Origin of the sequence: Streptomyces sp. OZ13, from assembly GCF_052068155.1 — a bacterium.
Taxonomy (GTDB): domain Bacteria; phylum Actinomycetota; class Actinomycetes; order Streptomycetales; family Streptomycetaceae; genus Streptomyces.
In genome coordinates, this window is sequence record NZ_JBQHCZ010000006.1 from 56,357 (window position 1) to 171,699 (window position 115,343).

96 protein-coding genes (2 of these 96 running past the window's edge) are annotated in these 115,343 nt (G+C 71.9%); 62 read left to right on the plus strand and 34 right to left on the minus strand.

Features of this window, described 5'->3' with window-relative positions; all coding sequences use genetic code 11:
• Both metF and ACTMTU_RS16830 read left to right on the plus strand, forming a co-directional pair.
• Window positions 1-733 carry the 3' portion of a methylenetetrahydrofolate reductase [NAD(P)H] gene (gene metF / locus ACTMTU_RS16825; protein ID WP_441264285.1) on the plus strand. 185 nt of this gene lie to the left of the window's left edge, so the window shows 733 of its 918 coding nt (coding positions 186-918); the start codon falls outside the window, past its left edge; it ends in the stop codon at window positions 731-733.
• Window positions 734-784: 51 nt separating this feature from the next.
• Window positions 785-1,654 carry a hypothetical protein gene (locus ACTMTU_RS16830; protein ID WP_441264286.1) on the plus strand — a complete coding sequence of 290 codons (870 nt, stop codon included), beginning with the start codon at window positions 785-787 and terminating at the stop codon, window positions 1,652-1,654.
• A 26-nt stretch (window positions 1,655-1,680) separates the two neighbouring features.
• On the opposite strand, the gene ACTMTU_RS16835 is transcribed toward ACTMTU_RS16830, so the two are convergent.
• The 5 genes from ACTMTU_RS16835 to ACTMTU_RS16855 all read right to left on the minus strand — a co-directional run bounded on the left by ACTMTU_RS16835 (window position 1,681) and on the right by ACTMTU_RS16855 (window position 7,994).
• Window positions 1,681-3,177, minus strand: coding sequence for a phytoene desaturase family protein (locus ACTMTU_RS16835; protein ID WP_441264287.1), 1,497 nt, complete (start codon window positions 3,175-3,177; stop codon window positions 1,681-1,683).
• Between the two features lie 69 nt (window positions 3,178-3,246).
• Window positions 3,247-3,867 carry a DUF4126 domain-containing protein gene (locus tag ACTMTU_RS16840; RefSeq protein ID WP_441264288.1) on the minus strand — a complete coding sequence of 207 codons (621 nt, stop codon included), beginning with the start codon at window positions 3,865-3,867 and terminating at the stop codon, window positions 3,247-3,249.
• A 443-nt stretch (window positions 3,868-4,310) separates the two neighbouring features.
• Window positions 4,311-4,922, minus strand: a complete 612-nt coding sequence (locus tag ACTMTU_RS16845) for a TetR/AcrR family transcriptional regulator (RefSeq protein ID WP_159692869.1) — start codon at window positions 4,920-4,922, stop codon at window positions 4,311-4,313.
• 29 nt (window positions 4,923-4,951) lie between these two features.
• A complete protein-coding gene (locus ACTMTU_RS16850; RefSeq protein WP_441264289.1) occupies window positions 4,952-7,039 on the minus strand; it encodes a YhgE/Pip family protein in 2,088 nt (695 codons plus the stop codon).
• Window positions 7,011-7,994, minus strand: coding sequence for an ATP-binding cassette domain-containing protein (locus ACTMTU_RS16855; protein ID WP_441264290.1), 984 nt, complete (start codon window positions 7,992-7,994; stop codon window positions 7,011-7,013). The genes ACTMTU_RS16850 and ACTMTU_RS16855 overlap by 29 nt, the downstream gene beginning before the upstream one ends.
• Before the next feature lie 165 nt (window positions 7,995-8,159).
• Here ACTMTU_RS16855 and ACTMTU_RS16860 point away from each other — a divergent pair, with 165 nt between their 5' ends.
• The 3 genes from ACTMTU_RS16860 to ACTMTU_RS16870 all read left to right on the plus strand — a co-directional run bounded on the left by ACTMTU_RS16860 (window position 8,160) and on the right by ACTMTU_RS16870 (window position 10,766).
• Entirely contained in the window at window positions 8,160-8,732 is a 573-nt protein-coding gene (locus tag ACTMTU_RS16860; protein ID WP_441264291.1) for an SAV_6107 family HEPN domain-containing protein, read from the plus strand.
• A gap of 674 nt (window positions 8,733-9,406) precedes the next feature.
• Window positions 9,407-10,123: a class I SAM-dependent methyltransferase gene (locus ACTMTU_RS16865; protein WP_441264461.1), complete on the plus strand. Its 717-nt coding sequence runs from the start codon at window positions 9,407-9,409 to the stop codon at window positions 10,121-10,123.
• Between the two features lie 247 nt (window positions 10,124-10,370).
• Window positions 10,371-10,766: a DUF3040 domain-containing protein gene (locus ACTMTU_RS16870; RefSeq protein WP_441264292.1), complete on the plus strand. Its 396-nt coding sequence runs from the start codon at window positions 10,371-10,373 to the stop codon at window positions 10,764-10,766.
• A 367-nt stretch (window positions 10,767-11,133) separates the two neighbouring features.
• Here the strand turns inward: ACTMTU_RS16870 and ACTMTU_RS16875 are convergent, their stop codons facing one another.
• From ACTMTU_RS16875 to ACTMTU_RS16890, 4 genes are all read right to left on the minus strand, one after another.
• Window positions 11,134-13,677: a transglutaminase family protein gene (locus tag ACTMTU_RS16875; protein ID WP_441264293.1), complete on the minus strand. Its 2,544-nt coding sequence runs from the start codon at window positions 13,675-13,677 to the stop codon at window positions 11,134-11,136.
• On the minus strand, window positions 13,674-15,032 hold the full coding sequence (locus ACTMTU_RS16880) for a DUF58 domain-containing protein (protein WP_441264294.1): 1,359 nt from the start codon (window positions 15,030-15,032) through the stop codon (window positions 13,674-13,676). The genes ACTMTU_RS16875 and ACTMTU_RS16880 overlap by 4 nt, the downstream gene beginning before the upstream one ends.
• Window positions 15,032-16,078: an AAA family ATPase gene (locus ACTMTU_RS16885; protein WP_441264295.1), complete on the minus strand. Its 1,047-nt coding sequence runs from the start codon at window positions 16,076-16,078 to the stop codon at window positions 15,032-15,034. The genes ACTMTU_RS16880 and ACTMTU_RS16885 overlap by 1 nt, the downstream gene beginning before the upstream one ends.
• Before the next feature lie 200 nt (window positions 16,079-16,278).
• On the minus strand, window positions 16,279-16,824 hold the full coding sequence (locus tag ACTMTU_RS16890; RefSeq protein ID WP_441264296.1) for a beta-class carbonic anhydrase: 546 nt from the start codon (window positions 16,822-16,824) through the stop codon (window positions 16,279-16,281).
• Between the two features lie 272 nt (window positions 16,825-17,096).
• Between ACTMTU_RS16890 and rsmH the strand changes: the two genes are divergently transcribed.
• From rsmH to ACTMTU_RS16970, 16 genes are all read left to right on the plus strand, one after another.
• Window positions 17,097-18,053: a 16S rRNA (cytosine(1402)-N(4))-methyltransferase RsmH gene (gene rsmH / locus ACTMTU_RS16895; RefSeq protein ID WP_441264297.1), complete on the plus strand. Its 957-nt coding sequence runs from the start codon at window positions 17,097-17,099 to the stop codon at window positions 18,051-18,053.
• 55 nt (window positions 18,054-18,108) lie between these two features.
• The gene (locus tag ACTMTU_RS16900) at window positions 18,109-18,726 is read left to right on the plus strand and encodes an FtsB family cell division protein (RefSeq protein ID WP_441264298.1); all 618 of its coding nucleotides are present in this window, start codon (window positions 18,109-18,111) and stop codon (window positions 18,724-18,726) included.
• Between the two features lie 4 nt (window positions 18,727-18,730).
• Complete coding sequence (locus ACTMTU_RS16905) at window positions 18,731-20,710, plus strand: peptidoglycan D,D-transpeptidase FtsI family protein (protein ID WP_441264299.1); 1,980 nt, start codon at window positions 18,731-18,733, stop codon at window positions 20,708-20,710.
• Window positions 20,711-20,723: 13 nt separating this feature from the next.
• Window positions 20,724-22,406 (plus strand): UDP-N-acetylmuramoyl-L-alanyl-D-glutamate--2,6-diaminopimelate ligase, encoded by a 1,683-nt coding sequence (locus tag ACTMTU_RS16910; RefSeq protein WP_441264300.1) that lies wholly within the window; start codon window positions 20,724-20,726, stop codon window positions 22,404-22,406.
• Window positions 22,407-22,410: 4 nt separating this feature from the next.
• Complete coding sequence (locus ACTMTU_RS16915; RefSeq protein WP_441264301.1) at window positions 22,411-23,823, plus strand: UDP-N-acetylmuramoyl-tripeptide--D-alanyl-D-alanine ligase; 1,413 nt, start codon at window positions 22,411-22,413, stop codon at window positions 23,821-23,823.
• Window positions 23,820-24,890, plus strand: coding sequence for a phospho-N-acetylmuramoyl-pentapeptide-transferase (gene mraY / locus ACTMTU_RS16920; RefSeq protein ID WP_159692889.1), 1,071 nt, complete (start codon window positions 23,820-23,822; stop codon window positions 24,888-24,890). Before ACTMTU_RS16915 ends, mraY begins: the two co-directional genes overlap by 4 nt.
• Window positions 24,872-26,299, plus strand: coding sequence for a UDP-N-acetylmuramoyl-L-alanine--D-glutamate ligase (gene murD, locus ACTMTU_RS16925; protein ID WP_441264302.1), 1,428 nt, complete (start codon window positions 24,872-24,874; stop codon window positions 26,297-26,299). Before mraY ends, murD begins: the two co-directional genes overlap by 19 nt.
• A gap of 530 nt (window positions 26,300-26,829) precedes the next feature.
• Entirely contained in the window at window positions 26,830-28,152 is a 1,323-nt protein-coding gene (gene ftsW / locus ACTMTU_RS16930) for a putative lipid II flippase FtsW (protein ID WP_441264462.1), read from the plus strand.
• A 6-nt stretch (window positions 28,153-28,158) separates the two neighbouring features.
• Entirely contained in the window at window positions 28,159-29,253 is a 1,095-nt protein-coding gene (murG, locus tag ACTMTU_RS16935) for an undecaprenyldiphospho-muramoylpentapeptide beta-N-acetylglucosaminyltransferase (protein ID WP_189475473.1), read from the plus strand.
• Window positions 29,254-29,266: 13 nt separating this feature from the next.
• On the plus strand, window positions 29,267-30,082 hold the full coding sequence (locus ACTMTU_RS16940) for a cell division protein FtsQ/DivIB (RefSeq protein WP_441264303.1): 816 nt from the start codon (window positions 29,267-29,269) through the stop codon (window positions 30,080-30,082).
• 284 nt (window positions 30,083-30,366) lie between these two features.
• Window positions 30,367-31,572, plus strand: coding sequence for a cell division protein FtsZ (ftsZ, locus tag ACTMTU_RS16945; protein WP_441264304.1), 1,206 nt, complete (start codon window positions 30,367-30,369; stop codon window positions 31,570-31,572).
• On the plus strand, window positions 31,569-32,318 hold the full coding sequence (gene pgeF, locus ACTMTU_RS16950) for a peptidoglycan editing factor PgeF (RefSeq protein ID WP_441264305.1): 750 nt from the start codon (window positions 31,569-31,571) through the stop codon (window positions 32,316-32,318). The genes ftsZ and pgeF overlap by 4 nt, the downstream gene beginning before the upstream one ends.
• Window positions 32,315-33,034, plus strand: a complete 720-nt coding sequence (locus ACTMTU_RS16955) for a YggS family pyridoxal phosphate-dependent enzyme (protein WP_441264306.1) — start codon at window positions 32,315-32,317, stop codon at window positions 33,032-33,034. Before pgeF ends, ACTMTU_RS16955 begins: the two co-directional genes overlap by 4 nt.
• A gap of 124 nt (window positions 33,035-33,158) precedes the next feature.
• Complete coding sequence (locus ACTMTU_RS16960; RefSeq protein ID WP_441264307.1) at window positions 33,159-33,764, plus strand: cell division protein SepF; 606 nt, start codon at window positions 33,159-33,161, stop codon at window positions 33,762-33,764.
• Window positions 33,765-33,834: 70 nt separating this feature from the next.
• Window positions 33,835-34,131 (plus strand): YggT family protein, encoded by a 297-nt coding sequence (locus ACTMTU_RS16965; protein WP_005318710.1) that lies wholly within the window; start codon window positions 33,835-33,837, stop codon window positions 34,129-34,131.
• Between the two features lie 49 nt (window positions 34,132-34,180).
• On the plus strand, window positions 34,181-35,278 hold the full coding sequence (locus ACTMTU_RS16970) for a DivIVA domain-containing protein (protein WP_441264308.1): 1,098 nt from the start codon (window positions 34,181-34,183) through the stop codon (window positions 35,276-35,278).
• Between the two features lie 1,138 nt (window positions 35,279-36,416).
• Here ACTMTU_RS16970 and ileS read toward each other — a convergent pair.
• The gene (ileS, locus tag ACTMTU_RS16975) at window positions 36,417-39,557 is read right to left on the minus strand and encodes an isoleucine--tRNA ligase (protein ID WP_441264309.1); all 3,141 of its coding nucleotides are present in this window, start codon (window positions 39,555-39,557) and stop codon (window positions 36,417-36,419) included.
• A 561-nt stretch (window positions 39,558-40,118) separates the two neighbouring features.
• On the opposite strand from ileS, the gene ACTMTU_RS16980 reads away from it, so the two are divergent.
• Genes ACTMTU_RS16980 through ACTMTU_RS16995 form a run of 4 tightly spaced genes read left to right on the plus strand, consistent with a single transcriptional unit; the run spans window position 40,119 to window position 43,854 of the window.
• Window positions 40,119-41,807, plus strand: coding sequence for a TraR/DksA family transcriptional regulator (locus ACTMTU_RS16980; RefSeq protein WP_441264310.1), 1,689 nt, complete (start codon window positions 40,119-40,121; stop codon window positions 41,805-41,807).
• 60 nt (window positions 41,808-41,867) lie between these two features.
• Entirely contained in the window at window positions 41,868-42,428 is a 561-nt protein-coding gene (gene lspA, locus ACTMTU_RS16985) for a signal peptidase II (RefSeq protein WP_441264311.1), read from the plus strand.
• Window positions 42,429-42,445: 17 nt separating this feature from the next.
• Window positions 42,446-43,387, plus strand: coding sequence for an RluA family pseudouridine synthase (locus tag ACTMTU_RS16990; RefSeq protein ID WP_441264312.1), 942 nt, complete (start codon window positions 42,446-42,448; stop codon window positions 43,385-43,387).
• A gap of 23 nt (window positions 43,388-43,410) precedes the next feature.
• Window positions 43,411-43,854 carry a GNAT family N-acetyltransferase gene (locus ACTMTU_RS16995; RefSeq protein WP_441264463.1) on the plus strand — a complete coding sequence of 148 codons (444 nt, stop codon included), beginning with the start codon at window positions 43,411-43,413 and terminating at the stop codon, window positions 43,852-43,854.
• 77 nt (window positions 43,855-43,931) lie between these two features.
• Here the strand turns inward: ACTMTU_RS16995 and ACTMTU_RS17000 are convergent, their stop codons facing one another.
• Window positions 43,932-45,086 carry a mechanosensitive ion channel family protein gene (locus ACTMTU_RS17000; RefSeq protein WP_441264313.1) on the minus strand — a complete coding sequence of 385 codons (1,155 nt, stop codon included), beginning with the start codon at window positions 45,084-45,086 and terminating at the stop codon, window positions 43,932-43,934.
• Between the two features lie 46 nt (window positions 45,087-45,132).
• Here ACTMTU_RS17000 and ACTMTU_RS17005 point away from each other — a divergent pair, with 46 nt between their 5' ends.
• Window positions 45,133-45,741 (plus strand): dienelactone hydrolase family protein, encoded by a 609-nt coding sequence (locus tag ACTMTU_RS17005; protein ID WP_441264314.1) that lies wholly within the window; start codon window positions 45,133-45,135, stop codon window positions 45,739-45,741.
• A 67-nt stretch (window positions 45,742-45,808) separates the two neighbouring features.
• On the opposite strand, the gene ACTMTU_RS17010 is transcribed toward ACTMTU_RS17005, so the two are convergent.
• The 5 genes from ACTMTU_RS17010 to ACTMTU_RS17030 all read right to left on the minus strand — a co-directional run bounded on the left by ACTMTU_RS17010 (window position 45,809) and on the right by ACTMTU_RS17030 (window position 51,829).
• Window positions 45,809-46,807, minus strand: a complete 999-nt coding sequence (locus ACTMTU_RS17010; RefSeq protein WP_441264315.1) for a zinc metalloprotease — start codon at window positions 46,805-46,807, stop codon at window positions 45,809-45,811.
• A gap of 285 nt (window positions 46,808-47,092) precedes the next feature.
• Window positions 47,093-48,739 (minus strand): alkaline phosphatase D family protein, encoded by a 1,647-nt coding sequence (locus ACTMTU_RS17015; RefSeq protein ID WP_441264316.1) that lies wholly within the window; start codon window positions 48,737-48,739, stop codon window positions 47,093-47,095.
• Window positions 48,740-48,865: 126 nt separating this feature from the next.
• Window positions 48,866-49,681 carry a DsbA family protein gene (locus ACTMTU_RS17020; RefSeq protein WP_441264317.1) on the minus strand — a complete coding sequence of 272 codons (816 nt, stop codon included), beginning with the start codon at window positions 49,679-49,681 and terminating at the stop codon, window positions 48,866-48,868.
• A 53-nt stretch (window positions 49,682-49,734) separates the two neighbouring features.
• The gene (locus ACTMTU_RS17025; protein ID WP_441264464.1) at window positions 49,735-50,424 is read right to left on the minus strand and encodes a hypothetical protein; all 690 of its coding nucleotides are present in this window, start codon (window positions 50,422-50,424) and stop codon (window positions 49,735-49,737) included.
• Window positions 50,425-50,503: 79 nt separating this feature from the next.
• Entirely contained in the window at window positions 50,504-51,829 is a 1,326-nt protein-coding gene (locus ACTMTU_RS17030; RefSeq protein WP_441264318.1) for a DUF2252 domain-containing protein, read from the minus strand.
• Between the two features lie 235 nt (window positions 51,830-52,064).
• Between ACTMTU_RS17030 and dnaE the strand changes: the two genes are divergently transcribed.
• Complete coding sequence (gene dnaE / locus ACTMTU_RS17035; RefSeq protein WP_441264319.1) at window positions 52,065-55,604, plus strand: DNA polymerase III subunit alpha; 3,540 nt, start codon at window positions 52,065-52,067, stop codon at window positions 55,602-55,604.
• Window positions 55,605-55,685: 81 nt separating this feature from the next.
• On the opposite strand, the gene ACTMTU_RS17040 is transcribed toward dnaE, so the two are convergent.
• Window positions 55,686-55,859, minus strand: coding sequence for a hypothetical protein (locus tag ACTMTU_RS17040; protein ID WP_182327616.1), 174 nt, complete (start codon window positions 55,857-55,859; stop codon window positions 55,686-55,688).
• Between the two features lie 236 nt (window positions 55,860-56,095).
• Here ACTMTU_RS17040 and ACTMTU_RS17045 point away from each other — a divergent pair, with 236 nt between their 5' ends.
• The 4 genes from ACTMTU_RS17045 to ACTMTU_RS17060 are packed head-to-tail and all read left to right on the plus strand — an operon-like array spanning window position 56,096 to window position 59,919.
• Entirely contained in the window at window positions 56,096-57,391 is a 1,296-nt protein-coding gene (locus ACTMTU_RS17045; protein ID WP_441264320.1) for an NYN domain-containing protein, read from the plus strand.
• A 29-nt stretch (window positions 57,392-57,420) separates the two neighbouring features.
• Entirely contained in the window at window positions 57,421-58,386 is a 966-nt protein-coding gene (locus ACTMTU_RS17050) for an ABC transporter ATP-binding protein (protein ID WP_356624748.1), read from the plus strand.
• 5 nt (window positions 58,387-58,391) lie between these two features.
• Window positions 58,392-59,207 (plus strand): ABC transporter permease, encoded by an 816-nt coding sequence (locus ACTMTU_RS17055; protein ID WP_441264465.1) that lies wholly within the window; start codon window positions 58,392-58,394, stop codon window positions 59,205-59,207.
• Window positions 59,208-59,241: 34 nt separating this feature from the next.
• Window positions 59,242-59,919: an ABC transporter permease gene (locus ACTMTU_RS17060; protein WP_441264321.1), complete on the plus strand. Its 678-nt coding sequence runs from the start codon at window positions 59,242-59,244 to the stop codon at window positions 59,917-59,919.
• A 275-nt stretch (window positions 59,920-60,194) separates the two neighbouring features.
• On the opposite strand, the gene ybaK is transcribed toward ACTMTU_RS17060, so the two are convergent.
• From ybaK to ACTMTU_RS17080, 4 genes are all read right to left on the minus strand, one after another.
• Window positions 60,195-60,707 (minus strand): Cys-tRNA(Pro) deacylase, encoded by a 513-nt coding sequence (gene ybaK, locus ACTMTU_RS17065; protein ID WP_441264322.1) that lies wholly within the window; start codon window positions 60,705-60,707, stop codon window positions 60,195-60,197.
• 16 nt (window positions 60,708-60,723) lie between these two features.
• Complete coding sequence (locus ACTMTU_RS17070) at window positions 60,724-61,464, minus strand: LON peptidase substrate-binding domain-containing protein (RefSeq protein WP_441264323.1); 741 nt, start codon at window positions 61,462-61,464, stop codon at window positions 60,724-60,726.
• Window positions 61,465-61,507: 43 nt separating this feature from the next.
• Window positions 61,508-62,536: a hypothetical protein gene (locus ACTMTU_RS17075; protein WP_441264324.1), complete on the minus strand. Its 1,029-nt coding sequence runs from the start codon at window positions 62,534-62,536 to the stop codon at window positions 61,508-61,510.
• A gap of 103 nt (window positions 62,537-62,639) precedes the next feature.
• Window positions 62,640-64,241, minus strand: coding sequence for an oxidoreductase (locus ACTMTU_RS17080; protein ID WP_441264325.1), 1,602 nt, complete (start codon window positions 64,239-64,241; stop codon window positions 62,640-62,642).
• Window positions 64,242-64,389: 148 nt separating this feature from the next.
• On the opposite strand from ACTMTU_RS17080, the gene hisD reads away from it, so the two are divergent.
• The 12 genes from hisD to ACTMTU_RS17140 all read left to right on the plus strand — a co-directional run bounded on the left by hisD (window position 64,390) and on the right by ACTMTU_RS17140 (window position 77,781).
• Window positions 64,390-65,712: a histidinol dehydrogenase gene (hisD, locus tag ACTMTU_RS17085; RefSeq protein WP_441264326.1), complete on the plus strand. Its 1,323-nt coding sequence runs from the start codon at window positions 64,390-64,392 to the stop codon at window positions 65,710-65,712.
• Complete coding sequence (locus tag ACTMTU_RS17090; RefSeq protein ID WP_441264327.1) at window positions 65,709-66,845, plus strand: histidinol-phosphate transaminase; 1,137 nt, start codon at window positions 65,709-65,711, stop codon at window positions 66,843-66,845. Before hisD ends, ACTMTU_RS17090 begins: the two co-directional genes overlap by 4 nt.
• On the plus strand, window positions 66,845-67,441 hold the full coding sequence (gene hisB, locus ACTMTU_RS17095; RefSeq protein WP_005318751.1) for an imidazoleglycerol-phosphate dehydratase HisB: 597 nt from the start codon (window positions 66,845-66,847) through the stop codon (window positions 67,439-67,441). The genes ACTMTU_RS17090 and hisB overlap by 1 nt, the downstream gene beginning before the upstream one ends.
• On the plus strand, window positions 67,438-67,605 hold the full coding sequence (locus tag ACTMTU_RS17100) for a hypothetical protein (RefSeq protein ID WP_167306871.1): 168 nt from the start codon (window positions 67,438-67,440) through the stop codon (window positions 67,603-67,605). The genes hisB and ACTMTU_RS17100 overlap by 4 nt, the downstream gene beginning before the upstream one ends.
• Window positions 67,602-68,252 carry an imidazole glycerol phosphate synthase subunit HisH gene (gene hisH, locus ACTMTU_RS17105; RefSeq protein WP_441264328.1) on the plus strand — a complete coding sequence of 217 codons (651 nt, stop codon included), beginning with the start codon at window positions 67,602-67,604 and terminating at the stop codon, window positions 68,250-68,252. The genes ACTMTU_RS17100 and hisH overlap by 4 nt, the downstream gene beginning before the upstream one ends.
• Window positions 68,252-68,977 carry a bifunctional 1-(5-phosphoribosyl)-5-((5-phosphoribosylamino)methylideneamino)imidazole-4-carboxamide isomerase/phosphoribosylanthranilate isomerase PriA gene (gene priA / locus ACTMTU_RS17110; protein WP_005318757.1) on the plus strand — a complete coding sequence of 242 codons (726 nt, stop codon included), beginning with the start codon at window positions 68,252-68,254 and terminating at the stop codon, window positions 68,975-68,977. The genes hisH and priA overlap by 1 nt, the downstream gene beginning before the upstream one ends.
• Window positions 68,974-69,408 carry a RidA family protein gene (locus ACTMTU_RS17115; RefSeq protein WP_441264329.1) on the plus strand — a complete coding sequence of 145 codons (435 nt, stop codon included), beginning with the start codon at window positions 68,974-68,976 and terminating at the stop codon, window positions 69,406-69,408. Before priA ends, ACTMTU_RS17115 begins: the two co-directional genes overlap by 4 nt.
• Window positions 69,405-70,160 (plus strand): imidazole glycerol phosphate synthase subunit HisF, encoded by a 756-nt coding sequence (hisF, locus tag ACTMTU_RS17120; protein ID WP_441264330.1) that lies wholly within the window; start codon window positions 69,405-69,407, stop codon window positions 70,158-70,160. Before ACTMTU_RS17115 ends, hisF begins: the two co-directional genes overlap by 4 nt.
• A 263-nt stretch (window positions 70,161-70,423) precedes the next feature.
• Complete coding sequence (gene bdeA / locus ACTMTU_RS17125; RefSeq protein ID WP_441264331.1) at window positions 70,424-71,323, plus strand: bis(hydroxyethyl) terephthalate hydrolase; 900 nt, start codon at window positions 70,424-70,426, stop codon at window positions 71,321-71,323.
• A gap of 192 nt (window positions 71,324-71,515) precedes the next feature.
• A complete protein-coding gene (locus tag ACTMTU_RS17130; protein WP_441264332.1) occupies window positions 71,516-74,527 on the plus strand; it encodes a LuxR C-terminal-related transcriptional regulator in 3,012 nt (1,003 codons plus the stop codon).
• Window positions 74,528-74,685: 158 nt separating this feature from the next.
• Window positions 74,686-76,026, plus strand: a complete 1,341-nt coding sequence (locus ACTMTU_RS17135) for a PucR family transcriptional regulator (protein WP_441264333.1) — start codon at window positions 74,686-74,688, stop codon at window positions 76,024-76,026.
• A gap of 105 nt (window positions 76,027-76,131) precedes the next feature.
• Window positions 76,132-77,781, plus strand: coding sequence for a sodium/solute symporter (locus ACTMTU_RS17140; protein WP_441264334.1), 1,650 nt, complete (start codon window positions 76,132-76,134; stop codon window positions 77,779-77,781).
• A gap of 20 nt (window positions 77,782-77,801) precedes the next feature.
• Here the strand turns inward: ACTMTU_RS17140 and ACTMTU_RS17145 are convergent, their stop codons facing one another.
• Complete coding sequence (locus ACTMTU_RS17145; protein ID WP_441264335.1) at window positions 77,802-78,434, minus strand: TIGR03085 family metal-binding protein; 633 nt, start codon at window positions 78,432-78,434, stop codon at window positions 77,802-77,804.
• A gap of 75 nt (window positions 78,435-78,509) precedes the next feature.
• On the opposite strand from ACTMTU_RS17145, the gene hisI reads away from it, so the two are divergent.
• From hisI to lgt, 11 genes are all read left to right on the plus strand, one after another.
• Complete coding sequence (hisI, locus tag ACTMTU_RS17150; protein WP_441264336.1) at window positions 78,510-78,881, plus strand: phosphoribosyl-AMP cyclohydrolase; 372 nt, start codon at window positions 78,510-78,512, stop codon at window positions 78,879-78,881.
• A gap of 11 nt (window positions 78,882-78,892) precedes the next feature.
• Window positions 78,893-80,395, plus strand: a complete 1,503-nt coding sequence (locus ACTMTU_RS17155) for an anthranilate synthase component I (RefSeq protein WP_441264337.1) — start codon at window positions 78,893-78,895, stop codon at window positions 80,393-80,395.
• Window positions 80,395-81,042 carry a TIGR02234 family membrane protein gene (locus ACTMTU_RS17160; protein WP_441264338.1) on the plus strand — a complete coding sequence of 216 codons (648 nt, stop codon included), beginning with the start codon at window positions 80,395-80,397 and terminating at the stop codon, window positions 81,040-81,042. The genes ACTMTU_RS17155 and ACTMTU_RS17160 overlap by 1 nt, the downstream gene beginning before the upstream one ends.
• 102 nt (window positions 81,043-81,144) lie before the next feature.
• Window positions 81,145-81,405, plus strand: a complete 261-nt coding sequence (locus ACTMTU_RS17165) for an HGxxPAAW family protein (RefSeq protein WP_441264339.1) — start codon at window positions 81,145-81,147, stop codon at window positions 81,403-81,405.
• An 83-nt stretch (window positions 81,406-81,488) separates the two neighbouring features.
• Window positions 81,489-82,073: a DUF2752 domain-containing protein gene (locus tag ACTMTU_RS17170; protein WP_441264340.1), complete on the plus strand. Its 585-nt coding sequence runs from the start codon at window positions 81,489-81,491 to the stop codon at window positions 82,071-82,073.
• 115 nt (window positions 82,074-82,188) lie between these two features.
• Window positions 82,189-82,998 (plus strand): indole-3-glycerol phosphate synthase TrpC, encoded by an 810-nt coding sequence (gene trpC / locus ACTMTU_RS17175; RefSeq protein WP_189472629.1) that lies wholly within the window; start codon window positions 82,189-82,191, stop codon window positions 82,996-82,998.
• Window positions 82,999-83,095: 97 nt separating this feature from the next.
• Window positions 83,096-83,284 carry a tryptophan biosynthesis modulator TrpM gene (gene trpM / locus ACTMTU_RS17180; RefSeq protein WP_441264466.1) on the plus strand — a complete coding sequence of 63 codons (189 nt, stop codon included), beginning with the start codon at window positions 83,096-83,098 and terminating at the stop codon, window positions 83,282-83,284.
• A gap of 362 nt (window positions 83,285-83,646) precedes the next feature.
• The gene (gene trpB / locus ACTMTU_RS17185; protein ID WP_441264341.1) at window positions 83,647-84,939 is read left to right on the plus strand and encodes a tryptophan synthase subunit beta; all 1,293 of its coding nucleotides are present in this window, start codon (window positions 83,647-83,649) and stop codon (window positions 84,937-84,939) included.
• Complete coding sequence (trpA, locus tag ACTMTU_RS17190; protein WP_441264342.1) at window positions 84,936-85,751, plus strand: tryptophan synthase subunit alpha; 816 nt, start codon at window positions 84,936-84,938, stop codon at window positions 85,749-85,751. Before trpB ends, trpA begins: the two co-directional genes overlap by 4 nt.
• 63 nt (window positions 85,752-85,814) lie before the next feature.
• Window positions 85,815-86,675 (plus strand): DsbA family protein, encoded by an 861-nt coding sequence (locus ACTMTU_RS17195; RefSeq protein WP_441264343.1) that lies wholly within the window; start codon window positions 85,815-85,817, stop codon window positions 86,673-86,675.
• Window positions 86,676-86,882: 207 nt separating this feature from the next.
• Window positions 86,883-87,860 (plus strand): prolipoprotein diacylglyceryl transferase, encoded by a 978-nt coding sequence (gene lgt, locus ACTMTU_RS17200; protein ID WP_441264344.1) that lies wholly within the window; start codon window positions 86,883-86,885, stop codon window positions 87,858-87,860.
• Window positions 87,861-88,315: 455 nt separating this feature from the next.
• On the opposite strand, the gene ACTMTU_RS17205 is transcribed toward lgt, so the two are convergent.
• From ACTMTU_RS17205 to ACTMTU_RS17235, 7 genes are all read right to left on the minus strand, one after another.
• Entirely contained in the window at window positions 88,316-89,116 is an 801-nt protein-coding gene (locus ACTMTU_RS17205; protein ID WP_441264345.1) for an HpcH/HpaI aldolase/citrate lyase family protein, read from the minus strand.
• Window positions 89,113-90,399, minus strand: coding sequence for a CaiB/BaiF CoA transferase family protein (locus tag ACTMTU_RS17210; RefSeq protein WP_441264346.1), 1,287 nt, complete (start codon window positions 90,397-90,399; stop codon window positions 89,113-89,115). The genes ACTMTU_RS17205 and ACTMTU_RS17210 overlap by 4 nt, the downstream gene beginning before the upstream one ends.
• Window positions 90,396-91,283 carry a ribokinase gene (rbsK, locus tag ACTMTU_RS17215; RefSeq protein WP_441264347.1) on the minus strand — a complete coding sequence of 296 codons (888 nt, stop codon included), beginning with the start codon at window positions 91,281-91,283 and terminating at the stop codon, window positions 90,396-90,398. The genes ACTMTU_RS17210 and rbsK overlap by 4 nt, the downstream gene beginning before the upstream one ends.
• Entirely contained in the window at window positions 91,280-92,821 is a 1,542-nt protein-coding gene (locus ACTMTU_RS17220) for an ADP-ribosylglycohydrolase family protein (protein ID WP_441264348.1), read from the minus strand. Before ACTMTU_RS17220 ends, rbsK begins: the two co-directional genes overlap by 4 nt.
• A complete protein-coding gene (locus ACTMTU_RS17225; protein ID WP_441264349.1) occupies window positions 92,818-94,017 on the minus strand; it encodes an ADP-ribosylglycohydrolase family protein in 1,200 nt (399 codons plus the stop codon). The genes ACTMTU_RS17220 and ACTMTU_RS17225 overlap by 4 nt, the downstream gene beginning before the upstream one ends.
• 57 nt (window positions 94,018-94,074) lie before the next feature.
• A complete protein-coding gene (locus ACTMTU_RS17230) occupies window positions 94,075-95,202 on the minus strand; it encodes an ADP-ribosylglycohydrolase family protein (RefSeq protein WP_441264467.1) in 1,128 nt (375 codons plus the stop codon).
• Window positions 95,203-95,828: 626 nt separating this feature from the next.
• On the minus strand, window positions 95,829-96,851 hold the full coding sequence (locus tag ACTMTU_RS17235; RefSeq protein WP_441264350.1) for an ADP-ribosylglycohydrolase family protein: 1,023 nt from the start codon (window positions 96,849-96,851) through the stop codon (window positions 95,829-95,831).
• A gap of 215 nt (window positions 96,852-97,066) precedes the next feature.
• Here ACTMTU_RS17235 and ACTMTU_RS17240 point away from each other — a divergent pair, with 215 nt between their 5' ends.
• The 7 genes from ACTMTU_RS17240 (at window position 97,067) to ACTMTU_RS17270 (ending at window position 108,546) form a co-directional block, all read left to right on the plus strand.
• Window positions 97,067-97,795, plus strand: coding sequence for a VIT1/CCC1 transporter family protein (locus ACTMTU_RS17240; RefSeq protein ID WP_441264351.1), 729 nt, complete (start codon window positions 97,067-97,069; stop codon window positions 97,793-97,795).
• Between the two features lie 408 nt (window positions 97,796-98,203).
• Window positions 98,204-102,790, plus strand: coding sequence for a glutamate synthase large subunit (gene gltB / locus ACTMTU_RS17245; RefSeq protein WP_441264352.1), 4,587 nt, complete (start codon window positions 98,204-98,206; stop codon window positions 102,788-102,790).
• Window positions 102,783-104,243: a glutamate synthase subunit beta gene (locus tag ACTMTU_RS17250; RefSeq protein ID WP_441264353.1), complete on the plus strand. Its 1,461-nt coding sequence runs from the start codon at window positions 102,783-102,785 to the stop codon at window positions 104,241-104,243. Before gltB ends, ACTMTU_RS17250 begins: the two co-directional genes overlap by 8 nt.
• A 518-nt stretch (window positions 104,244-104,761) precedes the next feature.
• Window positions 104,762-105,478 carry a vWA domain-containing protein gene (locus ACTMTU_RS17255; protein ID WP_441264354.1) on the plus strand — a complete coding sequence of 239 codons (717 nt, stop codon included), beginning with the start codon at window positions 104,762-104,764 and terminating at the stop codon, window positions 105,476-105,478.
• A 111-nt stretch (window positions 105,479-105,589) separates the two neighbouring features.
• Window positions 105,590-106,063: a pyridoxamine 5'-phosphate oxidase family protein gene (locus ACTMTU_RS17260; RefSeq protein WP_441264355.1), complete on the plus strand. Its 474-nt coding sequence runs from the start codon at window positions 105,590-105,592 to the stop codon at window positions 106,061-106,063.
• A gap of 528 nt (window positions 106,064-106,591) precedes the next feature.
• Window positions 106,592-106,795 (plus strand): cold-shock protein, encoded by a 204-nt coding sequence (locus tag ACTMTU_RS17265; protein ID WP_005318814.1) that lies wholly within the window; start codon window positions 106,592-106,594, stop codon window positions 106,793-106,795.
• A 104-nt stretch (window positions 106,796-106,899) separates the two neighbouring features.
• A complete protein-coding gene (locus ACTMTU_RS17270; protein ID WP_441264356.1) occupies window positions 106,900-108,546 on the plus strand; it encodes a DEAD/DEAH box helicase in 1,647 nt (548 codons plus the stop codon).
• 89 nt (window positions 108,547-108,635) lie between these two features.
• Here the strand turns inward: ACTMTU_RS17270 and ACTMTU_RS17275 are convergent, their stop codons facing one another.
• From ACTMTU_RS17275 to ACTMTU_RS17290, 4 genes are all read right to left on the minus strand, one after another.
• On the minus strand, window positions 108,636-109,775 hold the full coding sequence (locus ACTMTU_RS17275) for an RNA polymerase sigma factor (RefSeq protein WP_441264468.1): 1,140 nt from the start codon (window positions 109,773-109,775) through the stop codon (window positions 108,636-108,638).
• An 8-nt stretch (window positions 109,776-109,783) separates the two neighbouring features.
• Window positions 109,784-110,191, minus strand: a complete 408-nt coding sequence (locus tag ACTMTU_RS17280) for a YciI family protein (RefSeq protein ID WP_441264357.1) — start codon at window positions 110,189-110,191, stop codon at window positions 109,784-109,786.
• A 184-nt stretch (window positions 110,192-110,375) separates the two neighbouring features.
• The gene (locus ACTMTU_RS17285) at window positions 110,376-111,914 is read right to left on the minus strand and encodes an ankyrin repeat domain-containing protein (protein ID WP_441264358.1); all 1,539 of its coding nucleotides are present in this window, start codon (window positions 111,912-111,914) and stop codon (window positions 110,376-110,378) included.
• A 23-nt stretch (window positions 111,915-111,937) separates the two neighbouring features.
• Window positions 111,938-112,831, minus strand: coding sequence for a hypothetical protein (locus tag ACTMTU_RS17290; RefSeq protein ID WP_441264359.1), 894 nt, complete (start codon window positions 112,829-112,831; stop codon window positions 111,938-111,940).
• A gap of 303 nt (window positions 112,832-113,134) precedes the next feature.
• Here ACTMTU_RS17290 and ACTMTU_RS17295 point away from each other — a divergent pair, with 303 nt between their 5' ends.
• Window positions 113,135-113,902, plus strand: a complete 768-nt coding sequence (locus tag ACTMTU_RS17295; RefSeq protein WP_441264360.1) for a S1 family peptidase — start codon at window positions 113,135-113,137, stop codon at window positions 113,900-113,902.
• 79 nt (window positions 113,903-113,981) lie between these two features.
• On the opposite strand, the gene ACTMTU_RS17300 is transcribed toward ACTMTU_RS17295, so the two are convergent.
• A protein-coding gene (locus ACTMTU_RS17300) for a glycoside hydrolase family 35 protein (RefSeq protein ID WP_441264361.1) crosses the window boundary here: on the minus strand, window positions 113,982-115,343 show its 3' portion. Its footprint extends 420 nt past the window's final position; the window shows 1,362 of its 1,782 coding nt (coding positions 421-1,782); its start codon lies beyond the right edge, outside the window; the stop codon is at window positions 113,982-113,984.

Here is a 115,343-nt window from a genome sequence, read left to right on the forward strand (position 1 = left end):
CGGCGCCGGTGGCTCCACCCGCGCCGGCACGGTCAAGGCCACGCAGGAGATCGCCGCCGACACCACTCTCACGCCGGTCGCGCACCTCACCGCGGTCAACCACTCGATCGCCGAACTGCGCAACATGATCGGCCAGTACGCCGACGCGGGAATCCGCAACATCCTCGCCGTCCGCGGCGACCCGCCCGGCGACCCGATGGGCGAGTGGGTCGAGCATCCGGAGGGCGTGCGCTACGCGGCCGACCTGGTCCGGCTCATCAAGGAGTCCGGCGACTTCTGCGTGGGCGTCGCGGCCTTCCCCGAGATGCACCCCCGCTCGAAGGACTGGGACGAGGACACCCGGCACTTCGTCGACAAGTGTCGAGCCGGTGCCGACTACGCGATCACGCAGATGTTCTTCGTGCCGGAGGACTATCTGCGGCTTCGTGACCGGGTTTCCGCGGCGGGTTGCGAAACCCCGATCATTCCCGAGATCATGCCCGTCACCAGCGTCAAGCAGATCGAACGCTTCGCCACGCTCAGCAACGCGCACTTCCCGGCGGACCTGAAAGAGCGCATCCTCGCGGTCAAGGACGATCCGGCCGCTGTACGCTCCATTGGCATCGAGTTCGCGACGGAGTTCTGCGCGAGGCTGCTCGCCGAGGGTGTCCCGGGGCTGCACTTCATTACGCTCAACAACTCCACCGCGACGCTCGAAATCTACGAGAATCTCGGACTGCACGAGCAGTCGTGACCGGTCGTACCCGCCCCGCACCGGGGCGGCGGCCGCAGGAGAGGGGCGGACATGGGCTGGACGGTCCTCTATATCGCGTTCGGTATCGTCGCGCTGTGGCTGCTCGGTGAGGTGCTGCTGCAGTACAAGGCACGGCTGCGCTGGCGGCTGCTCGCGTTCGGCGGCTTCCTGGGCGTCGTGATAGGCGTGCTGCTGCCGTCCGTGGTGGTGATCGCCCTCGGCGCCATGGCGTTCGCGGTCGGCCAGACCTATGTGACCCTCTCCTTCCGGCGCGGTTTCTCCACCGGCTGGGCCCTCGGCGGCAGCCCCGGCGCGAGCAGGCGGCGCCGGTCCGGCGCGGACCCGGAAGCGACGAGGGAACCCACGCTCGAGGTCACCGACCTCTCCTACGACTCGGTCGAGCCGGCCTACGACATGGCCGGCCAGGCACCGGGCGCCACGGGCCCCGCCGTCTACGAGCCGCAGCCGCTGCCCGACGACACCGGCCAGTACGGCGTCTACAGCGAAGAGGCGTACGCCGCCCGGCCGGAGGCGGAGCAGGCGGGGACCCGCGACGAGAGCTACGCCGCACAGGGCTCGGGCTACGGCGCCTACAACGCGTACGACGACCACGGTTACGCGCAGCAGCAGCCGGCGGAAGCGGCGACGTACGCCGGCCAGTACGACTACGGCACCGGCGGCCAGCAGTACGCCACGTACTCCGACCCCTATGTGGGCGGCCAGCAGTACAGCACCTACGACACGTACGGCGGCGGCTACGGCGACCAGCAGCAGTACGCCGGCTATGGGCAGCAGGAGGGCTACAGCGACACCCCGCCCGGCGGCGTGTGGGTCCCGCAGCAGCGTGAGGGCGATCAGCAGGAGCAGCCGCCCGCCTACTACGACAACGGGTACAACGAGCAGCAGCAGTACCGCTACTGACCTTCGGCGGTGGCGGCCGCCGCCGCTCAGCGGGAGCCGCGGAAGTCCGCGCCCTCCACGATCAGCCCGGCCACCAGCGCACCGGACATGCCCGAATGCGCCAGCCCGCCCCCGGGATGTGCCCAGCCCCCGGCGAGATAAAGACCGTCCAGAGGACATGTGTTCATCGCCGGCAGGAACGTGCCCGACGCCCCGGCCAGCGCCGGGGCCGGGACCGCGGCGGAAGCCGTGTCGTGGCGGGTGTCCTCCGGAGTGCGCACCACGCGCCAAAGGATCCGCTCACGCAGCCCGGGGACAGCGGCCTCCGCCGCCGCCACCATCCTGTCGGCGGCCCCTTCCCCGATCTGCGCCCACCTCTGCCCGCCGGCCGGCTCGGCCGGCACCGTGGACGTCAGCGTGACCGTCTCGTGGTCGTCGTCCGGCCGCAGCAGCGGGTCGTCGGGCCGCATCACGACCACGGTGGGCCGCGAGCCCGTCCGACCGGCGCGGATCTCGTCCCACTCCGCCACCTGGTCCGGGGCGTGCACCACGGTGCGGTGCACGGTGCCGGCCGGCCGGCCGCCGCGCAGCGCGAGATGGACGGTCAGCCGGCCGGTGCCCGTCCGCGGCCGCGCGTGCGGCCGTTCGTCGGGACGGGCCCACGTCACGATGCGGTTCTCGAACAGCGACGGCACCGGTGCCCCGGAGACCACCATGTCCGCCTCCACCGGCCCGCCCTGGTCCAGCTCCAGGCCGACGGCGCGGCCGTCCTTCTCCAGCACGCCCGTCACCGCGGCACCGAAGACGAACTCCACCTTCCTGGCCACGCAGCGCTCGTACACCGCGTCGGCGAGGGCGCGCAGGCCGCCCTTCACGTACCAGGAGCCGAAGGTCTGCTCCATGTACGGCAGCACCGCGGCGGACGGGGGCGCGCCGTGGGGGTCGAGGCCGTACGCCACGGCGTGGCTGTCGAGCAGCGCGGCGAGGCGCGGGTCGCGCAGCTCGCGGGTGCCGATCTCCGCGAGCGTGCGGGCCGGCCGCCGCAACAGGCCCTGCCGCAACGCCGGGTAGGGGTCCTTCGACAGGAAGGCGGTGTCCGCGGGCAGCGGCTCCTCCAGCAGCGGACGGCGCGAGCGCTCCCAGGCGTCCCGCGCGCGATTGAGGAACTCGCCCCAGCGTTCGCCGGAACCCGGTCCGAGCGCCGCTTCGAGCGCGGCGAGGGTGCCGGCCCTCGACGCGTTGGGGAGGCTGACGTCCGTGCCGTCGGCGAAGACGTGCCGGTTCGCCGGGTCCACCTGCGTCAGTTCGACGCACTTCTCCAGCGGTTCCTTGCCGGTCTTCACGAACAGGTCCCGCCAGACCGCCGGGAGATGCAGCAGACCGGGCCCGGTGTCGAAGGCGAAGCCGTCCCGCTCGAAGCGGCCCACCGAGCCGCCGTGGGTCGCCAGACGCTCGTACACCGTCACCCGGTGGCCTGCCACGGCCAGCCGGGCGGCAGCCGCCATCGCGCCCATCCCGGCGCCGATCACCGCAATCCGTGCCATGACCGCGACTTTATTACCCGCGACCACCGGTTTCGTGGCCGGGTACGCGCACGGCCCGGCCGCCTTCGCTCACCAGTCCGGTGGCCGCTGGACGCCCACCGCGCCCACGCGTCCAGCCTCCCGGCGCTGCGCCCGGCGCCGCAGGAACCGGCGGATCCTCGAGGCGAGGAAGAGCACCGTGACGATGCCCAGTACGAGGAGCGTCCCGGCGATGACGGCGGCGGCCACCGGGTTGAAGACCGCGAAGGAGATGATCCCGGCGACCCCGAGGTCCTCCGCGACGCTCACGGCGATGTTGCTGAACGGTTCCGGCGAGGTGTTGATCGCCATCCGGGTGCCCGCCTTGACCAGATGGCTGATCAGCGCGGTGGAGCCGCCCACGGCTCCCGCCGCGAGCTCCGGCAGCGAACCGCTCTCACCTGCCAGCAGCGCGGCGACCACGGCGCCGGCGACGGGCCGGATCACGGTGTGGACCGAGTCCCATATCGAGTCGACGTACGGAACCTTGTCCGCCACCGCCTCGCACAGGAACAGCACCCCGGCGGCGATCAGGACGTCGGGGCGCTGGAGCGCCTGCGGCACCTGGTCGGAGACGCCGGTCGCGCCGAGCACGCCGAACATGAGGACCACCGCGTAGGCGTTGATCCCGCTGGCCCAGCCGCTGGTGAAGACGAGGGGGAGTACGGACACGGACGCGATCGTAACCACCCGGCGGCGGCCGCGGGTGGGGTTCAGCGCGGAGTGCTGAGTATCCGTACCTACGCGCCGAGATGAGTATCCGCGCGGATGGGGCAGGGCCTGTTGGGACGGAAGAGTGGGGACCACGGAAGGGGCGCGGCACCGGCACCGACGACACGGGGCGGCGGAACGGTGCGGCTCCCCCGACGGAACGGGGGTTGCAGGACGGAGGGCCCACGACCACGGGGGACAACGGGGGTCGGGCTCTCCGGACCACGGGGGTGGCGGGGGGAACGGGGAACGCAGACGCCGGGCGGCTGGACGACCAGCCGCCCGGCGTTTCGTGTCTGCGCTCCCGATGGCGGCTGAGCTGCCGGGGGATCGGGGACGTCGCGCGCCGCTTTCCCTGGAACGTGTCTCGTGGTGCCCGTCGTCCCTCGTCCGTCGTGCTGGGCTCAGTCTCGGCGGCCGCTCACCCGGCCGTGCAGCAGCAGCGACAGCGCCCCGTGGACGTCGTCGAGCGACCGCTCCCGCTGGAACGCCTGCCAGTCCAGTGCCGCCACCAGCACCATGCCGACCAGCGCTGCGGCCGTGAGCGGAATGTCGACCTCCTCGCTGAGCTCGCCGGCTTCCACACCTTCGCGCAGCACCGTCTCCACAACGGCCACCGCCTGCTGCCGCACCACCAGGAGCGTGGACTGCCAGGCGCGGTTGGTGCGCCACAGCTCGGCCACGTACAGCTGGGTGAAGGCCGGATAGCGGTCGATGAACACCAGACCGGCCCTGATCATGGCGTCCAGCGCCTCGACCTTGGAGCCGCCGCGCTCTGCCGTACGGTCGGCGGCCTCCTGGAGCGAAGCCGTGAGGAGGCCGACGCCGAAGCGCAGCAGTTCCTCGAAGAGTTCGGTCTTGCTCTTGAAGTTGTAGTAGACCGTGCCCTTGGCGACCCCGGCGCGCTCGGCGATCTCGTCGACCGTGGTGGCCGAGAAGCCCTGCTCCGCGATGAGCGTCACGGCGGCCTCGTAGAGTTTCGCGCGCGTCGCCCGGCGTCTGCTGCTGCTGTCCATGACACCGATTCTCACAGGTCCCGGCGCGGTCACAGACTCAGCTCCGGGTGAAGCCGGTCCAGCGTCCACACCTGCTTGCGGCGGGCGGAGAGGGCGGTCAGGGCCAGCGCACCGGCCGAAAAGGCCAGCAGCACCGCACACGCCTGCCACACCGGACCGAGTCCGCCGCCCGTGATGAGCCTGCGGAGCGCCTCGACGACATAGGTCATCGGCAGGAACGGGTGGATGGCGTTGAAGAAGCCGGGACTCGTCTGGACCGGGTAGGTGCCGCCCGCCGATGTCAGCTGGAGCATCAGGACCGCGAGGACCAGGATCCGGCCGGCGGCGCCGAAGCGGGCGTTGAGCCACTGGATGATCGCGGCGAAGCAGCAGGTGACCAGCGCCAGGAAGCCGACGGTGCCCGCGGCGTGGGCCGTCTTCAGCCCGAGACCCCAGTGCAGGACGGACATCAGCGCCGCGACCTGGAGCAGACCGATCGCCGCCACCGGAAGCAGACCGGCCAGGGCGATCCGCCAGGCCGAGGCCCCGGTGGACAGGGCCCGGCGGTTGAGCGGCTGAATGATCATGTAGGCGACCATCGCGCCGACCCAGAGGGAGAGCGGGATGAAGTACGGGGCGAATCCGGTGCCGTAATTGGGCGCCGAGTGCAGGGACTTTCCGGCCAGCCGGACCGGGTCGGCCATCACCTCGGTGCGGCGGTCGCGGTCCTTCTTGTCGTAGTCCGGGATCTTGTGGACGCCGTCGTTGAGCCCGACCGCCAGCTCTGCCGACCCGTCGGCGAGCCGGAACAGCCCTCCGTCCAACTCGCCCGCTCCCTTCTTGAGCTTGCCGACCCCCGAATCGAGGTCGGTGGATCCCTTCTTGGCGGTGGTGAGGCCGGTGTGCAGCCGGTTCGCGCCCTTGGCGACCTTGTGGGCGGCCGTGTTGAGCTCGTTGATCTTGCCGACGGCGTACTCCAGGTCCTCGTCCAGCTTCGGAGCACGCCGGGCCAGGTCGTCTGCCTTCTTCTCGAGATCGGTGAGGTTCTTCTTCAGTGTCTTGAGGTCGCCGTTGCTGTTGCCGATCAGCACGTTGACGTCGTCGGCGATCTTGGCGACGTCCGCCGCCGTGTCCTTGGCGCGCTTCAGCTCGGGGCACGCCTTCGGGTCGGGCAGCAGGGCCTGTTCGCACTGCGTCCGGTGGATCTCGCTCAGCGCGTCGGCGGCCTTGTGCGCGCGGAGTGCGGCGCCGGGGGCCCGTTCGGCAAGGAGGCCGAGATTGCGCTGGACGGCCCGTGAGGAGTCGGCCACCAGCCGTGCCGTGTCACCGATCGACTTCCCGTTGTCCTTCAGATACGGACGCGTCTTGTCGGCATAGCCGTTGACCTTGTCGGCGAGTACCTGTGTGCCGTCGGCGACCTGACGGGAGCCGTTCTCCAGCTCGCCGGCGCCCTTGTGGAGCTTCGTGATGCCCCCGGCGAGCTTGCCGCTGCCGTCCTTCGCGTCCTTCAGGCCGTCCGCGAGGTCCTCCGAGCCCTTCTTCGCCTTCCCGACCCCGCTCTTGAGCTTGTCGGCGCCCTTCGCCGCCTTCTCCGTCGCCTCATGGATGTCGGAGAAGGAGATGAAGATGCGGTCGAGGAACGACCGTGAGGCATTGGTAGACGCGGCGGTGCGCACCTCGGAGAAGACCGTCCGCGAGATCTGGCCGACGATGTAGTTGTTCGCGTCGTTCGTGCGGACCTGGAGGGCGCCGGTCTCGGGGGAGTCGCCCGAACTGGAGGCGATGCGCCGGCTGAAGTCCTCCGGCATGGTCAGCGAGAGGTAGTACGTGCCGTCCTCGACACCCCGGCGGGCCTCGGCGTCGTCGACTTCGTGCCACTCGAAGACGTCGCTGTCGAGCAGGCCCTTGGTGATCTCGTCACCGGCGGCGATCCTCTTGCCGGACGCGGTGGCGCCCTTGTCGTCGTTGACGAGAGCGACGGGAATCCTGTCGAGCCTGCCGTACGGGTCCCAGAAGGACCACAGGTAGAGGGCGCCGTAGAGCAGCGGCAGCAGCATGACCGCGACGATCGCGGCGGCCGGGAGCTTGCCCCGCCCGAAGCGCTTCAGCTCAAGCGCGGCCAGTTTCGGCGATCGCATTGGACGCCCCCTCCTCGTCGGTGTCCACGGCGGTGCTTTTGGCGGTGCCTTGTTCAGTGCTCCTGGCGGGGCCCATGCCGGTGCCGGTCTCGGTCTCGCTGCCGACGGCGTGGCCGGGGTCCTTGCCGGTCTCTTCGGCCGGGCTTCCGGCAGGGCTCCTGCCGGTGCTCTCGGCGGGGCTCTTGCCGGTCTCGCCGCCGACGTCGGCCTCGTCCTCGTTGTCGTCCGAGCCGGTCCCGGTGGGCCGGGTGCGTACGACGACGGCGCCCTCCGGCGCCTCGCCGCACACCGCGACCACGGTCGTCCCGCTGTCAGCGATCGAGCGCAACAGGTCCCACGCAGCGGCCCGTTCGGTGTCGGAGAGTTTGAGGCCCACGTCGTCGACCGCGAGCAGCCGGGGGCCGCCGATCAGCGCCAGGGCCACGGAGAGCCGCAGCTCCTCGAGCCGCTCGAGATCGCGTACGGCCGTGCGTTCCCGCTTCGGCAGCGTCGCGAGATCGAGTCCGGCGGCTGCCAGTGCCCTCTCGACCCGTTCGGCCGCAGCGGCCGTCCGCTCCGCACGCGGCCGGAACAGGGCCCGGACCGAACCGTCGAAGCGCCGCTGGAGCAGCGCGCGTTCGCGCAGGTGCTCCGCGACGGTGAGCGCCGGGTCGAGATCGCTGACACCCGACACCGGACCGAGCGCGCTGATCCGGCGCACCGCGGCCATCCTGCGCGGCAGTTGCAGGCCGGCGACCTCCGCACGGCCTTCCGTGGGGCGCATCCGTCCGGTCAGCGCGAGGAGCAGGCAGGTGCGTCCGGAGCCCGACGGGCCCTCGATCGCGACGAGGGCGCCGGGCTCCGCCTCGATGTCCACCGAGCGGAAGGCCCACCCGCGCGGGCCTCTCAGCCCGAAGTCCCCGGCGCTCATGGCCGCGCCCTGAGGGCTGTCCACCTGCCCCACCCCGATCCCCATCCCGGTCCCTCCGCCGCCAATCCTTTGAACTGACCAGTCAGTGCAAAAACTACCCCCGAACCCTTGATCGATGCAAAAGGCCAGGTCAGGGCCGATTGTCAGTGGGTGCCTCCACGATGGACACATACGGCCACAGCGCCGTCACACGACGACAGGAGGCTCGTCATGGCCAGCTACTCAGCAGCCGCCGCTCACCGGCGCCGCGCCACCGGCCCTGCCCCCTCATCGACCGGCCCGGCACACGACGTGCATCCCGTCCTGCGCCGGTCCTCCGCGCCGCCCGCCGCCCTCGATCTGCTCGCCCAGGCCCGCAGCGGACTTGACGAGGCCGCGACCCTGGACCAGCCGAACGAGCGGTACGCCACGGCACATCTGGCCGCCCTGCGCACGGCCGCCGCGGTGCTCGCCGCCCGCGGCCGCCCCGAGACCGGCACGCGGCGCAGGCAGCGCATCCGCAGCGCCTGGGAGGTGCTGCCCGAAATAGCGCCGGAGCTGTCCGAATGGAGCCTGCTCTTCGCCTCGGGCGCCGAGCGCCGGGCCCGCGCAGAGGCCGGCATACGGGGCGCGGCCAGCCATCGCGACGCCGACGACCTTCTCAGGGACGCGGCCATGTTCCTGCGCCTCGTGGAGCGCCTGCTCGTGCTCCAGCCCGCCCTGCCCCGGCCCAGGGTGTCGCAGCCGGACCAGGAAACGCCGGCGGGCGGGACGGCGACGCGACGCGGGGATGTCGCTGGATGAGGGGTGCGAGCGGGAGAGCGGTCTGACCGGGGGACCGGCCACGAGGCGGACGGGGGCTCAGGCGGGAGACCGGGACGGGGCCCGCCGCAACCGCCACGGTGCCGGGCGGAGACGCGCGAGGAGTCGGCGGAAGTCGGTGCCGGGGCCGCAGGCACCGGCTACGGGGGCGCGGACGGGCGGGCCGGCGGAAGTCGGTGCCGGGGCCGCAGGCACCGGCCATGGTCCTGGATGCGGACCGGCGGGCTCGGCAGTCGGTGCGGGCCCGCCGGGACCGGCCACGGTGCGGGGCGTGGACGGCCGGGCTCGGCGGCAGGCGGTCCCGTCCGGTAGGCACCGGCCATGGTCCGGTTGCTCAGCGGGCAGTCGGTGCAGGGACCGCAGAGACCGACCACGTCCGGGACGCGGACGGGCGGGTTCAGCGGGCAGTTTCGGCACCGGGCCGGAGGACCGGCACGGTCCGCGCGGAGACGGGCGGGGATGCCGTCGAGGGGAAGCGGGATGCCTCGGGATGAGACGGAACGTCGGCCCGGGCCGCGGAGGCAATGCCGCGGAGGCAATAGGGTGGGAGCAGGCCAACCAGCACATCGCCCGAGGAGCCAACTGCCGTGTCGGAACCGTCCCCCACCGGTGGGGAGACCCCACCGCGCCCCTCTCGCGCCTCTCTCCGTACCGCCGTGGTCTGGGACGTCCTGAGGGACGCCCTGGACCGCCGGGTCAAGGCGACCGGGACGGACTCGCTGGACATCCTCGACACCGGCGGCGGCACCGGGAACTTCGCCGTGCCCGCCGCCCAGCTCGGCCACCGGGTCACCGTCGTCGACCCCAGCCCGAACGCCCTCTTCGCGCTCGAGCGCCGGGCGGCGGAGGCCGGGGTCGCCGAGCGGGTGCGCGGCGTCCAGGGCGACATCCACGGCCTCTTCGACGTGGTCGAGCGCGGCGGCTACGACGCCGTCCTCTGCCACGGCGTGCTCGAATACGTCGACGACCCGGCCGAGGGCGTGCGCAACGCGGTGGAGGCGCTGAGGCCCGCCGGAGCGCTCAGCCTGCTCGCCGCCGGGCTGGGCGGCGCCGTCCTCGCCCGCGCCCTCGCAGGACACTTCAGCGAGGCCCGCCAGGCGCTGAGCGACCCCGACGGCCGCTGGGGCACGGGTGACCCGGTGCCCCGCCGCTTCACGGCCGAGCAGCTCACCGAGCTCGTCGCACAGGCCGGTGTCGAAGTCGGCGCGGTGCACGGAGTGCGGGTCTTCGCCGACCTCGTTCCCGGCGTTCTCGTGGACACCGAACCGGGTGCGCTGGACGCGCTGCTGAAGCTGGAAGCCGCCGCCGCGGAACTGCCGGCCTTCCATTCCGTCGCGACCCAGCTGCACGTCCTGGGCGAGAAGCGCGGCTGATCAGCGGCGCAGCCGCAGATGGAGTACGCCACAGACCCTCCGTCGTCGGGCTTCGCACCGTATGATCGGGGGACACCATCCGGCATGACGGATCGGAGGTTGGGGAATCTACGCCTCAGCACCCCGATCGGGCATGGCGGCCCGGAGGGCGTTTTGCGAGAGGGCGGGTTTCACGGGGGCGAATCCCTGCCTATCCTGGAAGGGCCGCATACCGGTCGCCCCCGCGACCGACGACGAGGAGGACTCCGTGCCGCTCTCGGAGCACGAGCAGCGAATGCTCGAGCAGATGGAGCGAGCGCTGTACGCCGAAGATCCCAAGTTCGCGACAGCGCTCGAGGGAAGCGGGCTGCGTACGTACACCCGGCGACGGGTCTACCAAGCAGTCGCAGGCTTCCTGGTGGGTATCGCGCTCCTCATGGCCGGAATGGTCGCCCAGCAGATCTGGATCAGTGTGGTGGGCTTCCTGGTGATGCTCGGCTGTGCGGTTCTCGCGGTCACGGGCTGGCGCAAGGCGCCGAAGCCAGGTGAACAGCAGCAGACATCCGGCGGACACGGTCGCCGGCACTCGCACCAGCGCAGATCCGTGATGGACCGGATCGAACAGCGGTGGCAGCGCCGCCGCGACGAGCAGGGCGGTCACTGAGCCGTCCGGTCCCGACCGGACGACGAGCGGACCTCCGGCCCATAAGTTCGGAGTACGAGTGAGGGGCGACGCTTTCGAGCGTCGCCCCTCAGTCATGTTCCCCGCTCGTGGGCCGGGAACTTGATTCTGGATCCGAGTGAAGGCTCGCGCTCGACGCGGCGTGTGCGCGGTCGGATCAGCGCGCCCGATCGCCGATTCGCGTCGTGGCCGAGCGTCGCCGGTGCCCGGCCGCCTCCGCGTCTGCTTCGAGGTCGGCGGCCGGTGCCTATTGCCGTACGCGCGCCGTTGGAAGTTCGCCCGGCGCACCACCGCCCCGGCCTGGCCCGTGTGAACGGGCCCGGCCGGGGCGGGACGGGCAGGCGGGGAGTCAGCCGCGCTGGCGGGTCGGGCGGCGGCGGAGGAACGCCGTCCACCGGTCGAGCCGCAGCCGCCGCACGTTCCACCGGTCCGTGAAGGCCGACCAGCGTTCAGACAGGGCCCAGACGACCCGGACTGAGGAGCGGGGCAGCAGCAGCGCCCGCATCCGGGTCCGGAAGCCCACCGCGCGGATCAGACCGGCCTGGATCTGCCGCGCGTCGTCCGCGAGGCCCGTGCCGGCCCTCGGGACCGGCGCGTACAGGACCTGCTCCACGGAGCGGGCCACCCGGTGGACGGCCGCCGCCGGCTCGTCCTCCAGCTTGCCCAGCCTGACGATGCGCGCCGCCGCCTTGCGAGGGGTCAGCGACTCGTCGGGGAGGATGCCGACGTCCCACGCGGAGTCGGTGACCTCCTGCCAGGCGGCCAGCGTCCGGCCAGGATCGTCCACGGCCGTCCGGCCGGCGACCGCGCCGCCGTCCGCGTCCAGGGACGCGGCGGAGGCTCCCGGTGAGCCCGGAGCCGGACTCCCACCCGGCGAACGCGCCTCGCCCTCGGCCGGCCGGCGCACCGGCACACCCAGCCGCCGGGACCTGGTCACGAGCCGCCACAGCAACGGCACGGCCAGCAGCAACAGACCGCCCACGACCCCGCTGGTCACCAGCAGCACCGTGCCCAGCGACGAGTCGTCGGCCGTCGGCGGCTGGACGTCACGAGGGTCGGCCGCGCCGCACTCGCCGAGCTGCCGCTCCTGGCGGGGGCACGCGTCGTCCTCGGGCCGGTTCGACTGCTCGGGGGCCGCGGAGCTGCCCTCCTCCGGCCGAGCCGGGTCGGAGGCGCCGCCCGAAGGCGTCTGCTCCTGCGTGTACTCGGGCCGGAAGCCGCGGCTCGGCGTCGGCTCGAAGCGGGTCCACCCCACACCCTCGAAATACAGCTCGGGCCAGGCGTGGGCGTCGCGCAGGCCGACCGACACCGTGCCGTCCGACTGCGTGGTGCCGGGCTGGAAACCCACCGCGACGCGGGCGGGGATGCCGAGGGTGCGGGCCATCGCCGCCATCGAGAAGGAGAAGTGGACGCAGAAGCCCTCCTTCTGCTTCAGGAAGCGGCTGATCGCGGTGACGCCCGTACCCGACCGGACGTCGGTGTTGTACGTGAAGCCGCCGGTGTCCGCGAACCACTCCTCGAGCTTCTCCGCGCGCTCGTAGTCGTTCGCCGCGCCCCTGGTCACCGTGGCCGCGGTCCGCCGGACGTCGCCGGGCAGCGCATCGGGGACACGGGTGTACTCCTGAAGGAGCGCCGCGGGGGGAGCGGGAGCGTCCGCCAGTTGCTCCTGGGTCGGCTTCACGATCAGGCTGTTGACCGAGTACTGGGTGCCCGCCGTCGTCTGCCCCCGGTCGCCGACGAGCGTCCGGCCCGCGGGCTCGTAGCGCCAGCGGCCGTCGATGGCGACCGCCGTCGCCGGATAGGGCATCGGCAGCCAGTCCTGCTTGTACGACCCGGCCGCCGACAGGTTCGTCCTGACCTCGGTGACCTGGACGGAGGGGCTCAGCCCGACCGGCTCCGGCAGCCGCTCCGGCACACCCGTGACCTTGCGCTGCGACGAGCGCCACGACGTGCCGTCGAACCGGTCCAGGGACAGGATCCGCAGATACATGTCCTGGTTGTCCGGCGCGTTGCTGCGGTAGCGCAACACCTCGCGGTTCTGGGGCTGGTTCAGGTTGTCCTGGAGGGAGACCAGCGGATTGACGGCCGAGATCGTTCCTCCGCCGCCACCCGGGCCGCCACCGGGGCCGTTACCCACGCCACCGATCAGTCCGCCGTCCAGGGCGGGCAGTGCCGCCGGCACGACGAGGGCGACACCGAGCGCGAGGACGCCGATCCTGCGGCCCGCCCTGACCGGTGCCTGCGGGCGGCCCTCCGTCGGGTCGAAGCCACCGGTGGAGCGGTTGCGGGTGCCCGCGCCGCCGCCGAAGACGCGGCCCCACTGGGACAACCGGTCACGGCCCTCGGCGAGCAGCAGCAGCAGATAGCCGGACGCGGCCAGCAGGAACCACAGCCAGCTCGCCTCGCCGCCGGAGAGTCCGGCGGCCACGGAGTAGAGCGCCAGCAGCGGCAGACCGGCGGGGGCGGCGCTGCGGAACGTCACCGCGAGCGCGTCCACCGCGAGGCCGATCACCAGCACGCCGCCGATCACCATCAGCCTGATGCCGTCGGTGGCGGGGGCGGGAATCGCGTACTTGCCGACGTCGTCCGCACCGGCGCGCAGCAGCTCCCCGAAGTGGACGAACGCGTCCGGTCCCGGCAGCACCCCGAGGAACGCCTGGCCCCGGGCGAAGACCACGGTGAGCAGCAGCAGCGTGACCAGAGTCTGCACCGCCACGGTCAGCGGGCGGGGCAGCGGGACCCGGCGGGCGAGCGCGCCCACTCCGGTCTGAATCGCCACCAGGAACCCGGCCTGGAACAGCCAGTTGGGCGGATCGACCAGCGGCAGCAGGGCTCCCGCCGCCATCAGCGTGGCGGCGAAGGCACACACCGCGAGCCGTGCGCGACCGCTCATGACCAACCTCCCGGCGAACCGTACGTGCCTGCGCCGGACGCCTCGACGCGTTCCCGTGCCGCCTGCTGCCAGAGATCCGTGAGCCGTGCGCCGGGTGCCACCGGGAGGGCCGTCCAGCCCGACTCACGCAGCTGCCGGACCCGCTTCTCGAGCGGTCCCGGTGCGGCGCCGCCGCTCACCCATGTGCCGCTGTCGAGCACGAACGCGACCGCCGAGCCGCTGCGCTGACGCATCCGGGCCGCCAGCGCGGCCTGTTCGTCGTCCAGATCGCCGAGGAAGGCGATCAGCAGACCCTCGCTCCCGCCGCGCAGCACGTCGAACGAACGGGACAGGCCCGCACCGTCGGAGTGGTCCACGACGGCGAGCGTGTCCATCATCAGACCCGCGGAGTCGGCGGACTCCTGGGAGGAGCCGGCGAACCCGTCCGCGCCCTCGCCGGGCACCGAGGTTCCGGTGTCGGTCAACAGCCGCACGGCGAAGCCGCGTTCCAGCAGGTGCATCAGCGCGGAGGCGGCGCCGGACACCGCCCACTCGAACGCCGAGTCGGGGCCCGCACCCTGATAGGCCACGCGCCGGGTGTCCAGCAGCACGGTGCACCGGGGCCGCTGGGGCTGCTCCTCGCGCCGGACCATCAACTCGCCGTAGCGGGCGGTGGAGCGCCAGTGGACCCGGCGCAGGTCGTCCCCGTAGCGGTAGGCACGGGGAATGATGTCGTCGTCGCCGGCGAGGGCGAGTGAGCGCTGGCGGCCGTCGCCGTAGCCGGAGGCCTCGCCGGCCAGACGCACCGCGGGCAGCGACTCGGTGCGCGGAATGACCGTGAGGGTGTCGAAGGCGCTGAACGAACGAGTGAGCTCGCACATGCCGAACGGATCCGTCAGCCGTAGCTGGAGCGGCCCCAATGGGTAACGGCCCCGCAGGTCCGAGCGGACCCGGTACGAGACCTCGCGGCGGCCGCCCGCCTCGACCCGGTCCAGCACGAATCGGGGCCGTGGCCCCAGCACGTACGGCACGTGGTCCTGGAGCATCAGCAGGCCCGTCGGCATCCGCGAGACGTTGTCCATCCGCAGATGGACGCGCGCCTCGGAACCGGCGGGCACCCTGGCGGGCGACAGTCTGCGGCTCGCGGCCACCCGGTAGCGGGTGCGGTAGAGGACGGCCACACAGATCAGCGGCAGCCCGGCGAGCAGCAGCCCGACGCGCAGCAGGTCGCTCTGGCCGAGCACATACGCGCAGACGGCCGCCGCCACGCCGGCCGCGAGGAAGGAGCGGCCGCGCGTGGTGAGCCCTCCGAGCGCCGCACGCACCCCGCCGGCGCCCTTCGCCGCCGGGTCCGTCGAGGCGGCTCCGACCGACATCACAGCCGCCGGGCGCCGGACTGATGGCCGTAGAGCGGCGGCTGGGCCGTCCGGCCGGCCGTGTACGAACCGTCAGCGGTGCCGCTCGTCGGGACTGCCGTGCGCTGGACGATGTCCAGGACGACCTGCTCGGCGGTGCGGCGGTTCAGCTGGGCCTGCGCGGTGGGCAGCAGTCGGTGGGCGAGCACCTGCACGGCCAGTGCCTGCACGTCGTCCGGCAGGGCGTATTCGCGGCCGCTGAGCGCGGCGGACGCCTTCGCGGCGCGCAGCAGGTGCAGCGTGGCACGCGGGGAGGCGCCCAGGCGCAGATCGGGGTGGCTGCGGGTCGCCGACACGAGCTCCACCGCGTAACGCCGCACGGACTCGGCGACGTGCACCGCGCGCACGGCCTCGATCAGCTTCACGATGTCGTGGGCGTGCGCCACCGGCTGCAGATCGTCGAGCGGTGAAACGCCGCCGTGGACGTCGAGCATCTGGAGCTCGGCGGCCGCGCTGGGGTAGCCGATGGAGACGCGCGCCATGAAGCGGTCGCGCTGCGCCTCCGGCAGCGGGTAGGTGCCCTCCATCTCCACCGGGTTCTGGGTGGCCACCACCATGAAGGGGTTGGGCAGTTCGTAGCTGTGCCCGTCGATGGTGACCTGGCGCTCCTCCATCGACTCCAGCAGCGCCGACTGCGTCTTGGGCGACGCGCGGTTGATCTCGTCGCCGATCACGATCTGGGCGAAGATCGCGCCCGGCTTGAACTCGAACTCGCGCCGCTGCTGATCGAAGATCGACACACCGGTGATGTCCGACGGCAGCAGGTCCGGCGTGAACTGGATGCGCCGCACGGAGCAGTCGATGGATCTCGCCAGCGCCTTGGCCAGCATCGTCTTGCCCACGCCGGGAACGTCCTCGATGAGGAGATGCCCCTCCGCGAGCAACACGGTCAGCGAAAGCCGTACGACCTCCGGCTTGCCCTCGATCACGCTCTCGACCGACCTGCGGACATGATCCGCTGTGGTGGTCAGATCCGTGAGGCTCGCTCGATCGTCATAGGTCGTCACCCGGCCCTCCTCGGCCCGTTCAAAGGGCCGGCGCACTTCAGACGGCACGGCCCAACCCCGAAACATGGACGCCGCCTCCGGAAGGTCCGGAAGGGGGTCACACCCGCATTCTTGTTGGCGTTGCCGCGTTGTGTCACTCGCCTGTGGATAAGTGGGCGGGATATGTCGGGGTTGAGGTGCTATATCGCGTGCTCAGCTGCTCACTCAGCGGGGTCGATCTCGCGGAGCAGGCCCGTGGTGACGTCGAAGACGAAGCCGCGTACATCGTCGGCGTGCAGCAGGAACGGCGAGGTGCGCACCCGCTGCATCGACTGCCGGACGTCCTGGTCGACATCGCGGAACGCCTCGACCGCCCACGCCGGCCGCTGCCCGACCTCCTCCTCCAGCTCGATGCGGAAGTCCTCCGTGATCGTCTCCAGACCGCAGCCGGTGTGGTGCACGAGGATCACGCTGCGGGTGCCGAGCGCGCGCTGGCTGATGGTGAGGGAGCGGATCACGTCGTCGGTGACCACTCCGCCGGCGTTGCGGATCGTGTGGCAGTCACCGAGCTCCAGTCCGAGCGCCGCGTGCAGGTCGAGACGGGCGTCCATGCAGGCGACCACGGCCACCTTGAGCACCGGGCGGGCGTCCATCCCCGGATCCCGGAACTCCGCGGCGTAGCGCTGGTTCGCTTCGACGAGTCGATCAGTGACGGTGCCACCGGTGCGTGCGGGAGCGGCGGCGGGCTGGTACGCAGAAGTCGACATGCTTCGAAGGTAGCGGTCACCGGCCGCACAGGCTCGGTGTGAGAGCGGACAAAAGAACGTCAACGACCCGTGCTGTGAGGTAACCCACAAGCCTGACACGGCGGGCCGCGCGACGCGCTGGCCGGTTGATTGACCGGCCGGAGCAGTGGACTAAAGTGACGCGAAGTTCACGGAGGCCGCCCACACACCCGACGGCCCCCCGCACATTCCCCGCGTGCGCGGCGTACGCACGGCCCGGCCATGACCCGCCCGCGCCGGATCTGAGAGGGCGCATGAGCCAGACCCGACACGTCCCGGTGATGCTCCAGCGGTGCCTGGACATGCTGGCCCCCGCCCTCCAGGCGCCCGGCGGAGTCGTCGTCGACTGCACCCTCGGCCTCGGCGGCCACAGCGAGGCCCTGCTCGAGCAGTTCCCGCGGACCCGCCTCGTCGCACTCGACCGGGACACGGAGGCCCTCCGCCTTTCCGGCGAGCGGCTGGCCAAGTTCGGTGAGCGGGCGACCCTGGTGCACGCCGTCTACGACGAGCTTCCCGACGTGCTCGCCCGCCTCGGGATTCCCCGCGTCCAGGGTGTGCTGTTCGACCTCGGCGTCTCCTCCATGCAGCTCGACGAGGCCGACCGCGGCTTCGCCTACGCCCAGGACGCCCCGCTCGACATGCGGATGGACCAGACGACGGGCATGAGCGCCGCCGAGGTCCTCAACACCTATCCCCCCGGCGAACTGGTGCGGATCCTGCGCGCCTACGGCGAGGAGAAGCAGGCCAAGCGGATCGTGTCCGCCATCGTGCGGGAGCGGGAGAAGGAACCGTTCACCAACAGCGCCCGGCTCGTCGAGCTCATCCGCGACGCGCTGCCGCAGGCCGCCAAGCGCACCGGCGGCAACCCGGCCAAGCGCACCTTCCAGGCTCTGCGCATCGAGGTGAACGGAGAACTGGCGGTGCTCGAGCGGGCCATTCCCGCCGCGGTGTCCGCGCTCGCCGTCGGTGGGCGGATCGCCGTGCTGTCGTACCACTCCCTCGAGGACCGGCTGGTCAAGCAGGTGTTCGCGGCCGGCGCCGCGAACACCGCCCCGCCCGGCCTGCCCGTGGTGCCGGAGCAGTACCAGCCGCGGCTGAAGCTGCTGACCCGCGGGGCGGAGCTGCCCACCGACGAAGAGGTCGCCGAGAACCGCCGAGCGGCCCCGGCCCGTCTGAGGGGGGCGGAGCGCATCCGGGAGGACGTGGCGTGAGCACAGCGCGCGGGCGACTGCGCACGGCCGGCGGAGAAGAGAACCGGAGGACACCTTGAGCACAGCGGCCAAGCAGCTGAAGGGAAGGGCCGTACGGCTCACGCGGCTGATGCCGTCGGGGCCGAGCACCGCGGCCCGTACCCCCTTCGTCCTGCTGGTCGTGCTCCTGCTGTCCGGTGGGCTGATCACACTCCTGCTGCTGAACTCCTCGCTCAGCCAGGGCTCCTTCGAGCTGAGCGAACTGAAGAAGAAGACCACCGAACTCACCGACGAGCAGCAGGCGCTCCAGCGGGACGTGGACCGTCACTCGGCCCCCGACGCCCTCGAGCGGCGCGCCCGCGAGCTCGGCATGGTCCCCGGCGGTGGCCCCGCCTTCCTCGGCCCGGACGGCAAGGTGCTCGGCGTACCGCGCAAGGCCACCGCGGAGCCCCTGCCGCCCCCGCCACCGGCGCAGCCCTCCACCGAGCCCTCCGGCACGGCGGCCGGCGAGCCAGCCCCAGCGCCGTCGCCGTCCGTGCCCCCGGCCGCCGCGCCGACCGCCTCCGGACAGGCGCCGTCGGCCTCCACCGGGACGCAGAGGCTCTCCGGACCACCCGCCGCTCCCGAGGCTCCCGGCTCCGCCCCCTCCGTCCGTACGTCCCCGCAGGCGAACCCGACGATCCCCGGCAGGTGACGCAGTGCCCTCCAAGGAACCACCGCGGCGCCGGGTGCCAGGCCCCGCCCGGCGGCCCTCCGCGCAGGCCCCCCAGCGCTCCGGACAGCGGCCCGGTCAGCGGCCCGCCGCCCGCAGGCCGCAGCCCGGCCGGCGCCCGGCGCCCCGGCGCGTACGGCTCGGCAATCCGCGTCCCCGGCTGAGACTGGTCAGCCTCGGCCTGACGCTGGTGATGCTCGCTTTCGTGGTGCGGCTGCTCCAGGTGCAGGCCGTCGACGCGAGCGCCTACGCGGCCAAGGCCGAGAAGAACCGCTACCTCAGCCGCAAACTCGCGGCCGAGCGGGGCGAGATCACCGACCGGGCCGGAGTCGCGCTCGCCACCAGCGTGGACGCCTACGACATCACGGCCGACCCGAAGATGTTCACGCCCGAGGACAGCAAGGCCCCCGACGCGCCGGAACAGGCGGCCCAGCTGCTCGCGCCCATCCTCGGCAAGGAACCGGCCGAGCTCGCCGCGAAGCTCAAGAAGCCCGGCTCCCGGTACGCCGTGCTGGCCCGCCGCCAGACGCCGCAGGTGTGGAACCAGATCAAGGACCTCAAGAGCGTCTACGCGCAGAAGGCGTCCGCCGACAAGAGCAAGGGCGGCCCCGGGGCCAACGTGCTGGCCGGCGTCTTCCAGGAGCCCAGCAGCAAACGCGTCTACCCCAACGGCGATCTCGCCGCCGGGATACTGGGATTCGTCAACGCCTCGAACCGGGGCGGCGGCGGCATCGAGTCCATGCTCGACGAGACGCTCGCGGGCAAGGACGGCACCGTCACCTACACCCAGTCAGGCGGCCGCCGTGTCCCCACCGCCACCTCGCGCGAGGTCCCCGCGGTCCCCGGGTCCGATGTGGAACTGACCATCGACCGCGACATCCAGTGGGCCGCCCAGAAGGCCATCGAGGACCAGGTCGGCAAGTCGAAGGCCGACCGCGGCTACGTGATCGTGCAGAACACCCGCACCGGCGAGATCCTCGCCATGGCCAACGCCCCCGGGTACGACCCCAACGACCTCGGCCAGGCCACCTCCACCTCCCTCGGCAACGCCGCCCTTCAGGACGCGTTCGAACCGGGCTCCACCGCCAAGGTGGTGTCCATGGCCGCCGTGCTCGAGGAGAAGAAGGCCACCCCCGCGACGCACGTCGTCGTCCCCAACCGGCTCCACCGCGGCGACCGGCTCTTCAAGGACGACATCGACCACCCCACCTGGTACCTGACGCTCAACGGCGTCCTCGCCAAGTCCAGCAACATCGGCACGATCCTCGCCACCGGGCAGCTCGGCACGTCGCAGCCGGAGGCCAACAAGGTGCTCCACTCCTACCTGCGCAAGTTCGGCCTCGGCAGCCCCACCGGACTCGGTTACCCGGGCGAGACCCCGGGCATCCTCGCCCCGCCGAAGGACTGGTCCACCTCGCAGCAGTACACGATCCCCTTCGGACAGGGGCTGTCCGTCAACGCCGTGCAGGCGGCCTCCGTGTACTCCACCGTCGCCAACGGCGGCGTGCGCATCGAACCCACCCTCGTGCGCGGCACCAGGGGCCCCGACGGCCGCTTCACCCCCGCGGAGGAGCCGGAGAGGACCAGGGTCGTCAGCGAGAAGACCGCCGACACCCTCGCGACCATGCTCGAGTCCGTCGTCGACGACGAGGAGGGCACCGGAACCAAGGCCCGCATCCCCGGCTACCGTGTCGCCGGCAAGACCGGAACGGCGAACCGGGTCGACCCCGAACTCGGCGTCTACAAGGGCTACACCGCCTCGTTCGCCGGCTTCGCACCGGCCGACGACCCCCAGATCACCGTCTACTGCGCCATCCAGAACCCCACCAAGGGGAGCTACTTCGGCGGCCAGATCTGCGGTCCCATCTACCAAAAGGTCATGGAGTTCGCGCTGAAGACCCTGCAGGTCGCCCCGACCGGCAAGGGCCCTGCCCGGCTGCCCGTGACCTTCGAGCCCGGCGAGTGACCGGAGGTACCCAGTGACGACGATCACCCCCGATCCCGGGAACCGGCCAGGGGAGCGCCCCTCATTTTCGCCCGGGCCCGGTGCGCCCGGTACGCTCACCGCCGTGCCACAAGCTGATCAGTACCGAACCGCCCCGCAGGACGCCCCCGCGAAACAGACGGGAGCGCCCCGTCCGGAACGGCCCCGCCCGACGAAGCTCGCGGAGCTCGCGGCACGGCTGGGGGTGCAGTCGCCGGGTGCCGCGGAGATCACCGGCATCACCCATGACTCCCGGGCGGTACGCCCGGGCGACGTCTACGCCGCCCTGCCCGGCGCCCGCTTCCACGGGGCCGACTTCGCCGCCCAGGCCGCCGACCTCGGAGCGGCCGCGATCCTCACCGACGAGAGCGGCGCCGAACGCGCCGCCGCGACCGGCCTCCCGGTCCTCGTCACGGAGAATCCGCGCGGCCGGATGGGCGAACTCGCCACCGAGATCTACGGGCACCCCGGCGACGACCTGCTCCAGATCGGCATCACCGGCACCTCGGGCAAGACCACGACCGCCTACCTCGTCGAGGGCGGCCTCAAGGCGGCCGGGCGCTCCACTGGCCTCATCGGCACGGTCGAGATGCGGATCGGCGACGAGCGCATCAAGTCGGAGCGCACCACCCCTGAGGCCACCGACCTTCAGGCGCTGTTCGCGGTCATGCGTGAGCGCGGCGCCGACGCGGTCGCCATGGAGGTCTCCAGCCACGCCCTGGTGCTCGGCAGGGTCGACGGCTGTGTCTTCGACATCGCCGTCTTCAACAACCTCAGCCCCGAGCACATGGAATTCCACTCCGACATGGAGGACTACTTCCAGGCGAAGGCGCAGCTGTTCACGCCGCTGCGCAGCCGGAAAGCGGTCGTCAACTTCGACGACGAGTACGGCCGCAGGCTCGTCGACGAGGCCACCGTGCCCGTCACCACCTTCTCCGCGGAGGGCCACCCGGACGCCGACTGGCGGGCCGAGGACGCCGAAGTCACCGCAGTCGGCTCCACCTTCACCGCGGTGGGCCCGGCGGGCGAGCGGGTACGCGCCCAGGCGCCGCTGCCCGGCCCCTTCAACGTCGCCAACGCACTGGCGGCCATCGTCACGCTCGCCGTCGCCGGGCTGGACCCGCAGACCGCGGCCGACGGCATCGCCGCGGTGCCCGGTGTGCCCGGCCGGCTCGAGCGCGTCGACGCGGGCCAGCCGTACCTCGCGGTCGTGGACTACGCCCACAAGACCGATGCCGTGGAGTCCGTGCTGCGCTCCCTGCGCAAGGTCACCAAGGGCAAGGTGCACATCGTGCTCGGCTGCGGCGGCGACCGTGACAGGACCAAGCGCGGCCCCATGGGCGCGGCCGCCGCGCGGCTGGCCGACACCGCGGTGCTGACCTCCGACAACCCGCGCGGCGAGGACCCCCTCGCGATCCTCGCCACGATGCTGGCGGGTGCCGCGGAGGTGCCGGTCCACGAGCGCGGCGACGTGATGGTCTACGAGGACCGTGCGGAGGCGATCGCCGCCGCGGTCGCCCGTGCCGAGGCCGGCGACACCGTGCTCGTCGCGGGCAAGGGCCACGAGCAGGGCCAGGACATCGCCGGTGTGGTCCGCGCGTTCGACGACCGCCAGGTACTGCGCGCCGCCATCGAACGCGCCGTCGGCAGCACCGCCGCCAAGAAGAATCAGGGATGACCCAGTGATCGCCCTCTCCCTCGCCGAGATCGCCGAAATCGTCGGCGGGCAGTCGCACGACATACCGGATCCGGCCACACCGGTCACCGGCCCCGTCGTCATCGACTCCCGGGCGGTCGAGCCCGGCAGCCTCTTCGCCGCCTTCCAGGGCGAGAAGGTCGACGGGCACGACTACGCGGAGCAGGCGGTGGCGGCCGGCGCGGCAGCCGTGCTGGCCACCCGCCCCCTCGGGGTGCCCGCGATCGTCGTCGACGACGTGCAGAGCGCCTTGGGGCGCCTGGCCCGTCGCGTCGTCGAGCGCCTCGGTACCAAGGTCGTCGCGCTGACCGGCTCGGCCGGAAAGACCAGCACCAAGGACCTGATCGCGCAGGTGCTCCAGCGCAAGGCACCCACCGTCTGGACACCCGGATCCCTCAACAACGAGATCGGACTGCCCCTCACCGCGCTGCGCGCCACCGAGGAGACCGAGCACCTGGTGCTCGAAATGGGAGCGCGCGGAATCGGCCACATCCGCTACCTCACCGAGCTGACCCCGCCCCGGATCGGTCTCGTGCTGAACGTCGGCACCGCCCACATCGGCGAGTTCGGCGGCCGCGAGCAGATCGCGCAGGCCAAGGGGGAGATGGTCGAGTCGCTTCCCCCGGGAGAAGAAGGCGGAGTCGCCGTCCTCAACGCCGACGACCCGCTGGTCCGCGCCATGGCCTCCCGCACAAAAGCCCGCGTGCTGCTGTTCGGTGAGGCCGACGACGCCGCCGTACGCGCCGAGAATGTCCGTCTCACCGAACTCGGACAACCCACTTTCACGCTCCACACACCCACCGGGTGCAGCGATGTGACCATGCGGCTGTACGGTGAGCACCACGTGTCGAACGCGCTCGCCGCGGCCGCCGTCGCCCATGAGCTGGACATGTCCGCCAGTGAGATCGCCCTCGCGCTCTCGGAGGCGGGCACCCTCTCCCGCTGGCGTATGGAGGTCACCGAGCGTCCGGACGGCGTGACGGTCGTCAACGACGCCTACAACGCGAACCCCGAGTCCATGCGCGCCGCGCTGCGAGCGCTGGCCGCCATGGGCAAGGGACGTCGTACGTGGGCGGTGCTCGGGCAGATGGCCGAGCTCGGTGACGAAGCACTCGTCGAGCACGACGCTGTCGGGCGGCTTGCCGTCCGGCTCAACGTCGGCAAGCTCGTCGCGGTCGGGGGCAGGGAAGCGTCCTGGTTGCAGCTGGGCGCATACAACGAGGGTTCGTGGGGTGAGGAGTCGGTGCACGTGTCCGACGCGCAGGCGGCGGTCGACCTGTTGCGCAGAGAGCTGCGCCCGGGAGACGTCGTGCTGGTGAAGGCTTCCAGGTCGGTCGGTCTGGAGCGGATCGCACAAGCGCTGCTCGAGGGTCCCGAGGGTGAGGGTGCCGTCCGATGAGGCAGATCCTCTTCGCGGGAGCGATCGGTCTCTTCCTGACCCTGATCGGTACCCCGCTGCTGATCAAGCTCCTGGCCCGCAAGGGTTACGGGCAGTTCATCCGCGACGACGGCCCGCGCGGCCACGCCGGGAAGAAGGGCACGCCCACCATGGGCGGCATCTCCTTCATCCTGGCGACGCTCATCGCGTACGCGCTCGCCAAGGTGATCACCGGTGAGGACCCGACCTTCTCGGGTGTCCTGGTGCTCTTCCTGATGGCCGGCATGGGCCTGGTCGGCTTCCTCGACGACTACATCAAGATCGTCAAGCAGCGTTCGCTGGGTCTGCGGGCCAAGGCGAAGATGGCCGGACAGCTGATCGTCGGCATCGCCTTCGCCGTGCTGTCACTGCAGTTCGCCGACCAGCGCGGCAACACCCCGGCCTCGACCAAGCTGTCGTTCATCACCGACTTCGGCTGGTCCATCGGCCCGGTGCTGTTCGTCGTCTGGGCGCTGTTCATGATCCTCGCGATGTCGAACGGCGTGAACCTGACCGACGGCCTCGACGGCCTCGCCACCGGCGCCTCGGTGATGGTCTTCGGCGCGTACACGTTCATCGGGCTGTGGCAGTTCCAGGAGTCCTGCGCCAACGCGGTGACCCTCACCAACCCCAACGCCTGTTTCGAAGTGCGAGATCCGCTCGACCTCGCGGTCGTCGCCTCCGCGCTGATGGGTTCCTGCTTCGGCTTCCTGTGGTGGAACACCTCTCCCGCCAAGATCTTCATGGGCGACACCGGCTCGCTCGCACTCGGCGGCGCACTCGCGGGCCTGGCGATCTGCTCCCGTACCGAATTCCTGCTCGCCCTCCTCGGCGGCCTGTTCGTCCTCATCACGATGTCCGTGGTGATCCAGGTCGGTTCGTTCAAGATGACGGGCAAGCGGGTCTTCAGGATGGCGCCGCTCCAGCACCACTTCGAACTGAAGGGGTGGTCCGAAGTCCTTGTGGTGGTCCGGTTCTGGATCATCCAGGGCATGTGCGTCATCGTGGGCCTCGGTCTCTTCTACGCGGGATGGGCAGCCGACAAGTGAGCGACTGGCAGGGCATGAACGTCACCGTCGCCGGCCTCGGCGTGAGCGGCGTCAGCGCCGCACGCGCCCTGGCCGGGCTCGGCGCGCGGGTCACCGTCGTGGACGGCGGATCCGGCGAGACGCACGAGGCGCGTGCGGCCGAACTGGCCGAAGCGGGCGTCGTCGTACGGCTCGGTGACGCCCGGACCCTGCCGGAGGGCACCGACCTGGTGGTCACCTCGCCCGGCTGGAAGCCGTCCAGCCCGTTGTTCGCCGCCGCGGCGGCCGCCGGTGTCGACGTCGTCGGCGACGTGGAGATCGCGTGGCGGCTGCGCGGCCCTGACGCTGCGCCGTGGCTGGCGATCACCGGCACCAACGGCAAGACGACCACGACCCGGATGCTCGCCTCGATCCTGACGGCCGCCGGCCTGCGGACGGCCGCGATCGGCAACATCGGCACACCGATCATCGACGTCGTCCTCGGCGAAGAGCGCTACGACGTGCTCGCCGTCGAGCTGTCCAGCTACCAGCTCCACTGGGCCCCCTCGCTGCGCGCGCACTCCGCCGCGGTGCTCAACCTCGCGCCCGACCACCTCGACTGGCACGGCTCCATGGAGGCGTACGCCGCCGACAAGGGCCGCATCTACGAGGGCAACACGGTCGCCTGCGTCTACAACGCCGCCGACCCCGCCACGGAGGAACTCGTGCGCGCCGCGGACGTCGAAGAGGGCTGCCGGGCCATCGGCTTCACCCTCGGGACGCCGGGACCGTCCCAACTGGGCGTCGTGGAAGGCATCCTGGTGGACCGCGCGTTCGTCGCCGACCGCCACAAGCAGGCGCAGGAGCTGGCCGAGGTCGCCGACGTGAACCCGCCGGCGCCGCACAACATCGCCAACGCCCTCGCGGCGGCGGCGCTGGCCCGCGCGTTCGGCGTCGAGCCGGCGGCCGTACGGGACGGGCTGCGCGCCTTCCGGCCCGACGCGCACCGCATCGAGCACGTCGCCGAAGTGGCGGGCGTCGCCTACGTCGACGACTCCAAGGCGACCAACACCCATGCGGCGGAGGCCTCTTTGGCCGCCTACGAACCGATCGTGTGGATCGCCGGGGGACTTGCCAAGGGCGCCACCTTCGACGAGCTGGTCACCGCGTCGGCGAAGCGGCTGCGGGGCGTCGTCCTGATCGGCGCCGACCGCGCGCTGATCCGCGAAGCCCTGGCGCGACACGCGCCCGAGGTCCCGGTCGTCGACCTCGAGCGGACCGACACTGGGGCGATGTCCGCGGCGGTACGGGAGGCGGCCTCGCTCGCCCGGCCCGGAGACACGGTCCTGTTGGCACCGGCCTGCGCCTCGATGGACATGTTCACCAACTACAACGAGCGGGGCGAGGCCTTCGCGGAAGCGGTCCGGGCCCTCGCCGACGAGCACGCCTGACAGCCGCGAGGTCCGGCTGCCGCCGGGCACGACTGGAGGGGACAGCGACCATGCCGGCCACCGAGGGGCCCTTGGGCCCGGGAAACGCCCTCTCCGTCCCCGCCGCCGGGACCACCCCGCCACGACGGCCGGCCCGCAGCACGCGGGAAGAGCCCGCCACAGCGGCCCCGCACGCCACCGACGCCGCGGCGCGGACGACCTCGGACGATTCTCCCCTGCCGCCGGACCGTGCGTCTGCGGCCCCGGACGCGGCCCGCGCCGGGTGGCCGGCTCCGGTGCCCCCGGCAGGTGCGCCTGCCGTCCCGTCGGCCCCCGACACCGCCGACAGGGGCGCTCCTGCCCGGGGCGTGGCCCCGGCGGCCCGCCGGGGTGCGCCGGGCCGGGCAGCCGCCGCCGGAGGCGCGGTACGCGCCGCAGGGGCGTGGATCGCCGGTCTCGTGCCCGCAGGGCCGGTGCCCGCCCTCGCCGGGGCGGCCGGCGCCGTGCCCGTGGGGCGCGTACCCGCCCTCGCCGGCGGAACCGGCATCGCGCTGCGGAGCCGCACCGGCGGGGACGTCCGGCGCGCGCCCGGTGTGCGGGGCGGCGGGACACGTGCCCCGCGTACCCCCGACAGCGGGCCCCGCGGGCCCCGGCGGCTGTACGAGCAGGCGCGCAGGGCCTGGGACCGGCCGCTCACCGCCTACTACCTGATCCTCGGCAGCAGCATGCTGATCACCGTTCTCGGTCTGGTGATGGTCTACTCCGCGTCGATGATCCAGGCGCTGGAGTACTCCCTGCCCGCCTCGTACTTCTTCCAGAAGCAGTTCGTCGCCGCGGTCATCGGTACCGTCCTGCTGCTGGTCGCTTCCCGGATGCCGGTCAAACTGCACCGGGCGCTGTCCTACCCCCTCCTGGTGATCACCGTCTTCCTGATGGTGATGGTGCAGGTGCCCGGGATAGGGCATGCGGTCAACGGCAACCAGAACTGGATCTACCTCGGCGGCCCCTTCCAGCTCCAGCCCAGTGAGTTCGGCAAGCTGGCGCTGATCCTGTGGGGCGCGGACCTGCTGGCCCGCAAGCAGGACCGGCGGCTGCTGACCCAGTGGAAGCACCTGCTGGTGCCGCTGGTCCCGGTCGCCTTCCTCCTCCTCGGGCTGATCATGCTCGGCGGGGACATGGGCACGGCGATCATCCTCACCGCGATCCTGTTCGGTCTGCTGTGGCTGGCGGGGGCCCCGACCCGTCTCTTCGCCGGGGTGCTCGGCATCGCCGGTATCGTCGGTCTGCTGCTGATCAGGACCAACGAGAACCGGATGTCCCGGCTGTCCTGCATCGGTGCGATCGACCTCGGACCGGAAGGCGAGTGCTGGCAGGCCGTCCATGGCATCTATGCTCTTGCGTCTGGCGGATGGTTCGGTTCCGGTCTCGGTGCAAGTGTGGAAAAATGGGGCCAACTACCCGAACCGCACACCGACTTCATCTTCGCCATCGCCGGGGAGGAACTGGGCCTGGCGGGGACGCTGTCGGTGCTCGCCCTGTTCGCGGCTCTAGGCTATGCGGGTATCCGCGTCGCCGGACGCACGGAGGACCCCTTCGTGAGGTACGCGGCGGGAGGCGTCACCACGTGGATCACGGCCCAGGCCGTGGTCAACATCGGTGCGGTGCTCGGTCTGCTGCCGATCGCCGGCGTCCCGCTGCCGCTCTTCTCCTACGGAGGGTCCGCGCTGCTGCCGACGATGTTCGCCGTCGGGCTGCTGATCGCCTTCGCGCGAGAGGATCCCGCGGCAAAGGCGGCCCTGGCCGTGCGGAGGCCCGGGGTGAGATGGAAGACGATGAGACGGCGCGTCAAGAAGCGTCCGTCCGGAGAGCGGTGAATTTCGGTGCATGTCGTACTCGCCGGTGGGGGGACCGCCGGCCACATCGAGCCCGCGCTCGCCCTCGCGGACGCCCTGCGCAGGCAGGACCCGAGCGTGGGCATCACAGCCCTCGGCACGGAGCGCGGTCTCGAGACCAGGCTCGTGCCTGAGCGCGGCTACGAGCTGGCGCTCATCCCCGCCGTTCCGCTGCCGCGCAAACCCACACCGGAGCTGATCACCGTCCCGGGACGGCTCCGGGGCACCATCAAGGCGGCGGAGCAGATCCTCGAGCGGACCAAGGCCGACTGCGTCGTCGGCTTCGGCGGTTACGTCGCGCTGCCCGGCTACCTCGCGGCCAAGCGCCTCGGGGTTCCGATCGTCATCCACGAGGCCAACGCCCGTCCCGGCCTAGCCAACAAGATCGGCTCGCGGTACGCCGCCGGCGTGGCCGTCGCCACACCCGACAGCAAGCTCCGCAACTCCCGGTACATCGGCATCCCGCTGCGCCACACCATCGCGACGCTCGACCGCGCGAGGGTCCGCCCCGAGGCGCGCGCCGCCTTCGGCCTCGACCCCAACCTGCCGACGCTGCTGGTCTCCGGCGGCTCGCAGGGCGCCCGCCGCCTCAACGAGGTGATCCAGCAGATCGCTCCGGTGCTCCAGCGCTCCGGGATCCAGATCCTGCACGCGGTCGGCCCGAAGAACGAACTGCCGCGCGTGGACAACATGCCCGGAATGCCGCCCTATGTGCCGGTACCGTACGTGGACCGGATGGATCTCGCGTACGCCGCGGCCGACATGATGCTGTGCCGCGCGGGAGCGATGACCGTCGCCGAACTCTCCGCCGTGGGCCTGCCCGCCGCTTACGTACCGCTGCCGATCGGCAACGGCGAACAGCGGCTCAACGCCCAGCCGGTGGTGAAGGCGGGTGGCGGACTGCTGGTGGACGACGCCGAACTGACCCCCGAGTGGGTCCAGGGCAACGTCCTTCCGGTGCTGGCCGATCCGCACCGGCTGTACGAGATGTCGCGTGCGGCCGCCGAGTTCGGCCGCAGGGACGCCGACGATCTGCTCGTCGGCATGGTGTACGAGGCGATTGCTGCACGCCGGCAGGCGTGAGAAGGCAGGGAGCGTGGCCGGACCGACCACCGCCGAACGCGGTGCGCGCAAGCCCCCGGACGGACCGGAAGGACCGGACGGCAAGGCCCGCCCGCACCGCGAGGACACTCCCGCCGGCCGTTTCCGGCGGCCCGGCCCCCGCTCCCTGCTGATCGCCCTCGGCGCGATCGCCCTTGTCGCGGGTGTGCTCTGGCTGCTCTACGGCTCCTCCTGGCTGCGCGCCGAGCAGGTGGCCACCCGGGGCACCCGCGTCCTCACGCCCGGTGAGGTCCGGGCCGTGGCGGCGGTGCCGATCGGCTCTCCGCTCATCTCGGTCGACACCGACGCCATCGAGGCCAGGCTGCGACAGGAACTGCCGCGAATCGAGTCCGTGGCGGTCGAACGGTCGTGGCCGGACGGTATCGAACTGGTCGTGACCGAGCGAAAGCCGGTCCTGCTGCTCGAAAAGGGAACAAAGTTTGTCGAAGTGGACGCAACCGGAGTGCGGTTCGCCACGGTCGGCAAGGCGCCCGCGGGTGTTCCCCTGCTCCAGCTGGAAGTTGACGACTCGCCAAGTCTGAACCGATTCGGAGCGGACCGGCTCGTCGCGGAAGCGGTCCGGGTCAGAAGTGAACTTCCCGCGAAAGTCGCAGCCGATCTACAGAGCATGAAAGTAGTCTCATACGACTACATCTCCCTGGAGTTGAGCGGCAATCGCACCGTGGTGTGGGGCAGCTCGGGGGAGGGCGGGGCGAAGGCGCGGGCGCTCGAAGCACTCATGAAAGCAGCCCCCCAGGCCGGGCACTTCGATGTGAGCGCGCCCAGCGCCCCTGCTTCATCGGGGAGTTGACGCGCATCTGTGCTGGCCAGCACCCTGGTTGGTCATTGCTGTGCGTGATCACATAGGGTGAAAAGAAAAACGGGAGGTTCGGCGTGTTCGTTGAACGGGCGCCACTTGTCGACTTAGTGTCCTGTTCGGAAGAGTCCAGGGAACAGACACACTGGTAACCCTAAACTTCAGCGTTAGGGTTCGGGTCGGCAGCCGGCTGGTCGGGCCGTCCCAATTCGACATCAGTCGTCGCAGCGCGGCCCCGCGAGGCGGCGACACGTAACTCGAGGCGAGAGGCCTTCGACGTGGCAGCACCGCAGAACTACCTCGCAGTCATCAAGGTCATCGGTGTCGGCGGCGGTGGTGTCAATGCCATCAACCGAATGATCGAGGTCGGTCTCAAGGGCGTCGAGTTCATCGCTATCAACACGGACGCTCAGGCGCTGTTGATGAGCGACGCCGACGTCAAACTCGACGTCGGCCGCGAACTCACGCGAGGCCTCGGCGCCGGAGCGAATCCGGCAGTCGGTCGCAAGGCGGCAGAGGATCACCGCGAGGAGATCGAGGAGGTCCTCAAGGGGGCCGACATGGTCTTCGTCACCGCCGGCGAAGGCGGCGGCACCGGCACCGGCGGCGCACCCGTCGTCGCCAACATCGCCCGCTCGCTGGGCGCCCTCACGATCGGCGTGGTCACCCGCCCGTTCACCTTCGAGGGCCGGCGGCGTGCGAACCAGGCGGAGGACGGCATCGCCGAACTCCGCGAAGAGGTCGACACCCTCATCGTCATCCCGAACGACCGGCTGCTGTCCATCTCGGACCGCCAGGTCAGCGTGCTGGACGCCTTCAAGTCGGCGGACCAGGTTCTGCTGTCCGGTGTTCAGGGCATCACCGACCTCATCACCACCCCGGGTCTGATCAACCTCGACTTCGCCGACGTCAAGTCCGTGATGTCCGAGGCCGGCTCGGCCCTCATGGGCATCGGTTCGGCCCGCGGCGACGACCGTGCCGTGGCCGCGGCGGAGATGGCGATCTCCTCGCCGCTCCTCGAGGCGTCCATCGACGGCGCACGCGGCGTGCTGCTCTCCATCTCCGGCGGCTCCGACCTCGGCCTGTTCGAGATCAACGAGGCGGCCCAGCTCGTCAGCGAGGCGGCCCACCCCGAGGCCAACATCATCTTCGGCGCCGTCATCGACGACGCGCTCGGCGACGAGGTCCGGGTCACGGTCATCGCGGCCGGCTTCGACGGCGGTCAGCCGCCGACCCGCCGGGAGAACGTGATCGGCTCCGCCTCCAAGCGCGACGAGCAGGCCCCGATCCCGCCCCGCGGTAGCGACGGCCCCCGCTCCACCGGGCTCGGCACCGTGCCCGTGCGCGAGGAGCCCACGCCCGCGGAGCCGGCTCCGGTCGCGAGCGACCTGGGATCGCCGGCCGGCCCGGCGCAGGTTCCCACGGCCCGTCCGTACCCGGACAGCCAGGCGGAAGAGCTGGATGTTCCGGACTTCCTGAAGTGACTGTGCAGCACGACGCGATACACGAGAGCGGCGCGCACTTCGCCTTCACCGACCGGTGGGGCGGGGTGAGCGCCGTTCCGTACGAGGAGCTGAACCTCGGCGGCGCCGTCGGCGACGACCCCGCAGCCGTGCTGGCCAACCGCGAGATCGCGGCCAGGTCCCTGGGGCTCGCCCCGGAGTCGGTGGTCTGGATGAACCAGGTGCACGGCAACGACGTCGCCCAGGTGGACGGCCCGTGGCCGACCCCGGACGTGCCGGCGGTCGACGCGCTGGTCACCGCACGGCGCGGCCTCGCCCTCGCCGTGCTCACCGCCGACTGCACACCGGTTCTGCTCGCGGACCCGGTCGCCGGGGTGGTGGGAGCGGCGCACGCGGGACGTCCCGGGATGATCGCGGGCGTCGTGCCCGCCGCCGTCGAGGCGATGCGGAAGCTCGGCGCGGAACCGGAGCGCATGATCGCCCGAACCGGACCTGCCGTCTGCGGTCGCTGCTACGAAGTACCCGAGCAGATGCGGTCGGAAGTGGCCGCCGTCGAGCCGGCCGCCTGGTCGGAGACGAGCTGGGGGACGCCGGCCGTCGACGTCACGGCCGGAGTGCACGCACAGCTCGAGGCGCTCGGGGTGCGCGACCGCCGGCAGTCCGGGGTCTGCACACTGGAATCGAGCGACCACTATTCCTACCGGCGTGACCGCACGACCGGACGGCTTGCCGGATACGTCTGGCTGGAGGACCGGAAGATCCCATGACCGACCGCAGAACCGAACTCGCCAGGAATCTGGCGGCGGTGGAGGAACGTATCGCCTCCGCCTGCGCGGCAGCGGGCCGCGAGCGGGACGAGGTGACCCTGATCGTGGTCACCAAGACCTATCCGGCGAGCGATGTGCGACTCCTCCACGAACTCGGTGTGCGTCATGTGGCGGAGAACCGTGATCAGGACGCGGCCCCCAAGGCCGCCGCCTGCGCGGATCTGAACCTTCGCTGGCACTTCGTCGGTCAGTTGCAGACCAACAAGGTCCGTTCTGTCGCGAGTTATGCCGATGTGGTGCAGTCCGTCGACCGCCCGAAGCTCGTTTCCGCCCTCTCCGCCGCCGCGGTGCGGGCGGAACGCGAACTCGGCTGCCTGATCCAGGTCGCGCTGGACGCCGAGTCGGGCCGGCAGGGGGAGCGCGGGGGCGTCGCGCCGGACGGGATCGAGGAGTTGGCGGCGGCGGTGGCCGGCTCGCCAGGACTGCGGCTCGACGGACTGATGACCGTCGCGCCGCTGGCCGGACCGTACGCGGGACGGCAACAGGCGGCGTTCGAGCGGCTGATGGAATTCTCATCAAGCCTGCGCGCGGCCCATCCGGCTGCGAACATGGTGTCAGCAGGGATGAGTGCGGATCTCGAGCAGGCCGTCGCGGCCGGAGCGACACATGTGCGCGTCGGTACGGCGGTACTCGGAGTCCGACCCCGGCTCGGGTAACGTCGCGAAGCAAGTCGGACCACAGTAGAAAATATGGTCATTCCCGCCCAAAGCGGGCAGACCGAGTGGATCGCGGGCACTTGGTGACGAATGCCGATCCACCACAGAGCGGAGGACTCAGAGAATGGCCGGCGCGATGCGCAAGATGGCGGTCTACCTCGGCCTCGTGGAGGACGATGGGTACGACGGCCGGGGTTTCGACCCCGATGACGACTTCGAACCCGAGCCGGAGCCCGAGCGGGAGCACCGGCGGCACCAGCCTCCCCGCCAGATCGAGCGTGAGGAGCCGGTGCGGGTCCCGGCGCCGCCAGCACCGCGCGAGCCGGTTTCCCTCCCGGTCGACAGTGGACGCCCGGCGCGGATCGCCCCCGTGGCATCCATCACACCTGAACGCCCGAGCATGGAGAAGAGTGCACCGGTGATCATGCCCAAGGTCGTGTCCGAGCGGGAGCCCTACCGCATCACCACGCTGCATCCGCGGACCTACAACGAGGCCCGTACCATCGGGGAACACTTCCGCGAGGGCACCCCCGTGATCATGAATCTCACGGAGATGGATGACACGGACGCGAAGCGACTTGTCGACTTTGCCGCGGGACTCGTCTTCGGTCTGCATGGCAGCATTGAGCGGGTGACGCAGAAGGTGTTCCTGTTGTCGCCTGCTAACGTCGATGTCACGGCGGAAGACAAGGCCCGCATCGCAGAGGGCGGGTTCTTCAACCAGAGCTGAGAAAAGACACCGGGAACGACCCGGCCGAACGGCCGGGGAAGACGAGAGTCAGGGGAGAGGGAAGCGCGGGATGGGCGTCGCACTGGATGTGGTCTACATCGCGCTGATGTGCTTCCTTGTCGTGCTGATCTTCCGGCTCGTCATGGACTACGTCTTCCAGTTCGCCCGTTCATGGCAACCCGGCAAGGCGATGGTGGTCGTTCTGGAGGCCACCTACACTGTCACCGATCCACCGCTCAAGCTTCTGCGGCGATTCATCCCGCCGTTGCGTCTCGGGGGCGTGGCACTCGACCTGTCCTTCTTCGTTCTGATGATCATCGTCTACATCCTGATCTCCATCGTGCGCGGCTTGGGGAACTCGATGTGAGCGATACGGTCCTGCCGACTGCCGACGACTACGTAGAGGTGAAGAAGAGATGCCGCTGACTCCCGAGGACGTGCGGAACAAGCAGTTCACGACCGTCCGCCTCCGAGAAGGCTATGACGAGGACGAGGTCGATGCCTTCCTCGACGAGGTCGAGTCCGAGCTGACCCGTCTGCTCCGCGAGAACGAGGACCTGCGCGCGAAGCTGGCCGCGGCGACGCGTGCCGCCGCACAGAACCAGCAGCAGCAACAGGGCATGCGTAAACCGCCGGAGCCCCAGGACGGCCGCGGCCCGGGCGGTCCCGGTGCCCCCGTGCCCGCCGCCATATCGGGACCGCCGGTCCAGCAGCAGCCCCCGCAGATGGGTCCGCCCCAGCTGCCGGGCGGAGCACCGCAGTTGCCGGCCGGTCCCAGCCACGGCGGCCCTCAGGGTCCTGGCGGCCCGATGGGCCCCGGCCCGATGCAGGGCGGACCCATGGGTGGCCCGATGGGCGGCCCCATGGGCGGACACGGCGGCCCGCAGGGCCCCGGTCCGATGGGTCAGGGACCCGGCGGGGACAGCGCCGCGCGCGTGCTCTCGCTTGCCCAGCAGACCGCTGACCAGGCGATCGCGGAGGCCCGTTCCGAGGCCAACAAGATCGTCGGCGAGGCGCGTTCGCGCGCCGAGGGCCTGGAGCGGGACGCCCGCGCCAAGGCCGACGCCCTCGAGCGGGACGCGCAGGAGAAGCACCGCGTCGCCATGGGCTCCCTCGAGTCCGCGCGCGCCACGCTGGAGCGCAAGGTCGAGGACCTGCGGGGCTTCGAGCGCGAGTACCGGACCCGGCTGAAGTCCTACCTGGAGAGCCAGCTGCGTCAGCTGGAGACCCAGGCGGACGACTCCCTGGCCCCGCCGCGCCAGCCCGCGGCCGCGTCGCTGCCGCCGTCTCCGGCGCCTTCCATGGCACCGGCCGGCGCGAGCGCCCCGTCCTACGGCAACCAGACGATGGGCGGCCACGGGCCGTCGCCGTCCGGCCCGTCGTACGGCGGCCAGCAGCAGATGTCGCCGGCGATGACCCAGCCGATGGCACCGGTGCGGCCGCAGGCGCCGCAGCCGATGCAGCAGGCGCCTTCGCCGATGCGCGGTTTCCTGATCGACGAGGACGACAACTGACGGGCCTGCGCGCGCTGCGCGCGTAGCCGTCGGCAGACTGCGGGGCCGGGCCCGGGACGTGATCACACGTCCCGGGCCCGGCCTTTTGCGCGTGGCGGGTGCGTGGGCGCGCTGTGGCTGGCTGTTCCCGTCCCCGCCTCTGCCTGCTGTGCGGCTCCGCCGCGTGGGGGCTCCGCCCGGCCCTGCCGCCGCGCTCCGCGCGGTGTCTCGGACCCCCGGACCTCTACGCCTGACGGCGTGGGCGCCCTACCGGATCCCCGCGCGGCGGGGTGGGCCCTACTGAGCCCCGGGCGTCGGCGTGGGCCCACCGGATCCCCGCGCCGCATTCGCCGGTGGCTTGAGGTGCTTCCGCCCAGCGGAGACCTGGGCCGCCGCGTCGGCAGGGACCGGTGCGGCCGCCCCAAAGACGGCTGGAGCGGCCGCCCCACGGGCGCCGGAGCGGGCGGCCGGGCGGAAAGCCTCGGCGCAGGGAAGGCTGCCGGCGGGGCGGAAGCCGCAGCGCGGGGAAGGCTGTCGCGGGGCGGAATCCTCGGCGCGGGGAAGGCTGCCGGCGGGGCGGAAGCCGCAGCGCGGGGCAGGCCGTCGCGGGGCGGAATCCTCGGCGCGGGGAAAGCTGCCGGCATGGCTGGAGCCGTTGGCGGGGCGGAAGCCGCAGGCCGGGCGGGAACCCCCGGCAGGCTGGAGCCGCGGACGAGGCTGCCCGGCACGGCCGGAGTGGCTCGACGCCGATGGGCTGGGGCCCGCGCAGCGGGTTCTCAGCCCGTCCGGCGTTTGAGGACCCGCGCGCAGCGCGGTACGGGGTCCGGGGCTTGCCCCGGTTACGGGAAGGGGTGGGGAGGGGACAGACCCCGCGCAGCGGCCACGCGCCCGCACCTGGAGGCCGGCCCGCCCGGGCACCCACCTGGGGCCTCGGGCCGGCCCACCCAGGGCACGTTCGGGGCGGGGCCGGCGGACCCGGGCGGCTCGTCATGCGCCGGGCCCCGGGCCGACCATGCCCAGGGCGCGCCCGCGGCCAGGAACGAGCGTGCCTGGCACCGCCAGCGCCCGGGGCCGGCCCAGGGCAGCCGGGGTGGAGGCGCCGGGAGAAGACGGCGGGCCCGGTCACAGAACGTGGCCGGGCCCGCAGTGCTCGTGTGCGTTACGCCTTGCGGAGGCGGAACGTCAGGGACAGGCCCTCGTCCGTGAACGGCGCGCCGTACGTGTCGTCCGGCGCCTCGCCCTCCGCGAAGTCCGTCGCCAGCACCTCGTCCGCGATCAGCGACGCGTGGTCGGCCAGGGCCGACGTGACCTCGGGGTCCTCGGAGGTCCAGCGGAGCGCGATACGGTCCGCGACGTCCAGGCCGCTGTTCTTGCGGGCCTCCTGGATGAGGCGGATCGCGTCACGGGCCAGACCGGCCCGGCGCAGCTCGGGCGTGACCTCGAGGTCCAGCGCGACCGTCGCGCCGGAGTCGGACGCGACCGACCAGCCCTCCCGCGGGGTCTCCGTGATGATGACCTCCTCCGGGGAGAGCGTGATCGTCTCGCCGTTGACGTCGAGCGTCGCCTCGCCGGACCGCAGCGCCAGGGACAGCGCGGCGGCGTCCGCGGCGGCGACCGCCTTGGCCACGTCCTGGACGCCCTTGCCGAAGCGCTTGCCCAACGCACGGAAGTTGGCCTTGGCCGTGGTGTCCACGAGCGAGCCGCCGACCTCGGACAGCGACGCCAGCGAGGAGACGTTCAGCTCCTCCGTGATCTGGGCCTGGAGCTCTTCGGAGAGCGCCGAGAAGCCGGTGGCGGCCACCAGGGCACGCGACAGGGGCTGGCGGGTCTTCACGCCCGACTCGGCACGCGTCGCACGGCCCAGCTCGACCAGCCGGCGCACTAGTGCCATCTGGGTCGACAGGGTCGGGTCGATGGCGTCGAGGTCGGCCTCCGGCCAGGAGGACAGGTGGACGGACTCGGGGGCGTCCGGCGCCACCGGGACGATCAGGTCCTGCCAGACCCGCTCGGTGATGAACGGCGTCAGCGGCGCCATCAGCCGTGTGACGGTCTCCACCACGTCGTGCAGCGTCCGCAGCGCCGCCGCGTCGCCCTGCCAGAAGCGGCGGCGCGAGCGGCGCACGTACCAGTTCGACAGGTCGTCGACGAACGCGGAGAGCAGCTTGCCGGCGCGCTGGGTGTCGTACGCCTCCATCGCCTGCGTGACCTGGTCCACCAGGGCGTGCAGCTCGGAGAGCAGCCACCGGTCGAGGACCGTGCGCTCGGCCGGGGCCGGGTCGGCGGCCGAGGGGGCCCAGCCCGAGGTGCGGGCGTAAAGGGCCTGGAAGGCCACCGTGTTCCAGTACGTCAGCAGGGTCTTGCGCACGACCTCCTGGATCGTGCCGTGGCCCACGCGCCGCGCCGCCCACGGCGAGCCGCCGGCCGCCATGAACCAGCGGACGGCGTCCGCGCCGTGCTGGTCCATCAGCGGGATCGGCTGGAGGATGTTGCCGAGGTGCTTGGACATCTTGCGGCCGTCCTCGGCGAGGATGTGGCCGAGGCAGACCACGTTCTCGTACGACGACTTGTCGAAGACCAGCGTGCCGACGGCCATCAGCGTGTAGAACCAGCCGCGCGTCTGGTCGATCGCCTCCGAGATGAACTGCGCCGGGTAGCGCTTCTCGAAGATCTCCTTGTTCTTGTACGGGTAGCCCCACTGCGCGAACGGCATCGAACCCGAGTCGTACCAGGCGTCGATCACCTCGGGCACGCGCGTCGCGGTGGCGGAGCACTGCGGGCAGTCGAAGGTGACCGCGTCGATGTACGGGCGGTGCGGGTCCAGGTCCGACTGGTCGGTCCCCGTCAGCTCGGACAGCTCGGAGAGCGAGCCGACGCAGGTGAGGTGGTCGTCCTCGCAGCGCCAGATCGGCAGCGGCGTGCCCCAGTAGCGGTTACGGGAGAGCGCCCAGTCGATGTTGTTGTTGAGCCAGTCCCCGTAGCGGCCCTGCTTGACCGAGTCGGGGAACCAGTTCGTGGCCTCGTTCTCCGCGAGCAGCCGGTCCTTGATGGCGGTCGTGCGGATGTACCAGGACGGCTGGGCGTAGTAGAGCAGCGCGGTGTGGCAGCGCCAGCAGTGCGGGTAGCTGTGCTCGTACGGGATGTGCTTGAAGAGCAGACCGCGGGCCTCGAGGTCGGCGGTCAGCGCCTCGTCCGCCTTCTTGAAGAAGACGCCGCCGACCAGCGGCACGTCCTCCTCGAAGGTGCCGTCGGGGCGGACCGGGTTCACGACCGGCAGACCGTAGGCGCGGCAGACCTTGAGGTCGTCCTCACCGAACGCGGGGGACTGGTGGACCAGACCCGTGCCGTCCTCGGTGGTCACGTAGTCGGCGTTGACGACGAAGTGGGCCTCCGCCGGGAACTCGACCAGCTCGAAGGGGCGCCGGTACGTCCAGCGCTCCATCTCCGCACCGGTGAAGGTCTGCCCGGTGGCTTCCCAGCCCTCGCCGAGCGCCTTCTCCAGCAGCGGCTCGGCGACGACGAGCTTCTCCTCGCCGTTCGTCGCCACGACGTACGTGACGTCGGGGTGCGCGGCGACCGCCGTGTTGGACACCAGGGTCCACGGGGTCGTCGTCCACACCAGGAGCGCGGCCTCGCCCGCGAGCGGGCCGCTCGTCAGCGGGAAGCGCACGAAGACGGAGGGGTCGACGACCGTCTCGTAGCCCTGCGCCAGCTCGTGGTCGGACAGGCCGGTGCCGCAGCGCGGGCACCAGGGCGCGACCCGGTGGTCCTGGACCAGCAGGCCCTTGTTGAAGATCTCCTTCAGCGACCACCACACCGACTGGACATAGTCCGGGTCCATGGTGCGGTAGGCGTCGTCGAGGTCGACCCAGTAGCCCATGCGGGTCGTCAGCTCGGCGAAGGCGTCCGTGTGCCGGGTCACCGACTCACGGCACTTGGCGTTGAACTCGGCGATGCCGTACGCCTCGATGTCCTTCTTGCCGGAGAAGCCGAGCTCCTTCTCGACGGCGAGCTCGACGGGCAGGCCGTGGCAGTCCCAGCCGGCCTTGCGGCCCACGTGGTAGCCGCGCATGGTGCGGAAGCGGGGGAAGACGTCCTTGAAGACGCGTGCCTCGATGTGGTGCGCGCCGGGCATGCCGTTCGCCGTCGGCGGGCCCTCGTAGAACACCCACTCGGGGCGGCCCTCGGACTGCTCGAGGCTCTTGGTGAAGATCTTGCTCTCGCGCCAGAAGTCGAGCACGGCGTGCTCGAGCGCGGGCAGGTCGACCTGGGCCGGCACCTGACGGTACTGGGGGGGTGTCATCTACGAACTCCTCCGGCGGACAGTTTCTCTTCCGTCGGAGGGACGAGAGCGCCGATGCTGCGCGGCTCCCGCGGTACCACCCTCCTTGGCGGTGCACAGGTCACCGCCCCCTCATTGGGGTCGCGACGCCGGTTCTACCGGCCACGGGATGCCCGTGGCTTTCTTCCGGCGGCTCCGGGGTGATCCTTCACATCGCGCTCGCCCCCGGGCTCTCACCGTCCCCGGGTCGCTCATGGCTGCGTACGACGCTACTCGTCCCCATCCACGCCTTTCGCTGGGCCCAGTGTACGGGCCCCCACGGCGAGCGTCCGACCGCTTTTCGACCGCGGCGCGGTTGACCCGAATGGCCACACGGCGCACGTGGACGTCCTCCTGGGGTGCGGTGCGGCCCGCACGGCGGATTACCGGGCGGAGAGCTGGGCACAACCGATGCAGTCCCGGCTTCTCGCAGCCCGGGGCGGGCCGAACCGGCGGCGTGCCCCGTTGCCGCGGGGCTGGGGTCGATTTATCGTCCCAGCACGATTCGCGAGCAAGATCACAATATGTGAAGGGGCCGCGGCCATGGTGGCGAAGAAGACCGCCGGGAAGACGGCGTCCGCGCGTTCCGCCGCCGTGGGGGCGACGTCCGGGAGGCCGGCCTCCCGGGAGCCCTCCGGGAAGAAGTCCGCGCCCCGGAAGTCCACGTCCAGGACGGCCGGCACCGCCGCGGAGCCGGCTGCCCGCAAGACGGCCGCCACGGGAGCGCCGGGCACGGCGGCCCGCAGCACCGGCAGGTCCGCGTCGCGCAAGGCGTCCGGCGGCGGGACTCCGGCGAGGAAGACGACGGCGGGCGGGTCGACAGCCGGGAGCCCGGCGAAGAAGGCGGTGGCCGAGGAAGCGGCAGGGAGCGGAGGTGCGGCGGGGAAGGCCCCGGCGGCGGAGAAGAAGGCGACCGGACCGGCAGCCGGCGGCACGACAGCCGAGGAGACCTCAGCGAAGAGGACCACGACCAGGACGAGCACCGCCCGGACCGGGGCCGCTGCCAGGAAGGCAGCGGCCGAGGTGACGGCAGCGGCCGACGAGGCGGCAGCCGAGCCGCCGCCGGCCGGCGATGCGGCGGCCGGGACCGCAAAGGCGGCCACCGCCGGCAAAGAGGCAGCGGCCGACGCCGGTAAGCCGGCGGCCAGTACCAAGAAGGCGACGGCCAAGGTGGCCGCTGTGGCCGACGAGACCCCCGCCGGGAACCCGGTGGCCGAAGTGACCCCGGCCGGCAAGGCGCCGGCGGCCACCAAGAAAGCCGCCACCAAGAAAGCCGCCACCAAGAAAGCCGCCACCAAAAAGGCCGCGGCCAAGAAGTCGGCCACCAAGAAGGCACCCACCGCCGGTAAGGCCGGCGCCAAAACGACAGCGGCCAAGGTGACGGCGACAGCCGATGAGCCGGCAGCCGAATCGGCGCAGGCGGTCCAAGCGGCGCTCGCGGAGAAGGCCGAGGCCGGCACCGAGGAGGCGGCCACCGCCGGCAAGGCGGCCGCCAAGCCCAGGAAGACCACCCCGGCCAAGAAGGCAGCCGCCGAGGACGCCGCCGCGGCGGACGGCGTCGAGAAGACGGCGCCGACGAAGAGGACCACGGCCCGCAGGGCCGGGAAGAAGGCCGGTACGGACGCCGATCCGGCGCCCGTACCGGTGACCACGGAGGTCGCCGACCGGGCGACCTCCGCGAATCAGGCCGCGCCCGCGGCCGAGGGGGCGGCCGAGGCCGCGAAGCAGACAGGAGCCAGGACGGTGGCAGCGAAGAAGACCGCGGGTAGGGCAGCAGGCGCAGGCGGGAGCGCGGTGGCGGTTCCCATGGCCCGGCCGGCGGCCGCGACACCGCCGGGCGCGCTGGCGGTGCGGCCCGGAGAGGATCCGTGGACCCAGGAGGAAGTGGACGAGGCACGGGCCGAGCTCGAGGGCGAGGCGGCGCGGCTGAACGCGGAGATCACGTCCTCGGAGGCGGCGCTCGCAGGGCTGATGCGGGACTCCGGCGACGGCGCCGGAGACGACGAGGCCGACACCGGCGCGAAGAACATCACGCGCGAGCACGAGATGGCGCTCGCCGCCAACGGACGCGAGATGCTCGAGCAGACGGAGCGCGCCCTGCAGCGGCTCGACACCGGGACGTACGGTCTGTGCGAGAGCTGCGGCAAGCCGATCGGCAAGGCCCGTATGCAGGCGTTCCCGCGGGCGACCCTGTGCGTCGAGTGCAAGCAGAAGCAGGAACGCAGAGGCTGACCGCGCGGAGGTGTGCCGTACCCTCGTCCTCAGTCAGGAACCTAGGGTTGAGGGACTTACGTGGCAGAGGCGGAGCGCATCATCGGTACGCCAGATGTTGACGACGAGGCTGCGGCGCCCGCCGAGCCGGCGAAGGGCAAGCGCAAGATCGCCGTGCTGTTCGCGGTGGCGCTCGTCGCCTATCTGCTCGACCTCGGCAGCAAGCTGCTCGTGGTGGCCAAGCTGGAGCACCACGAGCCGATCGAGATCATCGGCGACTGGCTGAAGTTCGAGGCGGTACGGAACCCGGGCGCCGCGTTCGGCATGGGTGAGGCCTTCACCATCATCTTCACCTGCATCGCGGCGACCGTGATCGTCGTGATCGTGCGGCTGGCGCGCAAGCTCTACAGCGGTCCCTGGGCGGTCGCCCTCGGTCTGCTGCTGGGCGGGGCGCTCGGCAATCTGACGGACCGGATCTTCCGTTCGCCCGGCGTCTTCGAGGGCGCGGTCGTGGACTTCATCGCGCCCGCGCACTTCGCCGTCTTCAACCTCGCGGACTCCGCGATCGTGTGCGGCGGTGTTCTCATCGTGCTGCTGTCGTTCAAGGGCCTGGACCCCGACGGGACAGTCCACAAGGACTGACAAGGCATACTCGACGGGTGAGTACGATTCCCGAGATCCGCACCCTGCCCGTACCCGACGGCCTGGAGGGTGAGCGTGTGGACGCCGCCATCTCCCGGATGTTCGGGTTCTCCCGTACGAAGGCCGCTGAGCTGGCCGCTGCCGGGAAGGTGCAGGTGGACGGCTCGGTCGTCGGCAAGTCCGAGCGCGTGCACGGCGGCGCCTGGCTCGAGGTGGAGATGCCACAGGCCCCCGCACCCGTGCAGATCGTCGCGGAGCCTGTCGAGGGCATGGAGATCGTGCACGACGACGACGACATCGTCGTGATCGTCAAGCCGGTCGGCGTGGCCGCGCATCCCAGCCCCGGCTGGACCGGCACCACTGTCATCGGCGGTCTCGCGGCCGCCGGTTACCGCATCTCCACGTCGGGCGCCTCCGAGCGCCAGGGCATCGTGCACCGTCTCGACGTCGGCACGTCCGGCCTGATGGTCGTCGCCAAGTCGGAGCGCGCGTACACGCTGCTGAAGCAGCAGTTCCGGGAGCGGGTCGTCGACAAGCGCTACCACGCGCTGGTGCAGGGCCACCCGGACCCGCTGAGCGGCACCATCGACGCCCCCATCGGCCGGCACCCCACCCTCGACTACAAGTGGGCGGTCACGGCGGAGGGCAAGCCCTCGGTGACGCACTACGACCTGATCGAGGCCTTCCGCGCGGCCTCGCTGCTGGACATCAAGCTGGAGACCGGCCGTACCCACCAGATCCGGGTGCACATGGCCGCGCACCGCCATCCCTGCGTGGGCGACCTGACGTACGGCGCCGACCCCACGATGGCGAAGCGGCTCGGTCTGACCCGGCAATGGCTGCACGCCGTGCGACTCGGCTTCGAGCACCCGTCGGACGGGCAGTGGGTGGAGTACGAGAGCACCTACCCGGCCGATCTCCAGCTGGCGCTGGACCGGATCGAGGCGGAGAGCGCGTGACGGTGTACAGCGTGCGGGTGGCGATGGGCCCGGCCGACCGCGAGGCGTGCTTCGCCGTCCGCAAGGAGGTCTTCGTCGCCGAGCAGCAGGTGCCGGAGGAGATCGAGTACGACGCGTACGACGCCGAGGACGCGGACACCATCCATGTCCTGGCGGTGGCCGAGGACGGCCGCCCGCTCGGTACCGGCCGGCTGCTGCACGGCGCCTCCGCGCTCAAGAAGACCGGCGATCTCACGGTCGGATCGCTCGGCAGGCTCGCCGTCAGCAAGGCGGCGCGCGGCCTCGGCGTGGGCGTGGCCCTCGTGCGCGCCATAGAGGAGGCGGCCCGGACGCGTGGACTCGCGGCCGTGGACCTGCACGCGCAGACCCATGCGCTCGGTTTCTACGAGCGGCTCGGGTACGCGGCCTACGGCTCCGAGTTCCTGGACGCCGGCATTCCGCACCTGGCGATGCGGCGGGCCCTCTAGGGCCTGCCCGGCTCGCGACCGGACAGGCCCCGCGGTGCGCCGGGCGGCCCCCGTGGTGCTCCGACGCCCCGGAGCCGTCAGCCGCGGCCCGTGCGGGGGACCTCTTCGCTCGTGGGCGTGTAGTCCCCCGCGTTGTTGCTGTGGATCTCTTCCTCCCGCGGGGGAGCGGCCTGCCGCGGCCACTGGCCGCCCGGGCGCAGGGAGGCCGCGGCCGTGGCGATCCGGGGCAGGGCGTACGGATGCTTCTCGCACAGCCAGGCGATCATCTGCTCCCGGACCGTGCAACGGGCCGTCCAGATGTCGTCGGCGTCCTTCGCGGTCACGACCGCACGGACCTCGATCGTGCTGGGTGTGGTGTCCGTCACGGCCAGGCTCCAGTCCCTTCCGTCCCAGGCCTTGCAGCTGGCGAGGATCTCCTGGAGCTTCTCGCGCATCAGGGCGACCGGTGCCGAGTGGTCCAGCTGGAAGTAGACCGTCCCGGTCATCTGGGCCCCGCCGCGCGACCAGTTCTCGAACGGCTTGCTCGTGAAGTACGACACCGGCATGGTGATGCGGCGCTCGTCCCACGTCCGTACGGCGAGGAACGTGAGGGTGACCTCCTCCACGACGCCCCATTCGCCGTCCACCACCACCGTGTCGCCGATGCGGACCATGTCGCCGAAGGCGATCTGGAAGCCGGCGAAGAGATTGCCCAGGGTGGACTGGGCCGCGACACCGGCGACGATGCCGATGATGCCCGCGGACGCCAGCATCGAGGCGCCGAACTTCTCCATGCCCGGGAACGTCAGCAGCATCGCGGCGACGGCGACCACGGCGACGACGGCCGTGACGATCCTCATGATCAGCGTGATCTGGGTCCGCACCCGGCGGACCCGGGCCGGGTCGCGGGTGGAGGACGCGTAACGGGTGTACGAGGACTCCACGGCGGCGGACACGATGCGGGTCACCAGCCAGGCGCTCGCGCCGATCAGGACCAGTGAGAGCACATGACCGATGACCGCCTCGTGGCGCTCGACGAGCGACCAGCGGGTCTCCCGGTAGGCACCCCTCAACAGGGCCCCGAGGACCACCACCTGGAGCGGCAGCCGACAGCGGCGCAGCATGTCCCACAGGGGGGTCTCGGGATGGCGGTCGTCGATCCGGCGCAGCACGCGGTCGACGGCCCAGCCGAGCGCGAGGGTGAGCAGGACCGCTCCGCCGATGACGGCCGACGGGCGCAATATGTTCTCCATGTCTCCGTAACTCCGTGCCGGTGAAGGCGGCTGGCAGGATGGCCGGATGAACGTCATCCTTTTCCATTCGACCTTCGGTCTGCGCCCCGCGGTGCACGCGGCCGCGGACCGGCTGCGTGCCGCAGGGCACGAGGTGCGCGTGCCCGACCTGTTCGAGGGGCAAACCGCCGGGACCGTCGAGGAAGGCAGAGATCTCAGGGAGAAGATCGGCACGGACGAGCTCCTGCGGCGGGCGATCCACGCCGCCGCGCCCTATTCCGACCAGGGGCTGGTCTATGCCGGGTTCTCGCTCGGCGGGGCGCTCGCGCAGAATCTGGCGCTCGGAGACGAGAAGGCGCGCGGGCTGCTGCTTCTGCATGGCACGTCCGACATCGCGGAGGGCGCGAGTGTGGACGGCCTGCCGGTGCAACTGCACGTCGCGGACCCGGATCCGTTCGAGCCGCACGACTGGCTGAACACCTGGTACCTCCAGATGCAGCGGGCCGGTGCGGACGTGGAGGTGCACCGTTATCCGGGGGCGGGGCATCTGTTCACCGACCCCGATCTGCCCGACTACGACGAGACTTCGGCGGAGCAGACCTGGCGGACGGCCCTGGGGTTCCTGGAGACGCTCCGAGGAGCGGAGGGTGGGCACGGCGGTCCACCCGGTGTGTGACGTCGCAAACGGCGGTCCGCCCGGCGCGCACAGGGCGCGCGCCGGGCGGACCGGTCGGAGCTGTCCGTCAGGCGCGGTACGCCGTCCAGTGGTCCTTCATCCGCTGCACCTGGCCCGAAGTGAACTGGGTCATGCAGGCGTCGTAGGTGTAGTCCATGAAGTTGTGGATCGGGTCCACGCCGGTCTTGCTGGCGCAGCTGTCACGGCCCGTCGGGCAGGCGTACGCCGGGCTCTTCTCGGCGGGGGTGTCGGTGACGTAGTCGCCGTTGCCGTTACAACCGCCCTGGAAGGTGTGGTACAGCCCCATCCAGTGGCCGACCTCGTGGGTGGCGGTGTCGCCCTCGTCGTAGTTGGCGGCGGAGCCGCCGGGCAGTGAGGCGTCGAGCACGACCACGCCGTCCATGGACGGGTTGGAGTTGTACGAGGACGGGAAGGTCGCCCAGCCGAGCAGGCCGCCGCCGAGCTTGGCGGTGTAGAAGTTCAGCGCGCCGGCGCCGCCCTGGCGGAGGGTGGACTTCATCTCCTTCTCGGCGGTGGAGCCCGAAGTCAGGTTGTACCAGGAGGCGTTGTTCGTGTAGTCGGTGCCGGCCAGGGTGAACTGGAAGCCCGCGTCGACGTTGCCGGTGCCCTGGCCGGCGTAGGCCGCGTTCAGGACCGCGAGCTGGCTGCTGATCTGCGCGGCGGTGAGCTTGCCCGTCTCGCCGTCGTGGATGACGTGGAAGTACACCGGGATCGACGTCGCGGCGGCGGCCGAGAGGTCACGGCCGGTGGTGCGGGCGGCGTCGAGACGCTTCTTGAGGTCCGCGTCCATGGCCTTCGCCTTGGCCTCGGAGATCTCGTTGGGCTCGTGCGCGTGGCCGGCGCCGGGACGGGTCTCACGGGCGGTGGCGCCGGCGTGCGCGTCCTCCGCGCAGTCCTCGGCGGTGGCCGCGGCCGAAACGGCCGCCTTCGGCGCGGCGACGCTGCCCGGGGCGGAGAGCGGGGCGATGGCCAGGGTTCCGGCCATGATCGCCGTACCGACTGCGCGGTGGCGCAGTCGGGGGGATATACGGGCAAGAGCGCGCATTACGTCTCCTCGCGGGGGGTTGTGAAGGGGGCCTTTCCTGGCCACCGCGGGGAGATTACGGGTGCATGTCAGATCTTGATGAGGACCCTTCAAGCCCAATCAATCCAAGGGTGATTACGGACATCGGGGAGAAACGTTTCGGCCGTGTCCGGGGTTTGAGATCCGCACGTAACGAATGCAGTGACGACGACGGGTGGTGTGTCCGCATTGATGGTGCGGATCACGCCACCCGTCGTGATGTTGTGATCTCCCGTTAACGTGCCGCCGTGTGGCTGGAAATCGCCCCTAGCGCACGGGCTGGTTCACCCGCTCGACCTTCTGCGTTCCACTGAGCGTCCGGTAGGAGCGGGACCACGAGGACGACGCGTCCTGCTTCGTCCGGTCGGAGATCGTGTAGTAGTCCATCTGCGAGCGCTCGGCGGTCACGTCTAGCACGCCGTAGCCGTGCGCGTCCATGTCGACCCACTTCACATGGCGGTTGGCGGCGCGCACCGCAGCGGACGCGACCAACGAGACGGTCCCCGGCGCGACATGGAGGATGTCGTCCAGGTTGTCCGAGCTCACCGACGTCACGACGAACTCGGTCGCCGCGGACGCCGAGAGCGGATACGTCGCCGCCCTGACCGGGACGTCGTTCGCCCACGCCATGTGGATGTCGCCGGTGAGGAAGACGGTGTTCTCGATGTCGTGCCGCGTCAGGTGGGCCAGCAGCTCCTTGCGGTCGTCCGTGTAACCGTCCCACTGGTCCACGTTGACGGCCAGCCCCTCCTTGGGCAGGCCCATCAACTCGGCTATCGGCTCCAGCAGATGCGCGGGAAGCGAACCGAAGGCGACCGGCGAGATCATCACCGACGTGCCGACCAGCTGCCACGAGGCGTCGGAGGCGGCGAGGCCGGACTTCAGCCAGTCCAGCTGTGCCCGGCCGGTGAGCGTGCGGTCGGGGTCGTCCACATCGCCGTTGCCGATGCCCGACTGCTGCGAGCGGAACGAACGCAGGTCCAGCAGATGCAGATCCGCGAGCTTGCCGAAGCGCAGCCGCCGGTAGACGGTGCCCTCGGTGGACGTGCGCACCGGCATCCACTCGAAGTACGCCTGCTTGGCCGCCGCGACGCGGGCCGCCCACTCGCCCTCGGCGCCGGGCGTGTGGTTCTCCGCGCCGCCCGACCAGGCGTCGTTGGCCAGCTCGTGGTCGTCCCATATCGCTATCAGCGGGTGCGCGGCGTGCAGCGCCTGGAGGTCGGCGTCCGTCTTGTAGGTGGCGTGCCGCAGCCGGTAGTCGGTGAGCGTCACGATCTCGTGCAGCGGCGCATGCTTGCGTACGCCGTACTCCTCGGCCGGATAGCCGCCGGCGGCGTACTCGTAGATGTAGTCGCCGAGATGCAGGACCGCGTCGAGGTCGCCGCGGGCCGCCAGGTGCCGGTACGCGGAGAACCAGCCGGCCTCCCAGTTGGCGCACGACACCACGCCGAAACGCACACCCGGCGTGGCCGCGTCCATGGCGGGAGCGGTACGGGTCCGGCCCACGGGGGAGACCGCGCCGCCGGCGGTGAAGCGGTACCAGTAGGAGGTTCCCGGACGCAGACCGCGCACATCCACCTTGACGGTGTGGTCGGAGACCGCCTTCGAGACGGTGGTGCCGCGGGCGGCGACCTGCGTGAAGCCCCGGTCCTCGGCGACCTCCCAGACCACCTCGGTGTCGGCGCCCCTGCCGGAACCGGGCAGGGCGTCCGCGCTCGGAGTCACGCGGGTCCACAGCAGCACGCCGTCGGGCAGCGGGTCGCCGGAGGCGACGCCGTGGAGGAATACGGGAGCCTGGTCCGCCGCGACGGCGGGGGAGGCGGTGGCCGCGAGAACGGGTGCGGCGACAGCGGTGGCGGCAGCGGCCTTGACGACCGTGCGGCGACTGGGAGTTGAGGAAGATCGACTGGTCACGGCCGATCAGACTACTGATCAGTACGTCGAATGGGCGGGCGAACGGAAAAAGTTCGCCCGCCCATCCGGAGCGGTAAACCGGCCTGTCGCCCTCCGGACCGCCGACGGCTCCCGGGAGGGCGGGGATCAGCCCGCCAGCGCCTTGTCGATCGCCGTGCCGAACTCCTCCACCGTCATGGGCGCGTTGTCGCTGCCCTCCGCGGTGACCTTCTTGCCGTCCATCTTCAGCGTCGGCGTGCCGGTTACGCCGCTCTTGTCGAACGTCTCCGACATCTTCATCGCCCAGGCGTCGAACGTCCCGTCCTCGACGTTCTTCTTGAACTCCGCGTTGCTCTTGAGCGCGGGCACCGAATCGGCGACCTCGAGGAGGTAGGAGTCCTTGGCGAACTTGTCGTCGCTCTCCTCGGGGTGGAACTCGGCCGAGTACAGCGCCGACTTGTAGGCGAGGAAGGCGTCGGGGCTCACGTTCAGCGCGGCGCCGAGCGCGCTCAGCGCGTTCTTGGAGCCCTCGCCGTTGGTGGCGTCGTCGATGAAGGTGGCACCGATGTACTTGACCTTGTACTTGCCGGCCTCGACGTCCTTGTCGACCGTCTCGCCGACCGCCTGCTCGAAGGTCGCGCAGACCGGGCAGCGCGAGTCCTCGTAAAGCTCCAGGGTCTTCTTCGCGCTGTCCTTGCCGACGACGACGGTCGTCCCGTTCTCGCCGGAGGTGTTCTTCGGCGCGGTGACGTTCGACTCCTTGGCCACCGACTCCCAGTGGCCGGGCTTGTTCGCCTGCATGATGCCGAAGCCGATACCGCCGGCGACGGCGAGCACCGCGATGCCCGAGCCTATGACGACGAGCTGCCGGCGGACCTTGTCCTTCTTGGCCTGCCGCTCGCGCTCCTGGCGCAGCCGCTCGCGGGCCGCCGCCTTGTTGGCCTGGGTGTTGCGCTTGCTCATGATGATTCACTCCGTGTGGGGTCGTGCGGGGACGTAAAAGGGGGATCTCCGGTTCAGGCGCTGAGCGCGACTGGAACGGGTGGTCCCCTCCGTCCCACGGAGTGCACCAGCAGACGGGTGCGGGAAGAGCGAGGCAGGTACCGGCCAGGACGTGACTCCGGTCGCGCGGGGCCGGGGGCATGCACCGCCGCCACCGCCAGAAGCAGCGGCCGGAAGGCGACGGCGCCGACCACCCGCACCAGAGCTGCGAGCGCGGCCTCACCGCGCCGCAGCCAGGCCGCGGCCAGCAGGCCGACGCATACGTGGGCGGCCAGCAGCAGCCACGGCTGCGCCGGGTCGGGGCTGCTCAGCAGTGCCGCGAGGCCCTGCTCGTCCCCGGGCAGCGCCGTGCCCGGCAGCGCCGAGCCGACCTCGCCGCCGCACAGCACGTCGAACCCCACGGCGCGCAGCGAACCGGCGACCGGTCCGCCCGCGGGGCCGTAACAGACATGCTGGCCGGTGGTGAAGACCGTGTCCGCGGCCAGCTCCAGCGGGATCAGCAGCCCTGCTATGCGCCAGAACCCGCGCTCACGGCCCGACAGCGCGAAGGCCGCGGCGAACACGGCTGCGGCGAGGGCGGCGACGGTGGACAGCGGAAGCGGGGCGCGGGAGAGCAGCACATGGGAGGCGGCGGACAGCGTCACGACCAGTGCCGTGAAGATCGCTGCCCGCAGCCCCCTGAGCCGCGTCCCGGACATGTCCATCGCCGCCGAGTGTGCCATGTGTTCCTTAAGAGCCTCTTAAAAGAGGAGCGCGCGAAGACCTCCGGCCGGGCGCCCGCGCCTACAGGCCCGGGATCCGGCCGTTGCGGAACAGGTCGACGAAGATCTGGTGGTCGGCCCGCGCCCTCGCGCCGTAGCGGTGCGCGAAGTCCACGAGCAGGTCGCCGAAGCCCTCCTCGTCCGCGGCGATCGCCGCGTCGATGGCCCGCTCGGTGGAGAACGGCACCAGGGAGTGGCCGCTCTCGTCGTCGGCGGCGGCGTGCATGGTCGCCGTCGCACGGCCGAGGTCGGCGACGACGGCGGCGATCTCCTCCAGGTCGTCGATGTCCGACCAGTCGAGATCCACCGCGTACGGCGAGACCTCCGCCACCAGCTGTCCGGAGCCGTCCAGCTCCGTCCATCCCAGCCACGGGTCGGCGTGGTCCTGGAGGGCGCGCTGCGAGATGACCGTGCGGTGCCCCTCGTGCTGGAAGTACTCACGGACCTGCGGGTCGGTGATGTGCCGGGAGACCGCCGGGGTCTGGGCCTGCTTCATGTAGATCACGACGTCGTTCTCCAGGGCGTCGCTGTTGCCCTCCAGCAGGATGTTGTACGAGGGCAGGCCGGCCGAGCCGATACCGATGCCGCGCCGGCCCACGACGTCCTTGACGCGGTAGGAGTCGGGGCGGGTCAGGCTGGACTCCGGCAGCGTCTCCAGATAGCCGTCGAAGGCGGCCAGGACCTTGTACCGGGTGGCCGCGTCCAGCTCGATGGAGCCGCCGCCGGACGCGAACCGGCGCTCGAAGTCACGGATCTCGGTCATCGAGTCCAGCAGCGAGAACCGGGTCAGCGAGCGCGCCATCCGCAGGGCGCCCAGCAGCGGCCCGTCCGCCGTGTCCAGCGTGAAGGGCGGCACGTCGTCGTCCTTCGCGCCGGTCGCCAGGGCGTGGATGCGCTCGCGGTAGGCGGCCGCGCAGATCCGCACCAGTTCCGTGATCCGCTCGTCGCTCAGCGCCTTGGTGTAGCCGATCAGGGCCAGCGAGGCGGCCAGCCGCTTCAGGTCCCAGGTGAAGGGGCCGACGTACGCCTCGTCGAAGTCGTTGACGTTGAAGATCAGCCGGCCGTTGGCGTCCATGTACGTGCCGAAGTTCTCCGCGTGGAGATCGCCGTGGATCCACACCCGGCTCGTCCGCTCGTCCAGATAGGGACCGGCGTGCTGTTCCCGCTCCATGTCGTTGTAGAAAAGACAGGCCGTGCCCCGGTAGAACGCGAACGCCGAGGCCGCCATCTTGCGGAACTTGACCCGGAAGGCGGCCGGATCGGCGGCCAGGAGCTCGCCGAAGGCGACGTCGAAGACGGCGAGGATCTCCTCGCCGCGCTGTTCGGCGGTGGGCTGCGGGACCGGCATCTCTGAGCGCCTCCTGGTACATGACAAATGGGACAGCATTTCCGCCCCGTCCAACGCATGACGGTACGCAGGAGTGCCCGCCCGCAGCCCGGTCGCGTTCCCCTCGTCGAGGTGCCGCGCCCCGCGGCAATCCCGTCGCGGTGTCAGTGCGGCGACGTAGACTTCCACGCTGTCCCCCAAAGCGGGGGTCTGGGGGTCGCACCCCCAGGAGATCGCAGCCCGGAGGCCCGCCGCCGTGACCAAGCCGCCCTTCACGCACCTTCACGTCCACACTCAATACTCGCTGCTGGACGGTGCTGCGCGGCTCAAGGACATGTTCGAGGCGTGCAACGAGATGGGCATGACCCATATCGCCATGTCCGACCACGGCAACCTCCACGGGGCGTACGACTTCTTCCACTCCGCCAAGAAGGCCGGCGTCACGCCGATCATCGGCATCGAGGCGTACGTCGCCCCCGAGTCCCGGCGCAACAAGCGCAAGATCCAGTGGGGCCAGCCGCACCAGAAGCGCGACGACGTCTCCGGTTCCGGCGGTTACACCCACAAGACGATCTGGGCGGCGAACGCCACCGGCCTGCACAACCTGTTCCGGCTCTCCTCCGACGCCTACGCGGAGGGCTGGCTGCAGAAGTGGCCGCGTATGGACAAGGAGACCATCGCCCAGTGGTCGGAGGGCCTGATCGCCTCCACCGGCTGCCCCTCCGGAGAGCTGCAGACCCGGCTGCGCCTCGGCCAGTTCGACGAGGCCCTGAAGTCCGCCTCCGAGTACCAGGACATCTTCGGCAAGGACCGGTACTTCCTGGAGCTGATGGACCACGGCATCGAGATCGAGCGCCGCGTCCGCGACGGACTGCTGGAGATCGGCAAGAAGCTCGGCATCCCGCCCCTGGTCACGAACGACTCCCACTACACGTACGCGCACGAGGCCACCGCCCACGACGCGCTGCTGTGCATCCAGACCGGCAAGAACCTCTCCGACCCCGACCGCTTCCGGTTCGACGGCACCGGCTACTACCTGAAGTCGACCGACGAGATGTACGCGATCGACTCCTCCGACGCCTGGCAGGAGGGCTGCCGCAACACCCTCCTGGTCGCGCAGCAGGTCGACACGGAGGGCATGTTCGAGGCCAAGAACCTCATGCCCAAGTTCGACATCCCCGAGGGCCACACCGAGGTGACGTGGTTCAAGGAGGAGGTCATGCGCGGCATGGAGCGCCGCTTCCCCGGCGGCATCCCGGAGGACCGCCAGAAGCAGGTCGAGTACGAGATGGACGTCATCATCCAGATGGGGTTCCCGGGGTACTTCCTCGTCGTCGCCGACTTCATCATGTGGGCCAAGAACCAGGGCATCGCGGTGGGCCCCGGCCGTGGTTCCGCGGCGGGCTCGATCGTCGCGTACGCGATGGGCATCACCGACCTCGACCCGATCCCGCACGGTCTGATCTTCGAGCGGTTCCTCAACCCCGAGCGCGTCTCCATGCCCGATGTCGACATCGACTTCGACGAGCGCAGGCGCGTCGAAGTGATCAGGTACGTCACGGAGAAGTACGGCGCCGACAAGGTCGCCATGATCGGCACGTACGGCAAGATCAAGGCGAAGAACGCCATCAAGGACTCCGCCCGCGTGCTGGGCTACCCGTACGCGATGGGCGACCGGCTCACCAAGGCCATGCCCGCCGATGTCCTCGGCAAGGGCATCGACCTCAACGGCATCACGGACCCCTCGCACCCGCGGTACAGCGAGGCCGGCGAGATCCGCGCCATGTACGAGAACGAGCCGGACGTGAAGAAGGTCATCGACACCGCCAAGGGTGTCGAGGGCCTGGTCCGGCAGATGGGCGTGCACGCCGCCGGCGTGATCATGTCGAGCGAGACCATCACCGAGCATGTTCCCGTGTGGGTCAGGCACACCGACGGCGTGACCATCACGCAGTGGGACTACCCGCAGTGCGAGTCGCTCGGCCTGCTGAAGATGGACTTCCTCGGTCTGCGCAACCTCACGATCATGGACGACGCCATCAAGATGGTGAAGTCCAACAAGGGCATCGACCTGGAGATGCTCGCCCTGCCGCTCGACGACCCCAAGACCTTCGAGCTGCTCCAGCGCGGTGACACCCTCGGCGTCTTCCAGTTCGACGGCGGGCCCATGCGTTCCCTGCTGCGGCTGATGAAGCCCGACAACTTCGAAGACATCTCCGCCGTGTCCGCGCTCTACCGCCCGGGCCCGATGGGCATGAACTCGCACACCAACTACGCCCTGCGCAAGAACAAGCAGCAGGAGATCACGCCGATCCACCCGGAGCTGGAGGAGCCCCTCCGGGAGGTCCTGGACGTCACGTACGGCCTGATCGTCTATCAGGAGCAGGTGCAGAAGGCCGCCCAGATCATCGCCGGGTACTCGCTCGGCGAGGCCGACATCCTCCGCCGCGTGATGGGCAAGAAGAAGCCCGACGAACTGGCGAAGAACTTCGTCCTCTTCCAGAAGGGCGCCCGTGAGAAGGGCTACAGCGACGAGGCCATCCAGGCCCTGTGGGACGTGCTGGTCCCCTTCGCCGGCTATGCGTTCAACAAGGCGCACTCCGCCGCGTACGGCCTGGTCTCCTACTGGACGGCGTACCTCAAGGCCAACCACCCCGCCGAGTACATGGCGGCGCTGCTCACCTCGGTCAAGGACGACAAGGACAAGTCGGCCGTCTATCTGAACGAGTGCCGCCGCATGGGCATCAAGGTGCTGCCGCCCAACGTCAACGAGTCCATGTCCAACTTCGCCGCGCAGGGCGACGACGTGATCCTCTTCGGCCTCACCGCCGTGCGCAACGTCGGCCAGAACGTGGTCGAGTCGATCATCAAGACCCGCAAGGCGAAGGGGAAGTACAGCTCCTTCCCGGACTTCCTCGACAAGGTCGAGGCCGTCGTCTGCAACAAGCGCACCATCGAGTCCCTGATCAAGGCCGGCGCGTTCGACGAGATGGGCCACACCCGCAAGGGCCTGGTCGCCCACCACGAGCCGATGATCGACAACGTGGTCGCGGTCAAGCGCAAGGAGGCCGAGGGGCAGTTCGACCTCTTCGGCGGCATGGGCGAGGAAGCGAGCGACGAGCCCGGCTTCGGGCTGGACGTCGAGTTCTCCGACGTCGAATGGGAGAAGTCCTACCTCCTGGCGCAGGAGCGCGAGATGCTCGGCCTCTACGTCTCCGACCACCCGCTCTTCGGCATCGAGCACGTCCTGTCCGACAAGACGGACGCCGCCATCTCCCAGCTCACCGGCGGGGAGCACGCGGACGGCGCGGTCGTCACCATCGGCGGCATCATCTCCGGCCTCCAGCGCAAGATGACCAAGCAGGGCAACGCCTGGGCGATCGCGACCGTGGAGGACCTGGCCGGCTCCATCGAGTGCATGTTCTTCCCGGCGACCTACCAGCTCGTCTCCACCCAGCTCGTCGAGGACACCGTCGTGTTCGTCAAGGGCCGCCTCGACAAGCGCGAGGACATCCCGCGACTGGTCGCGATGGAGCTGATGGTCCCCGACCTGTCGTCGGCCGGCACCAACGCGCCGGTGGTGGTGACGATTCCGACGGTCAAGGTCACTCCGCCCATGGTCAGCCGCCTCGGTGAGATCCTCAGCCACCACAAGGGCAACACCGAGGTACGGATCAAGCTCCAGGGCCCCCGCAAGACCACGGTCCTGCGGCTCGACCGGCACCGTGTCCAGCCCGATCCCGCTCTCTTCGGCGACCTCAAGGTGCTGCTCGGCCCGTCCTGTCTGGCCGGCTGACAGGTCCCGCTCGCAGAAGGGGCGCTCCCGTCGTCACGGGAGCGCCCCTTCTGGCGTTGTACGCGATCAGCTTCCGATCGGTCAGTTGTGACCGAAGCGCTTCTGCCGGCCCTTGTGAGCCACGTCGGAAGGTGTGACCGCCTGAGCCCGCTGCTCGGCCTGGGCCTCCATCGAGGAGCTGCGCGCCTGCTGGGCGCCGCGCTCCGCGGGAGAAGCCTTGCTCTGAGTGCGTTCCTGCTTCTTGTTCTTGGCCATGGGATGCCTCCTGTGGGGGTTTAGGGGCCAGGGCCGCGACCAGACTCACATACCCGTAAAACCGCCGCATTTTGGATCATTGCGGACCGTAGTCGGCCCCGGTGGGCGGGTGTCCGGGCGCGATCCGCCACGCCGATGATCGAGTTCCGGACGTCAACCTTCCCGTGGTCGGGCAGACTCGAGAGAAACCCGCAACAATCCCGGATCTCGAAGCACCGTTGAGCTCCCGAAAGAGGGTGGAACGCGTGGACCGCTGCGTCGTCCTGGTGGACGCCGGCTATCTGCTGGGCGCCGCTGCCAGCCTTCTCGCCGGAGAGCCCGCACGATCGCGGATCACCGTCGACCACGCGTCCCTCATCCAGGGCCTGCGCGAACTCGCGGAAGCCGACACCCGGCAACCCCTGCTGCGGATCTACTGGTTCGACGGCGCTCCCGACCGTGTCCCGCAACCCGAGCACCGGCGGCTGCGGGTGATGCCCCGGGTGACCGTCCGGCTGGGCGCCCTGACCCGCAGCGACGGACGCTGGGCACAGAAGGGCGTCGACGCGGCGATGCACGCGGAGCTCACCGAACTTGCCAGGAACCGGGCCTGTTCCGACGTGGTCCTCGTGACCGGCGACGGCGACCTGCTGCCCGGCCTGATGTCCGCGAAGGAACACGGGGTCGCCGTCCACCTCTGGGCCGTGCAGGCCGCGGACGGCGACTACAACCAGTCCGAGGACCTCGTCGCGGAGGCCGACGAGCGCCGGGTCCTCGACCGGGCCTGGATCACCCGGGCCGTACGCGCCAAGGAACTCACCGGCATCTGCGCCCCGCCGCCGGTTCCCCGGCCGGAGATCGCGGCGATCCTCTCCGCGCCGCTGCCCGAGTCGGCAGTCGCCGCCGCCGCGGAGCGCGCGGAGGACGCCGTACGCAACGGCACCAGGACCGCGCCGGCCGAGGACGGCGCGCAGCCCGCACCCGCCCCGGCCGGCCCCAAGGGCGGCGTGCCCACCCCCAAGGACCTCGCCGGGCTGCGCGCCCCCGGCCAGCCCGCCGCCTCGAACCAGGCGCCCCACCCGCCGAACGCCACCCTGCGCTGGTCCTCCGACAGGGGCTGGATCGAACGGCCCGGCGGCGGAACGCTGGGCGAACCTCCGGAGACGGCCTCACTGCCCACCCTTGCCCAGCTCACCAGCGCCGAACAGCGCTGGGCCGACCGCGAGGAGGACATCACCACCGTCGGCGGCGATCCCTTCGAGGTCGGCCAGGTCTTCGCGCGGCGCTGGATGGAACGGCTGCCGGAGAACGGCCACGTACAGAAGCTGTCCACGCTCTACCCCCGCATCCCGCACCGCATCGACGGCGAACTGCTGCGCTACGCGGCACGTTTCGGACTTCTCGCGCACAAGGACGACCAGATCGACGAGCACGACCGCTACGCGATCCGGGCCGGATTCTGGCGGGAGATCGACGTACGGACGGCCGCCGATCACGGCCCGGCGGGTGAGCAGCCGGGGCCCGAGGGCATCCGGGGCGGACGGACCCCGTAGTCTCGTACCTCGTGAGTACGGTGTGCGTGGTGCGGGATCTGGTCAAGACGTACCCCGCCGCGCGCGGCAGACGGGGCACGCCCGGGACACCCGAGGTGCGTGCCAGCGACGGAATCAGCCTCGAGGTGCGGCGCGGCGAGATCTTCGGGCTGCTCGGACCCAACGGCGCGGGCAAGTCGACCCTGGTGCGACAGCTCACCGGCCTGATGCGCCCCGACGCCGGCACGGTCCACGTCCTCGGCCACGACCTCGTACGCCACCCCGAGCGCGCCGCCCGCCTCATCGGCTACCTCGGCCAGGAGTCAACCGCGCTCGACGAACTGACCGTCGCGCTCGCCGCCGAGACCACCGGGCGGCTGCGCGGACTGGCCGCACGCGAAGCGCGCGCGGAACGGGACGCCGTCCTCGAGGAACTGGGCCTCACGGGCCTCGCCGGCCGCCCCCTGAAGAAACTCTCCGGCGGACAGCGCAGACTCGCCTGCTTCGCGGCCACCCTGGTGGGCGAGCGGCCGGTCCTGGTGCTGGACGAACCCACCACCGGGATGGACCCCGTCGCACGGCGCGCCGTATGGGCCGCGGTCGACCGGCGCCGCGCGGAGCACGGCGCGACGGTGCTCCTGGTCACCCACAACGTCATCGAGGCGGAGACCGTGCTCGACCGGGTCGCCGTCCTCGACCGCGGCCGGGTCATCGCCTGCGACAGCCCGTCCGGGCTGAAGGAACACGTCGCCGGCGAGGTACGGGTCGAGCTGGTGTGGCGCGAGCGCGCCCCGCTCGACGTGCCCGAGGTCGCCGCGCTGCGCGGCTCCGCGCAGGAATCGGGGCGGCGCTGGGTCCTCCGGCTCGCCCCGGAAGAGGCACGGGCGGCGGTCGCCGCGGTGACCGGCGGCGCGGCCTTCGCGGCGCTCGACGACTTCACCCTCGCCACCCCGAGCCTGGAGGACGTGTACTTGGCACTCGGGGGGAACGCGACGAAGGGGCTGGTCAAGGCGTGAGCATCGTGTCCGCCAAATCCGACGCGGCGGTGTCCGTGCGCCGGACGCCGGCGGAGGAGACGACCGCCGCGCCGCTCGCGCCGAGAGCGCGGCTGCTGCCGGCGCTGGCGGCCGTGTACCGGGCGCAGCTGTCCCGGGCGCGGGTCGCCCGCATTCCCCTGCTGTTCGTGGCGACGTTCCAGTCCGTCGGGATCATGGTCCTGATGCGGGGCGTCGTCGACGGCGGCGCGGAGGCGCGCGCCGTCGTCGCGGGGGCGAGCGTGCTCGTCGTCGCCTTCGTGGCGCTCAACCTGCTCGCCCAGTACTTCGGCCAGCTGCGCGCCGGAGGCGGCCTCGACCACTACGCCACGCTGCCGGTGCCGCCCGCGGCCGTGGTGCTCGGCGCGGCGGGCGCGTACGCCTCCTTCACCGTGCCGGGGACGGTGGTGACGGCCGTCGCGGGAAGTGTGCTGTTCGAGCTGCCGCTGACGCATCTGTGGGTGCTCGCCGCCGTCATCCCGCTGTCGGGCGCGGCACTCGCCGGACTCGGCGCGGCCCTCGGCCTGCTGGCGCCCCGCCAGGAGATGGCCACGCTGCTCGGGCAGCTCGGCATGTCGGCGGCCCTGCTGCTCGGCGTCCTGCCGGCCGACCGGCTGCCGGAACCGGTCTCCTACGCGCGTGACCTGCTGCCGTCCACGTACGGGGTCGAGGCCATGGCCCGGACCTTCGACGCCCACCCGGACTGGCCCGCCGTCGCCCTCGACCTCGCGGTCTGCGCCGCGGTCGGCGTCGTCTCACTGGCGGTCGCGACGTGGGCCTACCGGCGGGCAGCGGTCCGGTGAGGCGTCACCCGGGCGGGCCTGGCACGATGGCGGTGTGACCGCACCTCTGACGCCGCCGCACCAGCCGCACGAGCCTTCCCGGGACGACGACGCACGGCAGTCGCCGCCCATCGGACCGGGGCCGTCCTCGATGTACACGTACGACACGGCGAAGGACGAGGCCGAGTCGGCGGCGGAACTGCGGAAGGACCTGCGGGACTCCGCGCTGGTCCTGGTGGCCGTCACGCTCCTGGGCATCGCCCTGGGCTTCCTCTGGCTGTGGCTCGCGCCGCGGGTACCGCTGGTCTCCAACGACGAGGCGGTCTTCCTCAAGGACACCGAAGGCGAGGAGGCGATCGGCGCGGACGGCACGTTCCTGCTGCTGGGCGTCGGCCTCGGTGTGCTGACCGCGGTGGCCGTCTTCCTCTACCGCAGGCGCGGCGGCATCGCCGTGGTGGTCGCCCTGGCGGTCGGCGCGCTGCTCGGCTCCCTGCTGGGCTGGGGCATCGGCGTATGGTTCGGCCCCTCGCGGGACGTGGTGGAGCACGCGCGCCAGGTCGGCGAGGGGGTCACCTTCGACGCGTACCTGGACCTGCGGGCGAAGGGGGCGCTGCTGGCGTGGCCGGTGGCGGCGATGGTGGTGCACTTGGGGCTGACGGCGCTGTTCGGGCCGCGGGACCCGGAGCCGGACTGGCCGACGGGACCGACGGGGGCGCCTGCGCCCCGGCAGTGACGTTTCCCTCCGGGCGGCGGCCGCTGCGCGGAGCGTTTTCCCCTCCCCTCCCCTCCCCGCCCCTTCCCGAACCGGGGCCGGCCCCGGACCCCGTACCGCGCTACGCCGGGGCACCTCCCACGGCCGCCGGGCCGTAGGGGGAGTTTGAGGCGCGGGGGTCCGGTGGGGGTTCCCCCCACGCCCAGGCGTAGGGGGAGGAGCCCCCGAAACACCGCGCGGAGCGCGGTGGCGGGTCCGGGCGGAGCCCGGTTCGTGGGGCGGAGCCCCGAAAAGCGCTACGCGCGGGCGATCGGCGCCAGGGTCGCCGAGGTCAGGGACGTCAGGTCGGTCGGGGACAGTTCGACCTCCAGGCCGCGGCGCCCCGCCGACACGCAGATCGTCTCGTGCGCCGACGCCGACGCGTCCAGGACCGTCGGCAGCCGCTTGCGCTGGCCGAGGGGCGAGATGCCGCCGCGGACGTAGCCGGTGGTGCGTTCCGCCGCCGCCGGGTCCGCCATCGCCGCCCGCTTGCCGCCGACGGCCGACGCCAGCGCCTTCAGATCGAGCTGGCCCGCGACGGGGACGACCGCCACCGTCAGCGCGCCGTCCACGTCCGCGACGAGTGTCTTGAAGACCCGCTCGGGGGAGACGCCCAGCGCTTCCGCGGCCTCCTCGCCGTACGAGGGCGACGACGGGTCGTGGTCGTAGGCGTGCAGGGTGAACGGGGTGCCCGCCGCCGTGAGCGCGACCGTCGCCGGCGTACCGCCCGACTGCTGCTTCTTCGTCTTCTTCGTCGCGTTCTTCGCCAAGGCAGGTGTCCTTGCGTCAGTTGGGGCTGGTGGGCCGCCACGTCAGATCGACGGCGGGCAGCGACGGCAGGTGCCGCAGCATCGCCGTCTCCGCGCGCAGCAGTGTCAGTTCCTCGCGCAGCCGTGTCGCGGTGTCCGGCGCCTGGAGCAGCCGCTGCTTCGCGGGCGTGTCCAGCACCGCCGCCGCGGCGACGAGATAGGAGACGACAGACGGTTCGTCCGGCAGTTCCGCTCCCGTCGACAGCGAGCGCTCACGCGCGCCGGCCAGGCGCTTCTGGTAGCTGCGGAACGCCCGCAGCACGCCTTCCGCGAGGGCGGCGGCGCCGTCGCCCGGCTCCTCCGGGATCTCTTCGAGCTCCGCGGTGAGGAAGGGCCCGCTCGCGTCGACCGACAGCAGTTTGACGCGGGTCGTGCCGGTGGCGAGCACTTCGAAGCTGCCGTCACCGCGTTCGCGGACGGTCGCCGCGTCGGCGATGCAGCCCACCCGGTGGAAGGCCTGGATCGGGTCGGGGCCGAAGCCGGCGGCGGGTCCGCGTTCGACGACCGCGGTCGGGTCCGGCATGCCGGGTGAGGCGGGTGCGACCTCGCGGCCGTCGCGGATGGCGACCACGGCGAAGCGCCGGGGCTCCGCCTCGTCCGTCTTCAGCAGTTCGCGCATCATGGCGCGATAACGCTCCTCGAAAATGTTCAGTGGCAGCACAAGGCCCGGGAACAGAACCGAGTTCAGCGGGAAGAGCGGCAGACGAGCGGTGGTCACAGCGGTCAAGAGTAATGGTCGAGCAGGCGCGCCTGTCCTCCCCCTACAGCCTGGCGGCCGCGGGAGGCGCCCACCGTCGTCCACGCAGCGGCGTCGCCGACGCGACCTCGATCCGTACGTCGTCCCTGGCCTGGAGGAACCGGCCGAGCGGGTCCTCGGTCACCGACGACCACGGGAACGAGGTCGCGTGCGGGCCGATCAGCCGGAACTGGTTCAGCGCCTCCTCCCAGCGCCCCCGTGCCACCAGCACGTAGGCCAGGAGGTTGCGGACCTCGGCCGGCCAGGGGTCGCCGGGCCCGTATCCGCGGGACAGCGTGATGGCGAGGTCCGCGGCCGCGTCGATCCGGTCGTCCTGCACCGATGTCCTGGCCTCACCGCCGAGCAGCTGGGCGAACGCCGCCCGTACCGGCAGGGCCTGCACCAGCGAGCCGGGGAGCGCGTCGGCGGCGGCCTGCTCCGCGAAGTCGAAGCACTCGCGGTGCGAGCCGTACCACTGGGCGGACAGATATTTGAGCGCCGCGACATGGCAGCCGTAGTGGTGCGAGGAGCGGCGGACGGCCTGTTCCCACAGCGCTTCGAAGGCCGTGTGCGTGGCGTGGGTGCCGCGCGCGTGGTCGAGCGCGATCCGCCAGGGCACGGGATCGCCGGGACCGGCGTGTGCCGCGGCGTCGATCAGCGGTCCCACCTCGCGCAGCTGTTCCTTGCGGGCGGGCGACTCCCAGGCCCTGCGGACCGCGAGCTCGGCCTTGACCACGAGGGCGTCGGCGTCGCGCGGGGCCGCGCCCAGCCAGTCGCCGAGCCATTCGTCCCGGTTCCTGGCGAATGCCGCGAGCCTGACGACGTACCGGTCGCGGTTCTCCCATTCGGCTGATTCCCGTGTGGTCGCCAGCAGCTTGGCGGCCGGTTCGTACTCCCCGACCGCGGCCGCGACCAGCGCCGGACCGAGCCGGTCGTCGGGGGCGTCGAGCAGTACCGCCTCGTCAGGGGCGAGGCAGTCGGTGAGCCGTGGCGTATGACGGATCATGCGCGCGGTACGGATCAGGGCGCGGATCAGTGACATGGTGCGGACCATTGAAAACGCGCAGGTGAACACCGCGCCAGAGGGCAGCTGTGAAGCTTTGGTGGCAACGGAATGGTTGTCCCGGCCGAAGTCAAGAGACGGTAAAGAAAGTGACTCAACCGCGACGTAGGAGACGGGAGGCACCCGCCGCGACCGTGGTCGCGAGGATCCAGCCCAGCAGCACCAGAACGGCGGCCGCCCATTGCCATCCGCCCTGGAGCCGCCAGTGGCCGTCCTGGCCGAGATTGATCACCGGGATGAGCAGATCGAGGGCGTACAGCGCCGGGTTCCACTCGGGATGCTCGTCCGGCTTGATGGGCGGTGGGGCGACCTGGGCGAAGGCGATCGCGCCGGCCGCCCAGAGCACCGCCATCCACAGGGCCGCCCGGCCGGGCCGGTAGCCGTACGCCACCGTGAGGTCCTGGAGGTATCCCCACAGCTTCCCCGCCAGCGGCAGCGTCTCCCGGCGGCGGCGGTTCTTGGCCAGCAGCACCTCGCGGGCGTCCGCGTCCTCGCCGCTGTTGCGCAGGACGGTCGCCAGCCGCTCGTACGGCTCCGGTGAGTACTCGGGGGTCGCCGACGCCACCCACTCCAGCCGCCGGGAGAGCGGGAACTCCTCATACGGCACCAGGTTCTCGTAGACGAAGCCGCCCATCGCGAGCCCGCCCGGGCCCGGCCAGCTCGCCGCCAGGTCGATCAGCGTCACGACCTTCGCGCCGTTCAGCACGACCCGCCCCTCCTCGGGGCGCTCCGCGTTGAACCGCAGCTCGGGGGTGGCGATCCTGCGCAGCGACAGCTCCTCGCGCGGGCTCAGCACGAACCGGGCCCGCTGGAGGTCGACCGCGTCGCCGAACCGCCCGTCGTCGAGCCGGACGCCGCCGTGGCACTCGAAGGGCTGAAGCCGGGAGCCGCGCGCCGGTGTGCCGTAGGCGGCGATGCCGAACGGGGGAGTGGCGCCCTGGTTGCCCGTGGTCACGCTCACCCAGGCGCCCGTCATGTACAGCGTGCGTTCCACGCTGAGCTGGGGGGCGTTGAGCGCGCGGCGCTCCGCCGCCGCCCGCAGTCGGCTGCCGCGCAGACTGAGCGAGACGCCCACCTTCGCGCCGCGCAGGCTGAACTCCCCGTAGGTCTCTATCAGTTCGGCCTGTAAGTCCTGGGCCACCGACAGGCCGTCCGCGGTGATCGCCCGGCCCCGGCGGTCCGGCCGCACATGGATCTGGTTGATCAGCAGGTCCGTGCCGATCTGGGCGTCCGTGAGCCGGATGCCGTGCTCGACGCGGCAGCGGGGCAGATGCAGATCGCCCTCCGTGCGCAGCCTGGCCGCTTCGATGCGCGGGATCGCGCAGCCGACCATGCGCACGGTCGTGAAGTGGGCCTCCGGCATCAGAAGTTCGTTCTCGAAGCGGCAGCCGTGCAGTTCCACGTACGGGGAGATGCTGCCGCCGGCCAGCTTGAGCGTGCCGGTGATCAGGACGCCGCGCAGTTTCAGGGCGCAGACCCGGCCCGGCCTCGCGGCGGGTCCGCTCAGCAGCAGCCTGGCCACGATCGACGCCCGGACGCTGCGCTCGGGACCCCAGGGCAGGGGGGAGAAGGGATCGTTCAGCAGGGGATCGGTGTCGCTGAGGTCGTACGTGCTTCCGTTTCTGAAGGCGTTCCACATGTGGAGCTCGGTCGGGCTCAGCCCGTCCGGGGGCCCGTCGTCCAGCGGCTCGGTCACTGCCGCTCCTCCGCTTCGTTGGCTCGTACAGCTGTTCTTCCCGCTGAGTGACGGCCTGAACGCTAGTGGTGATGGTCAACTTGTGGGGCCTGTATCAGCCACTGATACGGGAAACAAGCGTGGGATCCGGTCTGAGAGAATTGGTTCCGTGATCTCTCGAATCGATCTGCGCGGCGACGCCCTCCCCGAGGGTGGCGCTCTGCGCGACCTGCTGCCCCGTGCCGACTTCGACGTCGCGGCCGCCCTGGACAAGGTGCGGCCGATCTGCGAGGCCGTGCATCATCGCGGCGACGCGGCGCTGATCGACTTCGCCGAGAAATTCGACGGCGTGAAGCTCGACCAGGTACGGGTGCCGGCCGCGGCGCTGACCCGTGCCCTGGAGGAACTCGACCCGGCCGTGCGTGCGGCCCTGGAGGAGTCCATCCGCCGCGCCCGCCTCGTCCACCGCGCCCAGCGCCGCACGTCCCACACCACGCAGGTCGTGCCCGGCGGCTCGGTGACCGAGAAGTGGGTACCGGTGGACCGCGTGGGGCTGTACGCCCCCGGCGGCCGATCGGTCTACCCGTCCTCCGTGATCATGAACGTCGTGCCCGCACAGGAGGCAGGCGTCGAGTCCATCGCGCTCGCCTCGCCCGCCCAGGCCGAGTTCAACGGCCTGCCGCACCCGACGATCCTCGCCGCGTGCGCACTGCTGGGCGTCGACGAGGTGTACGCCGCAGGCGGTGCCACGGCCGTCGCGATGTTCGCGTACGGCACCGAGTCCTGCCCGCCCGCGAACATGGTCACCGGCCCCGGCAACATCTGGGTCGCCGCCGCCAAGCGCTACTTCACCGGCCGGATCGGCATCGACGCCGAGGCCGGCCCGACCGAGATCGCCGTCCTCGCCGACGCGACCGCCGACCCCGTCCACGTCGCCGCCGACCTGATCAGCCAGGCCGAGCACGACCCGCTGGCCGCCGCCGTGCTGGTCACGGACTCGGAGGAGCTGGCGGCAGCGGTCGAGCGCGAGCTGGAGCCGCAGATCGCCGCGACCAAGCACGTCGAGGACCGGATCGTTCCCGCGCTCAGCGGCCGGCAGTCCGCGATCGTGCTCGTCTCCGACATCAAGGACGGCCTCGAGGTCGTCAACGCCTACGGCGCGGAGCACCTGGAGATCCAGACCGCCGACGCCGCCGCCCTCGCCGCCCGGGTCCGCAACGCGGGCGCCGTCTTCGTCGGCCCCTGGGCCCCGGTGTCCCTGGGTGACTACGCGGCGGGGTCCAACCACGTCCTGCCGACCGGCGGCTGCGCCTGCCACTCCTCCGGCCTGTCCGTGCAGTCCTTCCTGCGCGGCATCCACATCGTGGACTACACCCGGGACGCGCTCGCGGAGATCACCCACCACGTGGTGACGCTCGCCGAGGCCGAGGACCTGCCGGCACACGGCGCCGCCCTCAAGGCCCGCTTCGACTGGAAGGTGCCGGGCCAGTGACCGACATCGGCAGCACCCCCGTGTCCCCCTGGGACGAACTCCCCATCCGGGACGAGCTGCGCGGCAAGTCCCCCTACGGTGCTCCCCAGCTCGACGTCCCCGTCCGGCTGAACACCAACGAGAACCCGTACCCGCTGCCCGAGCCGCTCGTCGAGCGCATCGCCGAGCGGGTGCGCGACGCGGCCAGGGAGCTCAATCGCTACCCCGACAGGGACGCGGTCGAACTGCGCACCGAGCTGGCCCGCTACCTCACCCGTACGACCGGCCACGCGGTCGCCCGGGAGAACGTCTGGGCGGCCAACGGCTCCAACGAGGTCATCCAGCAGCTGCTGCAGGCCTTCGCCGGCCCCGGCCGGATCGCCATGGGCTTCGAGCCGTCGTACTCGATGCACGGCCTGATCTCCCGCGGCACCGGCACCGGCTGGATCTCCGGCCCGCGCGGCGACGACTTCACCATCGACCCCGCCACCGCCACCGCGGCCGTCGCCGAACACCGCCCGGACGTCGTGTTCATCACCTCGCCCAACAACCCCACGGGCACCGCGGTCGACGCCGCGACGGTCCTGGAGCTGTACGAGGCGGCACAGGCGGCGAAGCCTTCGATGGTCGTCGTCGACGAGGCGTACGTGGAATTCAGCCACCGGCCGTCGCTGTTGCCCCTCATCGAGGGCCGCCCCAACCTGGTGATCTCCCGCACCATGTCCAAGGCCTTCGGCGCCGCCGGACTGCGCCTCGGATACCTGGCCGCCCACCCCGCCGTGGTCGACGCCGTCCAGCTGGTGCGCCTGCCGTACCACCTGTCCGCCGTCACCCAGGCCACCGCCCTGGCCGCGCTGGAGCACACCGATACGCTGCTCGGGTACGTCGAGCAGCTGAAGACCGAGCGGGACCGCCTGGTCACGGAGTTGCGGGCCATCGGCTACGAGGTCACCGACTCCGACGCCAACTTCGTGCAGTTCGGCCGGTTCGACGGCGAGGACGGCGCGCACAAGGCGTGGCAGCGGATCCTCGACCGGGGCGTACTGGTCCGCGACAACGGTGTACCGGGACGGCTGCGGGTCACCGCGGGCACGCCCGAAGAGAACGACGCGTTCCTCGATGCGGTTCGCGCACTGAAGAAGGAGCAGCACTGATGAGCGGCCGCGTAGGACGGGTCGAGCGCACCACCAAGGAGACCTCGGTCGTCGTCGAGATCAACCTCGACGGCACCGGCAAGGTCGACGTCGCCACCGGCGTCGGCTTCTACGACCACATGCTCGACCAGCTCGGCCGCCACGGTCTGTTCGACCTCACCGTCAAGACCGACGGCGACCTGCACATCGACACGCACCACACCATCGAGGACACCGCACTCGCGCTGGGCGCCGCCTTCAAGCAGGCCCTCGGCGACAAGGTCGGCATCTACCGCTTCGGCAACTGCACCGTGCCGCTGGACGAGTCGCTCGCCCAGGTCACCGTGGATCTGTCGGGCCGCCCGTACCTGGTGCACACCGAGCCCGAGAACATGGCGCCGATGATCGGCACGTACGACACGACGATGACCCGGCACATCTTCGAGTCCTTCGTCGCGCAGGCGCAGATCGCGCTGCACATCCACGTCCCGTACGGGCGCAACGCCCACCACATCGTGGAGTGCCAGTTCAAGGCGCTCGCCCGCGCCCTGCGCTACGCCTCCGAGCGCGACCCCCGCGCGGCCGGCATCCTCCCGTCGACGAAGGGCGCCCTGTGACCGGCCTTTCGACCATCCTCATCGTCGTCGGGCTGTTCCTCGCCGGCGGTGCGTACTCGTTCTCCAAGCAGAAGATGCCCAAGGGCACCGTCGTGCTGCTCGCCGGAGCGTCCGCGATGTGCCTGATCGCGGGTGTCATGCGGATTCAGGGGATCTGGGAATGACCACAGCGACGCCACAGAAGAAGGTCGTCGTCTTCGACTACGGGTTCGGCAATGTCCGCTCCGCGGAGCGCGCGCTCGCCCGGGTCGGGGCCGACGTCGAAATCACCCGCGACTACGACAAGGCGATGAACGCCGACGGACTGCTCGTCCCCGGCGTCGGCGCCTTCTCCGCCTGCATGGACGGCCTCAAGCAGGCCCGCGGCGAATGGATCATCGACCGCAGGCTCTCCGGCGGACGCCCCGTCATGGGCATCTGCGTCGGTATGCAGATCCTGTTCGCCCGCGGGATCGAGCACGGCGTGGAGACCGAGGGTCTCGACGAGTGGCCCGGCACCGTCGGCCCGCTGAAGGCGCCGATCGTGCCCCACATGGGCTGGAACACCGTCGAGGCGCCCGCCGCCAGCCAGCTCTTCGCCGGCGTGGACGACGACGCCCGGTTCTACTTCGTGCACTCCTACGCCGTGCGCGAGTGGGAGCTGGAGGTCACCAACCCGGCCATCCGCGCGCCCCAGGTCACCTGGGCCACGCACGGTGAGCCCTTCGTCGCCGCCGTCGAGAACGGCGCCCTGTGGGCCACCCAGTTCCACCCCGAGAAGTCCGGCGACGCCGGCGCCCAGCTGCTGACCAACTGGATCGAGACCCTCTGATGCCGAAGCTTGAACTCCTTCCCGCAGTCGACGTCCGCGACGGCCAGGCCGTCCGTCTCGTCCATGGCGAGTCCGGCACCGAGACGTCGTACGGCTCCCCCCTCGAGGCGGCCCTCACCTGGCAGCGCGCCGGCGCCGAGTGGCTCCACCTCGTCGACCTCGACGCCGCCTTCGGCACCGGCGACAACCGGGCACTGATCGCCGAGGTCGCCGGAGCCATGGACATCAAGGTCGAGCTGTCCGGCGGCATCCGCGACGACGCCTCCCTCGAGGCCGCCCTCGCCACCGGCTGCCGCCGCGTCAATCTGGGCACCGCGGCACTGGAGACCCCCGAGTGGGTCGCCAAGGTCATCGCCGAGCACGGCGACAAGATCGCCGTCGGTCTGGACGTCCGCGGCACGACGCTGCGCGGCCGTGGCTGGACCCGCGACGGAGGCGACCTCTACGAGACCCTCGCCCGCCTCGACTCCGAGGGCTGCGCCCGTTACGTCGTCACCGACATCGCCAAGGACGGCACCCTCCAGGGCCCCAACCTGGAGCTGCTGAAGAACGTCTGCGCGGCGACCGACAAGCCGGTCGTCGCCTCCGGCGGTGTCTCCTCGCTCGACGACCTGCGGGCCATCGCCTCCCTGGTCCCCGAAGGCGTCGAGGGCGCCATCGTCGGCAAGGCGCTGTACGCCAAGGCCTTCACCCTGGAAGAGGCCCTCGCGGCGGTGTCCGCATGACCGCAGGTCCCCCTTCCGGCTCCGGCCCGGTGCGCCGGGTCGGCTCCGGCGGCCCCTGGGAAGAGGCCTTCGGCTACTCCCGTGCCGTCGAACTGCCGAACGGCCTCGTCCTGGTCTCCGGCTGCACGTCGGTCCGTGACGGCGAGATAGCCGCGGGCAGCCCGTACGAGCAGACGGTCACCGCGTTCGGCGTGGCGATCGACGCGCTGAAGCAGCTCGGGCTCGGCGCCGGTGACGTCGTACGCACCCGCATGTACATCACGCACGCCCGCGACGTCGAAGACATCGGGCGCGCCCACAAGGAGATCTTCGGCGAGGTCCGGCCGGCCGCGTCGATGCTCGTGGTCTCCGGCTTCGTCGACCCCTCGCTGGTCGTCGAGGTCGAGGTCGAGGCGTACCGGCCGACCGGAACCGATGGAGGTGCCGCATGACCCTCGCGGTACGGGTGATCCCCTGCCTGGACGTCGACAACGGCCGGGTGGTCAAGGGCGTCAACTTCCAGAACCTGCGCGACGCGGGCGACCCCGTCGAGATGGCGAAGCTGTACGACGCCGAGGGCGCCGACGAGTTGACCTTCCTCGACATCACCGCCTCTTCCGGTAACCGGGAGACCACCTACGACGTGGTGCGCCGCACCGCGGAGCAGGTGTTCATCCCGCTCACCGTCGGCGGCGGCGTGCGCAGCGCGGAGGACGTCGACAAGCTGCTGCGGGCAGGCGCCGACAAGGTCGGCGTCAACACGGCGGCGATCGCGCGGCCGGAGTTGATCCGCGAGATCGCCGAGCGGTTCGGCCGCCAGGTGCTGGTGCTCTCCGTCGACGCACGGCGCACCGCGGACGGCACGTTCGAGGTGACGACGCACGGCGGCCGCAAGGGCACCGGCATGGACGCCGTCGAATGGGCGCACCAGGCCGCCGAGTTGGGCGCCGGGGAGATCCTGCTCAACTCCATGGACGCCGACGGCACCAAGGACGGCTACGACACCGAGATGATCGCCGCCGTGCGGAGGCACGTCACGGTCCCGGTGATCGCCTCCGGCGGAGCGGGCCGGCTCGCCGACTTCCCGCCGGCGATCGACGCGGGCGCGGACGCGGTGCTCGCCGCGTCCGTGTTCCACTTCGGCGATCTGCGGATCTCTCAGGTGAAGGACTCGCTGCGAGAGGCGGGCCACCCGGTCCGCTGAGACGCCGCAGCCCGAAGGGGCCGGCAGGACATCACGTCCTGCCGGCCCCTTCCGCTGTGTGCCGGGCCAGCCGGGCGCGGCCCGCCGCGGCGGACGCCGGTCCGCGAGGAGACCGGTGAACTTGCCGATGCCCTACCGGGGTCGGGGCCCCGACGGTGGTACCGCCATCAACACGGCGGTACGCGACCGGCACGGCGGACTCCTGGTGACGACGGGTCAGGTCCTGCGGCGCGTAACCGCCTCGACCCGAGAGGACCGTCCTCGTGCACCTCACCCCCACGAGCCGCACCCGCCGCCGTTCCCTGCTGGGCGCGGCGGCCGCAGCGGCGGCAGCCCTGTGCGCCACCCTCCTGCCCGGCACGCAGGCCCAGGCCGCCGACAACCCGTACGAGCGCGGTCCCGCTCCGACCGTCGCCTCCATCGAGGCCTCGCGCGGCCCGTACTCCGTCTCCGAGACGTCCGTCTCCTCGCTGGCCGTCACGGGCTTCGGCGGCGGCACCATCTACTACCCGACGTCCACCGCGGACGGCACGTTCGGGGCCGTCGCCATCTCGCCCGGCTTCACCGCCTACGAGTCGTCCATCGCGTGGCTCGGTCCGCGGCTCGCCTCCCAGGGCTTCGTGGTCTTCACCATCGACACCAACAGCATCTACGACCAGCCCGGCAGCCGGGGCGACCAACTCCTCGCCGCGCTCGACTACCTGACCCAGCGCAGCTCGGTCCGCGGCCGGATCGACAGCACCCGGCTCGGGGTCATGGGCCACTCCATGGGCGGCGGCGGCACGCTCGAGGCCGCCAAGACCCGTCCCTCGCTGCAGGCGGCGATCCCGCTGACCGGCTGGAACACGGACAAGACCTGGCCCGAACTGCGCACCCCCACCATGGTGATCGGCGCCGACGGTGACACCGTCGCCTCCGTCTCCTCGCACTCGGAGCCGTTCTACCAGTCGCTGCCGGCGTCGCTCGACAAGGCGTACCTGGAGCTCAACAACGCCAACCACTTCACCCCGAACACCAGCAACACCACGATCGCGAAGTACAGCATTTCGTGGCTGAAGCGGTTCATCGACAACGACACCCGGTACGAGCAGTTCCTCTGCCCGCTGCCGCGGCCCAGCCTGACCATCGAGGAGTACCGGGGCAACTGCCCGCACACCTCCTGACCCATCGGGAGCCGGCTCCACCCGGACGACATGACGTTGCCGGTGGCGGACTACCGCCACCGGCAACGTGCTGTGCGGGCGCACAGCCCGGAGCGGCTCACGATGGGACCGTGCCCAGCGTGGCGGGCCACGCCGGCGAAGCGCGGACCGGACCCTTCCGGCGGGTAGTTACGCGGGAGTAAGTTGCCGGGCGTGAATCCATCGACGACCGTGCACAGTCCCCTTCGGCTGTACGGCCGAAGCGGTGAACTCGCCCTTCTCGACGAACAGTCGGCCCGCCTGCGCGACGGCCGCGGCAGCACCCTCGTGATCACCGGGCCGCCCGGCCTCGGCCGCAGCGCCCTCGCGCGGCACGCCGTCGACACCCGGCACGAGGGGACGGTGCTCCACACGCGGGCCGCCCCCGCCGAAGCCCTGCTCCCGTACAGCGGACTCCACGCCCTGCTCTGCTCGGCGCCCGGACCCCTGCCCGGACCGGTCGAGGACGTGACCCGCGCCGGCACAGCGCCCACCGCGCTGCTGGAGCTGCTCAGGACCCTCGGCTCCCACGGCCCGCTGCTGCTCTGCGTCGACGACGCCCACGCCTGGGACCGTGACTCGCGCATCGCGCTCGGCTTCGCCGCCCGCCGCCTCGCCCCGCGCGACCGCGCCGCCGTCCTGCTCACCGCGACCGACGATCCGGGCGGCGGGGACGCCTTCACCGGACTGCCGCGGCTGCGGCTCGGACCGCTCGACGACACGGCCGCCGGCGCGCTGATCGACCGCCTGACGGAAGGCCGGGCCGACCCGCTCGTACGGGACGAGCTGCGCCGGGAGGCAGCGGGCAACCCGGGGCTGCTGACCGCGCTCACCGCGCGGCTCACGCCCGACCAGCTCGCCGGCCACGCGCCGCTGCCTCACCCCCTCCCCGGCGCGGAGCGCGTCCTGGACGCGTACGCCGCCCGCGCCGAGGCACTGCCCGCGGACACCCGGCTCCTGCTGCTCCTCGCCGCGGCGGCGGAGGAACACGAACCGGAAGGCGCCGGCGCCGACGCCGCCCTGCTGCTGCGGGCGGCCCGGCTGGCGGGAGTCGACCCCGACCGCCTGCTGCCCGCGGAGCGCGCGGGCGCACTCCACAGCGACGGCACACGGGTCCGCTTCACGCATCCGCTGTTGCGCACCGCCGTACTGCGCCGTGCGCCGCTGCCGCGCCGGAGGGCCGCGCACCGGCTGCTGGCCGCAGCCCTCGACGGGCCGCACCTCACCCTGCCGCGACTGGTCCAACGGGCCTGCGCGGCAGGCGGATACGACCCGTTCCTCGCCGACGCGCTGGCAGGAGCGGCCACCGCCCCCCGGCCGCACACCGACCGCGCCACGGCCCTCGCGCGGGCCGCGGAACTCACCGCCGACGAGACCCTGCGGGGCACACGGTTCTCGGCCGCGGCCGAGCACGCCTGGCTGGACGGCGAGCCCGGCCGCGCCCGCGCGCTGCTGGCCCGGGTCCGTGCCGTACCCCCTTCGGGCCGGGCCCACCATGTACGCGGGCTGATCACCCTGTGCGACGGCCCGGTGGCCGACGCCCGCGAGTCCCTGCTCGCCGCTGCCGCGCTCCTCGCAGCCGACGACGCCGACCGCTCGACCGCCGCCCTGCTCGCCGCCGCGGACGCCGCGTGGGCCATGGGCGACCCCCACGGCTACGCGGACGCACTTGCCCGGGTCCGGGCGGCGGGGGCGGAAGCGCCCGACCCGGTCGGTTCCCCGCGTGTCGAGCGGGGCGGTCCGCAGAGCTGTGCGGACGCACTTGCCCGGGTCCGGGCGGTGGGGGTGGAAGCGCCCGACCCGGTCGGTTCCCCGGGTTCCGCCGCGGCACCGGGCGCCGAAGGGGGCGGTCCGCCGGGCTCCGCGGAAGCGCCGGACGCGGCCGGTTCCCCGCGTGTCGAGCGGGGCGGCCCGCAAGGCTACGCGGACGCGTTTGCCCGGTTCCGGGCGGCTGCGGTGCACGCGCCGGACGTGGCCGGTTCCCCGTGCGCCGGGCGAGGCGGCCCGGACGGCACGGAGTCGCTCGGCAGGTATGTCGCGGGCATGCTGGCCGTGTTCGCGGGGCGGACCGGTGCCGGCCACACGCTGCTGCGGGAATGCGTCGAGGCGTCAGTGCGCGCCGAGGATCCGGCCGTACTGCTGAGGTCGGCCGCCGCCGCGCTCGTCGTCGGGGACGTGGACGCCGCCTGCCGGGCGGGCGCCAGGGCGCTGGCCGCCGTACGGGTCCACGGGCCCCGGGTGCTGCTGCCCCCGGCACTGGAGCACCTCGCCTACGGCGAACTGCGTGCCGGCCGGCACGCGCGGGCCAGGGTTCACGCCCTCGAGGGCCGCAACAGCGCCGCCCATCTGCACGCCGTCCTCGCCCTGACCGCGTCCCTGGAGGGCGACGCAGAGGCCTGCGCCGAGCACGCCGCGGCCGCCGGTTCCACCGCCGCCGCGCACGGGCTGGCCCAGGCCGCGAGCCTCGCGGTGTGGGCGGTGGCCCGGACGGACCTCGCGGCGGGCCGGTGCGCGGAGGCCGCCGCTCGGCTGCGTCCCCTCGTCGTACCCGGTCCGCGACGCGGCCACTTCGCGGTCATGATGCTCGCCGTGCCGTGCTTCGTGGAGGCGGCCGTCCTCGCGGGCCGCACGGACGGGACGGCCGTCGCCGTGGAGGAGTTCGGGGCGTGGGCGGCGAGCACCGCCGACCCGCTCGCACCCGCACAGCTCGCCCGCTGCCGGGCCCTCGTCGCCCCGCCGGAGGAGGCCGCCGCCCGCTACGAGGAGGCGCTCGCCCACCACGAGCGGGCCGGCGGAGACTTCGAGCGGGCCCGCACCCTGCTGCTGTACGGGCAGTGGCTGCGCCGCCGGCGCAGGACACGGGAGGCACGCGGCCCGCTGCGGGACGCCCTCGTCGCGTTCGAGCGCTGCGGGGCGCGGAGCTGGGCCGAACGCGCCGGCGGTGAGCTGCGGGCGGCCGGTGAGGCGGTGGCCGGTGACTCCGGGAGCGGCCCGCTGGACCGGCTCACGCCGCAGCAGCGGCGCATCGCCCACCATGTCGCGGAAGGTGCGACGAACCGGGAGGTGGCCCTGCGGCTGTCGGTCAGCACCAGGACCGTCGATCACCATCTGCGGAACGTGTTCGCGCTGCTCGGAGTGCGTTCGAGGACCGAACTGGCACGTCTGCTGGAGCGCTCCGGCGCCTGAGGCCGGCCGCCCGCGTTGCTGGACCGTGATGAGAACTATGCCGCAAACCCCTGGGTACCGACTGGGCGGTATGCCATTCTGCGAGCGTCAGGTAGATCCGGTGCGGTCGTGTCCCACGCCGCGCGCCGGAGCGAGCCGACTCCTGGTGGAGGCCGCCCATGTCGAATCTCGTACGTTCGCGCGTCAGGGCGGTTCCCACGCCCCACGCGGTTCTGCCCCGCTCCCGCTCCCTGCTGGACGCCGAGGCGATCGCCGTACTGCACCGTGCCGCCCAGGTACTGCTGGACGACGTGGCCGGCCTGACCACCACCCTCGTCAGCGAGCTGCGCGAGCAGGAACCCGCCTACCGGGCGGCGATCGAAGCCGACACGACAGAGGTGTGGCAGGAGGTGTACCAGTCACTGCGCCACAACATCGCCTCCCTGATCCGCCCCCGCGAGAGCCGCGACATCGCCCGGCGCACCTCGCGCTCCATCGGCGCCGCACGCGCCGAACAGAACGTGCCGCTCGACGCCGTGCTGCACGCGTTCCGGCTCGGCGGGGCGATGGTGTGGCAGGGACTGGTGGACGAGACCGCGCGCCGCCACCCGGAGGACATCCGGCTGCTCGTCCATGTCGCCGCGGACGTCTGGAACTTCGTCGACGAGCACTGCGCCCTCGTCACGGAGGCCTACCGCCAGGCCGAACGCCGGATGGCATGGCGGCGCGAGAACCGTCTGCGGCTGATGACGGCGGCGCTGCTCGACGGCACGGCCCGGATCACCGACCTGCCCGACGCGTCGGCGATGCTCGAACTGCCGGAGGACGGCCGCTTCGTCGTGATCGCGGCCGCCTCCGCCCATCCGCACGCGCCCGGCCCGCTGGTCACCCTGCCGTCCGGCACTCCCGTGGTGTGGCATTCCACCCCGGAGGCCGAACTGGGGATCGTGCACCTGGTGGACGGCCCCGCTCCAGGTCCCCGCCGCTGCGACGAGGACGGCGGCGACGAAGACGGCCCCGGCGACGGCACCGCCCACCATGGGCCGGCCGACCCGGCCGCCCTCGCCGCAGGGCTGAGCGCCGCCCCCGGAGTCCGCGTGGGGATCGGTTCCGCCGTCACCGGTCTCGCCGCCATCGGCAAGGGGCGAAGACTCGCCGGAACCGCACTGCGGGCCTGCCCCCGCACCGGCGGTGTCGTCCTCCTCGACGACCACCTGCCGGCCGCGGTCGTCGTCTCCTCCCCGGACCTCGGCAGGGCGCTCGCGGAGCGCGTACTGGGGCCGCTGTACGCGATCGAGCCGGCCGACCGCGACCTGCTCGTCGACACGCTCACCGCCTGGCTCGACGCCGAGGGCTCCGCCCAGCGCGCGGCGACACGGCTGTACTGCCACCGCAACACCGTCCTCAACCGGCTCCGCCGCTTCGAACAGCTCACCGGCCGCTCGCTGTCCCGGCCGTCCGACGTCGTCGAGGTCTCCCTCGCCCTCACCGCCCGCCGGCTGCTGGGGAGCCAGGGGTAGCCGGGGTGTGACGCGGCACACCCCGAGGTGCCCGTGCCTGTGCGCGGGCACCGATGCCGGACCGGCCGCTGTACGCGGTAACGGATGCCTGTTGATCTATCCGGTATGTCATCTGATATCCACCTGGTCGGGCCCGTCGCGTCGGGTGCCGGGTTCGAGGGCCGTTCTCTCGCCCTCGTCGTCTTCCTCGCGTTCGTCACGGTCTCGCTTCTGCTGTGCGGCCTGGCCGCCGCCGACCAGGACGACCCGGAGCACTTCTACGCCGGCGGCGCCACGCTCGGCCCGGTCGGCGGAGGGCTCGCCGTCGCCGGGGACTACGTCTCCGCCGCGACCCTGCTCAGTACCACCGGCTCCGTCGCCCTCGTCGGGGCGGACGGCATCCTCTTCGCCATGGCGACCGTCGCCTCGCTGGTCCTGGTGATGCTGGTGCTGGCGAAGCCGCTGCGCGGCGGCGGGATCTACACGCTCGGCGACTTCCTCACCGAGCGGCTCGCCGACCGCTCCGTTCGCGTGCCCCTCGGGATCGCGGCGATCGTCGTCCTGTTCCCGCTGCTCGTGGTCCAGCTCGCCGTCGCGGGCAAGATCATGACGTCCATGTTCGGTCTCCCGTCCGGTGCCCTCACCGGATGCACCGTCGCCAGCGGCGTCCTGATGATCTGTTACTCGGCCTTCGGCGGGATGCGCGGGACCGGCTACATCCAGATCCTCAAGACGGTCGTCGTCGTCGCCGTGGTCGTGCTGCTCGCCGGCATCGTCCTCAACCGCTTCGACTGGTCGCCCTTTTCGCTCTTCGACGCCGCCCGGCAGGGCAGCCGGGGCGGCTCGTACGCCCTGCCGGGGCTGCAGTTCGGGCGCGGCTTCGCCGGCTGGCTCGATCTCACCGGCTTCCTGCTCACGCTCGTCCTCGGCGCCGCCTGCATGCCCCACATCACGATGCGCCTGCACCCCCTGCGCGGCACGCGCAGCGCCCGCCGCGCCGCCGCCTGGGCCGTCGGGCCGGTCGCCGTGCTGTGCACCGGCGTCGTCGTCGTCGGCCTCGGCGCTGCCGCTCTCGTCGGCCACAAGAACATCGTCGCCGCCGACCCGGGAGGCAACTCGGCACTGCTCATGGTCACCACCGCACTCGACCCCGAGTCCGGCGGTCCCCGGCACAGCCTGCTGTTCGCCGTGGTCGCCTGCGCCGTGTTCGTCACCACCCTGTCCACGGTCGCCGGGATCACCCTCGCCGCCGCGTCGGCCTTCACACGTGACCTCGCCGGGCCGACGGGCGTGGGCGGCCGCGGGCGCCGCTCGATGGCCGGAGAGGTGCGCCTGGCGCGCTGGGCGGTCGCCGTCGTCGGAGCTCTCGCCGTGATCGTCGCGACGCAGACGATCGGACGGAATCCGCAAGTGCTGCTCTCGTTCGCGTTCGCCGGGGCCGCGTCCGTACTGCCGCCCGTGCTGCTGTTCGCGATCTTCCGCCGCCACTTCACGGCGGGCGGCGTGCGCTGGGCGGTGTACGGGACGCTGCCGCTGGTCGCCTTGCTGATGGCCTGGTCACCGGCAGCGTCGGGCACACCGATCTCACTCTTCCCCGACCGGGACTTCCACTGGTTCCCGCTCCACACACCGGGGCTGGTCACCATCCCGGCCGGCTTCCTGCTGGCACTGGCCGGCTCGGGACTCCTCCGGCGCCGCCCCGCGGCCCCGGCCATGCCCCCGGCCGTGGCCCCTGAACCGCAGGACGCGTACGCCGAGTGGGCCCGGGGCCGCTGACGGCACGGGAGCGGGCCGCACTAGAACCCGAGTGCGGCCCCGCCCAGCCGGGTGATCGCGTCCTTGTCCCCGTCCAGTTCCACCCGCGCCGCGTCCTGCCGCCCGAACGCGAACAGCGTCAACTCGCTCGCCTCGCCGGTCACCGTCACCACGGGCGTGCCCTTGTGCGCCACCGCCGTCTGGCCGTTCGTCCTGCGCAGCACCAGACCGACCGGCGACTTCCGGCCCAGCAGCCGGGCGCCCTTCTCGAGCCGCGCCCACAGGGCGTTCTCGAAGACGCGGTCCAGCTCGCGCGGGGTCCACTCCGGCTGCGCCCGGCGCACGTCCTCCGCGTGCACGAAGAACTCCACCGTGTTAGCGGCCTCGTCGATCTGCTTGATCCCGTAAAGGGACAGCCGCGGCGGCCCCGTACGGATCAGGTGCACCAGCTCCTCGTACGGCTTGGCGGCGAACTCGGCCTGGATCCGGTCCGCCCGCTCCTTGAGGGCGCTGAGCAGTATCCCGCCCGCCGCGTCGGGCCTCCGCTCCCGCATCACCACATGGGCCGCGAGGTCCCGGGTGCGCCAGCCGTCGCACAGGGTCGGCGCGTCCGGGCCGGACGCCTCCAACAGGTCTGCGAACAGGAGTCGTTCACGCTTGGCATGGGTCGACATGCCCGCCAGCGTACGGCGGGGGTACCGGGTCCGCCCAGTGGACTCACCGCCGGGGACCGTGTTCGACACGGCACAATGGCCCGTATGACCAGCAGTGTCCCCGAAAGCAGCCTCGCCCCGGCCATCGCCGCCCGCCTCAAGCGGAGCCCGGACGGCCTGATTCCTGCCATCGCCCAGCAGTACGACACCGGAGAGGTGCTGATGCTCGGGTGGATGGACGACGAGGCCCTGCACCGCACCCTGACCACCGGCCGCTGCACCTACTGGTCCCGCAGCCGCCAGGAGTACTGGGTCAAGGGCGACACCTCCGGGCACTTCCAGCACGTCAGGTCGGTGGCCCTCGACTGCGACGCCGACACCGTCCTCGTCAAGGTCGACCAGGTCGGCGCCGCCTGCCACACCGGGGCCCGCACCTGTTTCGACGCCGACGTACTCCTGGACAAGTAGGGTCTGGCGCCATGGATCTCGAGACCTTCCGCAAGCTCGCCGCCGACCGCCGCGTCATCCCGGTGAGCCGCCGGCTGCTCGCGGACGGCGACACGCCCGTCGGGCTCTACCGCAAGCTCGCCGCGGAGCGCCCCGGCACCTTTCTGCTGGAGTCCGCGGAGAACGGACGCTCGTGGTCCCGCTACTCCTTCATCGGGGTGCGCTCCGACGCCACTCTGACAGTCCGCGACGACCAGGCGCACTGGCTGGGCAACGCGCCGGTCGGCGTCCCCACGGACGGGGACCCGCTGCACGCGCTGCGCGAGACCGTGGAGACCCTGCACACCCCGCGCGATCTCGCGTCCGGCATGCCGCCCTTCACCGGCGGCATGGTCGGCTACCTCGGGTACGACATCGTGCGCCGGCTGGAGAAGATCGGCCCCGGCGAGCGCGACGACCTGAAGCTGCCCGAGCTGACCATGCTGCTCACGTCCGACCTCGCGGTCCTCGACCACTGGGACGGCACGGTCCTGCTGATCGCCAACGCGATCAACCACAACGACCTCGACACCGGCGTCGACGAGGCCCACGCCGACGCGGTCGCCCGCCTCGACGCCATGCAGGCCGACCTCGCCCGGCCGCTGGCCTCCCCGCCCACCGCGCTGCCCGCCTCCGAGCTGCCCGAGTTCTCCGCGCTCTGGGGCGGCCCCGACTACCAGGCCGCCGTCGAGGACGTCAAAGAGCGCATCCGGGCCGGCGAGGCCTTCCAGGTGGTGCCCTCGCAGCGGTTCGAGACCCCGTGCGCGGCGAGCGCGCTCGACGTGTACCGCGTCCTGCGGGCCACCAACCCCTCGCCGTACATGTACCTCTTCCGCTTCGAGGGCTTCGACGTCGTCGGCTCCAGCCCCGAAGCCCTCGTCAAGGTCGAGGACGGGCACGCCATGGTCCACCCGATCGCCGGCACCCGGCCCCGCGGCGCCACGCCCCAGGAAGACAACGACCTGGCGGACGAACTGCTGGCCGACCCCAAGGAGCGCGCCGAGCACCTGATGCTCGTCGACCTCGGCCGCAACGACCTGGGCCGTGTCTGCGAACCGGGCAGCGTCGAGGTCGTCGACTTCATGTCGATCGAGCGGTACTCCCACGTCATGCACATCGTCTCCACCGTCACGGGCAAGGTGGCCGAGGGCCGCACCGCCTTCGACGTGCTCACCGCCTGTTTCCCGGCCGGCACCCTCTCCGGGGCGCCCAAGCCCCGGGCCATGCAGATCATCGACGAGCTCGAGCCGTCGCGCCGCGGCCTGTACGGCGGCTGCGTCGGCTACCTGGACTTCGCCGGCGACTCCGACACCGCCATCGCCATCCGTACCGCCCTGCTGCGCGACGGCACGGCGTACGTGCAGGCCGGCGCGGGTGTGGTGGCGGACTCCGACCCGGTCGCCGAGGACACGGAGTGCCGCAACAAGGCGGCCGCGGTGCTGCGGGCCGTGCACACGGCCAACCGCCTGAACGACGCGGCGAGCGGTAAGGGATAGTGGGGTACGTGAGTGCTGTACCCGTACCCCAGCCCCGAGCCGCGGCCGCGACGCCCGCCACAAGCAGCCGTCGCAGCCTGGCCGCCGCCCTGTTCCTCGGCGCCGTCGGCGCGACCGTCGTCCTGCTCGCCGCCGGCCGGATCTGGGCCGAGGGCAGCGCGTCCGTCGGCGGCGGAACCGTCTCCCTCGACGTCAAGGGCTCCGACGTCACCGGCGTCCCCACGGCACTCGCGATCGTCGGACTGGCCGCACTGGTCGCGGTCTTCGCCGTGCGCCGTGCCGGCCGGCTGCTCGTCGCCGCACTGCTCGCCCTGAGCGGCGCCGGCGCCGCGACGGCCGCACTCCTCGGCGCGTCCGACACCGGAGCGCTCGACGAGAAGGCCGCCCGCACCACCGGCGACGCCGCCTCCACCGTCGAAGCCCTCTCCCACACGGTCTGGCCCTACGTCACCGCGGCGGGCGGCGCGCTGATCCTGCTCGCGGGACTGCTCGCCCTCCGCCACGGCCGTCGGTGGCCGTCCATGTCCGGCCGCTACGAGCGCGACGGCAGCCCCCGCGCCCGCAAGGAACGCCCGGCCGACCCCGACCGTCCCGAGGACCTCTGGAAGGCCCTGGACCGGGGCGAGGATCCGACGCGCGAAGGGTGACCCCCGCGCCGCGCCCGCCCCGGCGTACGGGACAATGAAGGACGAGCGTCCGGCTCAGACGAGCACCGGCGCACGAATCGCATCGGAAACGAGGAGCAACACATGGCGGGCAGCAGCCACGGACACGGACACACCCCGGCCGCCTGGACCGGCGTCATCATCGCCTTCATCGGCTTCTGTGTCGCAGGCGTCTTCATGGTGGCGAACAGCCCGGTCGGCTTCTGGGCCGGTTCTGCTCTCATCCTGCTCGGCGCGGTCGTCGGCGGCGCGATGAAGATGGCCGGCCTCGGCACGCCCAAGGATCCGGATGACGTGGTGGCGGCCCGTGAGCGCGCTGCGGCGCGGGAGAACGTCACGGCCTGAGGCCTCGCACGCAGATGTCGCACAGCGGCGCAGCCCGGCCAGGCCGGGCTGCGCCGCTGCCGTCGAACGGGGAGAATCACCGCGTGGACCCGACCCCAGCTCCCGCCCCGCCGCCGGCCGGCCCCGCGCCCGGCCGCCCCGCCACGGCCCCGGCCGCCGGCCCCGGCACGACGGGCTCCACGGCGCCGGGGGAGCCCCGGCCCGCCGCCGGCCCCGCCCCTCGGACGTGGCCCGTCGGCGCCGTGCCCGCCGTCCCCGGCAGGCCGCCCGCGTCGACCGCGCGGCGCGTCGCCGCACCCCTCGTCGTCATCGCCGGCGTCGCCGCCGCGTTCACCTACGTCGGGAGCGTCGACCCGAACGAACCGGGCCACTACCCGGTGTGTCCGTTGCTGCGCTTCACCGGCATCTACTGCCCCGGCTGCGGCGGACTGCGCAGTGCCCACGCCTTCATCCACGGCGACATCGGCGCCGCTCTCGGCGCCAACGCCGTCGCCGTGGTGGGCTACGCGGTCTTCGCCGTCGTGTGGGTGATGTGGCTGATTCGCGCCGTACAGGGACGCCCCCTGAGGATCGGCCTCTCCACCGGATGGTGGTGGGTCATGGGCGGCGCGCTGGTGATCTTCAGCGTGGTGCGGAACCTGCCGTTCGGCTCGGCACTGGCTCCATGAAGTCCCAGGTAGTGGGACAGGCAGTGACCGGATGCGGGCTCAGGGGCCTCCTGCGGATACCATCGACATGGCTGATCCTGTTCCATCAACACCGTCCCGGAAGGGGGCCGCTCGCGTGAGTGTGCTCGACGAGATCATCGAAGGTGTGCGCGCCGACCTGGCAGAGCGGCAGGCGCGTGTCAGCCTCGACGAGCTCAAGGAGCGCGCCGCCAAGGCTCCTGCGGCCAAGGACGGCGTCGCCGCGCTGCGCGGTGAGGGCGTCAAGGTGATCTGCGAGGTCAAGCGCTCCAGCCCCTCCAAGGGCGCGCTCGCCGCGATCGCCGACCCCGCCGGACTCGCCGCCGATTACGAGGCGGGCGGCGCGGCCGTCATCTCCGTGCTCACCGAGGAGCGCCGCTTCGGCGGATCGCTCGCCGACCTCGAGGCCGTACGCGCCAAGGTCGACATCCCGGTGCTGCGCAAGGACTTCATCGTCACCGCGTACCAGCTGTGGGAGGCGCGCGCCTACGGCGCCGACGTCGTGCTGCTGATCGTCGCCGCGCTGGACCAGGAGGCCCTGGTCTCGCTGATCGAGCGCGCTGAATCGATCGGCCTCACCCCGCTGGTCGAGGTCCATGACGAGGACGAGGCCGAGCGGGCCGTCGACGCCGGAGCGAAGATCATCGGCGTGAACGCGCGCGACCTCAAGACCCTCAAGGTCGACCGCTCCACCTTCGAGCGGGTCGCCCCCGAGATCCCGGCGCACATCGTCAAGATCGCCGAGTCGGGTGTGCGGGGTCCGCACGACCTGATCGCCTACGCCAACGCCGGCGCCGACGCCGTGCTCGTCGGCGAGTCGCTGGTGACCGGCCGTGACCCGAGGGCCGCGGTCGCCGATCTGGTGGCCGCGGGCGCGCACCCCGCGCTGCGGCACGGCAGGAGCTGACCCGGCCGTGACCGTCGCCGTCGCTCGCACCCGAGCCCGCCGGATCGCGGGGCCCCGCCCCGCGCTCGTCGGCGTGCCTGCGGCGTGCGCCGGCAGGATGGCGGCCGCCGCCGGCGGCGCGCCCCGTGACCCCTACGCCCGCCTCGCCCGAGGCTGCCGCCCACGCGGCTGCCGGGCGCCGGCACGACGGGTGCACGGGCGGCGGGTGCGGTACGTGATCGGTGACGAGCCGGGCCAGGTCAACGGAATGCGATGGCGCGGGGCCGTGGCGCGGGACGGCCGCTAGGCCGTCCTTTCGGGCGGATTTCTCTCCTCCCCGCCCCTTCCCGAACCGGGGCAAGCTCCGGACCCCGCACCGCGCTCCGCGCGGTGTCCTCAAGCTCCCCCTATGGCCTGGCGGCCGTGGGAGGTGCCCCCGAGCGGGCTGGATTTCGCTCCGCGAAATCAGCCTCGCCGGCGATCGAGGCGCGGGAGTCCGAAGGCAGAGCCTCCGAAGCACCGCGCGGAGCGCGGTACGCGTCAGGGCCGAGCCCGGTTGCGGGAAGTGGGCCCCAGGGCGGCCAGGCCGTAGGGGGAGGGCAGGGGGAACAGCCCGCAGGCGCCACCCGCGTCGTTCACTTCTTCCGTCACGACAAGGAGCGCGTCGCCATGTCCAGCGACTACTTCATCCCTGACCCGGAGGGTCAAGTCCCCAACACCGAGGGCTACTTCGGTGCCTTCGGCGGCAAGTTCATCCCGGAGGCGCTCGTCGCCGCCGTGGACGAGGTCGCCGTCGAGTACGAGAAGGCCAAGTCCGACCCGGCCTTCGCGGCCGAGCTGAACGGCCTGATGGTCGACTACACGGGCCGCCCGAGCGCCCTCACCGAGGTGTCCCGGTTCGCCGAGCACGCCGGCGGCGCCCGCGTCTTCCTCAAGCGCGAGGACCTCAACCACACCGGCTCGCACAAGATCAACAACGTGCTGGGCCAGGCACTGCTCACGAAGCGGATGGGCAAGACGCGCGTCATCGCGGAGACGGGTGCCGGTCAGCACGGCGTGGCGACCGCCACCGCCTGCGCGCTGTTCGGACTCGAGTGCACCATCTACATGGGCGAGATCGACACCCGGCGCCAGGCGCTGAACGTCGCTCGGATGCGGATGCTCGGCGCCGAGGTCGTCGCCGTGAAGTCCGGCAGCCGCACCCTCAAGGACGCCATCAACGAGGCGTTCCGCGACTGGGTGGCCAACGTGGACCGCACGCACTACCTCTTCGGCACGGTCGCCGGCCCGCACCCCTTCCCCGCCATGGTGCGCGACTTCCACCGCGTCATCGGCGTGGAGGCCAGGCGGCAGATCCTGGAGCGGGCAGGGCGCCTCCCCGACGCCGCCGTCGCATGCGTCGGCGGCGGGTCGAACGCCATCGGCCTGTTCCACGCCTTCATCCCGGACGCCGGCGTCCGGCTGGTCGGCTGCGAGCCCGCCGGCCACGGCATCGAGACCGGGGAGCACGCGGCGACCCTGACCGCGGGCGAGCCCGGCATCCTGCACGGCTCCCGTTCCTACGTCCTCCAGGACGACGAGGGCCAGATCACCGAGCCTTACTCGATCTCGGCCGGCCTGGACTACCCGGGCATCGGCCCCGAGCACTCGTACCTGAAGGACTCGGGCCGGGGCGAGTACCGCGCGGTCACCGACGACGCGGCGATGCAGGCGCTGCGACTGCTGTCCCGTACCGAAGGCATCATCCCGGCCATCGAGTCGGCGCACGCCCTGGCCGGCGCGCTGGAGGTCGGGCGCGAGCTCGGCAAGGACGGGCTGATCCTCGTCAACCTCTCCGGCCGTGGTGACAAGGACATGGACACCGCCGCCCGTTACTTCGGTCTGTACGACACCGACGCCCAGGTCGAGGCCGACGCCTCGGCCGACAACGGCGCCGCAGAGATCCAGGGGGACGCCAAGTGAGCGGGAACATCCAGCTGCTGAACGACACGCTCGCCGCGGCGAAGAACGAGGACCGCGCAGCGCTCATCGCCTACCTCCCGGCCGGGTTCCCGACCGTCGACGTCGGCATCGAGGCGGTCAAGGCCGCGTTCGACGGCGGCGCCGACGTGGTGGAGGTCGGGCTGCCGCACAGCGACCCCGTCCTCGACGGCCCGGTCATCCAGACCGCCGACGACATCGCCCTGCGCGGCGGCGTCAGGATCGCCGACGTGATGCGCACGGTCCGTGAGGCCCACGCCGCCACCGGCAAGCCGGTCCTCGTGATGACCTACTGGAACCCGATCGACCGCTACGGCGTCGAGCGCTTCACCTCGGAGCTCGCCGAGGCGGGGGGCGCCGGCTGCATCCTGCCCGACCTGCCGGTCGAGGAGGCCGGGCTGTGGAGGGAGCACGCCGAGAAGCACGGCCTCGCCACCGTCTTCGTCGTGGCGCCGAGCAGCAAGGACGCCCGTCTCGCGAAGATCACGGCAGCCGGATCGGGTTTCGTCTACGCGGCGTCGCTGATGGGCGTCACCGGCACCCGCGAGTCCGTCGGCGAGCAGGCACAGGACCTGGTGCGCCGTACCCGCGCCACGACCGCGCTGCCGGTGTGCGTGGGTCTCGGGGTCTCCAACCCGGCGCAGGCCGCGGAGGTCGCGGCGTTCGCCGACGGTGTGATCGTCGGCTCGGCGTTCGTCAAGCGGATGCTCGACGCACCCGACGACGCCGCGTCCGTCGCGGCCGTACGGGAACTGGCGGGCGAACTGGCACGGGGTGTGCGCGGAAAGTCGTAGCTCGTACGAGTGGATCAGGGACCGGGGAGGCGTGCACACGCCTCCCCGGTTCGTTTGCGGTGTGTGAGCGAGAACCAAGAGCGGAAGCGGGGAGCGCGCGAGCGGCTCCAGCAGGAACGGGCGCGGGAGAAAGCACGCGAGAAGCGCCGCAGGACCCTGATCGTGGCCTCGGCCGTGGTGGGCGTGCTCGGGCTGGCCGCCGTGGCCGGCCTGGTGGCAGCCAACAGCGGCAAGGACGACGGGGGCGGCACGACGGACGCGGGGCCGCTCCTCGCGCCGAGCGGCGTGCAGGGCGAGGAGCAGCTCGCCATCCCGGTCGGCGCGGCCGACGCCCCGTCCACCGTCACGGTGTGGGAGGACTTCCGGTGCCCGGCCTGCGCCCAGTTCGAGAACGCTCTGCGCGACACGATCCATGAGCTGGAGAAGGCCGGCCAGATCAAGATCGACTATCACCTTGCCACCATCATCGACGGGAACATGGGCGGCAGCGGCTCCCTGCGCGCGGCGAACGCGGCGGCGTGCGCCCAGGACGCCGGGAAGTTCGCCCCATACCACGACGTGCTGTACATGAACCAGCCGCCCGAGCCGGACGACGCCTTCGCCGACAACGGCAAGCTGATCGAGCTCGCGGGCAAGGTCGAGGGACTGGACACGCCCGCGTTCCGCAGCTGTGTGGAGGAGGGCAAGCACGACGGCTGGGTGAAGAAGTCCAACGAGGCCTTCCAGGCCGGCGGCTTCACCGGCACCCCGACCGTGCTCCTCAACGGAGAGTCGATCTTCCCGACGAAGGGGAAGGAGCAGATCTCCGTCGCGAACTTCAAGAAGTGGGTCAACGAGGCCAACAAGAACAAGCCGCCGGGCACCGAGCGGCCGGCGGCGCCGACCGAGGGCGGGAGCGCGAGCCCGGGAGCGTCGTCGTCCTGAGGCCGGACGGGCCGGTGGCGGTTCTCCGGCCGGGTGGCCGCGCCCGATCGGGAGGTGCGCGCGCCGCCGGTGGCCGGCCGCGGCGCCACGCCCGTGATCATGATGACGACCATGGCCGTGTCCGTTGCCACGGCCGTGTCCCGTTACCCAGAAGTTGCCGGGCGGGTTGCCGTACGTCCCGCCCGGCAGGGTAGCGTCGGTCCTGCCATGGACATCGCCTACATTCCCAGCCCGTCGACCGGAGTGATCCACCTCGGATCGCTTCCGCTGCGAGGCTATGCGTTCTGCATCATCATCGGCGTCTTCGTAGCCGTCTGGTACGGCAACCGGCGCTGGGTCGCCCGGGGCGGCAAGGCCGGAACGGTGGCCGACATCGCTGTCTGGGCCGTGCCGTTCGGCCTGGTCGGCGGTCGGCTCTACCACGTGATCACCGACTACCAGCTGTATTTCAGCGAGGGTGAGAACTGGGTCGACGCCTTCAAGATCTGGGAGGGCGGCCTCGGTATCTGGGGCGCGATCGCGCTCGGCGCGGTCGGCGCCTGGATCGGCTGCCGCCGCCGCGGGATCCCGCTGCCCGCCTGGGCCGACGCCCTCGCGCCCGCTATCGCCTTCGCGCAGGCGATCGGCCGCTGGGGCAACTGGTTCAACCAGGAGCTGTACGGCAGGGAGACCGACGTCCCCTGGGCGCTCAAGATCACCGAGGGCGCGAACCGCGAGGCGGGCCTGTACCACCCGACGTTCCTGTACGAGTCCCTGTGGTGCATCGGCGTGGCGCTGCTGGTCATCTGGGCCGACCGCCGCTTCAAGATGGGCCACGGGCGGGCGTTCGCGCTGTACGTCGCGGCATACTGCGCCGGCCGCGGCTGGATCGAGTACATGCGCGTCGACGAGGCGCACGACATCCTCGGCGTGCGGCTGAACGTCTGGACCTCCATCGTGGTCTTCCTGCTGGCGGTCACGTACATCGTGATCTCGTCACGAAAGCGCCCGGGGCGCGAGGAGATCGTGGAGCCGGCGGCGGTGGACAAGTCGAAGTCCGACGCGACCGCGGAGGCCTCCTCCTCCGACGGCGAGCCCGGGGACGGCGCCGGCACGGCGAAGTCCGAGACGGAGCCGGAGCCGGAGCCGGCGTCGGATACGGCACCGGAATCCGCGGACGCGGCGGAGTCGCCCGGTAAGGCGTGAAGCGGGGGCGGGGCGGCGCGGGTGCATGGCGCCTGCGCCGGACCCGCAACCGGGCTCCGCGCGGACCCGCAGTCGGGCTGCCTGCGGGACCCGCATCCGGGCTCCCTGCGGGACCCGCAGTCGGGCTCCGCGCGGTGTTTCGTGGCTCTGCGCCCCAATCCCCGCGCCTCGATAACCGACAGGGCTGGAGTTGCCGACGGGCTGAATTTCGCTTCGCGAAATTCAGCCCGTCCGGCGTTTGAGGACACCGCGCGAAGCGCGGTACGGGGCCCGGGGCTCGCCCCGGTTTCGGGAAGGGGCGGGGTAGGGGACAGGCTCCGCGCAGCGGCCACCCACCCGCAGCGTGCACGCATCCGCAGCGGGCACCTGCCCGGCGGGCACGCATCCGCAGCGGGCACCTGCCCCCGCGGCCACGCACCCGCAGCAGCCCCCGGCCCCCCGGCCCCGACTCCCGCTCAGAGCTCCTCGCGGCTCGCCAGCGCCAGCGTCCGGCGGGCCCCCGCCACCACCGCCGCGTCGACGAAGCGGCCGTCCGGCAGGGCCAGCGCCCCCGCGTCCGACGCTGCCGCCTTCACGATGTCCTCGGCCGCTTCGATCTCCTCCTTCGTCGGGCGGAAGGCGCGTTCGATGACGGGGAGCTGGCGTGGGTGGATGGCCGCCCGGCCCAGGAAGCCGAGGGACCGGCCGTGGGAGCAGGAGGCGTAGAGGCCGTCGAGGTCGAGGATGTCCGGAAAGACCGACTGTGGCGGCGGCGCGAGACCCGCGGCCCTCGCGGCCATGACCGTACGGGTGCGGGGCCAGTCGAGACCGGCGTCGCCGCGGAGACCGAGGTCGGCGCGGAGATCCGACTCGCCGAGCGCGATGCCGGCGACGGCGTCGTGCGCGGTGGCGATCGCGTACGCGTGTTCCACGGCGAGCGCCGACTCGATGAGCGGGTACAGGGGGACGCCAGGTGCGCGGGCCGCGATCTGCTGGATGTCGGTGGCGTATGCGACCTTGGGGATACGCAGGGCACTCAGACCCGGCAGGCCGGCGAGTGCCTCGACGTCATGGGGGGAGTTGATGCGGACATGGACAGGGAGCGGCTGGGGGGACGACAGAAGTTCGGCCGTCGCGTCGAGGGCGTACGGCTTGCGGCCCTGGGCGACGGCGTCCTCGAGGTCGACGATGACGATGTCGGCCTCGGAGGCGAGGGCCTTGCGTACCACCTCCGGGCGGTCGCCCGGGGCGTAGAGCCAGGTGAGGGGGATGGTCATAGTGCCCCTTGGGTGCGAAGTGCGGTGATGTCGGTGGGGGTCAGGCCGAGTTCGGTCAGGACCTCCTCGGTGTCCGCGCCGTGCGGCCGGCCGGCCCAGCGGATACGGCCGGGGGTCTCCGACAGCCGGAAGATGACGTTCTGCATACGCAGCGTGCCGAGTTCGGGGTCCGGTACCTCCGTGATGGTCCCGAGCGCCTGGTACTGCGGATCCTGCATGACGTCGCTGATGTCGTAGACGGGGGCGACGGCCGCCTCCGCCTTCTCGAACGCGTCGACCACCTCGTCGCGTGTCCGGCGGGCGATCCAGCCGCCGACGGCGTCGTCGAGTTCGCCTGCGTGTTCGGCGCGGCCGGTTCCGGTGGCGAACCACGGCTCCTCGACGAGCTCGGGCCGGCCCACAAGATGCATGACGCGTTCCGCGACGGACTGGGCGGAGGTGGAGACGGCGAGCCAACTGCCGTCCACGGTGCGGTAGATGTTGCGTGGCGCGTTGTTGCGGGAGCGGTTGCCCGTGCGGGGCTGGACATAGCCGAGCTGGTCGTACCAGAGCGCCTGCGGGCCGAGTACGGCCAGGATCGGTTCGATGATCGCCATGTCGACGACCTGGCCGCGGCCGGTGGTGGCGCGGGCGGCGAGCGCGGTCATGACGGCATAGGCGGTGGCGAGGGCGGCGACGGAGTCGGCGAGGCCGAACGGGGGGAGTGTCGGCGGACCTTCCGGTTCGCCGGTGGCGGCGGCGAAGCCGCTCATCGCCTCCGCGAGGGTGCCGAAACCGGGGCGGTGTGAGTACGGGCCGAACTGTCCGAAGCCGGTGACCCGGGCGAGGACCAGCCGGGGGTTGGCCGCGCTCAGTTCGTCCCAGCCGAGCCCCCATTTCTCCAGCGTGCCGGGGCGGAAGTTCTCGACGACCACATCGGCGGTCGCGGCGAGACGGAGCAGGGTCTCCCGGCCTCCGGGGGAGGACAGGTCGAGGGTGACGTTGCGCTTGTTGCGGCCGAGGACCTTCCACCACAGCCCGACACCGTTCTTGGCCGGGCCGTGGCCGCGTGACGGGTCGGGGCGGGTCGGGTGCTCGACCTTGATGACCTCGGCGCCGAAGTCACCGAGCATCGTGGCGCACAGGGGGCCGGCGAAGAGGGTCGCGAGGTCGAGGACCCGCAGGCCCTCCAGCGGAAGGCGACCCTCCGGCGGACGGTGACTTTCCGGGGGACGGTGACTCTCCGGCGGAAGGGGATTCGAGGGAAGGGGGTTCGGGGGGAGGGGAGACGACGCAGGGCTCATGAGGCGGCGTCGATCTCGGAGCGGTACGGCATGGAAGAGGACGCTCCCGGGCGCTGGACGGACAAGGCGGCGGCCGCGCATGCCCAGGCCAGGCACTGCCTGATCGGCTTCTTCTCGCCGAGGGCCACGGCCAGGGCGCCGACGAAGGTGTCGCCCGCCGCGGTGGTGTCCACGGCGTGGACGGCAGGTGCGGGGACACTGATCGGCTCGGTGCCCCGGGCCGCGTACAGACAGCCCGCGGACCCCAGGGTGATGACCACCTCCGGGACCTGGCGCAGCAGTTCCTGTGCCGCGGAGCGGTGGTCGGCGATGCCGGTGAGGGTGGCGGCCTCGTGCTCGTTGGGCACCAGCAGATCGGTGGCGGCGAGGAGTTCGGGCGGCAGCGGCTGGGCGGGGGCGGGGGTGAGGACCGTCCGCACCCCGTGGCGGCGGGCTGCCTCTGCGCCGTCGAGGACGGCGCTGAGGGGGAGTTCGAGCTGGAGCAGCAGGGTGTCCGCGGTGGCGATGAGGGCTTCCTCGCCGGGGGCGAGGGCGGTGACGGTGCCGTTGGCGCCCGGGATGACGACGATGGCGTTGCCGCCCTCGTCGTCGACGACGATGTGGGCAGTGCCGGAGGGGCATTCGGAGGTCCGGAGCAGGTCGATGTCGACACCGCAGGATTCGAGGGTGTGCCGCAATTGGGGGCCGAAGGCGTCGGAGCCGACCGCGCCGATCATCGCGACCTCGCCGCCGGCGCGTGCCGCCGCGACGGCCTGGTTGGCGCCCTTGCCGCCGGGGACCGTGCGGAACTCGCGTCCCGTGACGGTCTCCCCGCGTTTCGGCGCGTGCGCCACGAAGGCGACGAGGTCCATGTTGGTGCTGCCGAGCACCACGATGCCTGTCATGGGCGGAGTGCCTCCTTGAGCGTGAGGTGGGCGAGCGTGTCGAAGCCGACGCCGTCGAACCCGGTGACGGAGGTGGTGAGCCGGTTCTTGAGCGGGGCGGTCCACCGGTCGGGCAGGGCGTCCGGCCGCCCGGCCAGCAGGCCGGCGAGCGATCCGGCCGTCGCACCGTTCGAGTCGGTGTCGAGCCCGCCGGACACGGCGCGGCAGATGGAACCGGTGAAGTCACCGTCGGCATGGGTGAGCGCGGCGACGAGCAGCGCGGCGTTGGGCAGCACATGCACCCAGTGGTAGGCCCCGTACTCGGCGTGGACGCTGTCGACGGCGTCGGCGAAGTCGGCGTGCTCCCCGGCCGCCCGGACGCCGAAGCGCACGGCGGCGGCGAAGCGTGAGCGGGGCGGGACGACGGTGAGGCCGGCGGCGATCGCCGCGTGCACATCGGCGGTGCCGGTGGCCGCGGCGGCGATGGCGGCGGCGGTGAACATGGCGCCGTACACACCGTTCGCGGTGTGCGTGAGACAGGCGTCCCGGTACGCCTGCGCGGCGGCGGCCTCGGGCGCGCCGGGGTTGGTCCAGCCGTGGATGTCGGCGCGGATGGCCGCGCCGATCCATTCGCGGAACGGGTTGTGGTGGGAGGCGCTCAGCGAGGGCTCGATGCCGCACAGGAGGTTGCGGTACGCGATGCGCTCCGCCGTGAACGTGCGCCCGGCCGGCAACTCGTCCAGCCACAGCCTGGCGACATCGTCGGTGGTGAAGTCCCTGCCGTGGCGCTGGAGGAGGAGAAGGCCGAGGAGCGGATAGTTGAGGTCGTCGTCCTCGGGCATGCCGTCGATGTTCTCCGCGAGGGAGGTGGCGGCGCTGCGCCGGTTCCAGGGATGGGCGGCGGCGAGCTCCGGCGGCAGACCCTTGGCGGTGAACCAGGTGGTGAGAGGCCAGTTGCCGGTGGCGCGGGCGATGTCGCGGATGGCGTGGAGCGGCAGCTTCTCGACGGGTTTGCCGAGCAGGCAGCCGGCGGCGCGCCCGAGCCAGGCGGCGTGCAGCGCGTCTCCGAGCCGGTGCGCCGGCCGGGGCAGGGGTGTGTCCGCCGGGCCGCAGGCGCGGGTCGTTCGCGTACCGCTGCCGACGACATCGGACGGCTCCACCGGTTCGACCGGCTCTGGCGGCCCGGGCGCCGGGACGCCGGTGCCAGACTCGGCCATGGGGGCCTGTCGCGCTCTCCCGCCGCCTCCGGCGCCGTGGCCCTCGGCCGCCAGGGGCAGGCGGCAGGCTTCGGCGATGCCGGCAAGCGACATGGGCTCGTCGGCGGTCGACGGGCAGGGCAGGGCCGCCAGTTCGCCGAGCAGTTCCTCGGCCAGTGCCCGCAGCGCGCCAGGAGCGGGCGCCCGCGACGCCCCCGCGCGCTCCGGGGCGAGCGCGCCGCCCGCCGCCAGCCAGCGGTCCCGGACCGGCGATCCGTCCCTGCCGTCCTCCTCCGCCTGCCTCAGTTCATGGCCGATCAGGTCCTCCGGCTGGACCCAGGTCAGCCGCAGCGTCTGCGTCATCGTGCCGTGCCCGTGAGGGTGGCGAACGCCGTCTCGTGGGCCCGGCGGCGCTGGGTGTCCCGTTCGTGGATCTCCCGTGCGACCGCGGCCAGTTCGGCCGCCGGCGCGTGCAGGTCGACACGGCTGGCCTCCGCGACCTGCTGGGCCCACTCCTCCGGCACGGCCGCCTCGCCGCTCAGGGCGCCCGCGATCGCGCCGGCCATCGTCGCGATCGAGTCGCAGTCCCGCCCGTAGTTGACGGCCGACAGGACCGTGCGGCGGTAGTCGCCGTCGTTGACGAGGAGCATTCCGAGCGCGATCGGGAGCTCCTCGATGGAGTGGAGGCGGGAGGGGCGGCGTGCGCCCAGTGACGGTGAGCGGTAGTCGGGGCCGACCGTGTCGAACGGCGCGACCGCCGCCCGCAGCGGCACCAGCGCCGACTCGAAGTCCGTGTGCCGCGCGGCCGCTTCGGCCACCGACTCGATCGCCGCCTGGGTGCCGTCTTTCGCCAGGGCCGTCGCCGCCTCGACGACGGAGGCCGGGGTGGCGCCCGGCAGGCACGCGGCGGCGACCGCGGCCGCGAACACTCCGGCCGCCTCCCGCCCGTAGGACGACTGGTGGGCGCCCGCGATGTCGACCGCCTCCGCGTAGGCGGCCGCGGGGTTGGCCGCGTTGACCAGCCCCACCGGCGCCATGTACATCGCCGCACCGCAGTTCACGATGTTTCCGCTGCCCGCCTCCCGCGGGTCGTGGTGCCCGTAGTGCAGCCGGGCGACGAGCCACTTCTCGGCGAGGAAGAGCCGCTGGAGGGGAATGGCCTCGGCCTCGAGTTCCGGGATCCAGCGGGGGTTGGTGATGAGGTCCGGGACGAGGTGGTCGGCGACGGCGTACGCGTCGAGGTGGTCGCGGACCGTGGCGTACACCCCGATCAGCGCGTGCGTCATCAGGGTGTCGTCGGTGATGTGCCCGTCACCCTTGTGGTACGGGGCGATCGGGCGTGCGGTGCGCCACTCGTCACCGTGCCAGGGGCCGACGATGCCGGTGACGCGGCCGCCGTGCCGTTCCACGATCTGGTGGGGGGTGTATCCCTCGACAGGGCCGCCCAGCGCGTCGCCGACCGCTGCGCCGACGAGGCTGCCGGTGATCCGGTCTTCGAGTGAGAGGGGATTCGTCGCCGCTGCTGCGGCCGTCTTCGTCGCCGCCGTGGTCGTCATCATGTCGGAATTGTCCCCCTGGGGCGGCCGGCGACGGCGGACCTCGCGCCGGGGTTTCGGCTACCCGGTGGGCGGGACGGCACCCAGCGGCAGCCCTCCGGGCGCGCGGAGCGCCCTTTCGAGCAGGGCGGCGAGCTCGACGAGGTCCGTTCCCGCGAGACGGGGCAGCGCACAGCCGGCCAGGGTGCGGCAGGCGTCGCGCCAGGTGGCGGGCAGGGAAGTGCCGCCACCGAGCGCCCCGGTGAGCGCGCCCGCGAGGGCCGGCGCCGAGTCGGCGACGCGGGAGAGGCAGGCGGCCGCGGGCACGGCCTCCGCGACCTTGCCGCGCGCGGCGACGGCGACGGCGAGCGCGACCGGCACGGTCTCCGCGGCGGCGATGCCGTAGCTGTAGACATGGTCGACGATCTGGTGCTCGAGCAGCGGTACCAGCTCGAAGGCGCCCGACGCGTCGCGGGCGAGCCCGACCGCGTGGTGCGCGTTGCGGCCGATCTCCGTCGCCTCCGGGAGCTGGGCGAGCGCCGCGTCGACGGCCGCCTCCACGTCCCCGCCGCCGAGCGCGGCGGCGACGGCGGCGGCCATGGCGCGGGCCCCGTGGACCCCGTCGCCGTCCTGTGTGTACCGGGCGTCGAACTCGGCCAGCCCGGCGGCCGAGGCCGGGTCGCCCGGGTGGACGACGGCGAGCACGGCGGCCCGCACACAGGCGGCGTCGTCGAAGTAGTGCGGGTTGTCGTGGCCGGTGGCGGGAGGGCGCAGACCGGTGGCCAGGTTGCCGAGCCCGGCGCGCACGGAGATACGGGCGCGCAGCGGCAGCACGGCGGACTCGACCTCGGGAGCGCGCTCTGCGGCCGCGGCGACCTGGCCCGCGAGGGAGTTCCAGGCGACGTCGATCGCGGCCCGCATGCGGCGCTCCGAGGCGAGGCCGCGGAAGAGCTGCCCTGCGGCGGTGAGCACGGTCCCGGCGGCGAACGCCGCCCACTCGGCGTCGTCGGAGGGGCCCAGCCGGAGGGGCTCCGGCGGCTGGTTGAGCGCGATGGGGACGGGCAGGGTCGTCGTGGCGTTCTGCTCGGCGAAGGTGTCGAGCTCGCGGGTCAGACGCCGGGTCCACTCGGGCATCCGGGCGGCACGGTGCCGTGCGGCCGGCCATCCTGCGGCGTCACCGGCGGCGAGTCCCAGCAGGAGGCCCTCGATCCGGCGCGGTCCGTCCGGCGCGAGGTACTCCGTCCTGCGCGCCGGGCGCCCGCCGGGCCGTGCGGGCTTCGGTGCCGGCGTGCCGAGCGAGGTGCCGCGCGTGTGTCCCGTCTCGCCCGAGGGCCGGATGCCGAGGGCGGAGGCCGGAGCGTATCGCTGGGCGCGTGGTGCCGCCGCCGGCGCCCGGCCGGTCGCTGTGCCGTGAACGAGGACCACATCGGCGCTCCGCTTCCGGCTCGCGCTTCCGGTGTCGTCCGGGGATCCGGGCTTCGGGGTGTCGTGGATGTGGATCCGGTCGGTGGTGTCCCGTGTCCGGCGGGGCGCTTCGGTGTCGTCCGGGGATCCGGGCTTCGGGGTGTCGTGGATGTGGATCCGGTCGGTGGTGTCCCGTGTCCGGCGGGGCGCTTCGGTGTCGTCCGGGGGCCCGGGCTTCGGGGTGTCGTGGATGTGGATCCGGTCGGTGGTGTCCCGTGTCCGGCGGGGCGCTTCGGTGTCGTCCGGGGGCCCGGGCTTCGGGGCGTCGTGGATGTGGACCCGGTCGCCGGCGTCCCGCGTTCGGCCGGCGGCTTCGGTGGCGGGCGGCGTGCCGGGCTTCGTGGTGTCGGGGACGGGGTCCGGGCCGGGGGTCATGCCGGGTCGTCCCCCTCGTCCGGGGTGAGCAGATCGGCGATGTCCAGCACGTGATAGCCCCGCATGGAGGGGAGGCAGCTGCCGCGGACCGGGCCGATGGCCGACGCCCATTCCTCCGGGATCGCCGCGGTACCGGACACCGCGCCCGCCAGCGCGCCGGCGACCGCCGCCGTGGTGTCGGCGTCGCGGCCCATGTTGACCGCTGTCAGCACCGACGTACGGAAGTCGCCCCGTGCCGCGGCGAACGCGCCGAACGCGAGGCCGACCGCCTCGGGAGCCAGGTCCGTCCAGGGGTAGCCGCCGATGACGACCGCGGAGCGGACGGCCCGTTCCATGGAGAGGGCGTCGGGGTACGTCCGTCCGGCGGCGACGACCGCGCGCCGCATGGAGCGGGCCGTCCACGAGTCCATGGGGACGACGGACAGCGCCGCGCCGATCACCCCCGCCGGGCCCGCGCCGCCCATGGCCGCCGCGACCCCCGCCGCCACCGCCCGGCCGCCGTAGATGCCCTCGCCGTCGTGGCTGACGCTTCCGTCGACGGCCACCAGCCGTGCCGCTTCCGCGGGGCGGCCGGCGGCGAAGACGCCGAAGGGGGCGGCCCGCATCGCGAGACCGTCGCTCCACGCGTGCCGGTGCTGCGCGGAGATGGGGGCCGCCAGGCCCCTGCGGAGGTTCTCCAGGGTGCCGCGCTCGCTGAACCCCGCCCCGCGGAACGGTCCTTCGTCCAGGTCCGCGATCCACTCGTGCCACGCCGACTCGACATGCGCGACGGTCAGCGCGGAGCCGTGGCGGGCGAGCAGCAGACCGGAGAAGATCGCGTACTCGGTGTCGTCGGTGCCCGCCGGGTCGTCGCTCACGAAACCCTCGATGCGGCCCCATCGGCGGCGGATCTCGGAGGGGCGCAGGTTCTCGGCCGGGGCGCCGAGCGCGTCGCCGACCGCGAGGCCGAGGAGTGCTCCGCGGGCCCGGTCGAGCAGGGCGGCGGTGGAACCGGAGCCGGACGCTTCCAGCACTTCCATGAAGGTCCCCTTCGCGCGCGCGAGCCTTGTTCCTCGATCTGTGCCACGAGCCGCCCGCAATGAGTCGGAGGAACGTTTCTGTCACCCGCTTCGCCCAGTCTCCCGGTCAGGTAAGTAAAGCCTGCCTTGCTGGTACGCCCCTTACGTCCGGCGTATCTTCGAGGACGACGAGGGGGGCGGAGGCGAAGGGCCGCTGCCGGAGGAAGGGGAGAGCTGTGTCCATCATCGAGACCGAGGCCACGCTGCACGAGGCGCACCGTGACAACCACACGCACCGCGATGTGAACGGTGGCTGGCTGCGTCCGGCGGTGTTCGGTGCGATGGACGGACTGGTCTCCAACCTGGCGCTGATGACCGGTGTCGCCGGTGGGGCGGTCTCGCAGCAGACCGTCGTCATCGCGGGACTCGCGGGACTCGCCGCCGGCGCCTTCTCCATGGCGGCCGGCGAGTACACCTCCGTCGCGTCCCAGCGTGAGCTGGTCGAGGCCGAACTGGACGTGGAGCGCCGGGAGTTGCGCAAGCATCCGGTCGACGAGATGGAAGAGCTGGCCGCCCTGTACGTGGCCCGCGGCGTGCAGCCGGCGCTCGCCCGCGAAGTGGCGATGCAGCTGTCCAAGGACCCCGAGCAGGCCCTCGAGATCCATGCCCGCGAGGAGCTGGGCATCGACCCGGACGACCTGCCCTCGCCGCTCGTCGCCGCCGTGTCCTCGTTCGGTTCGTTCGCGCTCGGAGCGCTTCTGCCGGTGCTGCCGTACCTCCTCGGCGCGAGCACGCTCTGGCCCGCGGTGCTGCTGGCGCTCGTCGGCCTGTTCGCGTGCGGCGCGCTGGTGGCGAAGGTCACGGCCCGCAGCTGGTGGTTCAGCGGCGTGCGCCAGCTCGCCCTCGGCGGCGCCGCCGCCGCGCTCACGTACGCCCTCGGCACTCTCATCGGGACAGCCGTCTGACGCCACCCGGCCCGGCCTCGTCACCGCATCGGCTCCTGTCGGAGCCGGTGCGTTCGCATTTCCGGCCCGCGTCCCGCACCCTGTGACGTACGTCCTGCCGCGAAGGCGCCCAGGGGTGAGACACTATGCATGGCGCGACATAAGTAGCCGTTACTCGGTGGTTTCGAATCCGCAATCCCCGGGCATTAGCCGAAAACGCTGTGGGCAATGAAGCCTGCTCTGCGAGAGTCCTCCGGATACTGATTTGTCCGTTGTGACCCACCTTCACCGCCAGGGGCGGTGTCCGCATGCTGGAATGAGCTATCCGCTTCTCGAGAAGCCCTCCATCATGTAACCTGCACGAAATTTCGCGGAGGGCCAACGTCGTCCCTCGGCACTGCACATGCCACGACGACGACGGGAGAGCCGATGCGTTCCGACGCCTGGTCGCCCATGGACGGTCGCCCCGCCCCCCAGGGGATGTACGACCCCCGTAACGAACACGACGCCTGCGGTGTCGGGTTCGTGGCCACCCTCACCGGTGTTGCCAGCCATGAGTTGGTCGAGCAGGCGCTGACCGTACTGCGGAACCTCGAGCACCGCGGCGCCACCGGCTCCGAGCCCGACTCCGGCGACGGCGCGGGCATCCTGCTCCAGGTCCCCGACGCGTTCCTGCGCGAGGTCACCGCGTTCGAGCTGCCTCAGGCCGGCTCGTACGCCGTCGGAATCGCCTTCCTCCCGGCCGACGTGGAGGACAACGAGACCGCCGTCTCGAAGATCGAGACGATCGCCGGCGAAGAGGGCCTCACCGTCCTCGGCTGGCGCGAGGTGCCCGTCACCCCCGACCTGCTCGGCAACGGCGCCCGCGCCACCATGCCCGCCTTCCGTCAGCTCTTCGTGGGCGACGGCAGCAGCGAGGGCATCGCGCTGGACCGCAAGGCGTTCGTGCTGCGCAAGCGCGCCGAGCGCGAGGCCGGCGTCTACTTCCCGTCGCTGTCCGCGCGCACCATCGTCTACAAGGGCATGCTGACCACCGGCCAGCTGGAGCCCTTCTTCCCGGACCTGTCCGACCGGCGCTTCGCCACGGCCGTCGCGCTCGTCCACTCGCGGTTCTCCACGAACACGTTCCCGAGCTGGCCGCTGGCCCACCCGTACCGCTTCGTCGCGCACAACGGTGAGATCAACACGGTCAAGGGCAACCGGAACTGGATGCGCGCCCGTGAGTCGCAGCTTGCCTCCAAGCTGTTCAACTCCGGCGCCGGCAAGATCGACCGGATCTTCCCCGTCTGCACCCCGGACGCCTCCGACTCCGCCTCCTTCGACGAGGTCCTGGAGCTGCTCCACCTCGGCGGCCGTTCACTGCCGCACTCGGTGCTGATGATGGTCCCCGAGGCGTGGGAGAACCACGACTCCATGGACCCCGCCCGGCGCGCCTTCTACCAGTACCACTCCACGATGATGGAGCCCTGGGACGGTCCCGCCTGCGTGACCTTCACCGACGGCGTCCAGGTCGGCGCGGTCCTCGACCGCAACGGTCTGCGCCCCGGCCGCTACTGGGTCACCGACGACGGCCTCGTCGTCCTCTCCTCCGAGGTCGGTGTCCTCGACATCGACCCGGCCAAGGTCGTCCGCAAGGGCCGCCTGCAGCCCGGCAAGATGTTCCTCGTCGACACCGCAGAGCACCGCATCATCGAGGACGACGAGATCAAGTCCGCCCTCGCCGCCGAGCACCCCTACCAGGAGTGGCTGGAGGCTGGTGAGATCGAACTCGAGGACCTGCCCGAGCGCGAGCACATCGTCCACACCCACGCCTCCGTCACCCGCCGCCAGCAGACCTTCGGCTACACCGAGGAAGAGCTGCGCGTCATCCTCGCGCCGATGGCCCGCACCGGCGGCGAGCCGCTCGGCTCCATGGGCACGGACTCGCCGATCGCGGCCCTCTCCGAGCGCCCGCGGCTGCTCTTCGACTACTTCACCCAGCTGTTCGCGCAGGTCACCAACCCGCCGCTGGACGCCATCCGCGAGGAGCTCGTCACCTCGCTGTACTCCTCGCTCGGCCCCCAGGGCAACCTGCTGGAGCCGACCGCGGCGTCCTGCCGCAGCGTCACGCTGCCCTTCCCGGTGATCGACAACGACGAGCTGGCCAAGCTCATCCACATCAACGCCGACGGCGACATGCCCGGAATGAAGGCGGCCACCCTGGCCGGCCTCTACCGGGTCTCCGGCGGCGGCGACGCGCTCGCCGCCCGTATCGAGGCGATCTGCGGCGAGGTCGACGCGGCCATAGAGGACGGCGCCCGCCTGATCGTCCTCTCCGACCGGCACTCGGACGCCGAGCACGCGCCCATCCCGTCGCTGCTGCTCACTTCCGCCGTCCACCACCACCTCATCCGCACCAAGCAGCGCACCCAGGTGGGCCTGCTGGTCGAGGCCGGTGACGTCCGCGAGGTCCACCACGTCGCCCTGCTCATCGGCTACGGCGCCGCCGCGGTCAACCCGTACCTCGCGATGGAGTCCGTCGAGGACCTGGTCCGCGCCGGCACCTTCATCGAGGGCCTCGAGCCCGAGCAGGCCATCCGGAACCTGATCTACGCCCTCGGCAAGGGCGTCCTCAAGGTCATGTCCAAGATGGGCATCTCCACGGTCGCCTCCTACCGCGGCGCGCAGGTCTTCGAGGCCGTCGGTCTCGACGAGGCCTTCGTCGACAAGTACTTCAACGGCACCGCCACCAAGATCGGCGGCGCCGGACTCGACATCGTCGCCAAGGAGGTCGCCGCCCGGCACGCCAAGGCCTACCCGGCCTCCGGCATCGCCGCCACGCACCGCGCCCTGGAGATCGGCGGCGAGTACCAGTGGCGCCGCGAGGGCGAGCCGCACCTCTTCGACCCGGAGACGGTCTTCCGCCTGCAGCACGCCACGCGCAACAAGCGGTACGACATCTTCAAGAAGTACACGGACCGTGTGAATGAGCAGTCCGAGCGGCTGATGACGCTGCGCGGCCTGTTCGCCCTGAAGACCGCCGACGGCACCTCGGGCCGCGAGCCGATCTCCGTCGACGAGGTCGAGCCCGTCTCCGAGATCGTCAAGCGCTTCTCCACCGGCGCCATGTCGTACGGCTCCATCTCCAAGGAGGCGCACGAGACCCTCGCCATCGCCATGAACCAGCTGGGCGGCAAGTCCAACACCGGTGAGGGCGGCGAGGACCCGGAGCGTCTGTACGACCCGGAGCGGCGTTCGTCGATCAAGCAGGTCGCCTCCGGCCGCTTCGGCGTGACGAGCGAGTACCTGGTCAACGCCGACGACATCCAGATCAAGATGGCCCAGGGTGCCAAGCCCGGCGAAGGCGGTCAGCTTCCGGGGCACAAGGTGTACCCGTGGGTCGCCAAGACCCGGCACTCGACCCCGGGCGTCGGTCTGATCTCGCCGCCGCCGCACCACGACATCTACTCCATCGAGGACCTGGCTCAGCTGATCCACGACCTCAAGAACGCCAACCCGGCCGCCCGCATCCACGTGAAGCTGGTCTCCGAGGTCGGCGTCGGCACGGTCGCCGCCGGTGTCTCCAAGGCCCACGCGGACGTCGTCCTGATCTCCGGCCACGACGGCGGTACGGGCGCCTCCCCGCTGACCTCCCTGAAGCACGCGGGCGGCCCCTGGGAGCTCGGCCTCGCCGAGACCCAGCAGACCCTGCTGCTCAACGGCCTGCGCGACCGCATCGTCGTCCAGACCGACGGCCAGCTCAAGACCGGCCGCGACGTCGTCATCGCCGCGCTGCTCGGCGCCGAGGAGTTCGGTTTCGCGACCGCCCCGCTCGTCGTCTCCGGCTGCGTCATGATGCGCGTCTGCCACCTGGACACCTGCCCGGTCGGCATCGCCACCCAGAACCCGGTCCTGCGCGAGCGGTTCTCCGGCAAGGCCGAATTCGTCGTCAACTTCTTCGAGTTCATCGCTCAGGAGGTCCGCGAGATCCTGGCCGAGCTGGGCTTCCGCAGCATCGAGGAGGCCGTCGGCCACGCCGAACTGCTCGACACCGACCGGGCCGTCGACCACTGGAAGGCACAGGGCCTCGACCTCGCGCCGCTGTTCCACGTGCCCGAACTGCCCGACGGCGCGGTGCGCCACCAGGTCGCCGAGCAGGACCACGGACTGGAGAAGGCCCTCGACAACGAGCTCATCGAGCTCGCCGCGGAGGCGCTGAACGCCGCCACGGCAGAGGACGCCCAGCCGGTCCGCGGCCAGGTCGCCATCCGGAACATCAACCGGACCGTGGGCACCATGCTCGGCCACGAGGTGACGAAGAAGTTCGGCGGCGCGGGCCTGCCCGACGACACCATCGACATCACCTTCACCGGCTCCGCCGGCCAGTCCTTCGGCGCGTTCGTGCCGCGCGGCATCACGCTGCGCCTCGAGGGCGACGCCAACGACTACGTCGGCAAGGGCCTCTCCGGCGGCCGTGTGATCGTCCGCCCCGACCGGGGCGCCGACCACCTGGCCGAGTACTCGACCATCGCCGGCAACACCATCGCCTACGGCGCCACCGGCGGCGAGCTGTTCCTGCGCGGCCGGACCGGCGAGCGCTTCTGCGTCCGCAACTCCGGTGCGCTGGTGGTCTCCGAAGGCGTGGGCGACCACGGCTGCGAGTACATGACCGGCGGACACGCGGTCGTCCTCGGTGAGACGGGCCGCAACTTCGCGGCCGGCATGTCCGGTGGCATCGCCTACGTGATCGACCTCGACCGGGACAACGTCAACTCCGGCAACCTCGGCGCGATCGAGGCCCTGGACGAGACCGACAAGCAGTGGCTGCACGATGTCGTGCGCCGCCACTTCGAGGAGACCGGCTCGACCGTCGCCGAGAAGCTTCTCGCCGACTGGTCCGTGAGCGTGGACCGCTTCAGCAAGATCATCCCGACCACGTACAAGGCAGTGCTCGCCGCCAAGGACGCCGCTGAGCTCGCCGGTCTCTCCGAGCAGGAGACCACCGAGAAGATGATGGAGGCGGCGACCAATGGCTGACCCCAAGGGCTTCCTGACCACCGGGCGCGAGGTCGCCGAGACCCGCCCCATCGAGGAACGCGTCAAGGACTGGAACGAGGTCTACGTCCCCGGCTCCCTGCTGCCGATCATCAGCAAGCAGGCCGGCCGGTGCATGGACTGCGGCATCCCGTTCTGCCACAACGGCTGCCCGCTCGGGAACCTCATCCCCGAGTGGAACGACTACGCCTACCGCGAGGACTGGGGCGCCGCCTCCGAGCGGCTGCACGCCACCAACAACTTCCCGGAGTTCACCGGTCGTCTGTGCCCGGCGCCCTGCGAAGCGGCGTGCGTGCTCGGCATCAACCAGCCCGCCGTCACCATCAAGAACGTCGAAGTCTCCATCATCGACAAGGCGTGGGACTCCGGAGACGTCACCCCGCAGCCGCCGGAGCGCCTCTCCGGCAAGACCGTCGCCGTCATCGGCTCCGGCCCGGCCGGCCTCGCGGCCGCGCAGCAGCTGACCCGCGCCGGCCACACGGTCGTCGTGTACGAGCGCGCCGACCGCATCGGCGGGCTCCTGCGCTACGGCATCCCCGAGTTCAAGATGGAGAAGGTGCACATCAACCGCCGCATCGAGCAGATGCGCGCGGAAGGCACCAAGTTCCGCACCGAGGTCGAGATCGGCAAGGACATGCCGGCCGACGCGCTGCGCCGCCGCTACGACGCTGTCGTCGTCGCGGCCGGTGCCACCGTCTCCCGCGACCTGCCCGTGCCGGGCCGTGAACTGAACGGCATCCACTTCGCCATGGAGTACCTGCCGCTCGCCAACAAGGTGCAGGAGGGCGACTTCGTGGCGCCCCCCATCACCGCGGAGGGCAAGCACGTCGTCGTCATCGGCGGCGGCGACACCGGCGCGGACTGCGTGGGCACCGCCCACCGGCAGGGGGCGGCGTCCGTCACCCAGCTGGAGATCATGCCTCGCCCGGGCGAGGAGCGGAACGCCAACCAGCCGTGGCCGACCTTCCCGATGCTCTACAAGGTCACCTCCGCGCACGAGGAGGGCGGCGAGCGGGTCTACTCCGTCTCCACCACGCACTTCGAGGGCGACGAGGACGGCAACGTCCAGGCACTGCACCTCGTGGAGGTGGAGTTCAAGGACGGCAAGCTGGAGCAGAAGCCCGGCACCGAGCGCCGCATCCCGGCGCAGCTGGTCACCCTGGCGATGGGCTTCACCGGCATCGACCGGTCCAACGGCATGGTCGAGCAGTTCGGCCTCGACCTCGACGAGCGCGGCAACGTGGCGCGTGACGCGGACTTCGCGACGAACGTCGACGGTGTCTTCGTCGCGGGCGACGCCGGCCGCGGTCAGTCGCTGATCGTGTGGGCGATCGCCGAGGGCCGCTCGGCGGCGCGCGGCGTGGACCGCTACCTGACGGGCGCGAGTGCGCTGCCGGCGCCGATCCGGCCGACGGACCGTGCGCTGACGGTCTGACGGTCCGACCGGGCTGTCGGTCCGACCGGTCCCGGCCCGCGGACCGTGCGCTGACGGTCCGCCCCACTAAACGTCCCGTACAACGGCGTACGGAACTGAACACGGCGCCTGCCTGTCCCCGACCGGACCATGGCAGGCGCCGTGGTGTGTGCGGGGGCGAGGTGGCCGCTGCGCGGGGGCGAGGTGGCCGCTGCGCGGGGCCGTTCCCCTACCCGCCCCTTCCCGAACCGGGGCTGGCCCCGGACCCCCGCGCCTCAAACGCCGGCGAGGCTGGAGTTGCCCGGCCGGGCTGAAGTGCCGCGCAGCGGCATTTCCAGCCCGCCTTGGGGGCACCTCCCACGGCCGCCAGGCCGTAGGGGGAGATCGAGGACACCGCGCGAAGCGCGGTACGGGGTCCGGGGCCTGCCCCGCCACGCGGCGGAGCCGCACATCGGTGCAGCGGGAAGGGGCGGCGTGGGGAACCGGCCCCGTGGGGGCGGATATTGTCAGGGCGTCCGCAGTCGACGAACGGAGCCCGCATGCCCGTCAGCCTCCAGAAGCTCGAGCAGCGCGCCCCCGCGCTCGTCAGCCTCTACAAGACCGCGGGCGTCTCCCTCCAGAAGCACGGCATGCACGGGCAACGCGCCGCCGTCTATCTCGTCGTCGACTATTCGGGGTCGATGAAGGACTACTACAAGGACGGCAGCGTCCAGGCTCTCGCGGACCGGGTTCTCGGGCTGTCGGCGCATCTCGACGACGACGGCACCGTGCCCGTCGTGTTCTTCTCCACGGACGTCGACGCGGTCACCGACATCGCGCTGGACAACCACCACGGCCGGATAGACGAGATCGTCTCCGGTCTCGGGCACATGGGGAAGACCAGCTACCACCTGGCCATGGACGCCGTCATCGACCACTACATGGACAGCGGGTCGACCGATCCGGCGCTCGTCGTCTTCCAGACGGACGGTGGGCCCATCAACAAGCTCGCCGCGGAGCGCTATCTCTGCAAGGCCGCGAAGCTTCCGCTGTTCTGGCAGTTCGTCGGCTTCGGCAACAAGCGGAGCTCGCAGTTCGACTTCCTGCGCAAGCTCGACGAGCTCGCGGTCCCCGCCAAGCGCCCCGTCGACAACGCCGGTTTCTTCCACGCGGGGCTCGACCCGCGTCAGGTCCCGGACGCCGAACTGTACGACCGGCTGGTGGCCGAGTTCCCGCAGTGGCTCGCGGCCGCCCGCGCCCGGGGCATCGTCCGGTGAGGTCCTGTACCGGCGGGCTGTAGCCCCGCACGCCGCGGCCGCCCACGCCGCTCTCCACGACACCGGGAAAACCAGACAGAAGATGACCGCACTCCGGTGTTCGATGAGGTCATGACGCAATCCAGCTGGGCCGCCTTCGTGACGGCGGAGCCCGAGTTCGCCGAATCCGTACAGCACCGCTTCGAGAAGTACCGGCATCACGTACTGGCGACTCTCCGCAAGGACGGTTCGCCGCGGGTGACGGGTCTGGAGGTCACGTTCCGCTTCGGTGAGCTGTGGCTCGGCATGATGCACGGCTCCCGCAAGGCGCAGGACCTGCTGCGTGATCCGCGGTTCGCGCTGCACTCGAACCCGGGTGCCGACGACTCCATGGACGGCGGTGACGTGAGGATCTCGGGGCGCGCGATCGAGGTCACCGAGCCGGCCGAGAAGGTCCGTTTCACCGAGGACGTGAAGCCGCCGGAGCCGTACCACCTGTTCCGGGCCGAGCTGACCGAGGTGGTGCGGACGTGGGTCGAGGGCGACGAGCTCGTCGTACGGCACTGGGCTCCGGGCGGCCCGGTCCGCACCCGGCGGCGCAGCTGACCCCCCTCGACAGGTACTGGCGGGCGACCCGGCGTCCTGGGACGGGGTCGAGCTGAAAGACGTAACTCCACGCCATGGAGGAGGAATTGGAGTCACGGCCGAGGCGCCCTTCGTCGAAGCGGCACGTACGCCGGCGCGACCGGCAGGGGACCGGCCGGGGTGAGCGTCTCGACGGAGGGGCGTCGTGCCCGGTCACCCGCTCGGCGCAACCGGGGCGGAGAACATGATCAAGCCGCGCGACGGAGCCGGACCGGACCGTCACCCGCCGCGGCCGGCGGACCGTGTGCGAACGCGGTGGTCAGGGGAGTGTGACGATCATCGGGCGTGTCTGATCCACGACTTCCCGGCCTCGGCGTGCTACGGTGGCGTAGTTGCAGTTTTGGTACCCATGAACTTTGTGTGCGCCTGACGGGAATGCTTCCTCAGGCGCACATTATTGTTTCCGGCTTTTCCGGATGGGGGTCAATGCAGCGACGGGAAATCCACGAGGTGTGGATTTTCGGCTTGCCCCTGTTTTAGGAGATTGACATGGCTACTGGAACCGTGAAGTGGTTCAACTCGGAAAAGGGCTTCGGCTTCATTGAGCAGGACGGCGGCGGCGCCGACGTCTTCGCCCACTACTCCAACATCGCCACCTCGGGCTTCCGCGAGCTCCAGGAGGGCCAGAAGGTGACGTTCGACGTCACGCAGGGCCAGAAGGGCCCGCAGGCGGAGAACATCCTCCCGGCCTGATTGCCGGGCGCGTATCTCGCAGCTCCTGCAGCCGGGGCCCGCACCTTCGTCGGTGCGGGCCCCGGCTCTTGCTGTCCACAGGCCCCAGGAAGGCAAAACTCCGCATGAACCGCTCCGAACGACCGGACCGCTCCGCCGCCAGGTCCGCCCGGCCGGCCCGCAGGCGCCCGGCCGAATCCGGCGCCGGAAACCGTCCCGGCTCCGGGATCCGTCCCGGCAAGGGGACCGGCTCCGGCAGGGGATCCGGCTCCGGTAGGGCGAGCGCCCGCAGCGCGGCGCCCCCGCAGGAATTCACCCTGCCGGAAACCGTCACCCCCGCGCTGCCCGCCGTGACGGCGTTCGACGAGCTGGACATGCCCGCCGCCCTGCTGAAGACCCTCGCGGCCCAGGGCGTCACCGAGCCCTTCCCGATCCAGGGCGCCACCCTCCCGAACTCCCTCGCGGGCCGGGACATCCTCGGCCGCGGCCGCACCGGCTCCGGCAAGACCCTCGCCTTCGGCCTCGCGCTGCTCGCTCGTACGGCCGGCCGCCGGGCCGAGGCCCGGGCGCCCCTCGCGCTCGTCCTCGTACCGACCCGCGAGCTCGCGCAGCAGGTCACCGACGCTCTCGCCCCGTACGCGACCTCGACCCAGCTGCGGATCGCCACCGTCGTCGGCGGCATGTCCATCACCAAGCAGGCCGGGGCGCTGCGCCGCGGCGCAGAGGTGCTCGTGGCCACGCCGGGTCGCCTCAAGGACCTCATAGAACGCGGCGACTGCGCCCTGGGCGACGTCGCGATCACGGTCCTCGACGAGGCCGACCAGATGGCCGACATGGGCTTCATGCCGCAGGTCACCGCGCTGCTGAAGCAGGTCGAGCCGGACGGGCAGCGGATGCTCTTCTCCGCGACCCTCGACAAGAACATCGACCGGCTCGTGCGGATGTTCCTCACCGATCCGGTCGTGCACTCCGTCGACCCGTCGGCGGGTGCCGTCACCACGATGGAGCACCACGTCCTGCACGTGCTGGACGAGACCGACAAGAAGGCCGTCGCCACGCGCATCGCCGCCCGCGACGGCCGGGTGATCCTCTTCGTGGACACCAAGCGGACCGCCGACCGGTTCGCCAAGCGGCTGCTGGCCAGCGGCGTACGGGCAGCCGCCCTGCACGGCGGACGCTCGCAGCCGCAGCGCAACCGCACCCTGGACCAGTTCAAGAACGGCCAGGTCACCGCGCTCGTCGCCACGAACGTCGCGGCCCGCGGCATCCACGTCGACGACCTGGACCTGGTCGTGAACGTCGACCCGCCCGTCGACCACAAGGACTATCTGCACCGCGGCGGTCGCACCGCGCGGGCCGGCGAGTCCGGCAGCGTCGTGACCCTGGTCCTGCCGGAGCAGCGCCGTGAGATGACCCGTCTGATGGCGAACGCGGGCATCAGTCCGCGCACGGCACGGGTCAAGTCGAGCGACGAGGAACTCAGCCGGCTCACGGGAGCACGCGAGCCGTCCGGCGTGGCCGTGACGATCGAGGTCCCGCAGCCGGTCGTGACCGCTCCCTCGTCCACCGGACGGCGGCGTCCTGCGCGCCGGCGCGGTGAGGGAACGGGCGCGGCGGAGGCGCCGCGGGCGGCTCGTGCCGGATCCCGTGGCTCTCGTGGCGGCGCCCAGGCGTCCCGTGCGTCGGGGGCGTCCGGCGCGGTCGAGGCGTCACGGAACTCGGCCGCCGGACGTGGGCGTGCGAAGCGTGGCGGCCGGGGCACGGCGGGCTGACGCGGCACCACTGCGCGCTGCTGGTCCCCCTCTGAGGTGACCGGCGTCGCCACAGGGCCGCGCCCGGATCCGTGCGCGGCCCTTCCGCGTCACCGGCGGGCGTTGAGCCGGGCGGCGCGGCGCGTCAGATGGTCGCGCTCCGCGAGGTCGGGCGCCTTTCCGGCCGCCTCGGCGTACAGCCGTGCCGCCGTCGCCAGGTCGCCGTCGCGCTCGTGGAGGTACGCCGCCACCGCCGTGTGGCGGGGCAGGGTGTCGTCCAGCGCCGCGAGCGCCGCCAGGCCGGCGCGCGGTCCGTCGGCCTCACCGACGGCCACCGCGCGGTTGAGCCGGACGACCGGGCTGTCGGTCAGGCGCGCGAGCTCGTCGTACCACTCGACGATCTGCACCCAGTCGGTCTCCTCGGCGGTGGGCGCGTCGGCGTGGAGTGCCGCGATGGCGGCCTGCGCCTGGAACTCGCCCAGCCGGTCGCGGGCGAGGGCCGCCTGCAGGATCCGGACGCCCTCGGCGATCGACTTCGTGTCCCACCGGCCGCGGTCCTGCTCGGCGAGCGGCACCAGGCTGCCGTCGGGCGCGGTCCGGGCGGCACGACGGGCATGGTGGAGCAGCATGAGGGCGAGCAGCCCCGCCACCTCGGGGTGGTCGATCGCGGCCGCGAGCTGCCGGGTGAGCCGGATGGCCTCGGCGGCCAGGTCGACGTCGCCGGAGTAGCCCTCGTTGAAGACCAGGTAGAGCACACGCAGCACGGTGGCGACATCGCCGGGCTGGTCGAACCGCACGCCGGAGACGGTGCGCTTGGCCCGGCTGATGCGCTGCGCCATGGTCGCCTCGGGCACCAGGTAGGCCCGGGCGATCTGGCGGGTCGTCAGCCCGCCGACGGCGCGCAGTGTGAGCGCGACCGCGGACGACGGAGTCAGCGACGGGTGGGCGCACAGGAAGTAGAGCTGGAGCGTGTCGTCCACCGCGGGCGACGACCCGGGCGCCGGCTCCTCGTCGACGACGTCCTCACGCCGGCGACGGGCGGTGTCCGCCCGGGTCGCGTCGAGGAACTTGCGCCAGGCGACGGTGACCAGCCAGCCCTTCGCGTCCCGCGGAGGGTCGGCCGGCCAGACGCGGACCGCCTCGACCAGCGCGTCCTGCACGGCGTCCTCGGCCGCCGCGAAGTCGGCTCCGCGGCGGACGAGGATGCCGAGCACGCTCGGCGTGAGGCTCCGGAGCAGGGCCTCGTTCATCGGTGACGTCACTCCGTGATGGTGGGCGGCGCGGTCAGGAACGGGCGCAGCTCGAGCCACTCGTGGATCGGCTTCCCGCCCGCTCCGGGTGCGGCAGACAGCTCCCCGGCCAGTTCGACGGCGCGCTCGTAGCTGTCGACGTCGATCACCATCCAGCCTGCGATGAGGTCCTTGGTCTCGGCGAACGGGCCGTCGGTGACCGGCGGGCGCCCCTCACCGTCGTACCGCACGAACGTCCCCTCGGGGGCGAGTGCCTGACCGTCGACGAACTCGCCGGTCTTCTCGAGCCGGTCCGCGAAGTCATGCATGTACTGCATGTGGGCCGAGATCTCCTCCGGCGTCCACTGGTCCATGGGCACGTCGTTGACCGCCGCCGGGGCGCCTCGGTAGTGCTTGAGAAGCAGGTACTTGGCCATGGTGTCTCTCCTCGGTGCTGTGCGGCCCATTGTGGCCGCGTTCACTGCAGGGACGGAGCCGGTCACGGGTTCTCGACATCGCCGCCCAAGATTTTTCCGGCTTTCCCGGAGGGCGCCCCCGGCAGGCCCGGACTCCGCCGAGGCGCGCACCGGCAGGCCGTGGTCCGCCGGCCGGCCGGAGCCGTCAGGGGCGGCGCGGCAGGGTCCCCTCGAGACGGCGCCTGAGCCGTTCGTCCCGCAGGTGGCGCACCGCGTTCGCCGCCGTGTCGTGGGCGTAGCCGTCGGGGTCCTCGTCCGCGAGCAGCCGCACCAGGACGTCCTCGGCCCGCGGGTCCTGGCGCATCGCCAGGCCCCTGGCGGCCTCGGCGACCGTCTCCGGGTCGGGGTCCCCGGCCCGGGCGGCGAGCGCGTCGCGAATCTCGGGCGTGTCCGCGTCGACGCCCGCCAGGGCCGTCGTCGCCCAGTCCCGTACCGACGCCTGCTCGTCCTTCGTCAGCGTGATCAGCGTCCGTACCGCCTCCGCGTGGTCTCCGGGGACCAGCCCGACGAGTGCGAGCGACACCCGCAGGCGCACCGCGGGGTCCGGGTTGTCCGCGTGCCGCAGGATCTCGGGGAGCGCGGCCGGGTCGCCGTGGTGGCCGAGCCCGAGGAGCACCGCCTGGAGCAGTTCGGGATCCGTCGCCTCCCGGGACAGTTCACGCAGCATCGGCAGGGCCCGCGCGGCGTACGGCCGCACGATCTGCCCGTCGGGTCCCGCGGTGAAGCCGAGCCGGCCGAGCACGTCGGCGGCGAACGTCTGCTGGAGCACGTCGTCGCTCGCGCACCACTCGGCGGCCGCTCGGAAGGTCTCCTCGTCGCCGCGCCGCCACAGCGCGGTCACCGCCTCGATCCACTCGTCCCGCTCCGGGCTGCCGTGGAGCAGGGCGCGTTCCGCCAGGGCGGCGTACGGGGTGCGCAGACCGAGCCGCTCCTCGAGGAGCGTGGCGATCGCGCCGTGGCCTGTCTGCTGTTCGTTGCCCGCCGTCGGTTTTCCGTCGTGCAGCACCTCGACCACGACGGTCGCCCCGCCGTCCTCCTCGACGCGCCGCGACACGGTCTCGGCCCCGGGGTCGTACGCGAGCAGCCCCCGGCGCAGTTCCTCCTCCACGTCGAGCGTCATCCACCGGCGGGCCTCCTCCAGGGCCTCCTCCAGCGTCTCGGCCCGCGCACCGGCGCCGTGCCGCAGCAGGGCCCGCACCGTCGAGGGCGACCCGCGGCGGGCGGCGAGCACCAGCGGCGCCTCGCCGGCCGGGCCGGGCAGATCGGGGTCGGCGCCGTACTCCAGCAGCGCCTCCACCGTCTCCGTGCGTCCCTGCCCGACCGCCCAGATCATCGCGGTGAAGCCCAGCAGTTCGCGGCGGTCGGGCGCGGCGCCGGCGGCGAGCAGCGCCCGCACGGCCTCGGTGTGTCCCCAGACCGCGGCCCCGCACAGCGGCACGTCGCCGGCTTCCGGGCCGCACGCCCGGTCCGGGTCGGCTCCGGCGGCGAGCAGCAGCCGTACGATTCCCGCCTCGTTGCCCGTCGCCGCCAGGTACAGGGCGGTCCTGCCGTCCTCGTCGGTGCTCTCCGGGTCCGTGCCGGCCCGCAGCAACCGCACCACGGCGTCGTCGTCGCTGGTGTGGAGCGCCTCGAACAGTTCCCGGGCCGCTGCGGCCGGTTCGTGCGCCGCCGGTTGGTTCGTCATGGTCCGACCCTACGGAAGCAGGGTCAGGTGTCGCATTCGAGAACGGTCCGGCACAGGCCGCAGCGGGCCCGAACCCGCCCCCGCACCGGCACCCGGATGCGCTGGTGGCAGGTGGTGCACGGGAAGGACACCTTCAGCCCCTCCGGCCCGTGCTCGAAGGCGTACGCGAACGGTCCCGACGCAGCCGCGCCCGGATGGTCCCTGGCGTGCCGGCGGTCCTTCGCGTAACGGAGCCTGCCCAGCCGGCCGGCCGTGGTCAGCGGGGGCTGCTGCGCCTCGAGCAGCGCCTGAGCGCGGCCCCGGGTGTACGCGTGGTACGCCTGCGGGCTGGTGAACCAGGTCCGCGGGTCCTCGTCGAAGGCCATCGCCCGTCCGGCGAGGACGTAGCCGAACTCCTCGGGGGTCAGGTAGCCGAGCTTCTGGCTGGAGACGGCGTCCTCGCGGAAGGCGTCCAGCAGCAGCCACCCGGCGCCCAGGTACGTGGTCACGGTGTCGGTGAGGATCTCGTTGTCGCGGGTGCCCGGGAACGACAGATCCAGCCGGTGCAGCAGAACATGGGTGATCTCGTGCGCCAGGGCGGCGCCGATGTCCCGGCGGTGGGTACGGAACCGGTCGTTCAGTTCGATGAAGTACTCGGGCCCGGCGGTCAGTTCCACACTCGCCGCGTGCTCCATCTCCCGGAAGCCGACGATCACCCGGGCGTCCGGCAGCCGCAGATGGTGCACAAGGGCGCGGGCGACGCGCTGTGCGCCCAGATGCAGATCGTCGCTGTCGCCGAAGGCGACGTCGGCGGGCAGCACGCTGGGCGCGTAGGAGAGCACGCTCTCCGGGGAGAGCCGCCGGTACAGCGCGGTGATCGCCGACCGCACGGTGTCCAGGTGCGGGAAGCCGTGCACGACCTCGCTGCCGTTGCCCACTCCCGTACCCCCATGCCTCCCGTACGGCTTCCGCGTCCCGGGCGGTTCCGGGCCGGCTGCCGCCCGGCCGCCCGCCCGAGCAGGCTTCAACTCTACGGCGCGGAGGGGGCGTGGCGGGGCCGGCGGGCGGAGGGGACTGGCCGAAAGGCGCTTCTTGTGGTGTCCGCTACCCGGGTCTCATACTCCGGACAGCGCCTTGTCGAGCACATGTCACCAATGGGTCGTCCAGCTGTCTGACCCGGCGGTGCCGTACGGCTGTGCCCGGCGGGGTGTTCCCCTCAACCCCCCACGAGAGGCAGTCACTTGAAGCTTCTGAGCGTGCTCAAGAGATGTGTCGCCGCCGGTGCCGTCATCCTCGCCGCCGTCAGCCTCCAGCCCACCTCCGCGTCCGCCGCCGCCCCGCCCGTGGTCGGCGGCACCCGCGCCGCACAGGGTGAGTTCCCCTTCATGGTCCGGCTCTCCATGGGCTGCGGAGGCGCCCTCTACGCCAAGGACATCGTGCTCACCGCGGCCCACTGCGTCAGCGGCTCCGGCAACAACACCAGCATCACCGCGACCGCCGGCGTCGTGGACCTCCGGAGCTCGAGCGCCATCAAGGTCCGCTCCACCAAGGTCCTCCAGGCCCCGGGCTACAACGGCACGGGCAAGGACTGGGCCCTGATCAAGCTCGCCCAGCCCATCAACCTGCCCACGCTGAAGATCGCCGAGACCACCGCGTACAACAGCGGCACCTTCACCGTCGCCGGATGGGGCGCGGCCCGTGAGGGCGGCGCGCAGCAGCGCTACCTGCTCAAGGCCCAGGTCCCGTTCGTCTCCGACGCGGCCTGCGGGCAGGCGTACGACGAACTCGTCGCGAACGAGGAGATCTGCGCCGGCTACAACGAGGGCGGCGTCGACACCTGCCAGGGCGACTCCGGCGGTCCCATGTTCCGCAAGGACAACGCCGGCGTCTGGACCCAGGTCGGCATCGTCAGCTGGGGCTACGGCTGCGCCAGGGCCGGCTACCCCGGCGTCTACACCGAGGTGTCCACCTTCGCGGCCGCGATCAAGTCGGCGGCCGCCACCCTGTAGGGAACCCGCAGGAGACAACCCCGCAGAGAACCGGACACGGCGGAGGGGCAGGCCCGGCGGCCTGCCCCTCCGTCACGGCTCACCCCGGCCGTACGGTGGTGTCCTCCGCCACGCACTCCAGTCGTACGGCGGCGTCCGCCGCGGCGCCTTCCAGCTCCAGCACCCACACCTCGTTGGCGCCGGCGCGCAGCACCGGCCCCGGCACGTACAGCGGCCTGACCGGCCCGGCGGACCAGTAGCGCCCCAGGTTGAACCCGTTCACCCACACGAAACCCCTGGTCCAGCCCGGCAGTTCCAGCCCCGCGTCACCCGGCTCCGCCACCTCGAACGTACCCCGGTACAGACCGGCCGCCCCCGCCGGAGGGACACCCCACGGCATTCCGGCCAGCGCCGCCGGCTCCTCGAACGCCTCCAGCCGCAGTGCGCACGCCCGGACACCGTGCAGGAACTGCCGCTCGTGCAGCACCCCGCCGGTGATGCCCTTCGGCTCACCCGTCAGGGGCCCGTAGTTGACCCGGCCCAGCGACTCCACCCACAGCTCCACCGACGCCGGTCCCGCCACCGGCACCCCCAGCGCCGGCGCAGCGCCGTCCAGCACCCCGGCCCGCACCCCGTCGACGAACACCACGGCGCGGTCGCGCAGCCCCGCCACCCGCAGCGGGTACGGCTCCCGCGGTCCCGGTACGTCGACCCGGTAGCGCACCAGCCCCCGCCCGACACCCAGCTCCTCGAACGTCAACGGCACCGGGGCCTCGCACTCGTCGTCGCCGAGCAGCCGCAGCACCGCCTCCCGCGCGACCCACTCGGCGAGCTCCACCCGGACCGGTGCCGACAGGACCGCCGGAGCCGGCGGAAGGTCCGGCAGCGGTCCTTCCTGATATTCGGCGAGGATCTCCCGGAACCGCCAGAACTTCTCCGTCGGCCGGCCCGCCTCGTCGACGGGCGCGTCGTAGTCGTAGGACGTCACCGTCGGCTCGAACTCGCCGTCGTGCAGCTCACCCGACCGGTTCGCGCCCGCCCAGCCGCCGAAACTCGTCCCGCCATGAGCCATGTACACATTCACCGACGCGCCGGCCTCCAGGATCTCGCGCAACGCCAGCGCCGCCTCCTTCACGTCCCGGCGCGCCGGCTCGGCACCCCAGTGCTCGAACCAGCCGCACCAGAACTCCATGCACATCAGCGGCCCCTCCGGACGGTGCCGGCGCAGCGCCGCGAACGCCTCCCCGGCGCCGGACCCGAAATTCACCGTGGCCAGCACACCCGGCACCGAACCGCCCGACAGCATGTGGTCCTCCGGGCCGTCGGAGGTGAACAGCGGCACGCTCACCCCGCACGACCGCAACAGCTCCACCAACTGCCGCAGATAGCCGTGGTCCGAGCCGTAACTGCCGTACTCGTTCTCCACCTGCACCATCACCACGGGCCCGCCGCGCGTGATCTC

Bases quoted from the DNA above. Each gene is read 5' to 3' on its own strand.
- ACTMTU_RS16830 (WP_441264286.1), top strand. From the start codon at position 785: ATGGGCTGGACGGTCCTCTATATCGCGTTCGGTATCGTCGCGCTGTGG.
- ACTMTU_RS16835 (WP_441264287.1), bottom strand. From the start codon at position 3,177: ATGGCACGGATTGCGGTGATCGGCGCCGGGATGGGCGCGATGGCGGCT.
- ACTMTU_RS16845 (WP_159692869.1), bottom strand. From the start codon at position 4,922: ATGGACAGCAGCAGCAGACGCCGGGCGACGCGCGCGAAACTCTACGAG.
- ACTMTU_RS16850 (WP_441264289.1), bottom strand. From the start codon at position 7,039: ATGCGATCGCCGAAACTGGCCGCGCTTGAGCTGAAGCGCTTCGGGCGG.
- ACTMTU_RS16855 (WP_441264290.1), bottom strand. From the start codon at position 7,994: ATGGGGATCGGGGTGGGGCAGGTGGACAGCCCTCAGGGCGCGGCCATG.
- ACTMTU_RS16860 (WP_441264291.1), top strand. From the start codon at position 8,160: ATGGCCAGCTACTCAGCAGCCGCCGCTCACCGGCGCCGCGCCACCGGC.
- ACTMTU_RS16875 (WP_441264293.1), bottom strand. From the start codon at position 13,677: ATGAGCGGTCGCGCACGGCTCGCGGTGTGTGCCTTCGCCGCCACGCTG.
- ACTMTU_RS16880 (WP_441264294.1), bottom strand. From the start codon at position 15,032: ATGTCGGTCGGAGCCGCCTCGACGGACCCGGCGGCGAAGGGCGCCGGC.
- ACTMTU_RS16890 (WP_441264296.1), bottom strand. From the start codon at position 16,824: ATGTCGACTTCTGCGTACCAGCCCGCCGCCGCTCCCGCACGCACCGGT.
- rsmH (WP_441264297.1), top strand. From the start codon at position 17,097: ATGAGCCAGACCCGACACGTCCCGGTGATGCTCCAGCGGTGCCTGGAC.
- mraY (WP_159692889.1), top strand. From the start codon at position 23,820: ATGAGGCAGATCCTCTTCGCGGGAGCGATCGGTCTCTTCCTGACCCTG.
- murD (WP_441264302.1), top strand. From the start codon at position 24,872: ATGGGCAGCCGACAAGTGAGCGACTGGCAGGGCATGAACGTCACCGTC.
- ACTMTU_RS16955 (WP_441264306.1), top strand. From the start codon at position 32,315: ATGACCGACCGCAGAACCGAACTCGCCAGGAATCTGGCGGCGGTGGAG.
- ACTMTU_RS16960 (WP_441264307.1), top strand. From the start codon at position 33,159: ATGGCCGGCGCGATGCGCAAGATGGCGGTCTACCTCGGCCTCGTGGAG.
- ACTMTU_RS16965 (WP_005318710.1), top strand. From the start codon at position 33,835: ATGGGCGTCGCACTGGATGTGGTCTACATCGCGCTGATGTGCTTCCTT.
- ACTMTU_RS16970 (WP_441264308.1), top strand. From the start codon at position 34,181: ATGCCGCTGACTCCCGAGGACGTGCGGAACAAGCAGTTCACGACCGTC.
- ileS (WP_441264309.1), bottom strand. From the start codon at position 39,557: ATGACACCCCCCCAGTACCGTCAGGTGCCGGCCCAGGTCGACCTGCCC.
- ACTMTU_RS16980 (WP_441264310.1), top strand. From the start codon at position 40,119: ATGGTGGCGAAGAAGACCGCCGGGAAGACGGCGTCCGCGCGTTCCGCC.
- ACTMTU_RS16995 (WP_441264463.1), top strand. From the start codon at position 43,411: ATGGGCCCGGCCGACCGCGAGGCGTGCTTCGCCGTCCGCAAGGAGGTC.
- ACTMTU_RS17000 (WP_441264313.1), bottom strand. From the start codon at position 45,086: ATGGAGAACATATTGCGCCCGTCGGCCGTCATCGGCGGAGCGGTCCTG.
- ACTMTU_RS17005 (WP_441264314.1), top strand. From the start codon at position 45,133: ATGAACGTCATCCTTTTCCATTCGACCTTCGGTCTGCGCCCCGCGGTG.
- ACTMTU_RS17010 (WP_441264315.1), bottom strand. From the start codon at position 46,807: ATGCGCGCTCTTGCCCGTATATCCCCCCGACTGCGCCACCGCGCAGTC.
- ACTMTU_RS17020 (WP_441264317.1), bottom strand. From the start codon at position 49,681: ATGAGCAAGCGCAACACCCAGGCCAACAAGGCGGCGGCCCGCGAGCGG.
- ACTMTU_RS17025 (WP_441264464.1), bottom strand. From the start codon at position 50,424: ATGGACATGTCCGGGACGCGGCTCAGGGGGCTGCGGGCAGCGATCTTC.
- ACTMTU_RS17030 (WP_441264318.1), bottom strand. From the start codon at position 51,829: ATGCCGGTCCCGCAGCCCACCGCCGAACAGCGCGGCGAGGAGATCCTC.
- ACTMTU_RS17040 (WP_182327616.1), bottom strand. From the start codon at position 55,859: ATGGCCAAGAACAAGAAGCAGGAACGCACTCAGAGCAAGGCTTCTCCC.
- ACTMTU_RS17075 (WP_441264324.1), bottom strand. From the start codon at position 62,536: ATGGTCCGCACCATGTCACTGATCCGCGCCCTGATCCGTACCGCGCGC.
- hisB (WP_005318751.1), top strand. From the start codon at position 66,845: ATGAGCGGCCGCGTAGGACGGGTCGAGCGCACCACCAAGGAGACCTCG.
- hisH (WP_441264328.1), top strand. From the start codon at position 67,602: ATGACCACAGCGACGCCACAGAAGAAGGTCGTCGTCTTCGACTACGGG.
- priA (WP_005318757.1), top strand. From the start codon at position 68,252: ATGCCGAAGCTTGAACTCCTTCCCGCAGTCGACGTCCGCGACGGCCAG.
- ACTMTU_RS17115 (WP_441264329.1), top strand. From the start codon at position 68,974: ATGACCGCAGGTCCCCCTTCCGGCTCCGGCCCGGTGCGCCGGGTCGGC.
- hisF (WP_441264330.1), top strand. From the start codon at position 69,405: ATGACCCTCGCGGTACGGGTGATCCCCTGCCTGGACGTCGACAACGGC.
- ACTMTU_RS17135 (WP_441264333.1), top strand. From the start codon at position 74,686: ATGTCGAATCTCGTACGTTCGCGCGTCAGGGCGGTTCCCACGCCCCAC.
- ACTMTU_RS17140 (WP_441264334.1), top strand. From the start codon at position 76,132: ATGTCATCTGATATCCACCTGGTCGGGCCCGTCGCGTCGGGTGCCGGG.
- ACTMTU_RS17145 (WP_441264335.1), bottom strand. From the start codon at position 78,434: ATGTCGACCCATGCCAAGCGTGAACGACTCCTGTTCGCAGACCTGTTG.
- hisI (WP_441264336.1), top strand. From the start codon at position 78,510: ATGGCCCGTATGACCAGCAGTGTCCCCGAAAGCAGCCTCGCCCCGGCC.
- ACTMTU_RS17155 (WP_441264337.1), top strand. From the start codon at position 78,893: ATGGATCTCGAGACCTTCCGCAAGCTCGCCGCCGACCGCCGCGTCATC.
- ACTMTU_RS17165 (WP_441264339.1), top strand. From the start codon at position 81,145: ATGGCGGGCAGCAGCCACGGACACGGACACACCCCGGCCGCCTGGACC.
- trpM (WP_441264466.1), top strand. From the start codon at position 83,096: ATGGCGGCCGCCGCCGGCGGCGCGCCCCGTGACCCCTACGCCCGCCTC.
- trpB (WP_441264341.1), top strand. From the start codon at position 83,647: ATGTCCAGCGACTACTTCATCCCTGACCCGGAGGGTCAAGTCCCCAAC.
- lgt (WP_441264344.1), top strand. From the start codon at position 86,883: ATGGACATCGCCTACATTCCCAGCCCGTCGACCGGAGTGATCCACCTC.
- ACTMTU_RS17205 (WP_441264345.1), bottom strand. From the start codon at position 89,116: ATGACCATCCCCCTCACCTGGCTCTACGCCCCGGGCGACCGCCCGGAG.
- ACTMTU_RS17210 (WP_441264346.1), bottom strand. From the start codon at position 90,399: ATGAGCCCTGCGTCGTCTCCCCTCCCCCCGAACCCCCTTCCCTCGAAT.
- rbsK (WP_441264347.1), bottom strand. From the start codon at position 91,283: ATGACAGGCATCGTGGTGCTCGGCAGCACCAACATGGACCTCGTCGCC.
- ACTMTU_RS17220 (WP_441264348.1), bottom strand. From the start codon at position 92,821: ATGACGCAGACGCTGCGGCTGACCTGGGTCCAGCCGGAGGACCTGATC.
- ACTMTU_RS17225 (WP_441264349.1), bottom strand. From the start codon at position 94,017: ATGATGACGACCACGGCGGCGACGAAGACGGCCGCAGCAGCGGCGACG.
- ACTMTU_RS17235 (WP_441264350.1), bottom strand. From the start codon at position 96,851: ATGGAAGTGCTGGAAGCGTCCGGCTCCGGTTCCACCGCCGCCCTGCTC.
- gltB (WP_441264352.1), top strand. From the start codon at position 98,204: ATGCGTTCCGACGCCTGGTCGCCCATGGACGGTCGCCCCGCCCCCCAG.
- ACTMTU_RS17250 (WP_441264353.1), top strand. From the start codon at position 102,783: ATGGCTGACCCCAAGGGCTTCCTGACCACCGGGCGCGAGGTCGCCGAG.
- ACTMTU_RS17255 (WP_441264354.1), top strand. From the start codon at position 104,762: ATGCCCGTCAGCCTCCAGAAGCTCGAGCAGCGCGCCCCCGCGCTCGTC.
- ACTMTU_RS17260 (WP_441264355.1), top strand. From the start codon at position 105,590: ATGACGCAATCCAGCTGGGCCGCCTTCGTGACGGCGGAGCCCGAGTTC.
- ACTMTU_RS17265 (WP_005318814.1), top strand. From the start codon at position 106,592: ATGGCTACTGGAACCGTGAAGTGGTTCAACTCGGAAAAGGGCTTCGGC.
- ACTMTU_RS17270 (WP_441264356.1), top strand. From the start codon at position 106,900: ATGAACCGCTCCGAACGACCGGACCGCTCCGCCGCCAGGTCCGCCCGG.
- ACTMTU_RS17275 (WP_441264468.1), bottom strand. From the start codon at position 109,775: ATGAACGAGGCCCTGCTCCGGAGCCTCACGCCGAGCGTGCTCGGCATC.
- ACTMTU_RS17280 (WP_441264357.1), bottom strand. From the start codon at position 110,191: ATGGCCAAGTACCTGCTTCTCAAGCACTACCGAGGCGCCCCGGCGGCG.
- ACTMTU_RS17285 (WP_441264358.1), bottom strand. From the start codon at position 111,914: ATGACGAACCAACCGGCGGCGCACGAACCGGCCGCAGCGGCCCGGGAA.